General features: G+C 74.4%; 88 protein-coding genes, 1 tRNA gene and 1 pseudogene (1 of these 90 cut by a window edge). 37 read left to right on the top strand and 53 right to left on the bottom strand.

Features of this window, described 5'->3' with window-relative positions:
* Positions 1–399: 399 nt before the first annotated feature.
* The 5 genes from K353_RS10140 to K353_RS10120 all read left to right on the top strand — a co-directional run bounded on the left by K353_RS10140 (position 400) and on the right by K353_RS10120 (position 6,046).
* Positions 400–1,542, top strand: a complete 1,143-nt coding sequence (locus tag K353_RS10140) for an aliphatic sulfonate ABC transporter substrate-binding protein (protein WP_111553233.1) — start codon at positions 400–402, stop codon at positions 1,540–1,542.
* Between the two features lie 128 nt (positions 1,543–1,670).
* Positions 1,671–2,474, top strand: coding sequence for an ABC transporter ATP-binding protein (locus K353_RS10135; protein WP_370447582.1), 804 nt, complete (start codon positions 1,671–1,673; stop codon positions 2,472–2,474).
* The gene (locus K353_RS10130) at positions 2,461–3,366 is read left to right on the top strand and encodes an ABC transporter permease (RefSeq protein ID WP_111553232.1); all 906 of its coding nucleotides are present in this window, start codon (positions 2,461–2,463) and stop codon (positions 3,364–3,366) included. Before K353_RS10135 ends, K353_RS10130 begins: the two co-directional genes overlap by 14 nt.
* Before the next feature lie 187 nt (positions 3,367–3,553).
* On the top strand, positions 3,554–4,330 hold the full coding sequence (locus K353_RS10125) for a sirohydrochlorin chelatase (RefSeq protein WP_111553261.1): 777 nt from the start codon (positions 3,554–3,556) through the stop codon (positions 4,328–4,330).
* A 564-nt stretch (positions 4,331–4,894) separates the two neighbouring features.
* Positions 4,895–6,046, top strand: a complete 1,152-nt coding sequence (locus K353_RS10120; protein ID WP_158585383.1) for a DUF4034 domain-containing protein — start codon at positions 4,895–4,897, stop codon at positions 6,044–6,046.
* 145 nt (positions 6,047–6,191) lie between these two features.
* Here K353_RS10120 and K353_RS10115 read toward each other — a convergent pair whose 3' ends face one another.
* A complete protein-coding gene (locus tag K353_RS10115; RefSeq protein WP_146616434.1) occupies positions 6,192–6,701 on the bottom strand; it encodes a hypothetical protein in 510 nt (169 codons plus the stop codon).
* Between the two features lie 135 nt (positions 6,702–6,836).
* Between K353_RS10115 and K353_RS10110 the strand changes: the two genes are divergently transcribed.
* Complete coding sequence (locus K353_RS10110) at positions 6,837–7,316, top strand: MarR family winged helix-turn-helix transcriptional regulator (protein WP_111553230.1); 480 nt, start codon at positions 6,837–6,839, stop codon at positions 7,314–7,316.
* 67 nt (positions 7,317–7,383) lie between these two features.
* Here the strand turns inward: K353_RS10110 and K353_RS10105 are convergent, their stop codons facing one another.
* The 3 genes from K353_RS10105 to K353_RS10095 form a co-directional block, all read right to left on the bottom strand.
* Positions 7,384–9,210 (bottom strand): DEAD/DEAH box helicase, encoded by a 1,827-nt coding sequence (locus K353_RS10105; RefSeq protein WP_111553229.1) that lies wholly within the window; start codon positions 9,208–9,210, stop codon positions 7,384–7,386.
* A gap of 191 nt (positions 9,211–9,401) precedes the next feature.
* Positions 9,402–9,605 (bottom strand): cold-shock protein, encoded by a 204-nt coding sequence (locus tag K353_RS10100; protein ID WP_111553228.1) that lies wholly within the window; start codon positions 9,603–9,605, stop codon positions 9,402–9,404.
* A 351-nt stretch (positions 9,606–9,956) separates the two neighbouring features.
* Positions 9,957–12,119: an MMPL family transporter gene (locus tag K353_RS10095; RefSeq protein WP_111553227.1), complete on the bottom strand. Its 2,163-nt coding sequence runs from the start codon at positions 12,117–12,119 to the stop codon at positions 9,957–9,959.
* A 514-nt stretch (positions 12,120–12,633) separates the two neighbouring features.
* On the opposite strand from K353_RS10095, the gene K353_RS10090 reads away from it, so the two are divergent.
* The 3 genes from K353_RS10090 to K353_RS10080 all read left to right on the top strand — a co-directional run bounded on the left by K353_RS10090 (position 12,634) and on the right by K353_RS10080 (position 17,011).
* Positions 12,634–14,892 carry an MMPL family transporter gene (locus K353_RS10090; RefSeq protein WP_199528058.1) on the top strand — a complete coding sequence of 753 codons (2,259 nt, stop codon included), beginning with the start codon at positions 12,634–12,636 and terminating at the stop codon, positions 14,890–14,892.
* 108 nt (positions 14,893–15,000) lie between these two features.
* A complete protein-coding gene (locus K353_RS10085; protein ID WP_111553225.1) occupies positions 15,001–15,885 on the top strand; it encodes a phosphotransferase enzyme family protein in 885 nt (294 codons plus the stop codon).
* 124 nt (positions 15,886–16,009) lie between these two features.
* On the top strand, positions 16,010–17,011 hold the full coding sequence (locus tag K353_RS10080) for a polysaccharide deacetylase family protein (RefSeq protein ID WP_111553224.1): 1,002 nt from the start codon (positions 16,010–16,012) through the stop codon (positions 17,009–17,011).
* Positions 17,012–17,114: 103 nt separating this feature from the next.
* On the opposite strand, the gene K353_RS10075 is transcribed toward K353_RS10080, so the two are convergent.
* Positions 17,115–17,822, bottom strand: coding sequence for an exonuclease domain-containing protein (locus K353_RS10075; protein WP_111553223.1), 708 nt, complete (start codon positions 17,820–17,822; stop codon positions 17,115–17,117).
* 103 nt (positions 17,823–17,925) lie between these two features.
* Positions 17,926–19,173: an SAV2148 family HEPN domain-containing protein gene (locus tag K353_RS10070; protein ID WP_233533477.1), complete on the bottom strand. Its 1,248-nt coding sequence runs from the start codon at positions 19,171–19,173 to the stop codon at positions 17,926–17,928.
* Positions 19,174–19,586: 413 nt separating this feature from the next.
* Here K353_RS10070 and glgX point away from each other — a divergent pair, with 413 nt between their 5' ends.
* The 4 genes from glgX to treZ all read left to right on the top strand — a co-directional run bounded on the left by glgX (position 19,587) and on the right by treZ (position 26,920).
* Positions 19,587–21,701, top strand: coding sequence for a glycogen debranching protein GlgX (glgX, locus tag K353_RS10065; RefSeq protein ID WP_111553222.1), 2,115 nt, complete (start codon positions 19,587–19,589; stop codon positions 21,699–21,701).
* A gap of 101 nt (positions 21,702–21,802) precedes the next feature.
* Positions 21,803–22,669: an SDR family NAD(P)-dependent oxidoreductase gene (locus tag K353_RS10060; protein ID WP_111553221.1), complete on the top strand. Its 867-nt coding sequence runs from the start codon at positions 21,803–21,805 to the stop codon at positions 22,667–22,669.
* 64 nt (positions 22,670–22,733) lie between these two features.
* The gene (treY, locus tag K353_RS10055) at positions 22,734–25,124 is read left to right on the top strand and encodes a malto-oligosyltrehalose synthase (protein ID WP_111553220.1); all 2,391 of its coding nucleotides are present in this window, start codon (positions 22,734–22,736) and stop codon (positions 25,122–25,124) included.
* Entirely contained in the window at positions 25,124–26,920 is a 1,797-nt protein-coding gene (gene treZ, locus K353_RS10050) for a malto-oligosyltrehalose trehalohydrolase (RefSeq protein WP_111553219.1), read from the top strand. Before treY ends, treZ begins: the two co-directional genes overlap by 1 nt.
* Positions 26,921–26,984: 64 nt before the next feature.
* On the opposite strand, the gene K353_RS10045 is transcribed toward treZ, so the two are convergent.
* Both K353_RS10045 and K353_RS10040 read right to left on the bottom strand, forming a co-directional pair.
* Complete coding sequence (locus K353_RS10045; RefSeq protein WP_111553218.1) at positions 26,985–27,923, bottom strand: transketolase family protein; 939 nt, start codon at positions 27,921–27,923, stop codon at positions 26,985–26,987.
* A 19-nt stretch (positions 27,924–27,942) separates the two neighbouring features.
* Positions 27,943–28,740, bottom strand: a complete 798-nt coding sequence (locus tag K353_RS10040; RefSeq protein WP_370447581.1) for a transketolase — start codon at positions 28,738–28,740, stop codon at positions 27,943–27,945.
* A gap of 67 nt (positions 28,741–28,807) precedes the next feature.
* Here K353_RS10040 and soxR point away from each other — a divergent pair, with 67 nt between their 5' ends.
* From soxR to K353_RS10025, 3 genes are all read left to right on the top strand, one after another.
* Positions 28,808–29,305: a redox-sensitive transcriptional activator SoxR gene (gene soxR, locus K353_RS10035; protein WP_111553217.1), complete on the top strand. Its 498-nt coding sequence runs from the start codon at positions 28,808–28,810 to the stop codon at positions 29,303–29,305.
* Positions 29,306–29,393: 88 nt separating this feature from the next.
* The gene (locus K353_RS10030) at positions 29,394–30,242 is read left to right on the top strand and encodes an SAM-dependent methyltransferase (RefSeq protein ID WP_111553257.1); all 849 of its coding nucleotides are present in this window, start codon (positions 29,394–29,396) and stop codon (positions 30,240–30,242) included.
* A 74-nt stretch (positions 30,243–30,316) separates the two neighbouring features.
* Positions 30,317–31,219: a sulfurtransferase gene (locus tag K353_RS10025; RefSeq protein ID WP_370447580.1), complete on the top strand. Its 903-nt coding sequence runs from the start codon at positions 30,317–30,319 to the stop codon at positions 31,217–31,219.
* Positions 31,220–31,260: 41 nt separating this feature from the next.
* On the opposite strand, the gene K353_RS10020 is transcribed toward K353_RS10025, so the two are convergent.
* Positions 31,261–31,758, bottom strand: coding sequence for a toll/interleukin-1 receptor domain-containing protein (locus K353_RS10020; protein ID WP_111553216.1), 498 nt, complete (start codon positions 31,756–31,758; stop codon positions 31,261–31,263).
* 84 nt (positions 31,759–31,842) lie between these two features.
* Positions 31,843–33,225, bottom strand: coding sequence for a helix-turn-helix transcriptional regulator (locus tag K353_RS10015; RefSeq protein WP_111553215.1), 1,383 nt, complete (start codon positions 33,223–33,225; stop codon positions 31,843–31,845).
* Between the two features lie 371 nt (positions 33,226–33,596).
* Between K353_RS10015 and K353_RS10010 the strand changes: the two genes are divergently transcribed.
* Complete coding sequence (locus K353_RS10010) at positions 33,597–34,241, top strand: hypothetical protein (protein ID WP_111553214.1); 645 nt, start codon at positions 33,597–33,599, stop codon at positions 34,239–34,241.
* A gap of 7 nt (positions 34,242–34,248) precedes the next feature.
* On the opposite strand, the gene coaE is transcribed toward K353_RS10010, so the two are convergent.
* The 4 genes from coaE to rpsA all read right to left on the bottom strand — a co-directional run bounded on the left by coaE (position 34,249) and on the right by rpsA (position 39,732).
* Positions 34,249–34,845 carry a dephospho-CoA kinase gene (gene coaE, locus K353_RS10005; RefSeq protein WP_111553213.1) on the bottom strand — a complete coding sequence of 199 codons (597 nt, stop codon included), beginning with the start codon at positions 34,843–34,845 and terminating at the stop codon, positions 34,249–34,251.
* A 156-nt stretch (positions 34,846–35,001) separates the two neighbouring features.
* A complete protein-coding gene (locus K353_RS10000; protein ID WP_111553212.1) occupies positions 35,002–35,646 on the bottom strand; it encodes an MBL fold metallo-hydrolase in 645 nt (214 codons plus the stop codon).
* Positions 35,647–35,681: 35 nt separating this feature from the next.
* Positions 35,682–37,787, bottom strand: coding sequence for an MMPL family transporter (locus tag K353_RS09995; RefSeq protein ID WP_158585382.1), 2,106 nt, complete (start codon positions 37,785–37,787; stop codon positions 35,682–35,684).
* A 451-nt stretch (positions 37,788–38,238) separates the two neighbouring features.
* Positions 38,239–39,732, bottom strand: coding sequence for a 30S ribosomal protein S1 (rpsA, locus tag K353_RS09990; protein ID WP_111553210.1), 1,494 nt, complete (start codon positions 39,730–39,732; stop codon positions 38,239–38,241).
* Positions 39,733–40,160: 428 nt separating this feature from the next.
* Between rpsA and K353_RS09985 the strand changes: the two genes are divergently transcribed.
* Together K353_RS09985 and hrpB are read left to right on the top strand one after the other, a co-directional pair.
* The gene (locus tag K353_RS09985; protein ID WP_233533476.1) at positions 40,161–41,099 is read left to right on the top strand and encodes a class I SAM-dependent methyltransferase; all 939 of its coding nucleotides are present in this window, start codon (positions 40,161–40,163) and stop codon (positions 41,097–41,099) included.
* 5 nt (positions 41,100–41,104) lie between these two features.
* Entirely contained in the window at positions 41,105–43,678 is a 2,574-nt protein-coding gene (gene hrpB, locus K353_RS09980) for an ATP-dependent helicase HrpB (RefSeq protein ID WP_111553209.1), read from the top strand.
* A 114-nt stretch (positions 43,679–43,792) separates the two neighbouring features.
* On the opposite strand, the gene K353_RS09975 is transcribed toward hrpB, so the two are convergent.
* Together K353_RS09975 and polA are read right to left on the bottom strand one after the other, a co-directional pair.
* Positions 43,793–44,371 (bottom strand): GNAT family N-acetyltransferase, encoded by a 579-nt coding sequence (locus tag K353_RS09975; protein WP_111553208.1) that lies wholly within the window; start codon positions 44,369–44,371, stop codon positions 43,793–43,795.
* Between the two features lie 79 nt (positions 44,372–44,450).
* Positions 44,451–47,138 carry a DNA polymerase I gene (gene polA / locus K353_RS09970; protein ID WP_111553254.1) on the bottom strand — a complete coding sequence of 896 codons (2,688 nt, stop codon included), beginning with the start codon at positions 47,136–47,138 and terminating at the stop codon, positions 44,451–44,453.
* A gap of 206 nt (positions 47,139–47,344) precedes the next feature.
* Here polA and K353_RS09965 point away from each other — a divergent pair, with 206 nt between their 5' ends.
* From K353_RS09965 to K353_RS09935, 7 genes are all read left to right on the top strand, one after another.
* Positions 47,345–47,797: a PaaI family thioesterase gene (locus K353_RS09965; RefSeq protein ID WP_100835725.1), complete on the top strand. Its 453-nt coding sequence runs from the start codon at positions 47,345–47,347 to the stop codon at positions 47,795–47,797.
* A 124-nt stretch (positions 47,798–47,921) separates the two neighbouring features.
* Positions 47,922–48,602, top strand: a complete 681-nt coding sequence (locus K353_RS09960; protein WP_111553207.1) for a Tat pathway signal sequence domain protein — start codon at positions 47,922–47,924, stop codon at positions 48,600–48,602.
* 291 nt (positions 48,603–48,893) lie between these two features.
* Positions 48,894–50,129 (top strand): branched-chain amino acid ABC transporter substrate-binding protein, encoded by a 1,236-nt coding sequence (locus tag K353_RS09955; protein ID WP_111553206.1) that lies wholly within the window; start codon positions 48,894–48,896, stop codon positions 50,127–50,129.
* Between the two features lie 87 nt (positions 50,130–50,216).
* Positions 50,217–51,146, top strand: coding sequence for a branched-chain amino acid ABC transporter permease (locus tag K353_RS09950; RefSeq protein ID WP_111553205.1), 930 nt, complete (start codon positions 50,217–50,219; stop codon positions 51,144–51,146).
* A 5-nt stretch (positions 51,147–51,151) separates the two neighbouring features.
* Positions 51,152–53,101, top strand: coding sequence for a branched-chain amino acid ABC transporter permease (locus tag K353_RS09945; RefSeq protein ID WP_111553204.1), 1,950 nt, complete (start codon positions 51,152–51,154; stop codon positions 53,099–53,101).
* A complete protein-coding gene (locus K353_RS09940; RefSeq protein WP_111553203.1) occupies positions 53,098–53,949 on the top strand; it encodes an ABC transporter ATP-binding protein in 852 nt (283 codons plus the stop codon). Before K353_RS09945 ends, K353_RS09940 begins: the two co-directional genes overlap by 4 nt.
* Complete coding sequence (locus K353_RS09935; RefSeq protein WP_100835730.1) at positions 53,946–54,662, top strand: ABC transporter ATP-binding protein; 717 nt, start codon at positions 53,946–53,948, stop codon at positions 54,660–54,662. The genes K353_RS09940 and K353_RS09935 overlap by 4 nt, the downstream gene beginning before the upstream one ends.
* Positions 54,663–54,767: 105 nt before the next feature.
* Here K353_RS09935 and K353_RS09930 read toward each other — a convergent pair whose 3' ends face one another.
* Positions 54,768–55,421, bottom strand: a complete 654-nt coding sequence (locus K353_RS09930; protein ID WP_100835731.1) for an ANTAR domain-containing response regulator — start codon at positions 55,419–55,421, stop codon at positions 54,768–54,770.
* Between the two features lie 98 nt (positions 55,422–55,519).
* On the opposite strand from K353_RS09930, the gene K353_RS09925 reads away from it, so the two are divergent.
* Positions 55,520–55,593: transfer RNA gene (locus tag K353_RS09925), tRNA-Leu, on the top strand.
* 95 nt (positions 55,594–55,688) lie between these two features.
* On the opposite strand, the gene K353_RS09920 is transcribed toward K353_RS09925, so the two are convergent.
* Positions 55,689–56,627, bottom strand: coding sequence for a hypothetical protein (locus K353_RS09920; RefSeq protein WP_111553202.1), 939 nt, complete (start codon positions 56,625–56,627; stop codon positions 55,689–55,691).
* A 162-nt stretch (positions 56,628–56,789) separates the two neighbouring features.
* Complete coding sequence (gene pyk, locus K353_RS09915; RefSeq protein WP_111553201.1) at positions 56,790–58,217, bottom strand: pyruvate kinase; 1,428 nt, start codon at positions 58,215–58,217, stop codon at positions 56,790–56,792.
* A gap of 438 nt (positions 58,218–58,655) precedes the next feature.
* On the opposite strand from pyk, the gene K353_RS09910 reads away from it, so the two are divergent.
* Positions 58,656–60,494, top strand: a complete 1,839-nt coding sequence (locus K353_RS09910) for a bifunctional UDP-sugar hydrolase/5'-nucleotidase (RefSeq protein WP_111553200.1) — start codon at positions 58,656–58,658, stop codon at positions 60,492–60,494.
* A gap of 128 nt (positions 60,495–60,622) precedes the next feature.
* Here K353_RS09910 and K353_RS09905 read toward each other — a convergent pair whose 3' ends face one another.
* The 16 genes from K353_RS09905 to K353_RS09840 all read right to left on the bottom strand — a co-directional run bounded on the left by K353_RS09905 (position 60,623) and on the right by K353_RS09840 (position 79,123).
* A complete protein-coding gene (locus K353_RS09905) occupies positions 60,623–62,080 on the bottom strand; it encodes an aldehyde dehydrogenase family protein (RefSeq protein ID WP_111553199.1) in 1,458 nt (485 codons plus the stop codon).
* 57 nt (positions 62,081–62,137) lie between these two features.
* Complete coding sequence (locus K353_RS09900; RefSeq protein ID WP_111553198.1) at positions 62,138–63,007, bottom strand: helix-turn-helix transcriptional regulator; 870 nt, start codon at positions 63,005–63,007, stop codon at positions 62,138–62,140.
* A gap of 483 nt (positions 63,008–63,490) precedes the next feature.
* A complete protein-coding gene (locus K353_RS09895) occupies positions 63,491–64,951 on the bottom strand; it encodes a glutamate synthase subunit beta (protein WP_111553197.1) in 1,461 nt (486 codons plus the stop codon).
* A complete protein-coding gene (gltB, locus tag K353_RS09890) occupies positions 64,944–69,524 on the bottom strand; it encodes a glutamate synthase large subunit (RefSeq protein ID WP_199528056.1) in 4,581 nt (1,526 codons plus the stop codon). Before gltB ends, K353_RS09895 begins: the two co-directional genes overlap by 8 nt.
* Before the next feature lie 452 nt (positions 69,525–69,976).
* Positions 69,977–70,717, bottom strand: coding sequence for a VIT1/CCC1 transporter family protein (locus tag K353_RS09885; RefSeq protein ID WP_111553195.1), 741 nt, complete (start codon positions 70,715–70,717; stop codon positions 69,977–69,979).
* Between the two features lie 187 nt (positions 70,718–70,904).
* Positions 70,905–71,912: a prolipoprotein diacylglyceryl transferase gene (gene lgt, locus K353_RS09880; protein ID WP_111553194.1), complete on the bottom strand. Its 1,008-nt coding sequence runs from the start codon at positions 71,910–71,912 to the stop codon at positions 70,905–70,907.
* A 120-nt stretch (positions 71,913–72,032) separates the two neighbouring features.
* The gene (locus tag K353_RS09875) at positions 72,033–72,890 is read right to left on the bottom strand and encodes a thioredoxin domain-containing protein (RefSeq protein WP_111553193.1); all 858 of its coding nucleotides are present in this window, start codon (positions 72,888–72,890) and stop codon (positions 72,033–72,035) included.
* Positions 72,891–72,951: 61 nt separating this feature from the next.
* Positions 72,952–73,464: a MauE/DoxX family redox-associated membrane protein gene (locus K353_RS09870; RefSeq protein ID WP_199528051.1), complete on the bottom strand. Its 513-nt coding sequence runs from the start codon at positions 73,462–73,464 to the stop codon at positions 72,952–72,954.
* Positions 73,465–73,598: 134 nt separating this feature from the next.
* Positions 73,599–73,769: a hypothetical protein gene (locus tag K353_RS34290; protein ID WP_158585381.1), complete on the bottom strand. Its 171-nt coding sequence runs from the start codon at positions 73,767–73,769 to the stop codon at positions 73,599–73,601.
* Between the two features lie 228 nt (positions 73,770–73,997).
* Complete coding sequence (trpA, locus tag K353_RS09865) at positions 73,998–74,807, bottom strand: tryptophan synthase subunit alpha (RefSeq protein WP_111553192.1); 810 nt, start codon at positions 74,805–74,807, stop codon at positions 73,998–74,000.
* Positions 74,808–74,809: 2 nt separating this feature from the next.
* Positions 74,810–76,042: a tryptophan synthase subunit beta gene (gene trpB, locus K353_RS09860; protein ID WP_111553191.1), complete on the bottom strand. Its 1,233-nt coding sequence runs from the start codon at positions 76,040–76,042 to the stop codon at positions 74,810–74,812.
* 90 nt (positions 76,043–76,132) lie between these two features.
* Positions 76,133–76,291: a tryptophan biosynthesis modulator TrpM gene (gene trpM, locus K353_RS37140; protein ID WP_370447579.1), complete on the bottom strand. Its 159-nt coding sequence runs from the start codon at positions 76,289–76,291 to the stop codon at positions 76,133–76,135.
* 8 nt (positions 76,292–76,299) lie between these two features.
* Positions 76,300–77,112: an indole-3-glycerol phosphate synthase TrpC gene (gene trpC / locus K353_RS09855; protein ID WP_111553190.1), complete on the bottom strand. Its 813-nt coding sequence runs from the start codon at positions 77,110–77,112 to the stop codon at positions 76,300–76,302.
* A 175-nt stretch (positions 77,113–77,287) separates the two neighbouring features.
* Positions 77,288–77,734 (bottom strand): DUF2752 domain-containing protein, encoded by a 447-nt coding sequence (locus tag K353_RS09850; RefSeq protein ID WP_111553189.1) that lies wholly within the window; start codon positions 77,732–77,734, stop codon positions 77,288–77,290.
* A gap of 103 nt (positions 77,735–77,837) precedes the next feature.
* On the bottom strand, positions 77,838–78,086 hold the full coding sequence (locus tag K353_RS09845) for an HGxxPAAW family protein (protein WP_111553188.1): 249 nt from the start codon (positions 78,084–78,086) through the stop codon (positions 77,838–77,840).
* A gap of 440 nt (positions 78,087–78,526) precedes the next feature.
* Positions 78,527–79,123 carry a TIGR02234 family membrane protein gene (locus K353_RS09840; RefSeq protein WP_233533475.1) on the bottom strand — a complete coding sequence of 199 codons (597 nt, stop codon included), beginning with the start codon at positions 79,121–79,123 and terminating at the stop codon, positions 78,527–78,529.
* A 125-nt stretch (positions 79,124–79,248) separates the two neighbouring features.
* On the opposite strand from K353_RS09840, the gene K353_RS09835 reads away from it, so the two are divergent.
* Both K353_RS09835 and K353_RS09830 read left to right on the top strand, forming a co-directional pair.
* A complete protein-coding gene (locus K353_RS09835) occupies positions 79,249–80,277 on the top strand; it encodes an NAD-dependent epimerase/dehydratase family protein (protein ID WP_111553186.1) in 1,029 nt (342 codons plus the stop codon).
* Between the two features lie 9 nt (positions 80,278–80,286).
* On the top strand, positions 80,287–81,099 hold the full coding sequence (locus K353_RS09830) for a helix-turn-helix domain-containing protein (protein WP_199528050.1): 813 nt from the start codon (positions 80,287–80,289) through the stop codon (positions 81,097–81,099).
* A gap of 22 nt (positions 81,100–81,121) precedes the next feature.
* Here K353_RS09830 and K353_RS09825 read toward each other — a convergent pair whose 3' ends face one another.
* The 4 genes from K353_RS09825 to K353_RS09810 all read right to left on the bottom strand — a co-directional run bounded on the left by K353_RS09825 (position 81,122) and on the right by K353_RS09810 (position 85,123).
* Positions 81,122–82,627, bottom strand: a complete 1,506-nt coding sequence (locus K353_RS09825; protein ID WP_111553185.1) for an anthranilate synthase component I — start codon at positions 82,625–82,627, stop codon at positions 81,122–81,124.
* Positions 82,628–82,693: 66 nt separating this feature from the next.
* Positions 82,694–83,068: a phosphoribosyl-AMP cyclohydrolase gene (hisI, locus tag K353_RS09820; RefSeq protein ID WP_100835751.1), complete on the bottom strand. Its 375-nt coding sequence runs from the start codon at positions 83,066–83,068 to the stop codon at positions 82,694–82,696.
* A 142-nt stretch (positions 83,069–83,210) separates the two neighbouring features.
* The gene (locus tag K353_RS09815; RefSeq protein WP_111553184.1) at positions 83,211–84,809 is read right to left on the bottom strand and encodes a WXG100 family type VII secretion target; all 1,599 of its coding nucleotides are present in this window, start codon (positions 84,807–84,809) and stop codon (positions 83,211–83,213) included.
* A complete protein-coding gene (locus tag K353_RS09810) occupies positions 84,809–85,123 on the bottom strand; it encodes a hypothetical protein (protein ID WP_146616433.1) in 315 nt (104 codons plus the stop codon). The genes K353_RS09815 and K353_RS09810 overlap by 1 nt, the downstream gene beginning before the upstream one ends.
* Before the next feature lie 144 nt (positions 85,124–85,267).
* On the opposite strand from K353_RS09810, the gene K353_RS09805 reads away from it, so the two are divergent.
* A complete protein-coding gene (locus K353_RS09805) occupies positions 85,268–85,786 on the top strand; it encodes a septum formation family protein (protein ID WP_158585380.1) in 519 nt (172 codons plus the stop codon).
* Positions 85,787–85,811: 25 nt separating this feature from the next.
* Positions 85,812–86,456, top strand: a complete 645-nt coding sequence (locus K353_RS09800; protein WP_111553181.1) for a TIGR03085 family metal-binding protein — start codon at positions 85,812–85,814, stop codon at positions 86,454–86,456.
* 93 nt (positions 86,457–86,549) lie between these two features.
* On the opposite strand, the gene hisF is transcribed toward K353_RS09800, so the two are convergent.
* The 8 genes and pseudogenes from hisF to hisD all read right to left on the bottom strand — a co-directional run bounded on the left by hisF (position 86,550) and on the right by hisD (position 92,450).
* Positions 86,550–87,320: an imidazole glycerol phosphate synthase subunit HisF gene (gene hisF / locus K353_RS09795; RefSeq protein ID WP_111553180.1), complete on the bottom strand. Its 771-nt coding sequence runs from the start codon at positions 87,318–87,320 to the stop codon at positions 86,550–86,552.
* A gap of 158 nt (positions 87,321–87,478) precedes the next feature.
* Positions 87,479–87,880, bottom strand: a pseudogene (locus K353_RS09790) (RidA family protein); the annotation flags it as partial.
* The gene (gene priA, locus K353_RS09785) at positions 87,877–88,605 is read right to left on the bottom strand and encodes a bifunctional 1-(5-phosphoribosyl)-5-((5-phosphoribosylamino)methylideneamino)imidazole-4-carboxamide isomerase/phosphoribosylanthranilate isomerase PriA (RefSeq protein ID WP_100835759.1); all 729 of its coding nucleotides are present in this window, start codon (positions 88,603–88,605) and stop codon (positions 87,877–87,879) included. The pseudogene K353_RS09790 and the gene priA, both read right to left, overlap by 4 nt.
* 22 nt (positions 88,606–88,627) lie before the next feature.
* On the bottom strand, positions 88,628–89,263 hold the full coding sequence (gene hisH, locus K353_RS09780) for an imidazole glycerol phosphate synthase subunit HisH (protein ID WP_111553178.1): 636 nt from the start codon (positions 89,261–89,263) through the stop codon (positions 88,628–88,630).
* A gap of 12 nt (positions 89,264–89,275) precedes the next feature.
* The gene (locus tag K353_RS34815; protein ID WP_199528049.1) at positions 89,276–89,419 is read right to left on the bottom strand and encodes a hypothetical protein; all 144 of its coding nucleotides are present in this window, start codon (positions 89,417–89,419) and stop codon (positions 89,276–89,278) included.
* Complete coding sequence (gene hisB, locus K353_RS09775) at positions 89,419–90,012, bottom strand: imidazoleglycerol-phosphate dehydratase HisB (protein ID WP_111553177.1); 594 nt, start codon at positions 90,010–90,012, stop codon at positions 89,419–89,421. The genes K353_RS34815 and hisB overlap by 1 nt, the downstream gene beginning before the upstream one ends.
* A gap of 6 nt (positions 90,013–90,018) precedes the next feature.
* On the bottom strand, positions 90,019–91,119 hold the full coding sequence (locus K353_RS09770) for a histidinol-phosphate transaminase (protein ID WP_111553176.1): 1,101 nt from the start codon (positions 91,117–91,119) through the stop codon (positions 90,019–90,021).
* Positions 91,116–92,450 (bottom strand): histidinol dehydrogenase, encoded by a 1,335-nt coding sequence (hisD, locus tag K353_RS09765; RefSeq protein WP_111553175.1) that lies wholly within the window; start codon positions 92,448–92,450, stop codon positions 91,116–91,118. The genes K353_RS09770 and hisD overlap by 4 nt, the downstream gene beginning before the upstream one ends.
* 94 nt (positions 92,451–92,544) lie before the next feature.
* Here hisD and K353_RS09760 point away from each other — a divergent pair, with 94 nt between their 5' ends.
* The 3 genes from K353_RS09760 (at position 92,545) to ybaK (ending at position 95,584) form a co-directional block, all read left to right on the top strand.
* Complete coding sequence (locus K353_RS09760) at positions 92,545–94,293, top strand: oxidoreductase (RefSeq protein ID WP_233533474.1); 1,749 nt, start codon at positions 92,545–92,547, stop codon at positions 94,291–94,293.
* Between the two features lie 62 nt (positions 94,294–94,355).
* Positions 94,356–95,084 (top strand): LON peptidase substrate-binding domain-containing protein, encoded by a 729-nt coding sequence (locus K353_RS09755; RefSeq protein WP_111553174.1) that lies wholly within the window; start codon positions 94,356–94,358, stop codon positions 95,082–95,084.
* Between the two features lie 8 nt (positions 95,085–95,092).
* Entirely contained in the window at positions 95,093–95,584 is a 492-nt protein-coding gene (gene ybaK / locus K353_RS09750; protein WP_111553173.1) for a Cys-tRNA(Pro) deacylase, read from the top strand.
* A gap of 24 nt (positions 95,585–95,608) precedes the next feature.
* Here ybaK and K353_RS09745 read toward each other — a convergent pair whose 3' ends face one another.
* The 4 genes from K353_RS09745 to K353_RS09730 form a co-directional block, all read right to left on the bottom strand.
* On the bottom strand, positions 95,609–96,256 hold the full coding sequence (locus tag K353_RS09745) for a DUF2567 domain-containing protein (protein WP_233533473.1): 648 nt from the start codon (positions 96,254–96,256) through the stop codon (positions 95,609–95,611).
* A 192-nt stretch (positions 96,257–96,448) separates the two neighbouring features.
* On the bottom strand, positions 96,449–97,243 hold the full coding sequence (locus K353_RS09740; RefSeq protein WP_111553172.1) for an ABC transporter permease: 795 nt from the start codon (positions 97,241–97,243) through the stop codon (positions 96,449–96,451).
* Positions 97,240–98,205, bottom strand: a complete 966-nt coding sequence (locus K353_RS09735; protein ID WP_111553171.1) for an ABC transporter ATP-binding protein — start codon at positions 98,203–98,205, stop codon at positions 97,240–97,242. Before K353_RS09735 ends, K353_RS09740 begins: the two co-directional genes overlap by 4 nt.
* A gap of 66 nt (positions 98,206–98,271) precedes the next feature.
* On the bottom strand, positions 98,272–99,489 hold the full coding sequence (locus K353_RS09730) for an NYN domain-containing protein (RefSeq protein WP_111553250.1): 1,218 nt from the start codon (positions 99,487–99,489) through the stop codon (positions 98,272–98,274).
* A 143-nt stretch (positions 99,490–99,632) separates the two neighbouring features.
* On the opposite strand from K353_RS09730, the gene K353_RS09725 reads away from it, so the two are divergent.
* Positions 99,633–100,427: a hypothetical protein gene (locus K353_RS09725; protein ID WP_146616432.1), complete on the top strand. Its 795-nt coding sequence runs from the start codon at positions 99,633–99,635 to the stop codon at positions 100,425–100,427.
* 91 nt (positions 100,428–100,518) lie between these two features.
* Here the strand turns inward: K353_RS09725 and K353_RS09720 are convergent, their stop codons facing one another.
* A complete protein-coding gene (locus tag K353_RS09720; protein ID WP_111553169.1) occupies positions 100,519–101,562 on the bottom strand; it encodes an aspartate-semialdehyde dehydrogenase in 1,044 nt (347 codons plus the stop codon).
* A 169-nt stretch (positions 101,563–101,731) separates the two neighbouring features.
* The gene (locus tag K353_RS09715) at positions 101,732–102,559 is read right to left on the bottom strand and encodes a dihydrodipicolinate synthase family protein (RefSeq protein WP_111553168.1); all 828 of its coding nucleotides are present in this window, start codon (positions 102,557–102,559) and stop codon (positions 101,732–101,734) included.
* A 72-nt stretch (positions 102,560–102,631) separates the two neighbouring features.
* Here K353_RS09715 and K353_RS09710 point away from each other — a divergent pair, with 72 nt between their 5' ends.
* Positions 102,632–103,465, top strand: the 5' portion of a protein-coding gene (locus K353_RS09710) for a LysR family transcriptional regulator (RefSeq protein ID WP_111553167.1). Its footprint extends 51 nt past the window's final position; 834 of the gene's 885 nt are visible here — the first part of the coding sequence; it begins with the start codon at positions 102,632–102,634; the stop codon falls past the right edge of the window.

Below are 103,465 nucleotides of genomic sequence, written 5' to 3'. Positions count from 1 at the left end.
CCCCTGGCCCTCGACGACTACACCGACAACCGCCGCACCGGCTCGTTCATCCTGATCGACCCGGCCGACGGCACCACCCTCACCGCCGGCATGGCGGGCGAGGCGTTCGACACCGTCAGCATCACCGACGCTTCCACAGAGGAGGACTGGGTCTGATGCCCAGCGAGGCGTTCTCGGGCATGGACAAGGAAGGCGGCCGCATCGGCAGCGGCGTCCTCGGCAGCGGCCAGGGCGGCCTGACGCGATGTGGGGGCTGGCAGGGGCGCTGAGCCCCTGTCACCGGGCCCGCAGCCGCCGTTCCTTCCCACAGTGGGTGCGGCGGGGTCGGCCCGGCCCCGGCAGCACGTCAGGCACGTCCCGTACGCGACACCTTCCTTCTTCTCGAACGGAACACCTCTCATGGCACCGAGCACCGAGTCCACCCATACCTCCGCACGCCCCCGCGCGGGCCGGACCAGACGCGCCGCCGTGGCGGCCGTCGCCGTGCTGACCACCGCCGGCCTGCTGTCGGCCTGCTCGTACGGCTCCAAGAGCGACGACAAGGCGTCCGCCAAGCCGGCCGCCTCGGGCACGAAGCTCTCCGCGGACACCGTGAAGATCGGCTACTTCGCCAACCTGACCCACGGCACCGCGCTGGTCGGCCTCAAGCAGGGCATATTCCAGCAGGAGCTGGGCGGCACCCAGATCAAGACCCAGGTGTTCAATGCGGGTCCGGCCGAGATCGAGGCGCTGAACGCCGGTTCGATCGACATCGGCTGGATCGGCCCCTCCCCGTCGATCAACGGCTACACCCAGTCCGGCGGCAAGTCGCTGAAGATCATCAGCGGTTCGGCCTCCGGCGGCGTCAAGCTGGTCGTCAACCCGGAGAAGATCCCGACCCTGGACGACCTCAAGGGCAAGAAGATCGCCACCCCGCAGCTCGGCAACACCCAGGACGTGGCGCTGCTCAACTACCTCGCCGAGAAGGGCTTCAAGGTCGACGCCCAGACCGGCGACGGCGACGTGAAGGTGCTGCGCACCGACAACAAGGTCACCCCCGACGCGTACAAGTCCGGCTCCATCGACGGCGCGTGGGTGCCGGAGCCGACCGCGTCCAAGCTGGTCACCCTCGGCGCGAAGGTCCTGCTCAACGAGAAGGACGTCTGGCCGGACAAGAAGTTCGTCATCACCAACATCATCGTCTCGCAGAAGTTCCTGACGGAGCACCCGGACGTGGTGGAGGCCGTGCTGCGCGGCTCGGTGAAGACCAACGCCTGGATCAAGGCCAACTCCGACCAGGCCAAGTCCGTCGCCAACGACCAGATCAAGGCCGACGCCGGCAACGCGCTGGACGCCTCGATCCTCGACCCGGCGTGGCAGGACATCGACTTCATCGACGACCCGCTGGCCAACACCCTGCAGGCCGAGGCCGACCACGCCGTCACCGCCGGGCTGCTCAAGAAGCCCAACCTGGCCGGGATCTACGACCTGACCCTGCTCAATAAGGTGCTGAAGGAGAACAACCAGCCCGCCGTCGCCGACGCCGGACTGGGCACCAAGTAAGTCCTCCCAGGCCCCGAGGTCCGCGCCCCGCGCCCGCCCAAGCGATGCCCACTCACCGGGCGGGCGCGGGGCCGGACCCCGGACACCGATCCCCGCCCTGCCCGGAACCACACCCGCAGGAGGTGCCCGTGACCACGGCACTGACCACCTCGCCCGACGCCGCCGGCGCGGGCCGACCGGACGGCGACACCGCCGTCCGGATCTCGCACGTGCACAAGACCTTCGGCCGCCCCGGCACCGCCGCGCCGGTGCTCGAGGACATCAACCTCACCGTCGCACCCGGCGAGTTCGTCACCCTGCTCGGCGCCTCCGGCTGCGGCAAGTCCACCCTGCTCAACCTGGTCGCGGGCCTGGACCGGCCGACCTCCGGCACCATCGAGGTGCCCGGCGGCCGGCCCGCCCTGATGTTCCAGGACCACGCGCTGTTCCCCTGGCTCACCGCCGGGCGGAACATCGAACTCGCCCTGCGGCTGGCCGGCGTCCCCAAGGCCGAGCGCCGCCCCGAGGCCGAGCGCCTGCTGGAGCTGGTCCGCCTCGGCGGCTCCTACAAGAAGCGCGTGCACGAGCTGTCCGGCGGCATGCGCCAGCGCGTCGCGCTGGCCCGCTCGCTCGCCCAGGGCTCCCAGGTGCTGCTGATGGACGAGCCGTTCGCCGCGCTCGACGCCATCACCCGCGACGTGCTGCACGACGAGATCACCCGGATCTGGGCCGAGAAGCAGCTCGCCGTCCTGTTCGTCACCCACAATGTCCGCGAGGCGGTCCGCCTCGCCCAGCGCGTCGTGCTGCTCTCCTCCCGCCCGGGCCGGGTCGCCAAGGAGTGGCGCATCGACCTGCCGCAGCCGCGCCGGATCGAGTCGGCCGGGGTCGCGGATCTGTCCATCGAGATCACCGAAGAACTGCGTGGGGAGATCCGCCGCCATGTCCAGCACTGACACCGCCGCCGTCCCCCTGGTCAAGGACGGGCCCGCCGACAGCGCCAGCGTCGAGGCCGGACTCGACGCCCTGGAGACCGTCCAGGCGCAGCGCACCCCGCTCCCGGTGGTGCTGCGCCGGAAGGTCCTGCCGCCGGTCCTCGGCGTGGTGCTGGTCCTGGCCGTCTGGCAGCTCGCCTACAGCCTGGAACTCACCACCCCCGACAAGCTCCCCAGCCCCGCCGCCGTCTGGGACTCGCTCACCGAGCTCTGGTACGGCGGCACGCTGCTCTCGATCATCTGGACCAGCGTGTGGCGCGGCCTGTCCGGCTTCGCCCTGTCCGTCGTGATCGGCACCCCGATCGGCCTGGTCGTCGCCCGGATCAAGCCGGTGCGCGCCGCGCTCGGCCCGGTGCTCTCCGGCCTGCAGTCGCTGCCCTCGGTGGCCTGGGTGCCCGCCGGCATCATCTGGCTCGGCATCACCAACTCCGCGATGTACGCCGTCATCCTGCTCGGCGCCGTCCCGTCCATCGCCAACGGCCTGATCAGCGGCATCGACCAGGTCCCGCCGATCTACCTGCGGGCCGGGCAGACCCTCGGCGCGACCGGCCTGCGCGGCGCCCGCCACATCCTGCTCCCCGCCGCGCTGCCCGGCTACCTGGCCGGCCTCAAGCAGGGCTGGGCGTTCTCCTGGCGCTCCCTGATGGCCGCCGAACTCATCGCTTCCTCCCCCGACCTGGGCCTGGGCCTGGGCCGCTACCTGGAGAACCAGCGCGAGTTCTCCAACATGTCCGGCGTGCTGCTCGGCATCCTGCTGATCCTGTTCGTCGGCGTCGCCATCGACCTGCTCTTCTTCTCCCCCCTCGAACGCCGCGTCCTGCGCAGCCGCGGCCTGCTCGTCAACTCCCGCTGATCCCGTGACCCCGCGCACCACCGCCACCACCCCCGCGCCCCGCCAGGGGCGCGGGGAACCGCCGCAGCCCCGCCCCGCCCGCCGGCAGGAGCGCGGCGACCTACCGCACCCCCTCTCCCCGCCCCGCCAGGGGCGCGGAGAACTGCGCGCGGCGGCAGAGCACCTCCCGCAGCCGGGCACCGCGACCGTGGCCGCGCGCGGCACGCCCGTCCTCCCGAGCACGCCCGTCCCGCCGTTGCTCCTCCTCGCGCACGGCTCCCGCGACCCGCGCCACGCCGCGACCGTCGAGGCCCTCGCCGACGCCGTCCGCGCCCTGGCCCCGCACCTGGCCGTCACCACCGCGTACCTGGACCACTGCGCCCCCCGCATCGCCCAGGTCGCCCCGCGCCTGACCGGCGCGATCGCCGTCCCGCTGCTCCTCAACCGGGCGTTCCACGCCAAGCACGACATCCCGGCCGCCCTGCGCGCCGCCGGCTCGGCGATCCCGGTCGCGGACGTCCTCGGGCCCTCCCCGCTGCTGCTGGACGCCCTGGACCGCCGCCTCGCCGAGACCGGCCTGGACGTCGCCGACCCGGCCGTCCGGGCCCGCACCGGCGTCGTACTGGCCGCCGCCGGCTCCTCCGACCCGGCCGCCAACGCCACCACCCGCGCCGTGGCCGCCGAGTGGCGCCGCACCCGCGGCTGGGCCGCCGTCACCACCGCCCACGCCTCCGCGGCCCCGCCCACCGTCGCCGACGGCCTCACCGCCCTGCGCGCCACCCCGACCGTCCGCACCACCGCCGTCGCCCCCTACCTCCTCGCCCCCGGCCTCCTCCCCGACCGGATCGCCACCGCCGCCACCACCCACCACGCCGACCACCTCGCCCCGGTCCTCGGCCCCGCCCCGGAACTCGCCCACCTGATCCTGGCCCGCCACGCCGAAGCCGCGTCCGCCGCCGCCTCCCCCGCCGCCCGCACCGCCTGACGCCGCACCACCGCCGGTTCAGTCCTGTTCGAGGACCCCGACCAGGAACTCGGCGAAGGACTCCGCGCACCGGTACGCGGGCTCCCCGTCCTCACCGATCTCGTAGACGCCGCAACTCCCGGTCATCGGCCGGCAGCGACACCCCCTGATCCGCCTCGATCCGCGCGATCCCGTCGGCCGACAGCCCGCGCGCACCGTCCGGCGCCCCGGGAAGACCCCTCACGACGTCCGACATCGCCACCATGGGTCCCCACCTCCCGTGACATCCGCGTCTGCGTCGTACCTGTGGAAAAGGCGCGGCCGTCAGGCCGCACTTCACCACTTCTCCGTCATCCGACGCCGGTCCGCGGCGAGATGTCGGGGTATCTCCGATCGAACTCCTCGAAGACGTTCCGACAGGTCGTACCGGCCCTCCGCGCAGCGGAAGGCGGTAATCGGGAAGAGAGCTGACGCCAGGTCAACTCCGCTCACAGAACAGCGGCCGGCAACCGCCCGGAAGCGCCCGGCGGGGCCGTCGAATTCCTCCCTTGCCGCCGGTCGTTCGAACCGGGATGATCTCCCCCCGTGACGCACATCATCCTCCCGATCGCCGTCCTGGCGGTCGTCTCCCTGCTCCTCGGCTCCCGTTCGAAGGGCGCCCGGCCGTCCGCCCCGAAGACACCTGCCGCCTACCGGGTGCCTGCCTCGTTCGACGCCGCCGCGTACGGGCTGGCGCCCCGTGCGGCGCTCGACCCGCGCCGGGTCGGTCCGCCCGCGCCGGCCCGGGCGGCCGAGGCGACGCGGGCGCTGGCGGCCGCCGTCCGGGGCGGCGACTGGCGGGCCGCCGCCGACCACCTCGCGGCGGCCGCGGGCGACTGGGACGAGCACTGGTCGCGCTTCGAGCTGCTGCGCGCGATCGCCTGTGAGGACGACTCCTGGCTGGCGGCCTGGCGTGCGGCGGACCCGGACAGCTGCGACGCGGCGGCCCTGGAGGCCGACGCGATGGTGCACCGCGCCTGGGCGATCCGGGGCAGCGGGTACGCGAACGAGGTGCCGGCCGAGAAGTTCGCCGAGTTCCGGGCCCTGCTGCCGGCCGCGATCGAGGCGGCCCGGCGGGCCGCGCTGCTGGACCAGGCGAACCCGGCGCCGTGGGTGGTCATGGTGACGGCGGCGCGCGGCGCGCAGTACAAGCCCGACCGCTTCCGCCCGCTGTGGGAGGGCCTGGTGGCCCGCGCCCCGCACCACTACGAGGGCCACTGGCAGGGCATGCAGTACTGGTGCGCCAAGTGGTACGGCAGCAACGGGCAGATGACCCGCTTCGCCGAGCAGGCCATGGACGGCGCCCCGCCGCGCAGCCCGCTCGCGGGCATCTACCTGCACGCCCTGTCCGAGCTCGAGGAGCGTGGCTCCGGCCTCCCGATCGGCCCTGCCGCGACCGCCCGGCTGACCGCCGTCGCCGAGGCGCTGTCCGCGGTCGACCCCGAGAACACCCGCCTCCCGGGGCTGCGGCACCTGCTGGCCCACTACCTCGGCCGGGCCGGCCTGTACGAGGCCGCCCTGGAGCAGTTCCGGCTCATCGGCCCCTGGTGCGGTGCCTCGGTCTGGGCCAAGCAGGGCGACCCGGTCGAGGTCTTCCACGCGGCCCGCGCCGAGGCCGTGGAGAAGTCCCACGCCCAGCCGCTCCCGCCCGAGCGGCGCCCGCAGACGAAGAACACCGACGCGGCCTTCGGTCACTAGCGCACCGCTCCTCCGGACAACCCCACGGGCAGGGCCAAAGCGCCTGCCTGACCGGGGAGTTGGCGCCCGATCCGGAGAGGGTCAGCCGCCCAAGGCCTTCCCGGCCGAACCTACTCGCGCTCCCACCGATCGCGTTGACGACCCGTCAATCGCCTTCAGTGGAAGCGGATTCGTCGAGCCGCCCGCGCACCCAGGGGTCCGTCGCGCGCTCCGCCGCCGCGCGGCGGGCCGTGCGGAAGTGCCGGGCCAGGTCGGGGTGGGGGGTGTCCGCCCAGCGCCAGGCGGTGAGGGCGCAGACCTGGCGGAGCGGGTCGCCGGTCTCCAGGGCGGTGAGGAGTTCCTGCTGGAGGCGGCGGCTGCCGCCGGCGACGGCCAGGGCCTGGGCCAGCCAGCGCGGGGAGGAGGGGTCGTCGTCGGTGAGGAGGGCATCCAGGACCGCCGGGTAGTGGGTGCGGGTCGCGGCGCGGTCCCCGGTGAGGTGGCGGTAGGCGGCCTGCCGCTTGTGGCCGATGCGGTGGTACTGGGCGTAGCCGGGGGCGCAGGCGGCCAGGGCCTCGACCCGGGCGTCCGGTGCGGGCGGGGCCTCGATGCCGAGCGCCGCGAGCAGCGCGTCCAGGGCCGCCTCCTGGGCGTCCAGCCGTGCGCCCCGTTCCACCCGGACCACCGTCCCTCTTCCTCCCCCGCCGACAGATACTTGCAGGCGCGGGAATTTGCACATCTCGACTAAGCTTGTCCGGAACGGGCCCGCGACGGGCCCGCGGCAGGACCACCGACGGAGGGAGCACGGGCCATGACCCGACCGGACCCCGGACTGGCGCACGGCTGGTGCGCCCTGACCGCCCTGCACGGCCGGATCGAGGCCCACGTCGAACGCGCCCTCCAGGCCGAACACGAGCTCAGCGTCCGCGAGTTCTCCGTCCTGGACGTGCTCTCCGACCAGCACGACGGCGACGGCGGCCACTTCCGGATGAACCAGCTGGCCGACGCGGTCGTGCTGAGCCAGAGCGCCACCACCCGCCTGGTCACCCGGCTGGAGGACCGCGGCCTGCTGTCGCGCTACCTCTGCCCCACCGACCGGCGCGGCATCTACACCAACGTCACCCCGGACGGCCTCGCCCTGCTCGAACGGGCCCGGCCGACCAACGACCGCGCCCTCGCCGAAGCCCTCGACAGCGCCGAGCGGCGCCCCGAACTCGCCCCGCTGGTCACGGCCGTCCGCCGCCTCCCCCGGCCTGAGAAGCCGGAGGAGCCGGAGAGGCCGCAGGGCTGAGCGGGCGGCGCCCCGTCCCCGCCGCGGGCGGCGCGCAGCCGCCCGCGGCACGGGGAGCCTCCGCCGGCTAGTCCGTCTTGCGGCGCTGGCGTCCCGTCCCGTAGTTGGAGCCGCTCTTCGCGCCGGAGCCCGGCTTCGCCCGCCCGGAGGTCTTGCCGATGAAGCCGGCCGCCATCTGCGGGGAGCCCGCGCCGGGGCGCTGCTTGGGGCGGGGGCGGCGCGGGTTGCCGCTCATGTCGACGTCCTTGGGCAGGCCGCCGTCGGCCCGCTTCGCCGGACGGCGACGCGCCTCGCCGTCCACCGGCTTCGCCGCGCCGCGCCCGCGCCCCCGGCCGCGTCCGGCGCCCTCCGCGCCCGTGCCCGCGGCCGACGGCTGCGGCACCAGGGCCGCGGCGACCGCGGCGGGCACCGGCAGCGCCACCGCCACGCCGGACGGGGTGCGGGCGCCGGTGATGCGCCCCAGCTCGCCGTCCTCGGGGCGGACCTTGGTGACGGTCGGACGGATGCCGGCGATGGTCATCAGCCGGTTGACCTCGCGGCGCTGCTCGGGCAGCACCAGGGTGACCACGGTGCCGGACTCGCCGGCCCGGGCGGTGCGTCCGCCGCGGTGCAGGTAGTCCTTGTGGTCGATCGGCGGGTCGACGTTGACGACCAGGTCGAGGCCGTCGATGTGGATGCCGCGGGCGGCGACGTTGGTGGCGATCAGCGCGGTGACCTCGCCCTCGCGGAACTGGTCGAGCACCCGGTTGCGCTGCGGCTGCGACTTGCCGCCGTGCAGCGCGGCGGCGACCACGCCGTGGGCGCGCAGCTGCTTGGCGAGCCGGTCGGCGCCGTGCTTGGTGTGCACGAACATGATCACCCGGCCGTCGCGGGCGGCGATCCGGGCGGTGGTCTCGGCCTTGTCGGCGGGGTCGAGCTGGAGCAGGTGGTGGTCCATGGTGGTGACCGCCCCGGCCGACGGGTCCACCGAATGGGTGACCGGGTCGGTGAGGAAGCGGTTGACCAGGCGGTCCACGTTGCGGTCCAGGGTGGCGGAGAACAGCATCCGCTGCCCGCCCTCGGCAACCTGCTCCAGCAGCTTGACGACCTGCGGCAGGAAGCCCATGTCGGCCATCTGGTCGGCCTCGTCGAGGACGGTGATCGCCACGTCGTCCAGGAACACGTCGCCGCGCTGGATCAGGTCGTCCAGCCGGCCGGGAGTGGCGACCAGCACCTCGGTGCCGCGCCGGACCTGGTTGGACTGCCGGGTGATCGACATGCCGCCGACCACGGTGGTGATCCGCAGGTTCAGCACCCCGGCGTACGGGGCGAGCGCCTCGGTGACCTGCTGGGCCAGCTCGCGGGTGGGAACCAGCACCAGGGCCAGCGGACGCCGCGCGGAGGCCCGCTTGCCCGCGGTGCGCACCAGCAGCGGCAGGCCGAAGGCGAGCGTCTTGCCGGAGCCGGTGCGGCCCCGGCCGAGCACGTCGCGCCCGGCCAGCGCGTCCGGCAGCGTGGCGGCTTGGATCGGGAAGGGCTCGGTGACGCCCTGCGCGCCGAGCTCCTTCAGCAGCCCGGCGGACAGCTCCAGCTCGGCGAAGCTCGCCGCCGGCGGCCGGGACGGGGTGCCCTGCACGGGCGTGAAGTCCTCGGCGGGCGCCGCCGCGGGGGCCGCACCGCGCCGCGCCCGGCGCGGCTGCTCACCGCGCGGCGCGCCACCGCGGCCGGCGTCGGTGCGGGGGGCGCCGTTACGGGCGGCACCGGTGCGCGGCTGCCCGCCGCGGGTGCGCGGCCGGTCGGCGCGGGCCTGCTCGTCGCGGGGCTGCTCACCGCGGGTCTGGCCGGTACGGGACTGCTGGCCGCGGGACTGCCCGGTACGGGGCTGGTCGGTGCGCGGACGGGACTGCTCGGGCATGGGTGTTCCCACTCTCTGGGGGCCGCCAGCCGGATGCGCGGGAGGGACCCGCTGGGCTGGGAAACGGTTCGGCCGCCGGATGAGGAGGAAGAGGGGCCGCCCCGGCCGTCGGGCGGCATGGACGAGGGCCCGTACCCTGTGGAGGCACGGGCCCTCGCCTGCAACATCTAGGAGTCGGCGTGAGCCGGGACTCAGATGGGGCGGATGTTCTCCGCCTGCGGGCCCTTCTGGCCCTGGGTGACGTCGAACTCGACCTTCTGGCCCTCGACGAGCTCACGGAAGCCGGTCGACTGGATGTTCGAGTAGTGAGCGAACACGTCGGCGCCGCCGCCGTCCTGCTCGATGAAGCCGTAGCCCTTTTCGCTGTTGAACCACTTCACGGTGCCGGTAGCCATAACCGTCTCCACTTTCACTGGGGCATTGGGACACACACCTCGTGCGCCCCACGTAGCCGCGATCCCCATCCGGAGACTAAACACCGGACAAAACAAATGCGCCTGGCGGTTGGAACCAGCAGGCGCACACACACGTTCATGGGAACCAATACTGCAACTGCTTCGACAATAGCACGCCGGTCCTCGTCAACGGCAGCAATGGTTGCGCTGGTCACACCGCGTTTCGCGACCGCGCGCAGGGGGCATGCGGTCCGTTCGGGCCGCATGCCCCCTTGTCCCACCGGATCAGCACCGGACTAGCGCCGGATCAGCAGCGGGTCAGCACCGGATGAGCACCGGGCCAGCACCGGGTCAACGCCGGCCGGCCGCCTCCGGCTCGCGCTCGCCGACCGCCTCGGGGCCGTGGTCGGGCATCGCGCCGTGACCGGGCCACCAGGCCCGCTTGCCCAGCAGGGCGGTGATCGCCGGGGTGAAGAACATCGCCATCACGAAGGCCGCCAGCACGATGCCGATGGCCAGCGCGAAGCCCAGCTCGGCGAAGAGCACGTTGCCCGCCAGCATGAAGGTCGCGAAGGACGCCGCCAGGATGAACCCGGCCGCGGCGACGGTCGGACCGGCGTGTCGGACCGCCTCCTTGGCCGCCTCGCGCGGGCTGCGGCCCTCGCGGGCCTCCTCCCGCAGGCGGGCGATGATCAGGATGTTGTAGTCGGTGCCGATCGCCACCACGAACAGGTAGATGAAGATCGGCAGCATGAACATCAGACCGGGCTCGGTGCCGATCTTGAGGAAGGCCACCGTGGTGGCGCCCAGGGTGGCCGCGAAGCCGAGGCCGACCGAGGCCATCAGGTACCAGGGCGCGACCACGCTGCGCAGCTGGAGGCCCAGGATCAGCAGGATCAGCAGACCCGCCACCGGGAAGACCAGCTTGTAGTCGTGGGCCATCGCCAGGTTGATGTCCTTGTACACCGACGAGGTGCCGCCGATCAGCGCCTCGCTGCCGTCGGGGGCGGCGGCGTGGGCGGTGGAGCGCAGCTCGGTGACCGCGTCGATCGCCGCGTTGCTGGCCGCGGAGTCCTTGAGCGTCACGGTGAAGTCGGCGGTGGTGCCGTCCTCGCTGACCTTGTGCTCGCCCGCGACGCCCGCGACGCCGGGCACCTGGCCGAGCTTGGCGCCGAAGCCGTCCAGCGCGGCGGCGTCCAGCTTGCCGCCGGCCTCGCCGGTGGTCAGGAAGACGTGCGTCGGGTCGGCGGCGCCGGCCGAGAAGCCCTTGCTGAGCGAGTCCATGACGACCATGGACTCCTTGTCCTTCGGCATCATGCTCTTCGCCATGTCGAAGGTGCCCTGGTAGCCGAGGCCGGCCAGCGAGAGGATCACCAGCAGGCCGCCGGAGACCACCGCGACCAGGCCGGGGCGGCGGCCGACGGTCCGGCCGAGCTGGTGGAAGCGGGCGCCCTCGGGCTCCTGCATCCACTTGCGGCCGGGCCAGAAGGTGGCCTTGGCCGGGATGACCGCGAGCAGCGCCGGGGTCAGGGTGAGCGAGGCCAGCGCGGTGACGATCACCGAGATGGCCAGCGCCGGGCCGAGCGCGGTGAACATGCCCAGCTCGGACAGGATGAGCACGGCGAAGGCGACGGTGACCGCGCCCGCCGCCGAGGCGATCGCCTCGCCGACCCGGCCGACGCCGTTGGCCACGGCCGACTTGCGGTCGTCGCCGGCCCGCAGCCGCTCGCGGTAGCGGAACATCAGGAACAGGAAGTAGTCGGTCCCGACGCCCAGGATCACCACGATCTGGATGGCCGAGGCGATCGGCGAGCTCTTCAGGTCGAACAGCTTGGTGACGAAGGCGATCAGGCCGCTGGCCGCGATCATCGGGAACAGCGAGAGCAGGACCGGCAGCCAGCCGACCAGCACGCCGCGGAAGATCACGCCGACGATCACCACGATCAGCACCACGGTGGCGACCATGGTGATCGCGTCGGTGGCGCTGGAGGACTCCTTCTGGTCCAGGGCCATCGCGGCCTGGCCGCCGACCTGGTACTTCAGCGAGGTGCCCTCGGCGAGTTTCCGGCCGTCGTCGCGGAGCTTCTTCGCGGCGTCGCCGTACTCGTCGGTCTGCATCTTCGTCTTGTCGATGGAGACCATCGACATCGCGTAGTGCCCGTCCTTGGAGGTGCTCTGCGGGGACGGCGGGATGACCTGCTCGACCAGCGGGATGTGCTCGTCCGTCAGCCCCTGCACGACCTTGGCCATGTCGGCCTTGTCGGCGTCGGTCAGGGCGCCGCCGTCGGTGCGCTCGAACAGCAGGATCGCGCCCGGGGAGAACTCGGCCGGGAACTTCTGCTCCTGGAGCACCGAGGCCCGGATCGACTCGTAGTGCTTCGGCAGGAACTCCGACTCGTCGGTCGAAGCACTCATCTTCGGTGCGAAGGCCGCCAAGCCGATGGAGGCGATCACCCAGGCGATGATCACCCACCAGGCCCGCTTGACGACGAAATGTCCAAGTCGGTGGAACATGCTCGAAATGCCTCCTGGGCATGGTTCACCGCCGCCGGGGGGACGGGGCCGGGCAACGGCTCTGACCGGCGCGCGGACCCCTGCGGGGATCTAGCCGGTCGGCAGGTAAGGACTGGTGGGCATCCTACGGGACCGTACTTGCCGCCCGGCAAGTGGGTAACGCGGCTGCCCCCTGGGGCGGCCACGGAACCGGCCCCGCACCATCGTCACCCGGCCGCGCCCCTTCCCACCTCGTGCTCCGGGTGGAGATCGCTCCCCCTCAGGGTGGACGTCGCACCGTCCCCGAGGAGGAGACCCCGAGGGGGGACCCCGACCCCCGGGGTGGGGTTAGCCCCCCACTCCTCCCTGGGGGCAGGTTCAGGGAGAAGACGGGGTCTGGCCGGATGGCCCGTCAGAGCGCGTCTCCCTAGCGTGTGTTGTGCCGCGGAGCAGTGCCGCGGCCCACTGGCCGGGGCGGTCCCGACCGCCCGAAACCCTGGGGGGACCCGCAGTGAAGCAAGGAATCGCCGCCACGATGGGCGCCTGGAGCGCCCGCCACCGGAAGACCGCGGTCTTCGGCTGGCTGCTGTTCGTCGTCCTGGTCTCCTACCTGGGCGGGGCGCACGGCTCCGACAAGGTCACCGCCGCCGAGTCGCTGCCGGGCCAGGTCGCCCGGGCCGCGAGGATCCTGGACGAGGCGGGCGTCGAGTCCCCGGCCGGCGAGACCGTGCTGGTGCGGAACGCCGCCCTGACGGCCGACGACCCGGCCTTCCGGGCCGCCGTCGAGCAGGTCGCCGCCGCCGTCCGCGGCACCGGCCGCACCTCCGGGGAGCTCAGCCCGTACGACACCGGCGCGGTCTCCGCGGACGGGCACTCCGCCCTGCTGCGCTTCACGGTCGACGGGGCGGACGACGAGGCCGCGGTGGCCAACGTGCCCGCGGTGGTGGACGCGGTGGCCGGCGTGCAGCGGCGGCACGCCGACTTCCTGATCGAGGAGTACGGGCGGGCCAGCTCCGGCAAGTGGTTCGCCGACCGGTTCCGCGACGACTTCGCCCGCGCCGAGTGGACGGCCGTGCCGCTCGCCCTGGGCATCCTGCTGATCGCCTTCGGGGCCGTGGTCGCCGCCGTCCTGCCGGTGGTGCTGGCGATCACCGCCTTCGTCGCCGCCGGCGGCCTGGTCGCCCTCTGCTCCGGGCTGCTGCACACCAGCGACGACGCCGGCTCGGTGATGCTGCTGGTCGGCCTGGCCGTCGGCGTCGACTACTGCCTGTTCTACCTGCGCCGGGAGCGCGAGGAGCGGGCCGCCGGCCGCGACCGCGCCACCGCGCTGCGGATCGCCGCCGCCACCAGCGGCCGGGCCGTCCTGGTCTCCGGCGTCACCGTGGTGGTCGCCATGGCCGGCATGTTCCTCACCGGCATCGCCGACTTCCGGGCGATGTCCTTCGCCACCATCGTGGTCGTGGTCGCCGCCGTGCTCGGCTCGCTGACGGTGCTGCCCGCGCTGCTCTCGATGCTCGGAGACCGGGTCGAGAAGGGCCGCCTGCCCTTCCCGGGCCGCCCGCGGCGCGCCGCCCGGGGCGGCAGCCGGTTCTGGGGCGCGGCGCTCACCCCCGTCCTGCGCCGCCCGCTGGCCGCCGCCGTCCTCGCCACCGGCCTACTGCTGGCGGTCGCCGCCCCGCTGCTGACCATGCGCACCGCGAACCTCACCTTCCAGCAGCAGCTCCCGAAGGGCAACGCCCTGGTCGCCACCGCGCAGCGGATCGAGGCCGCCTTCCCCGGCAGCCCCGCCCCCGCCACCGTGGTGGTCAGGGCCCGCGACATCACCTCCCCCGAAATGACCCGGGCGCTGGCCGACCTGCAGTCCCGGGCACTGGCCACCGGCCGGATGCACGGCCCCACCGAGCTCACCGTGCACGCCGGGCAGAACGTCGCGACGGTCGACATCCCGCTCTACGGCAGCGGAAACGACGCCGTCTCGGCCGCCGCCCTCAGGGCGCTGCGCGAGGAGGTCGTCCCGGCCACGGTCGGGAAGGTCCCCGGCACCGAGGCCCCGGTCACCGGCGAGACCGCCGGGTCGGTCGACTTCAACCGGCAGATGTCCGACTCGATGCTGCCGGTGCTCTGCTTCGTGGTCGCCCTCGCCTTCCTGCTGATGCTGCTCTCCTTCCGCTCGCTGTCCGTCGCCGTCACCGCCGTCCTGCTCAACCTGCTCTCCGTCGGCGCGGCCTACGGCGTGCTGTCGCTGGTCTTCCAGCACGGCGTCGGCGCCGCCCTGATCGGCACCGCGGGCGTCGGGGCGGTCGAGAGCTGGGTCCCGCTGTTCCTGTTCGTGATCCTCTTCGGCCTCTCGATGGACTACCACGTCTTCGTGGTCTCCCGGATCAAGGAGGCCCGCGACCGCGGCCTGAGCACCCGGGACGCCGTCGCCCACGGCATCCGCAGCACCGCCGGCGTGGTCACCAGCGCCGCGGTCATCATGGTCGGCGTCTTCGCGGTCTTCGGGACGCTCTCCGTGCAGTCCATGAAGCAGATGGGCGTCGGCCTCGCCGTCGCCGTCCTGATCGACGCCACGGTCATCCGGGCCGTGCTGCTCCCCGCCGTGATGACCCTGCTCGACGAGCGGAACTGGTACCTCCCCCGCTGGCTGCACTGGCTCCCCAGGATCGAGGCCGAGACCCCGGCCGCCACCCCGGCCACCGACCCGGCGACCGGCCCGGACGGCCCGGCAGGCACTCCGGCAGGCACCCCGCGGGGCGGCCGGCCCGAGCTGCTGGGCGCCGGCCCCCACCGGTAGCCCGGCCCCACGGCGCTCCGGCTGCCCTCCGGCGGCGCGCTGGCAGCTCTCCGGCGGCGCGCCGACGGGGGCCGGTGCCGGGCCCGGAGGTTCCCCGACAATGGACGGGTGATCTTCGACGAACCGAGGGCGCTGGCCCTCCTGCAGGAAGCATCCGCCCCGGCCGGGATCGACCCGGCCGGGGCCGCGCTGCTCGCGCTCGGGCAGAACGCCGTCTTCGAACTGCCCGCCGAGGGCCTGGTGGCCAAGGTCGGGCGGACGCCGGGCGAGGCCGGCACGGCCCGCGCGGAGCGCGAACTGGCGCTGGCCGCCTGGCTGGACGGCGCCGGGGTGCCGGTGGTGCGCCCGGCCGGGGGCGGGGTGCGGGTGGTGCGGGAGCACCCGGTGACGTGGTGGCACCGGCTGGCACCCGCGGTCCGCCCGGCCCGGCCGGCCGACCTGGCACCGCTGCTGACGGCGCTGCACGCGCTGCCGCGGGCCCCCGTCCCGCTCGGGCGGCGCGACCTGCTGGCACCGGTGGACAGTTGGCTGGCCGCCGCCGAGGGCCACGTCGACCCGGCCGACGCGGAGTTCCTGCGGGCCCGGAAAGAGAGCTTTGTCACCGCGATCGCCGAGCTGGCCCCGGCCCTGCCGCCGGGCCCGATCCACGGCGACGCGCTGCCGCGCAACGTGCACGTCACCCCGGACGGCCCGGTGCTGCTCGACCTGGAGTACATGGCCGCGGACTTCCGCGAGCACGACCTGGTGGTGCTGGCGCTCAGTCAGGACCGGTACGGCGTCCCGGCCGAGGAGGTCGCGGCGTTCAACTCGGCCTACGGGTGGGACGTCCGGGAGTGGCCCGGGTTCGCGGTGCTGCGCGGGGCGCGGGAGACCGCGAGCGCCGCGTGGGTGGCCCAGCAGGCGGCCGGGAACCCGGCCGCCGGGGCCGAGTTCCGTCGCCGGGTGGACTCGCTGCGTGACGGAGCGACGGCAGTACGCTGGTTCGCGTTCTGACCGCTTCCGTCCGGTGCCCGCCCCGTGGCGCGGCGCACCTCCGGACGGAACCACCCCGCTCGTGCCTGGCGTCGTACCGGACGCCCCGCCCCCAGGCGGCCGGTACGACGTCAGGAGTCGCCCCGTGGTGAAGTCCCGCATACCCGCCCCCCGTCGTCCCCTGCTGCTCGGTGCCTGCGCGCTGCTCGGCACGTCCGCCCTGCTGGTGGCGTGCGGTGCGCCGGGCACCCCCGCCGCGGCGGGGGACGCCGCGCACCGCTCGGCCCCACCGAGCGCGAGCACGGGCACGACCGGTACGGCGGACGGGACTTCGTCGGCGGTGCGGCCCACCCCGGACGGGGACCGGGAGACGGGCGCCGTCCCCGGCCGCACTCCGGCGCCGCCCGCCCCGGGCGGCAGCACCGCCCCGGCCTCGCCGTACGCCTCCCCGTCCTCGTCCCCGTCCGCGCCCGGGTCCGCCGCGCCGTCCGCGAGCCCGAGCGCCTCGCGGCCCGCCACCCCCGCCCGGCCGTCCGCGCCCGTGCCCGCCTCCCACGTGCTGCGGCACACCGCCTCGGGCGGGCGGACGGTGGCGCTGACCTTCGACGACGGTCCGGGCCCGGCCACCGGGCAGGTGCTGGACCTGCTGGCGCAGTACGGCGCGAAGGCGACGTTCTGCGAGATCGGCGGCAACGCGCAGGCCCGCCCGGCGGCGGTGCGGCGGATCGTGGCCGAGGGCCACCGGCTGTGCGACCACACCGTGGACCACCCGCAGCCGATGCACACCCGGTCGCACGAGCGGCAGGTCGCGGAGATCGCCGACGCCAGGTCGATGATCGAGCACGCGGCGGGCGACGGCACGCCGATCGCCTGGTGGCGCGCCCCGGGCGGCGACTTCACCGCGGAGAACGAGCGGATCGGCGCCGACCTGGGCATGAAGTCGCTGGGCTGGTCGGTCGACCCGCGCGACTGGTCGCGGCCGGGCGTGCAGGCGATCGTCGCCAACGTGCAGCACGACCTGCGCCCGGGCGGGGTGGTGCTGATGCACGACGGCGGCGGCGACCGCAGCCAGACGGTGGCGGCGCTCAAGCAGCTGCTGCCGTGGCTGGTCGCGCAGGGCTACGCCTTCGACTTCCCGCAGTCCTGACGGGCCGTCGGTCCCCGGCGGAAAGCCACCGGCGGGAGACCACCGGCGGACCCACCGGCGGGCGGCTGGCGCGCGGGCGCCGGAGCGCCGGAGCGCCGGAGCGCTAGGAGGCCTGCTTGAGCGGCCAGCGCGGGTCGACCACGGCCGCCGGGTCCTTGCGGCGCAGCCAGCTCTGCAGGTCGGTGGCCCAGGCCCGGTGCCAGTCGATCTGCCGCCGGTGCAGTTCGTCCAGCGGCAGGTCGCCGGCCTGCGCGGGGTAGCGGTGGCCGAGGGCGACGGCGACCCGGACGGCGGCCAGCGCGTCGCTGCCGGCCTCGTGCGCGTCGCGCAGTTCGACGCCGTAGACCTCGCAGACCCGCTGGAGGGTGCGCGAGCCCTTGCGGTACTTGTCCAGCGCGCGGTCGACGACCATCGCGTCGACCACCGGGGTGACCGGCCCGCCGAGGCGGTCGGCCAGCGTGGGCAGGCGGTGGCGGCGCAGTTCGGCGTCGAGCAGGGAGAGGTCGAAGGGGGCGTTGAAGGCGACCACGGGCCGCCCGGCGGCCAGCCGGTCGGCCAGGGCGCGGGCGATCTCCTCGATCGCCTCGGCGGCCGGGCGGCCGTGCGCGCGGGCCTCGGCGTCGGTGATGCCGTGGATCGCGGCGGCCTCGGCGGGTATCGGGACGCCGGGGTCGAGCAGCCAGGTGGTGGCCCGTTCGACGCCGCCGCCGAGGGTGTCGACCACGGCGGCGGTGACGATCCGGGACGCCTCCGGGTCGGTGCCGGTGGTCTCCAGGTCGAAACCGGTGAGCGGCCCCTTCCACCAGGTCATGGGGGTGTGTCCTTCCGTCAGCACTGCCAGGGTGGGTCCATCATCGCGCGGCGCAGTGACAGCGCCCGCGGCACTCCTGCCCCGGGCGTGGTCGGGCACGCGCTCAGGACACCGGCCGGGAGTCCCCCCACAGGTCCTCGAACTCCTCGCGGTAGACCTCCAGCAGCCCGGGTTCGGTGCCGCCGGGGTCCTGCCCGGCGCCGCCGCGCAGCACCAGCGCGGGCGACTCGATGCCGCGCGCCCGGCGCAGGTAGGGCTGGACGACGCCGAGGTCGGTGGAGCGCCGCCGCCCGCCGGCGCCGGTGGTGCGCTGGCCCTCGACCAGGTAGGCGGTGAACCGGGGCAGTTCGTCGAACACCCGGATCTCGAAGCTGCCCGGGTCGCGCAGCCGGGCCCGGACCCGGCGCACGTGCATGATGTTCATCTCCACGGCGCGCCCCAGCTCGCCGCGTCCGATGCCCAGTTCGCGTTCGCGGCGGCGCACGGCGCTGCTCGCCGGGTTGAGGAACAGCAGCCGCACCCGGCAGCCCTCGGCGGCCAGCCGGACCAGCCGCTTGCCGGTGTAGTTCTGGCAGAGCATGCCCAGGCCGATGCCGACCGCGTCCAGTCGGCGGGCCCCGTCGAGCAGGTCCTCGACCGGCAGGTCGCGCTGGAGCCGGACCCGGTCGGCGTGCACGGCGACCACGTCGGCGTAGCGGCCGGCGACGAGTTCCTCGACCACGTCGGCGGGCACCCCGCCGTGTCCGCCGTCGAGCAGGGCCAGCAGCCGGGCGGCGGCCCGCTCGGTCTGGTCGAGGACGGTCTGCGACAGGGCCCGGTTGCGGGAGACCACGTGCCGGGCGACCTCCAGTTCGTCGAGCGCCAGCTCGACCTCCCGGCGATCCACCAGGTGCGGTTCGAAGCACGGCCAGTGCTGCACCATCAGTTCGCGCAGCTGCGGCAGGGTGAGGAAGACCAGCGGGTCGTCGTCCGCCGGGTCGAGCAGGTAGCCCTTGCGGCGGGAGACCTCGCGCACGGCGGCGGCCCGGTGCACCCACTCCTCGCCGGCCGGTCCGGCGGCGGCGGTGACCCACTCCTCGCCGTGCGCGGGCGCGTAGACGGGGCGCAGCACCTCGTCGACCAGGGCGCGCATCCGCTGCTCGACCAGGTTGAGCCAGACGTAGGCGCGGCCGGCCAGCCGGACCCGGCGGTAGGCGTCGTCCCACTGGTCGGCGGCCCAGGCGGGCGGCGTCCCCTCGGCCGGGCCGCCCGGCGGGGGCAGCGGTCCGCGGCCGCCGCGGACGATCAGCGTCGGGGCCTCGCTGCTCCCGGCCCGCGGGTCCGTGCCGTCGCCGCCGGCGGGGAACCCCATCCGCTACCTCACCTCTCGTCCGCCGCCCTACGGGTGACGGTGCGTCCGCTGGATCCGTCCACCACGACGGCCCTGGTCGCACGCCGCGTGGGCCCGGGGCTCGCGGTCCGGACGATCAAGGGTATCGTCCGGCGCCGCCGGGCCGCAGCCCTCTTGACAGCAAGCGGACCCGGCCCCGACGGTGCGTCACCGCCCGGCCACGCCACGCCGACGGACCGGGCCGCTGGGACACCCGTTCGGGCGAACCACGCGCGGATGGGCGGGGAGTTCGGGCCGTCGCCGGGGAGTATGCGGGTGTGCCGTGCGTCACCTGGTTGCCGCTCCGCACATGGCCGGGCGCTCCACCGGGAAGCCCTCTGGGAAACCCTCTTGGGAGCGCCAGTTCGCCTCAGGCACAAGGAAGTTGAGGACACATGCAGGTCTGGCCGGGGAAACCGTACCCGCTCGGCGCCACCTACGACGGGGCGGGCACCAACTTCGCCGTCTTCTCCGAGAGCGCGCACCGGATCGAACTCTGCCTGATCGCCGAGGACGGCTCCGAGACGGTGGTCGAGCTCCGCGAGGCCGACGCCTTCGTCCGGCACGCCTACCTGCCGGGCATCCAGCCCGGCCAGCGCTACGGCTTCCGCGTGCACGGCCCGTACCAGCCGGGCCTCGGGCAGCGGCACAACGCCGCGAAGCTGCTGCTCGACCCGTACGCGAAGGCGATGAGCGGCCACATCGACTGGGACGAGTCGGTGTACGGCTACCACTTCGGCGCGCCCGAGCGCCGCAACGACCTGGACTCGGCCCCGCACACCATGCACTCGGTGGTGATCAACCCGTACTTCGACTGGGGCACCGACCGGCCGCCGCGCACCGACTACCACCGCACCGTGCTCTACGAGGCGCACGTCAAGGGCCTGACCGAGCTGCACCCGGGCATCCCCGAGGAGATCCGCGGCACGTACGCGGGCCTGGCCCACCCGGCGGTGATCGAGCACCTGGCCAAGCTGGGCGTCACCGCGATCGAGCTGATGCCGGTGCACCAGTTCGTCCGCGACCACCGGCTGCGCGACCTGGGGCTGGCGAACTACTGGGGCTACAACAGCGTCGGCTTCTTCGCCCCGCACTCCTCGTACTCCTCCACCGGCGACCGCGGCCAGCAGGTGCAGGAGTTCAAGTCGATGGTCAAGGCGCTGCACGCGGCCGGCATCGAGGTGATCCTCGACGTGGTGTACAACCACACCGCGGAGGGCAACCACCTGGGCCCCACGCTCTCCTTCCGCGGCCTGGACAACGCCTCCTACTACCGGCTCGCCAAGGACCAGCGCTTCTACGAGGACACCACCGGCACCGGCAACTCGCTGCTGATGCGCAGTCCGCACGTGCTCCAGATGATCATGGACTCGCTGCGCTACTGGGTCACCGAGATGCACGTGGACGGCTTCCGCTTCGACCTGGCCGCGACGCTGGCCCGGCAGTTCCACGAGGTCGACCGGCTCTCCTCGTTCTTCGACCTGGTCCAGCAGGACCCGGTGGTCTCGCAGGCCAAGCTGATCGCCGAGCCCTGGGACCTCGGCGAGGGCGGCTACCAGGTCGGCAACTTCCCGCCGCTGTGGACCGAGTGGAACGGCAAGTACCGCGACACCGTCCGGGACTTCTGGCGCGGCGAGCCCGCGACGCTGGCCGAGTTCGGCTCCCGGCTGACCGGCTCCTCCGACCTCTACCAGGACGACGGCCGCCGCCCGATCGCCTCGATCAACTTCGTCACCTGTCACGACGGCTTCACCCTGCGCGACCTGGTCTCCTACAACGACAAGCACAACGAGGCCAACGGCGAGGACAACCGGGACGGCGAGTCGCACAACCGCTCCTGGAACTGCGGCGCCGAGGGCGGCACCACCGACCCCGCCGTGCTGGAGCTGCGCGCCCGCCAGCAGCGCAACTTCATCGCCACCCTGATGCTCTCCCAGGGCGTCCCGATGCTCTGCCACGGCGACGAGGCCGGACGCACTCAGCGCGGCAACAACAACGCCTACTGCCAGGACTCCGAACTGACCTGGGTGCACTGGGACGGGGACGGCGCCGACGCCTCCCTGCTGGAGTTCACCCAGGCCATGATCTGGCTGCGCCGCGACCACCCGGTCTTCCGCCGCCGCCGCTTCTTCCACGGCCGCCCGGTCTCCGGCACCCACGACGACCTCACCGACATCGCCTGGTTCACCCCGGCCGGCGAGGAGATGACCAAGCGGGACTGGTCCACCACCTACGCGAAGTCGCTGACCGTCTTCCTCAACGGCAACGCGATCTCCGAGCCCGACCGGCGCGGCGGCAAGATCGTCGACGACTCCTTCCTGCTGCTGTTCAACGCCCACTCCGAGCCGCTCACCTTCACCGTCCCGGCCGGGCACGGCGAGGCCTGGCAGGTCGTCGTCGACACCGCGCTGCCCACCCTGCCGCCGCGCGGCACCGGCCCCCGGGTCAAGGCCGGTGACACCCTGCGCCTGCCCGACCGCGCCCTGATGGTGCTCCAGCGCCCGGCGTGACCCCGCGCGCTCCGGTTCGTCCCCGACCCTCCGGTCTGCGGGCGCTCCGGGGCGGGTACCCCCTCTGCACTGCGGAACCGCAGACCAGAGGGGGGTACGAAGTGTCTCGTCGGTGGTTGGTGACCGGGTGTTCGTCGGGGTTGGGGCTGGCGCTCGCGCGGGCGGTGGCGGCGGCCGGGGACCGGATCGTGGCGACCAGCCGGGGGGCCTCGCCGTTGGACGCGCTGGCGGCGGAGTTCCCCGGGCAGGTGGTGCCGGCCCGGCTGGAGCTGCGCAGCGCGGCGGACTGCGCGGCGGCGGTGGAGCTGGCGCGCACCCGCCTGGGCGGGGTGGACGTGCTGGTGAACAACGCCGCCGTCGGCCTGTTCGGGGCGGTGGAGGAGGTCTCGGACGCGGAGCTGCGCGACCAGCTGGAGGTGCTGGCGGTGGCGCCCTGGCGGCTGGCCCGGCTGGTGCTGCCGGTGATGCGGGCGCAGGGCGGCGGGCACGTGGTGAACGTCTCCTCGGTCGGCGGCCGGATGGCCTTCCCGGGCCTGGGGGCGTACGTGGCGGGCAAGTTCGCGCTGGAGGGGTTGAGCCTGGCGCTGGCGGCGGAGGCGGCGGCGTTCGGGGTGCGGGTGACGGTGGTCGAGCCGGGCGGCTTCGCCACTTCGTACGGGAACGCGCTGGCCGAGTCGGCGGTGAAGCTGCCGGAGTACGGGCCGGTGCTGGCGCCGATGCACGTGGCGCTGCGCGGCATGGCCGGGTCCGCGGAGCTGAACCCGCCGGAGGCGTTCGCCGCACTGGTGCTGCGGGCGGTGGCCGCGCCGGCGGGCCCGGTGCGGCTGCCGGTGGGGCCGGACGCGTACGCGATGCTGGAGGCGGCGCTGGCCGGGGAGGCGGCGGAGCTGGCGGCGGCCCGGGCGCTGGCGGGCGAGGGGGCGGCGGCCCGGGCGGGCGGGGAGGTCGCGGAGCCCGGTCCGGTCTGAGGGCGCGCCCCTCGTTCGGCGCAGCGGACGGTAGGTCCGGGGCGGCCCGGGTAGGCATGCGGGTATGACGCCAGCCGCCGCACGCCCCGATACTGCCGGCATCCCGACGGCCAGTTACCGGCTCCAGTTGCAGCCGGAGTTCACCCTGCACGACGCCCGCCGGGCGGTGCCGTACCTGGCGGCGCTCGGCGTGTCGCACCTGCACCTGTCGCCGTTGCTGGAGGCGGTGGCCGGCTCCACCCACGGCTACGACACGCTCGACCACAGCCGGATCAGCGAGCAGCTCGGCGGTGAGCGGGCGCTGCGCGAGCTGGCCGCGGAGGCGGCGGCCCACGGGCTGGCGCTGATCGCGGACGTGGTGCCCAACCACATGGCGCTGCCGGTGCCGGAGCGGCTGAACGGGCCGCTGTGGCAGGTGCTGCGGAACGGCCCGGACGACCCGTTCGCGGACTGGTTCGACATCGACTGGGCCGCCCAGCCGGGCCCGGTGGACGCCCCGGAGCGCGGGCGGCTGCTGCTGCCGGTGCTGGGCGACCGGCTGGGCGCGGTGCTGGACCAGCTGGCGGTGGACGGCGACGTGCTGCGCTACCACGACCACGCGTTCCCGCTGCGGCCCGGCACCGAGGGCCTGCCGCTGGCGGAGCTGCTGGAGCGGCAGTGGTACCGGCTGTGCTGGTGGCAGCTGGCCGACGAGCAGGTCAACTACCGGCGCTTCTTCACCGTCAACGACCTGATCGCCGTCCGGGTGGAGGTCCCGGAGGTGTTCGAGGCCACCCACGGGGTGCTGCTGCGGCTGCACCGGGAGGGCGTGCTGGCGGGCTTCCGGATCGACCACCCGGACGGGCTGGCCGATCCGCGCGGCTACCTGCGGCGGCTCGCGGAGGCCACCGGCGGGGCGTACACGGTGGTGGAGAAGATCCTGACCGGGGACGAGGCGCTGCCCGCGGACTGGCCGTGCGCGGGGACGACCGGGTACGACGCGCTGCGCCGGATCGACGGGGTGCTGACCGACCGGCGGGGCGCGGAGAAGCTGTTCGCGGCCTACCGGCGGGACGTGGGCGAGGCGGCGGACCCGGCGGCGGCCGGCCGGGCCGGGCGGGCCGAGATGGTCGCGCCGGGCGGGGCGCTGGCGGCGGAGACGGACCGGCTGGTGCGCCTGGTGGGGCGGATCTGCGCGGACGGGCCGGAGCTGGCGGACCACTCGCCGCTGGCGGTGCGCCGGGCGCTGGAGGGGCTGCTGACCGGCTACCCGGTGTACCGGCCGTACGTGGTGCCGGGCGAGCCGGCCCCGCCGGAGGCGGTGGCGGCGCTGGCGGCCCCGGTGGACGCCCCCGCCACCGAGCGGCTGGTGCGGGAGCTGGCGCTGGGCGCGCTGGGGCGGTCGGCGGCGAAGGACGAGTTCTGCCACCGGTTCGGGCAGACCGCGTCGGCGGTGGCGGCCAAGGGCGTGGAGGACACCGCGTTCTACCGGTTCAACGCGCTGCTGTCGCTGAACGAGGTGGGCGGCCTGCCGGAGCGGCCGGGCGTGTCGGTGGAGGAGTTCCACCGCTGGTGCGCCGAGCAGGACCGGCTGTGGCCGGCCTCGATGACGGCGCTGTCCACGCACGACACCAAGCGCAGCGCGGACGCCCGGGCCCGGCTGGCGGTGCTGGCGGAGCTGCCGGAGGTGTGGGCGGCGGAGTGCGCGGCCTGGACGCTGGCGGCCGGGCCGTGCGCGGACCGCTCCACGGCGTGGCTGCTGTGGCAGACGCTGCTGGCGGCGTGGCCGGTGTCCGAGGGGCGGCTGCTGGGGGTGGTGCTGAAGTCGGTGCGGGAGGCGAAGCGGCGCACCTCGTGGAAGGACCCGGACGAGTCCTTCGAGCGCGGGCTGGAACGGTACGTGCGGGGGGCGCTGGCCAACCCGGGGCTGTGCCCGCGGATCGCCGGGTTCGCCGGGCTGATCGCGCCGTTCGCCCGGGTGAACTCGCTGTCGGCGGCGCTGCTGCACCTGCTGGCGCCGGGCGTGCCGGACGTGTTCCAGGGCGGCGAGGAGCCGCTGTACACGCTGGTCGACCCGGACAACCGGGCGCCGGTGGACCTGGGCGCGCTGGCGGTGCGGCTGACCGACTCGCCGGAGCCGCGCCCGGGCGACCTGGCCCGGGAGAAGCTGCACCTGACCACCACCGCCCTGCACCTGCGCCGCTCCGGCCCGCTGGGCTCGTACCGGCCGCTGGCGGCGGACGGCCCGGCCGCCGGGCACCTGGTGGCGTTCGGGCGCGGCGAGCGGGTGCTCGCCGCGGCGACCCGGCTGCCGTACGGGCTGCACCGGGCGGGCGGCTGGCGCGAGACGGTGCTGGAGCTGCCGCCGGGGCGCTGGACGGACCTGCTGACCGAGCGGCACTTCACCGGCGGCACCGTCGAACTCTCGTATCTCTTCCGGCAGTCGCCGGTCGCACTGCTCGCGGAGGGGTCCTGATGCGGTACCGGGTGTGGGCGCCGGAGGCCAAGGTGGTCGAGGTGGAGGTCGGGGCGATCCCGTACCTGCTGGAGCGCGACCCGGCCCGGCCGGGCTGGTGGCACGGGGAGGCGCCGGAGGGCGACTACGGCTTCCGGCTGAACGGGGGCCGGGCGCTGCCCGACCCGCGCTCGGCGTGGCAGCCGTTCGGCCCGGACGGGCTGAGCCGCCGGGTCGACCACGGCGCGTTCGCCTGGTCGGAGACGGCCTGGCGGGGGCGCCCGCTGCCGGGCGCGGTGGTGTACGAGCTGCACGTGGGCACGTTCACCGCCGGGGGGACGTTCGACGCGGCGGCCGAACGGCTCGACCACCTGGTCGACCTGGGCGTGGACTTCGTCGAGCTGATGCCGGTGTGCGCGTTCCCGGGCCGCTCCGGCTGGGGGTACGACGGGGTGGACCTGTGGGCGGTGCACGAGCCGTACGGCGGGCCGGACGGGCTGAAGCGGTTCGTGGACGCGGCGCACCGGCGCGGGCTGGGCGTGGTGCTGGACGTGGTGCACAACCACCTCGGCCCCTCGGGCAACTACCTGCCGCAGTACGGCCCGTACTTCACCGACCGGCACCAGACGCCGTGGGGCTCCGCGGTCAACCTGGACGCGCCGGGCTCGGACGAGGTGCGGGCGTTCCTGATCGGCAGCGCGCTGTCCTGGCTGCGCGACTACCGGATCGACGGGCTGCGGCTGGACGCGGTGCACGCCCTGGTGGACACCCGGGCCCGGCCCTTCCTGGAGGAACTCGCCGCCGAGGTCGAGAAGTTGGCGCAGGCCACCGGCCGGCCGCTGTTCCTGGTCGGCGAGTCCGACCTGAACGACCCGCGCACCACCGCCGCCCGGGAGGCGGGCGGCCTGGGCCTGGACGCGCAGTGGAGCGACGACTTCCACCACGCGCTGCACTGCCTGCTGACCGGCGAGGCGCAGGGCTACTACGCGGACTTCGCCGCCGACCCGTACGCGGCGGTGGCGAAGACGCTGACCCGGGGGTTCTTCCACGACGGGAGCTGGTCCTCGTTCCGGGGCCGCTCGCACGGCCGCCCGTTCCCGGCCGGGCACGGGCACCGGCTGCTGGGCTTCGCCCAGTCCCACGACCAGGTCGGCAACCGGGCCGCCGGCGACCGGCTCTCGGCGTCGCTGCCCGCCGGGCGGCTGGCGGCGGCGGCCGCGCTGGTGCTGACCTCGCCGTTCACGCCGATGCTGTTCATGGGCGAGGAGTGGGGCGCGGGCACCCCGTGGCAGTACTTCACCGACCACACCGACCCGCAGCTGGCCGAGGCGGTCCGGCAGGGGCGGCGCCGGGAGTTCGCCGGGCACGGCTGGCGGGCCGAGCAGGTGCCGGACCCGCAGAGCCCGGCCACGGTGGCCGCCTCCACCCTGGACTGGGCCGAGCCGGAGCGCGCCCCGCACGCCGAACTGCTGTCCTGGTACCGGGAGTTGATCCGGCTACGCCGGACCGCCCCGGAGCTGTCGGACGGTGACCTGGCCGCGGTGCGGGTCCGCTACGACGCGGCGGCCGGCTGGCTGGCGGTGCACCGGGGCCGCTACCGGGTGCTGGTGCGGCTCGGCGGCTCCGCGCAGCCGCTGGTCGTCCCGCTGGAGGGCGGGTTCGCCGCGCTGGAGGCCGCGTTCGGGGAGGTGGCGGTCGACGGGGCGGCGGCCGGCGGGGCGGCGGCCGGCGGGGCGGCGGCCGGCGGGGCGGCGGCCGGCCCGGGCGGCGCGGTGCTGCTCGGGCCGGACGCGGTGGCGGTGGTGCGCACCGCGTAGGCGGCGGACGTCCGCGGGGGGGGCGGCGGGCGTCCGTCCGGCACCGGCGGGCGCCGCGCGGCGGCTACCAGAGGTACTCGCTGATCCGGGTGCGCAGCCCGGCGGCGTCCAGGCCGTACGCGGCCAGGTGCTCGGGGATCGAACCGTAGTGCCGGTGCTCGGCCACCGGCACGCCCAGGGCCAGCACCCGGTGCGGCAGGTCGCCGAGCGCCAGGTGCGCGGCCCGCTCGGAGGTGCCCGCCAGGTAGGGCTCCACCAGGACCGCGTCGGCCCGCTCGCCGAGCGCGGCGCGCAGGCCCGCGGCGTCGAACGGGCGGACGGTGGCCGCGTACAGCACCGTCACGTCGAGCGTCTCGGTGGCCTCCAGCACGGCGTCCAGCATCGGGCCGACCGCCAGCACCGTGCCCGCGTGCCGGGAGCCCCGGCGGACGGTCAGGAAGCGTCCGGGGGCGACCGGCCGGGCCTCGGCGTTCTGGTGCGCGGAGAGCCGGACGTACTGGAGGGTGTCGCCCGCCGCGACGGCGTGCCGCAGCAGCAGGTCGGCCTCGGCGGGGTGGCCGGGGACGTGGACGTGCCAGTCGGGGAGGGTGTCGAGCAGCGCGACGTCGCCCGGGGACATGTGGGTGCGGCCGCCGGCCGGCCAGTCGTAGGATCCGGCCGCGCTCACCAGGACCGCGCCGACGCCCTGGTGCACCAGGTCCAACTTCACCTGCTCGAAGGGCCGTTCGACCAGGAAGCTGGCGAAGGTGTGGGCGATCGGCCGCATCCCGGTCAGCGCCAGGCCGCCCGCCACGCCGATCAGCAGCTGCTCGCGGATGCCGACGTTGACCACCCGGTCGGGGTGGGCGCGGGCCGCCCCGGGGAACTGCGCGGCCCCGATGTCGGCGAGCACCAGCGCGGTGCGCGGGTCCCGCTCCAGGAGTTCGGTGACGGTCGCAGCGAACTGCTCGCGCATGGTGGCCTCGTGGGCGGCCGGACGGGTGGCCGGGTGGGTGCTCTGCATGGTCTCTTCTCCCCTGCGGTCAGCTGTGCTTGGGCTCGGTGCGGGCCACCACGACGTGCGGGCGGCCGGGGTGCGGGGCGGTGAACGCCCGGTACAGCCGCTCGTGGTCGCGGCCGTCCACGGTGGCCGTCGACCAGCCCTCGCCGGCGAACCGGGCCGCGATGCCGCCGCTCCAGCCGTGCGTGGCCGAGGAGTTGTCGATCACCAGGGTGTGCAGCCGCTCCAGCCCGTACGCCCCGGCGAAGGCCACCGCCTCGTGGTTGGAGCCCTCGTCGAACTCGGCGTCACCGATCAGCACCCACACCGCCGGGCCGTCCAGGCCCTGCGCCCGCAGGCCCAGCGCCGTCCCGACCGCCAGCGGCAGGCCGTGCCCCAGCGAGCCGGAGCCGATCTCCGCGCCGGGCACCAGCAGCCGGTCCGGGTGGTGGCCCAGCGGCGAGTCGTAGGCGCCGAAGCTGGACAGCAGCTCGACCGGGAAGAAGCCCTTCGCGGCCAGCACCGCGTAGTACGCCATCGGGCCGTGGCCCTTGGACAGCAGGAACCGGTCGCGGTCCGGCGCGTCCGCGTTGCCCGGGTGCGCGTTCAGGACCCGGTCGTAGAGCACCCACAGCGCGTCCAGGGTGGAGGTCGCGGCCGGGGAGTGCTTCTCGTCGCCGGTCATCAGGGAGATCAGGTGCGGCAGTTCGGCGAAGCCGCCGCCGCGGGTGCGCGTCGCCGCGCCCGCCGTGGGGGCGTTCGCCGTGGGGCCGCCCGGCGTGGGGGCGTTCGCCGTGGGGGCGCCCGGCGTCGCTTCGTCCGTCGTGGAGTCGCTCGTCATGGGAGAAAGCCTCCGACTTCAAGTCCGCTTGAAGTCAAGCGGGCGCTTCCCGGTACACTGCGGAGGCATGGCACCCACCCGGCACGACGTCCTCACCATCGGCCAGCTCGCCGAGCGCAGCGGCCTGGCCGCCTCCGCGCTGCGCTACTACGAGAGCCTCGGGCTGATCCACTCCGCCCGCACCGCCGGGAACCAGCGCCGCTACCCCCGCACCGCGCTGCGCCGGATCGCCTTCGTCCGGGCCGCCCAGCAGGTCGGGCTCAGCCTGGAGGAGGCCCGCGCCGCCCTCGCCCGGCTGCCCGAGGACCGCGCCCCCACCACCCGGGAGTGGAACGCCGTCGCCACCGCCTGGCAGCACCGGATCGACCGGCAGATCGCCGAACTCCAGCACATGCGCGCCAAGTTGACCGGCTGCATCGGCTGCGGCTGCCTCTCGCTGACCCGCTGCGGCCTCTACAACGCCGCCGACCGGGCGGGCGCCGCCGGGCCCGGTGCCCGCTACCTGTTCACCCGCGACCCGGACACCGGCCCCGAGCCCGGGGCCGACCCCGCCCCGGCGGGCTGATCCACCGGTTTCCGGACCCGCCGACCGGCCCGCCGCCGGGCCGTCTATGCTGCCCCCGGAAGCGCGTTCCACCGACGGGGAGCCGGACATGACCGAACATCAGGAAATTGCCCTGGACTGGATGTCCGGCGAACAGGAGCAGCCGCCCTCCGCCGAACTGCGCCCCGAGGTGCCGCACCCGGCCCGGATGTACGACTACTACCTCGGCGGCAAGGACAACTTCCCCGCCGACCGGGCCGCCGCCGAACAGGTGCTCGCGATCAGCCCGCTGGTGCGGATCAGCGCCCAGGCCAACCGGGCCTTCCTGCAGCGGGCCGTGCGCACCCTCGCCGAGCAGGGCGTGCGCCAGTTCCTCGACATCGGCACCGGCATCCCCTCCGCCGGGAACACCCACGAGATCGCCCAGGCCGTCGCCCCGTCCGCCCGGGTGGTCTACCTCGACAACGACCCGATCGTGCTGGTGCACGGCCGGGCCCTGCTGGCCGGCGCCCGGCAGGGCAGCGTCAACGTCCTCCAGGCCGACCTGCGCAAGCCCGAGGCGATCCTCGCCGACCCGGCCGTCCGCGACCTGATCGACCTCGACCGGCCGGTCGCCCTCCAGCTGTTCGCCATCCTGCACTTCATCGACGACGCCGACGACCCGTACGCGATCGTCCGCACCCTGGTCGACGCCCTGCCCTCCGGCAGCTACCTGGCCCTCTCGCACGCCACCGGCGACTTCGCCGCCCCCGAGGACGCCGCGAAGGGCCCCGCCGTCTACAGGTCCGCCACCGCGCAGCTCAGCATGCGCACCCGCGCACAGGTGCTGCGCTTCTTCGACGGCCTCGACCTGCTGGAGCCCGGCCTGGTCACCGCCCCGCTGTGGCGCCCCGACCAGGACCCGCGGGACACCGACCAGCAGGTCGCCATCTGGGCGGGCGTGGCCCGCAAGCCCTGACCGCGGCCGGAGCCGACCCGGCGGGTGGCGGTGCGATCACGGGCCATCCGCACCCGCCCGAAGGAGCGACCGCCGTGACCGCACCGCCGCCCGCCGCCGGGCCCCCGGCCGGCCAGACCCCGGCCGCCGTGCCGCAGGCCGCCGTACCGCCGCTGGTCGGCGCCGACTGGCTGGCCGCCCGGCTCGGCCGCCCCGGCCTGGTGGTCCTGGACGCGGGCGTCGGCGCGCACCGGCACCCGCCCGTCCGGATCCCCGGCGCCCGGGCCTTCGACCTCGACGGCGCGCTCTCCGACCACGCCTCCCCGCTGCCGCACACCCTGCCCTCCCCCGCCGACCTCCAGCGCGAACTGCGCGCCCTGGGCGTCGACGACCGCTCCACCGTGGTGGTGTACGACGGCGCGGGCGTGTACTCCGCCCCGCGCGCCTGGTGGATGCTGCGCGCCGCCGGCCTCGACCGGGCCGCCGTCCTGGACGGCGGCCTGCCCGCCTGGCGGGCCGCCGGACACCCCGTCGACGCCGGGCCGCCCGCCTCCCCCGCCGACGGCCTCCCGGCCGGGGACGTCACCGTCCGGCCGCGCCCCGGCCTGTTCGCCGACCGGGACGCCGTGGCCGCCGCCCTCGCCGACCCCGGCACCGCCGTCCTGGACGCCCGGGCCCGCGACCGGTACACCGGCGCCGCCCCCGAGCCCCGCCCCCACCTGCGCCGCGGCCACCTGCCCGGCTCCACCAGCCTCCCCTTCACCGAACTGCTCACCCCCGACGGCCGCTACCTCCCGGCGCCCGAGCTCCGCGCCCGCCTCGCCGCCGCCACCGCCGGCCGCCCCCGCCTGATCGCCTCCTGCGGCTCCGGCGTCACCGCCTGCGTCCTGGCCTTCGCCGCCCACCTCACCGGCCACCCCTCCCCCGCCGTCTACGACGGCTCCTGGTCCGACTGGGGCCGCCCCGGAACCGGCCTGCCGGTCGCGACCGGCGACTGAGCGCGGCGGCGAGGCGGGCGCGCGGCCCGGGCGCCGGCGGGTCAGCGGCCCTTCACCGCCGCGTCGGCCGCGGCCAGTTCCGGGACGAGGGCGGCGAGTTCGTCGGCGATCCGGGTCAGGTCGGCGTGCGAGCTGCGCAGGTCGAGGCGGCGGTGCTGGCAGTCGGCGAGGGCCGCGAGCGGTTCGGGGAGGCGTTCGGCGCGCAGTCTGGGGGTGTCGCCGACCAAGACCGGGATGACCAGGGCGCCGACGGCGAAGGCTTCGGCTATCTCGCGGCGCGGCCAGTCCTCCGGGTCCTCGACCGCGGGGCGGCCGTCGCGGCCCTGGACGTCGAACCAGCGGGGGCCGACCACGGCGAGCAGGACCGCGCAGTTGCGGACGGCGGCGATCAGCTCCTGCGGGTAGCGGCTGCCGGGGGCGATGGACTTGCTGGCCCGGAACACCTGGTCGCTGCCGAACCGGTAGGACAGTCCGTGGTCGAGCAGCGCGGCGACCGCCTCCTGGTCGCCGGTGCGGTAGTTCACGAAGATCGCGGGCATGGTGCGTCGACCTCTCTGTGCGGGGGTGTCCCGGCGGCGGTCCCGCGCGGGCGAGGGGAAACGGGCGGTGGGGCCGACGGGCCGTCAGCAGCTGCCGGTGATCGCCCGGAGCAGGAGGGGCTGGAACTCGCGGACCGCCCGGTTGGCCCGGAACCGCCGCAGTTCGCGGTCGAGCCGGCGCAGGTCGGCGACGACCGTCGCGGAGGGCACGTCGGCGAGGGTGTCGAGCTGTTCGGCCGCGATGGCGCAGGCGTGCTCGGCCTCGCCGGCCCCGGCGTGGGCCAGGGCGCGGCGCAGCCCGTAGCGGACCCGGGCGCGGGCGGCGGACAGCGGGATGCGGGCGCACTCGCGGTCGAGGACCTCGGCGGCGCGCCGGGCGTGGCCGAGGTCGAACAGGCACCAGCCGGTGGTCATCGCGGCGGGGTCGGCGATGTTGGCGCTGCCGATCACCGGGCCCCCGTCGCGGTCGGCGTCGGCGGTGTCGAGCAGCACCTCGGCCCGTTCCAGGCCGCGCAGGCAGCGGTTGCGGTCGCCGCCGAGGGCGTGGCCCTGGGCCTCACGGAGCGCGGCGAGGCCGCGGATGCGAGGCGGCAGGCGGCGGTCCTGGGCGGCGGTGGCGAGCGCGACGGTGGTGGCGGCGTCCCCGGCGTAGAAGGTGATCAGGGCGCGGCGGACCAGCGCGTACCCGGCGAGGTGGCGGTTGCCGCCGGCCCGGGCGAGTTCGACGGCCCGCTCGGTGTGCGCGAGGGCGGCGTGCCGGTCGCCGGCCTCCTGCGCCATCCAGCCGCCGAACTCGATGAAGTGGGCGGCGATCAGCAGCAGTTCGGCGCGGGCCCGGCCGTCGCAGCGCAGCGCGATCCGGACGGCGGTCTCGCTCTGCATCTGGAGGGCGGGGACGAGCAGCACCGGGTCGAGGTGCTGGCCGAGCGCCCGGTACTGGGTGAGCTGTTCGCGCAGCAGGGCGGGGACCCCGGGGTCGAGCGCGGTGGGGCGCTGCGGGGGCAGGGCGGCCAGCGCCTCCGGGGCGGGGAGCGCGGGCACCGGGAGGCCCTCGGGTCCGCCGCGTCCGGTGCGCGGCTCGGCGTACCCGGTGCCCGCGTACCCGCCGTAGCCGTAGCCGTACCCGTGGCTGTGGCCGTACCCGTGGCTGTGGCCGTACCCGTGGCTGTGGCCGGCCTCGGCCTCGGCGGCCTCGCGGGAGCGGAACCCGACGCCCGGCCCGGTGCGGTGGGCGGCGGCCCGGGCGGTGGGTTCGGGGCGGGCGGCGAGCTGCTGGAGGCGGCCCTCGGCGCCGAGCAGGGCGTCGCAGCGGCGGGCGAGTTCCTGGGACGCCTTGCGCTGGCCGCTCTCGACCTTGCTCAAGTAGCCCTTGCTGTAGCTGAGTTGCCGGGCGAGCCCGTCGAGCGAGAGGCCGTGCGCCTCGCGCAGCCGGCGCAGTTCGGCCCCGAAGCGATGAGACGAGAGCACGCCAAATCACCCCCTGGATGCGTCCCGGGCACACGCGGTGTGCGGGATGTTCGGTTCGGTCTGGGAGCGCTCCCCGGCGCTCCGAGGGAATCTTGGCATGCGACTGATCGCTTCCGGAGCGTTACGGAGCGGTTTCCCGTTGCCAATTCCGCTGGCAGGCCGTGCGGCAGGGCGCCGATCGGCCTCCGGCGGGCGACCGGACGCCGATCGGCCCGGCCCCGCGAGGCCCCCGGGCCCCGCCCCGGGACCCGCACCGGGCGGCGCGCGGGCGACGTTTGCGCGCCCGGTCCGTACGGGGACGAATCACCTGGGACACGGCCCGCTGACCTGGGGCGACCCCGGACTCCGCCGATCAGCACGAGGGGGATCCTTTGACCGCGCCGAAGCCGCCCGAGGGGATGCCGCCGCACCCCACCGCCCCACCACCGGCCCCCGCCGGGCCGGCCCCGCCCCGCCGGATCGACCTCCAGGGCTGGAGCGCCGTCATCACCGCCCTGGTCGGCGTCGCCACCCTGGGCGCCGGGTTCGCGGGCGGCTACCTGTCCCAGTCGCAGTCCGTCCCCGGCCTCCGGCCGCAGCCGACGGTGACGGTGACCCTTCCCGGCCCGGCCGTCCCGGCCCCCGCTCCGGCCCCGGTCGGCACCCCGCCCGCCACCGTCAGCCCGCCCGTCGACACGCTGCCCGGCGAGGCGCTCGGCAGCCCGGGGGCGAGCGGCACCCAGGTGCTGCTGGCCTCGCCGGACGCCGGGCGCGGCGGGACCAGGACGGTGCTCACCGGGCAGGGGTTCCCGCCCGGCGCGGTGGTGCGGGTCTCCTTCGTCGTCAAGGACGAGTCCGAGCTGGACCAGCGGCTGCGCGACCTGCGCGACACCGAGTCCGACGCCCGCGGCGCCTTCTCCGTCGAGGTGGTCATCCCCGCCGACCTGGGCGGCTACGCGGACATGAACGCCTACCTGCGGGCCCGGGCCGGCACCGGCGGGAAGCCCGTCGAGACGGTCTTCGACCTGCTGCCCTGACCGGCCGTCAGGCCCGGCGCTCCTCCAGCCGCCGCCACAGCTCCTCGACCCGGGCGGTCAACTGCTCCAGGTCGCCGCCGTTGTCGAGGACCAGGTCGGCGACGGCGAGGCGCTCCTCGCGGCCCGCCTGGGCGGCCATCCGGGAGCGGGCCTCGTCCTCGGCCATGCCGCGCAGCTCGACCAGCCGGCGCAGCCGCTCCCCGTCCGGGACGTCGATGACCACGACCAGGTCGTACAGCGGGGCCAGGCCGTTCTCGGCGAGCAGCGGGACGTCGTGCACGACGATCGCGTCCGGCCCGGCCGCGGACTCCAGTTCGGCGGAGCGGGCCCGCACCAGCGGGTGGACGATCGCGTTGAGCTTCGCCAGCCGGGCCGGGTCGGCGAAGACGATCCGGCCGAGCGCGGGGCGGTCCAGCGCGCCGTCCGGGAGCAGCACGCCGGGCCCGAACTCGGCGGCGACGGCGGCCAGTCCGGGCGTCCCGGGGGCGACCACCTCGCGGGCGATCACGTCCGAGTCGACGATCACCGCGCCGTGCGCGGCCAGTTGGCGGGAGACCTCGCTCTTGCCCGCGCCGATCCCGCCGGTCAGTCCGATCCTCAGCATGCCGCCAGGCTACCGGCCCCCGGCGCCGGCCCGCCGCGGCGGGCCGGCGCCGGCGAGCCCGCGGACGCGCGCGGGAGCCCGGCGGTGCCCGTTTCCCGGTGCCACGCCGGTTCCGGAGCCTGACGTACCGTCAGATGCCTTTCCGGGCAAGGCGGTTCACTCGATGTCGAGGGACTCCCCGGCCGCCAGCGTCCGGTACTCCACGCCGCCGGTGCCGGGGCCCTGCGGGCCGAGCAGCCGCCCGTGGACGGCCTGTCCGGCCTCGCTGAGCGTCGCCTCGTGGATCGCCACCGCCTGCCGGGGCTGGGTCTCGCGCAGGTAGTCGACCAGTTCGCCGGCCCGCAGCCAGGGCGCGCCGAGCGGCAGCAGCAGGGTGTCGACGGTGTCCGGCGGGAGGGTCAGCGCGTCGCCCGGGTGGAAGGCCCGGCCGCCGAGCAGGAAGCCGATGTTGGGGATGCGCGGGATGTCGGGGTGGATCTCGGCGTGCCACTCGCCGTGCACCGTCACCGGCAGGCCGTCCAGGTCGAACGCGTCGCCGTCGCCGACCACCGTCACCCGGGCGCCGATGCCCTCCAGCTGCCGGGCCACGGCCGAGTTGGTGTACACCCGCAGGCCCGGGTTGGCCTCGACGGCGGCCCGGACCTGCTGCTCGGTGAAGTGGTCGGCGTGCTCGTGGGTGATCAGCAGGGCGTTCACGTCCGCCACCACCTCCGTCCCGCTGAACATGCCGGGGTCGATCAGCGCCGCCCCCCGCGCGTGCTCGATCCGGACGCAGGCGTGGCCGAACTTCGTCAGTCGCATGCGGCCAGCCTACGGCCGCGGCCCGGCGGGTCCGGCTACGGCGCACCCACCAGGCCGCGGCGCTTCACCAGCCGCGGCGCGGGCAGCACCACCGGGCGCAGCGGCGGCAGCTCGACGTGCTCGTGCAGGCCGACGATCCGGTGCAGGCGGCGCAGCGGGGCGGGCGCCCACCAGTTGAGCCGGCCGAACAGCGTCATGGTGGCGGGCACCAGCAGGGTCCGCACCAGGGTGGCGTCCACCGCGACGGCCACCGCCAGCGCGATGCCCATCTGCTTGACCATGAGCATCTGCCCGGCGGCGAACCCGGCGAACACGATCACCATCAGCAGCCCGGCCGAGGTGATGATCCGACCGCTGCGCTGGAGGCCGAGCTGCACCGACCTCGCGCAGTCGTACCCCTGGTCGTGCAGCTCCTTGATCCGCGCGAGCAGGAACACCTCGTAGTCCATCGACAGCCCGAACGCGAAGGCGAACACCAGCACCGGGATCACCGTCTCCAGGCCGCCGGTCGGCGTGAACCCGAGCAGCGAGCTGAAGTACCCGTGCTGGAACACCAGGGTCAGCGCGCCCAGCGACGCCCCCAGCGAGAGCACGTTCATCAGCAGCGCCTTCACCGGCAGCACCACCGACCCGGTCATCAGGAACAGCAGCACCAGCGTCCCGGCCGCGACCAGGCCCAGCGCCCACGGCCCGCGCGAGCCGATCTCGTGCTGGAAGTCCACCAGCGACGCCGCGTCGCCCGTCACGTACGTCTCCAGGCCGCCGCGCTCGGAGCGCAGCTCGCCGACCACTCGCTTGGCCCCGGCGCCCTGCGGGTCGCCCTTGACCAGCACGTCCACGGTCTGCACGCCGTCCGAGACCGGCGCCACCGACCGGACGCCCGCCACGCCCGGCAGCTCCGCCACCACGTCGTCCGCGTACCGCTGGGCCTGCTGCGCCGTCCCCTCGACGACCACCTGCACCGGCGCCGGGACCTGCCCGGGGAAGCGCGCCTCGACCGTCTCGGCGACCTGCCGGGACGCGAAGCTCTTCGGCAGCACGTCCGCCCCCGAGTTGCGGAAGTGCGAGCCCAGGAACGGCGCCCCCGCCGCCAGCAGCAGCGCCACGCAGGCCAGCATCACCGGCACCGCCCGGCGCTGCACCCGGCGCACCGTCCGGGAGAAGAACCCCTCGTCCGGGACGGGCGCGGTCGGCGCCTTGATCCGCCGCCCCATGAAGCCCAGCAGCGCCGGCACCAGGGTCAGCGCCGCCGCCACCGCGATCACCACCACGCTCACGCCCGCCACCGCGACCGCCCGGAACACCGGGCTGGTGAACACGAACAGCCCGCTCAGTGCGACCGCCACCGTCAGCCCCGAGAACGCCACCGTCCGGCCCGCCGTGGCCGCCGTGCGCTCCACCGCCTGCGCGATGTCCGCGCCGTGGCCGCGCTCCTCCCGGAACCGGTTCACCATCAGCAGCGCGTAGTCGATCGACAGGCCCAGGCCCAGCACCGTCGCGATCGGCAGCACCGAGGTGTCGATGTCCATCAGCTTGCTGAACCCGAACATCGCCAGCAGCGCCCCGCCCACCGAGGCGATCGCCCCGATGCCCGGCAGCCCCGCCGCGGCCAGCCCGCCGAACACCAGCACCATCACCACCAGGGTGAGCGGCAGCGTCACGATCTCGCCGAACCTGGTGTCCTTCGCGGTCTGGTCCTTCACCTCCTGCTGGAGCACCAGGTCGCCGCCGACCACGGTGTGCGCGCCGTCCGCGTCGATCCGCTCCAGCCGGTCGGTCACCGCCGCCAGCTGCTTCGCCGTCGACCCGTCCGCCATCCGCACGCTCACCAGCGACGCCTTGCCGTCGCTCGCGGTCAGCTGCCCGCCCGTGCCGTACGTGTCCGCCACCGAGACCACGCCCGGCAGCTTCGTTACCTCCGCGCTCGCCCCCTCGACCGCGGCCCGCACCGCCGGGTCGGCCACCGCCGGCCCGTCCACCACCGCCGTCACCGTGCCCTGCACCGGGTCCGCCGCCTGCACGACCGCCGTCCCGGCGGCCGACTCCGACCCGCCGCTGCCGGTGGCCGCCACCGACCCCTCGAACACCCGCCCGCCGAACACCACCCCCACCGCGAGCACCAGCGCCCAGAACGCCAGCACCCAACGCCGGTGCCGGAAACACACTCGCCCCAGCGCGGCCAACCGACCGGAAACCTGGGAAACCTGGACCTCTGCTGCGGTGGAGCGGGAGCTGCGCATGCGGGGAGCCTTTCGGACAAGTCCCCTCAATGTATGCGTGACTACGTTTTCGTCCTATAGGCGGACGATGAGCCTCATCTCACAATCCCCTTCACATAAAAGCCACTTAAGCCCCACTCACTGCACACCGGGCCGGGGGGCGGGTCGGGGAGTCAGCGCGCCCCCAGGAGGGCGGCGGCGAGCAGGCCGGCCTGCACTGAACAGCCCCTCACCGCACCACCGCACCCCGGTCCGCGCACGGGCGGGTGGACGGGCGGGTGGGGACGGGCGGGGAAAACGGCAACTCCCGCCCAGGGGAACCCTGGGCGGGAGTTGCCGTCAGTCAGCTACGCGGCAGCCGAAGCGCCGTGCTTCAGCTCTGGCCGCCGGCCAGCTTCTCGCGGAGCGCGGCCAGGGCCTCGTCCGAGGCGAGCGCGCCGGAGGTCTCGTCGCTGCTGGAGGAGTACGAGCCGCCACCGCCGGAGACCGGGGCCTCCTCGCCGGCCTCGGCGGCGGCAGCCGCGTCGGCCTCGCGGGACTTGATGACCTGGGCCTGGTGCTGCTCGAAGCGGGCCTGGGCCTCGGCGTACTGCCGCTCCCACTCCTCGCGCTGCTTCTCGAAGCCGGGCAGCCAGTCGTTCGCCTCGGGGTCGAAGCCCTCCGGGTAGATGTAGTTGCCCTGGTCGTCGTAGGACGCGGCCATGCCGTACAGGGTCGGGTCGAACTCGACCGACGCCGGGTCGGCACCGAGGGACTCGTTGGCCTGCTTCAGCGAGAGGCTGATGCGGCGGCGCTCGAGGTCGATGTCGATGACCTTGACGAAGATCTCGTCGCCGACCTGGACGACCTGCTCCGGGATCTCGACGTGGCGCTCGGCCAGCTCGGAGATGTGGACCAGGCCCTCGATGCCCTCGTCCACGCGGACGAACGCACCGAACGGAACCAGCTTGGTGACCTTACCCGGGACGACCTGCGAGATCTGGTGGGTCCGGGCGAACTGCTGCCACGGGTCCTCCTGGGTCGCCTTCAGCGACAGGGAGACGCGCTCGCGGTCCATGTCCACGTCGAGGACCTCGACGGTGACCTCCTGACCGACCTCGACAACCTCGTTCGGGTGGTCGATGTGCTTCCAGGACAGCTCGGAGACGTGCACCAGACCGTCCACGCCGCCGAGGTCGACGAACGCACCGAAGTTGACGATCGAGGAGACGACGCCGGAGCGCACCTGGCCCTTCTGCAGGGTGGTGAGGAAGGTCTGGCGGACCTCGCTCTGGGTCTGCTCCAGCCAGGCGCGGCGGGACAGGACCACGTTGTTGCGGTTCTTGTCCAGCTCGATGATCTTCGCCTCGAGCTCCTTGCCCACGTAGGGCTGGAGGTCGCGGACGCGGCGCATCTCGACCAGCGAGGCCGGGAGGAAGCCACGGAGGCCGATGTCGAGGATGAGACCACCCTTGACGACCTCGATGACGGTACCGGTGACGATGCCGTCCTCTTCCTTGATCTTCTCGATCGTGCCCCAGGCGCGCTCGTACTGCGCACGCTTCTTGGACAGGATCAGGCGACCCTCCTTGTCCTCCTTCTGGAGAACCAGGGCCTCGATGTTGTCGCCAACGGAGACAACCTCGTGGGGGTCGACGTCGTGCTTGATCGAGAGCTCGCGGGACGGGATGACACCCTCGGTCTTGTAACCGATGTCGAGGAGCACCTCGTCACGGTCGACCTTCACGATGACGCCCTCAACGATGTCGCCGTCGTTGAAGTACTTGATGGTCTCGTCGATCGCGGCGAGGAACGCGTCCGCGTCGCCGATGTCGTTGACCGCAACCTGCGGGGTGGTGCTGACAGAGGTGTCGGTGGGGCTCGTCATTAGGAAAAGGGCTCCGGTACGGACATGAAGTCGTAGGTAATGCCACGCGGGGGGCCCTGATCGCTCCCACCGAAAGCCGTACAGGCCAGAAAACGGCCCACCGAAAGGACTCCCGCAGTACAGGATTCCCGGTGTCCGTCTGACGACCGTGGGGTCTTCGACAGATGCGAGCGCGACCTGCTCCGTCCGAGGCGCGCAGGCCCGCAGCGCAACTTGTAGCATACGGGGACACCCCGGCACGGTCAACGCCGAAGCCGACGAGACCGGTAGAGCCCGGGACGGATCAGGCCATATCCTCCAACAGCGCTTCTCACCGCGCCTGGAACACCGGCCCTACCCCGGATGCCACCGCCCGACCCGGCCCCCGTACGGGGCCGGCTCCGCAGCAGCAGCGCTTCCGCAAGCCCATAGCCTACGTGACGGATCCCATGACCCACTCCACCGCCCCCGGCCCCGACGAGCCCCGCGACGACGAGCCCGGCGGGTACGACCCGTCCGCGTACGACGTGCCCTCCGCGCCCCGGGGAGGGGCGCGCGAGGACGGGCCGGACGAGGAGGACGGCGACGAGGCGCTGCGGCGGGAGGCCGGGGAGCGCGAGTCGAGCCGGGCCAGCCGGCACTGGTGGGACCGGAACGCGGACGACTACCAGGACGAGCACGGCGAGTTCCTCGGGGACGACCGGTTCACCTGGTGCCCGGAGGGCGTGGACGAGGCCGAGGTGCGGCTGCTCGGCGAGCCGGCCGCGCTCGAGGGCGCGGACGTGCTGGAGATCGGCTCCGGCGCCGCGCAGTGCTCGCGCTGGCTGGCCGCCCGGGGGGCCCGGCCGGTCGCGCTGGACATCTCCTACCGGCAGTTGCAGCACTCCCGCCGGATCGACCTGGGCCGCGGACTGGCGCCCGTCGCGGTGGTGCAGGCGGACGCGGCGGTGCTGCCGTTCGCGGACGGCTCGTTCGACCACGCGTGCTCGGCGTACGGCGCGGTGCCGTTCAGCGCGGACACCGCGCGGCTGATGCGCGAGGTGCACCGGGTGCTGCGGCCGGGCGGGCGGTGGGTGTTCTCGGTGACCCACCCGATCCGCTGGGCGTTCCCGGACGAGCCCGGGGTGGAGGGGCTGACCGCCACCTCCTCGTACTTCGACCGCACCCCGTACGTCGAGCAGGACGAGCAGGGCACCGCCACCTACGTCGAGCACCACCGGACGCTCGGCGACCGGGTCCGCGAGCTGGTCGCGGCCGGGTTCACGCTGCTGGACCTGGTCGAGCCGGAGTGGCCCGAGGAGTTGGAACAGGAGTGGGGCGGCTGGAGTCCGCTGCGCGGCCGGCACATCCCCGGCACGGCGATCTTCGTCGCCCGGCGGAACGGCTGAGCGCGGTGCGCCCCGGGGGGCTCGAACTGCCGGTCCGCACCGCCCTGCCCGCCCTCGCCCGGGCCCTGGACGAGTCCGGCGCGGCCGTGCTGTCCGCGCCGCCCGGCACCGGCAAGACCACCCTGGTGCCGCTCGCCCTGGCCGGCCTGCTCGACCCGGACGGGCCGCCGCGCCGGGTGCTGGTCGCCGAACCGCGCCGGCTCGCGGTCCGGGCGGCGGCCCGGCGGATGGCCTGGCTGCTGGACGAACCGGTCGGCCGGACGGTCGGGTTCACCGTGCGCGGCGAGCGCCGGGTCGGCCCCGGCACCCGGGTCGAGGTGGTCACCACCGGCGTCCTGCTGCAACGCCTCCAGCGCGACCCCGAGCTGCCCGGCGTGGACGCGGTGGTGCTCGACGAGTGCCACGAACGCCACCTGGACGCCGACACCGCGCTCGCCTTCCTGCTGGACGTCCGGGCCGCGCTGCGCCCCGAACTGCGCCTGCTGCTGGCCTCCGCCACCGCCGACACCGCCGCCTGGGCCGAACTGCTGGGCGGCGCCCCGGTGGTGGCCGCCGAGGGCGTCGCGCATCCGGTGGCGACGGTCTGGGCCCCGCCGCCGACCGCGGTCCGCCCGCCGCACGGGACGCGGGTCGACCCGGCGCTGCTGTCGCACGTCGCGGCGACGGTGCGCCGGGCACTGGCCGAACGGGACGGCGACGTGCTGTGCTTCCTGCCGGGGGTCGGCGAGATCGCCCGGGTGGCCGGGCAGTTGGCCGCCGAGGACGTCGAGGTGCTGCCGCTGCACGGGCAGGCGCCGCAGGCCGTGCAGGACGCCGCGCTGAGCCCCGGCGGGCGGCGGCGGGTGGTGCTGGCCACCTCGGTCGCCGAGTCCTCGCTGACCGTGCCGGGCGTGCGGGTCGTGGTCGACTCCGGGCTGACCCGGGAGCCGCGCACCGACCACGCCCGCGGCCTGTCCGGGCTGGTCACCGTCCGCACCTCGCTGGCCGCCGCCCGGCAGCGCGCCGGCCGCGCCGGCCGCGAGGCCCCCGGCACCGCGTACCGCTGCTGGGCGCAGGCCGAGGACGCCCGCGCCGCCCGCTTCCCCACCCCCGAGATCGCGCTCGCCGACCTCACCTCCTTCGCCCTCCAGGCCGCCTGCTGGGGCGACCCGGACGCCACCGGCCTCACCCTCCCCGACCCGCCGCCCGCCGGCGCGATGGCCGCCGCCCGCGACGTCCTGCGCGCCCTCGCCGCCGTCGACCCCGCCGGCCGCCCCACCGGGCGCGGCCGCGCCATCGCCCGCACCGGCCTGCACCCCCGCCTCGCCCGCGCCCTGCTCGACGGCGCCCCCGCGGTCGGCCCGCGCCGCGCCGCCGAACTCGTCGCCCTCCTCTCCGAGGAGCCCCCGCGCGCCCTCGGCGACGACCTCGCCGAGATCCACCGCACCGTCCGCCGCTCCACCGACCCGTACGCCCGCCGCTGGAAGGACGAGACCCGCCGCCTCGAACACGCCCTGGCGGACCCGACGGAACGACCGGCCGGGGAAGGCCCGGCAGCCGCCGGCGGCACCGTCCGACAGCCCGGGGCCGCCGGCTCCGGGCTGTCGGACGGTGCCGCCGCCGGGCTGGTGGTCGGGCTGGCCTACCCGGAGCGGGTGGCGCGGGCCCGAGAGGGCGGGGAGGGGGCCTACCTGATGGCCTCCGGGACGGCCGCCCAGCTGCCCGCCGGGACGCGGCTGCCGGCCGGCGGCTGGCTGGCCGTCGCGGTCGCCGACCGGCCCGCCGGGTCGCCCTCCGCGCGGGTGCTGCGGGCCGTGGCGGTGGACGAGGCGACCGCCCGGCGGGCGGCCGGGCCGCTGCTGGCGACCCGCGAGGAGGTCCACTGGTCGGTCCGGCAGCGGGAGGTGGCGTCCCGCCGGGTGGAGTCCCTGGGCGCGATCGAACTGGCCGCCGCACCGCTCACCGCGCCCGACCCGGCGCTGCTGCGGGCCGCGCTGCTGGACGGGCTCGAACGGGAGGGCGTCTCGGCGCTGCTGCGCTGGCCGCCCGCCGCGAGCGGGCTGCGCGAACGGCTCGCCTTCCTGCACCGGGCGATCGGCGACCCGTGGCCGGACGTCGCGGACGCCGCGCTGCTGGCCGCCGCCGAGCAGTGGCTGGAGCCCGAGCTCTCCCGGGCCCGGCGCCGGGCCGACCTGGAGCGGATCGACACCGCCGCCGCGCTGACCCGCCTGCTGCCCTGGGCGGGCGGGCAGGCCGGACGGCTCGACGAACTCGCCCCGGAGCGGATCACCGTACCCACCGGCAGCCGCATCCGGGTCGACTACGCGAGCGACCCCGAGCGGCCGGTGCTGGCGGTGAAGCTCCAGGAGCTGTTCGGCTGGGCCGCCGCCCCGGCGCTGGCCGGCGGGCGCGTCCCGCTCACCGTCCACCTGCTCTCCCCCGCGGGCCGCCCGGCCGCCGTCACCGGCGACCTCGCCGCGTTCTGGCGCACCGGCTACCCCGCCGTCCGCGCCGACCTGCGCGGCCGCTACCCCCGCCACCCCTGGCCCGAGGACCCCACCACGGCCGAACCCACCCGCCGCGCCAACCCGCGCAAGTGACACCGCGCCACCCGGCCCGGGCCCGTCCGCGCGGGGCGCGCACGGGCGGGCGGGGCGGTGGACGGGCGGGCAGGCGGGCGGGTGAGCGGGTGAGCGGGTGAGCGGGCGGGGCGGCTACCCCCAGTCCTCCGCCAGGACCGCCATGTCGATGTCGTCGACCCACGCGTCGCCGTACCGCAGCACCTGCCGCCGCACCCCCTCGACCTTGAACCCGGCCTTCTCGTAGGCCCGCTGCCCCCGGCCGTTGAAGGCGTAGACGGAGAGCGAGACCCGGTTGAGGCCGATCGCCCGGATCGCGTGGTCGGTGAGGAGGCGGACGGCCTCGGTGCCGAGGCCGCGGTCGCGGCCGTCGGGGCCGAGGGCGATGCGGAGGTTGCAGGCGCGGTTGGGTTCGTCCCACTCGTTGAGGACGATCTCGCCGACGCCGCGGCCGGTGGCGCGGTCGACCACGATCAGGTCGAGGCGGTCGGTCTGCTCGTTGCGGGTGGTGTACCAGTCGACGACGCGGCGCTCCCTCGCCCCGTCCCAGACCGGGGGCTCGGGGGTGTAGGAGTCGGAGGTGTAGCGGAGCACGTCCGGGTCGTCGAGCACGGCGCGGAGCATGGGAAGGTCCTCCTCCGGCCGCACGGGCCGCAGGAGGACCTTCTCGCCCACCAGGGTGGGCTTCTCGGAGAAGGAGGAGGAGACGGGCATCCGGCCAGTCTCGGCGGGCCGGACGCCCACCCGCAACGCGATAAACCCGGTGACCGCGGTGACCGCGGCGGTCCGGGTGTCAGTGCGCGGCGGTCTCCCAGTTCGGGCCGGCACCGACCGAGACGTCGAGCGGGGCGCGCAGCGGATACGCGCCGGCCATCTGCTCGCGGACCAGCGCCTCGACCTGCTCGCGCTCGCCGGGGGCGACCTCCAGGACGATCTCGTCGTGCACCTGGAGCAGCATCCGGGTGGCGAGGCCGGCGGCGCGCAGGGCCGCGTCGACCCGGAGCATGGCGATCTTGACGATGTCGGCGGCGGTGCCCTGGATGGGGGCGTTGAGGGCCATCCGCTCGGCCATCTCGCGGCGCTGCCGGTTGTCGCTGGTGAGGTCGGGCAGGTAGCGGCGGCGGCCGAGCAGCGTCTCGGTGTAGCCGACGGCGCGGGCCTCCTCGACCACGTCGTGCAGGTAGTCGCGGACGCCGCCGAAGCGCTCGAAGTAGGTGTCCATCAGGCCCTGGGCCTCGGCGGGCTTGATGCCGAGCTGCTGGGAGAGGCCGTACGCGGACAGGCCGTAGGCGAGGCCGTACGACATGGCCTTGATCTTGCGGCGCATCTCGGCGTCGACGGCGCCGGGCTCGACGGCGAACACCTGGGAGGCGACGGTGGTGTGCAGGTCCTCGCCGGTGGTGAAGGCCTCGATCAGGGCTGCGTCCTCGGAGAGGTGCGCCATGATGCGCAGTTCGATCTGCGCGTAGTCGGCGGTGAGCAGCGTCTCGTAGCCCTCGCCGACCACGAAGGCGCGGCGGATGGCGCGGCCCTCCTCGGTGCGGACGGGGATGTTCTGGAGGTTCGGGTCCTGGGAGGAGAGGCGGCCGGTGGCGGCGACCATCTGGTTGAAGGTGGTGTGGATGCGGCCCTGCGGGGAGACGGTCTTGAGCAGGCCCTCGACGGTGGTGCGGAGCTTGGCCTGGTCCCGGTGGCGGAGCAGGATGACCGGGAGTTCGTTGGTGGTCTGGGTGGCGAGCCAGGTGAGGGCGTCGGCGTCGGTGGTCCAGCCGGTCTTGATCTTCTTGGTCCTGGGCAGGCCGAGGTCGCCGAACAGGACCTCCTGGAGCTGCTTGGGCGAGCCGAGGTTGAACTCGCGGCCGGCGGCGGCGTGCGCCTCCTCGACGCAGCGCTGGATCTCGGCGGCGAACTGGGTCTCCAGGCCCTGGAGCCAGGCGCGGTCGGCGGCGATGCCGTGGCGCTCCATCCGGGCCAGGAGTTCGGCGATCGGCAGTTCCATGTCGTGGAACAGCTCGACCGCGCCGACCTCGGCGAGCCGGGTGTCGAACAGCTCGGCGAGGTCGTGGACGGCGCGGGCCCGGGTCATCAGGGACTGGGCGCCGGCCGTCGGGTCGGGCTCGTCGGCGTCGAAGCTGAGCTGGCCGGTCTCGGCCTGGGCGGCGGCGGGGGCGAGCGAGCGGCCCAGGTACTCCTCGGCGAGGACGTCGAGGGTGAAGGTGCGGCGGCCGGGCTTCTCCAGGTAGGCGGCGAGCGCGGTGTCGGCGGTGACGCCGGCGAACCGCCAGCCCTGCTCGGCGAAGGCCCGCATGACCTGCTTGGCGATGTGCAGGGCCTTGGGGCGCTCGGGGTCGGCGAGCCAGGCGGTGAAGGCGCGGTCGTCGTCCTCGCCGAGCGCGGCGGGGTCGAACCAGGCGGCGGCGGTGCCGGTGGCGAGGGCGATCTGCTCGACCCCGCCGGTGCCCAGCGCCCAGCTGTAGTCGGCGGCGAGGGCGGTGCGGACGTCCGCGCCGGTGTGCTCCTCCAGCCAGGCGGCGAGCGCGCCGGGGACGGTCAGCAGGTCGCCGTCGACGGCGGGGCCGGCCGGGACCTCGACGGCTGCGGCGCTCTCGGCGCCGGCCGGGTCGATGCCGGCCACCCGGTCGCGGAAGTTGGGGTTGCGGAACTCCAGCGCCTCCATCAGCCGGGCGACCTCGTCCTTGTCGAACGGGGCGCGGGCCAGCTCGGGGACGCCGACCGGCAGTTCGACGTCCCGCACCAGTTCGGTGAGGAAGCGGTTGCGCTTGACGGAGTCGAGGTGCTCGCGGAGCTTCTCGCCGATCTTGCCCTTGACCTCGTCGGCCCGGTCGACCAGCTCCTCGAAGGAGCCGAACTGGTTGACCCACTTCGCGGCGGTCTTCTCGCCGACGCCGGGGATGCCGGGCAGGTTGTCGGACGGGTCGCCGCGCAGGGCGGCCAGGTCCGGGTACTGGTCGGGGCGGACGCCGTACTTCTCGGCGACCTTCTCGGGGGTGTAGCGCGTCAACTCGGAGACGCCCTTGGTGGGGTACAGCACGGTGACGTGCTCGTTGACGAGCTGGAGGGAGTCCCGGTCGCCGGTGACGATCAGCACCTCGAAGCCCTCGGCCGCGGCGGCGGTGGCCAGGGTGGCGATGACGTCGTCGGCCTCGAAGCCCTCGGCGGTGACCCGGGGCACCCGCATGGCGTCGAGCAGTTCGCCGATCAGCGGGACCTGGCTGCGGAACTCGTCCGGCGTGGCCGCGCGGTTGGCCTTGTACTCGGGGAACTCGGCGGACCGGAAGGTCTGCCGGGACAGGTCGAAGGCCACCGCCAGGTGGGTGGGCCGCTCGTCGCGGACGGTGTTGGCCAGCATCGAGGCGAAGCCGTAGACGGCGTTGGTGTGCTGGCCGGTGGCGGTGGAGAAGTTCTCCACCGGCAGGGCGAAGAAGGCCCGGTAGGCCATCGAATGCCCGTCCAGCAGCATCAGCCGGGGCCGTTCGGCCGCCTTCTTGCCCGCACCCTGTGTCGCCACGTCACGTCCCGTCCTGCCGGTTGCACTGCCTCTCCGATCCTAGAGGTCGGGGCGGACATCTCCGGCGCGGCGCGGAGCACCTCCCTACCCACGGGTAGACAGTCGTACGATCCGTACGATCGACGCGCAACGAAGCGAACCCCGGAAGCAGGAGCACCATGACCGACGCGGCGCCCGTACTGAAAGTGCCCCAGGACGTGCTGGACCACTTCGCCAAGCTGGGGGTGAGCGCGGAGACCTTCTCCGGCGGGCACCTGGGCGAGAAGCTGGGCATCACCATCGTGGAGGCGTCCCCGGACCGGGTGGTCGGGACGATGCCGGTGGAGGGCAACCAGCAGCCGTACGGGCTGCTGCACGGCGGGGCGTCGGCGGCGCTGGCCGAGACGCTGGGCTCGATCGGCGCGATGCTGCACGCCGGGCCGGGCCGCTACGCGGTGGGCGTGGACCTGAACGCGACGCACCACCGGTCGGCGACCTCGGGCCTGGTGACGGGCGTGGCGACGGCGGTGTTCAAGGGCCGCACGGCCGCGACGTACGAGATCGCGGTGACGGACGACACCGGCCGCCGGATCACCTCCTGCCGGCTGACCTGCATGCTGCGCGACCTCTAGCCCCGGTCAGGCCGCCGCGGCGGCACGACCGCGGCACACCGCAGAGCACCGCTCCGCGCGCGCCCCCTCGGAGTTTGGCCGGCCCCCGCCAGGGGCAGCCTCGGCTGGACGAGGGGGCGCCGCCATGTCCGGAGAGCGCGAACTGCCGAGCGGCCCGGGCGGGTTCCTCGGTCCGGTCGAGCCGGGCGAGGGCACCTGGACGCCGCTCGTGCTGCGCCCGGAGCCGCCGCCCGAGCGTCCGCCGCGCCTGCTGAGCAGACGTCAGAAGTGCGTGCTGGCAAGTTTGTTGCTGCTGTTGGCGCTGGGACTGACGATCCGGCACGCGGTGAACTACCCTGGGCGGGCGTCGGGTTCGCCCCCACCGGGGCAACTCCCGCCGTTCCCCTCGCAGTCGACCAGGTTCGAGTACGACGGTCCGGCCCCGGCCGGGTCGGACTCCTTCGCCCTGCGGCTGGCGGTGCGCAACACCGGGTCCGCCCCGGTGGACGTGCTGGGGGTGAGCCAGGGGTACCGGGGGCTGACCGTACGGGTCTCGGGCTGGCTGCCGCGGACGGTGCCGCCCGGGGGGACGCTCTCGCTGCTGGTGGGGCTGGAGGTCGTGGACTGCTCGGGGGCGCCGGGGGACGCGAGCCTTCCTTTCCTGGATGTAACGCTGCGTAATACGCGTGCAATGGAGACCGTGCATCAGATCCTGGGCACCCCCTACGCCCGGGACCTTTCGGCCGCTCTGCATTCCGCCTGCGACGTCACCGATTATCGGACGTCCGCGACCACCCTCCAATCTACGGACAAACCTGTCCGATAATCGGTGAACCCAGGCGTGACCTGCGCGTTGAGGAAGGAGTCCATCCGCTACTCGGGACCGGGCCCGGAATTTCGGGCTCCACCTGGGGTTTTCGACCATGATGTGAGATCAGCCGACGCCGTGGTCATAACAAGAGAATCACAGCCTCACCCGCCCCACTGCCCGAGCAGCCAGCGGCGGTCTAGAGTCACGCCCAGTCACCGCACCGTCCGGTTACCGGGCGGCGCCGTCGCGATTCGGCACCGCCAGCCCTGTGCGCGTGTCCTCCAGATCCCGAAGGAGACCCTCCTCGTGCGAAAGAGCTCACTTCTCATCGTGACCATTGCCGTGTCCGGAGCGCTCACGCTCTCCGCGTGCGGCTCGCGCGGCGGAAAGTCCGACTCCGGCTCGGACAGCGCGAAGGGCGACACCAAGGTCGTCATCGGCGTGGACGCCCCGCTCACCGGCAAGCTGTCCGCCCTGGGCCAGGGCATCAAGAACTCCGTGGACCTGGCCGTCAACAAGGCCAACAAGGACAAGGTCGTCCCGGGCGTCACCTTCGCCATCGAGGCGCTGGACGACCAGGCCAACCCGACCTCGGGCCAGCAGAACGCCACCAAGCTGGTCGGCGAGAAGGACGTCGCCGGCGTGGTCGGCCCGCTGAACTCCAGCGTCTCGCTGACCATGCAGAAGGTCTTCAACGACGCCCACCTGGCCCAGATCTCCCCGGCCAACACCAACCCGCAGCTGAGCCTCGGCCCGGACTGGGGCAGCGGCAAGTTCGCCCGCCCGTACGCCTCGTTCTTCCGCACCGCCACCACCGACGTCGTGCAGGGCAAGTTCGCCGCCCAGTACCTGTTCAACGACGCGAAGAAGACCAAGGTCTACGTCATCGACGACAAGAAGACCTACGGCGCGGGCCTGGCCGCGATCTTCCAGGAGGAGTTCAAGAAGCTCGGCGGCACCGTGGTCGGCACCGACCACGTCAACCCCGATGACAAGGACTTCTCCGCGGTCGCCACCAAGGTCGCCGCCGCCGGCGCCGACTCGGTCTACTACGGCGGCGAGTACCCCGAGGCCGGCCCGCTCTCCGACCAGATCAAGAAGGCCGGCGCCGCCGTCCCGCTGTTCGGCGGCGACGGCATCTACGACGACGAGTACATCAAGCTGTCGAACGGCAACAGCAACGGCGACCTCGCCACCTCGGTGGGCGCCCCGGTCGAGGAGCTCGACTCCGCCAAGACCTTCATCGACGACTACAAGGCCGCCAACTACAAGGACGCGTACGCGGCCTACGGCGGCTACTCCTACGACGCCGCCTGGTCGCTGGTCGAGGCCGTGAAGGCGGTCGTCGCGGCCAACGGCGGCAAGGTGCCCTCCGACCTGCGCCAGAAGGTCATCGACGCGCTCGGCAAGGTCTCCTTCGACGGCGTCACCGGCAAGGTCTCCTTCGACGAGTACGGCGACACCACCAACAAGCAGCTGACCGTCTACACGGTCAAGGACGGCAAGTGGACCGCCGTCAAGAGCGGCACCTACAACGGCTGATCCCTCCCAGCACCACCCACAGCCGATCGGCGGGGGGCGCCACGAGCGCCCCCCGCTTCTCCTTCCCCCCAACCACGGAGGCCTGCGGTGCACGAACTGCCGCAAAACCTGGCCAACGGCCTGATGCTCGGGCTGATGTACGGCCTGATTGCCGTCGGCTACACGATGGTCTACGGCATCGTCCAGCTCATCAACTTCGCCCACGGCGAGGTCTTCATGATCGGCGGCTTCGGCGCGCTGACCGCCTACGCGGCGCTGCCGCAGGGCACCTCGCTCTGGCTGGCCCTGCCGGTCATGATCGTCGGCGGTGTGATCGCCTCCGTGGTCACCGCCACCGCCGCCGAGCGGTTCGCCTACCGGCCGCTGCGCACCGCGCCCCGGCTGGCCCCGCTGATCACCGCGATCGGCCTGTCCATCGCGCTCCAGCAGGTGGTCTGGGCGTTCTACCCGGGCGCCAAGAAGGCCGTCTCCTTCCCGCACTTCAACGGCGCGGCGTTCGACCTCGGCCTCTTCCACATCCAGCGCAACGACCTGTTCCTCCTGATCGCCGCCCCGCTGTGCATGGTCTTCCTGGCCTCGTTCGTCCGGCTGACCCGCACCGGCCGCGCCATGCAGGCCACCGCGCAGGACCCGGACACCGCCAAGCTGATGGGCATCAACACCGACCGGATCATCGTGGTCGCCTTCGCGCTCGGCGCGGCCTTCGCGGCGATCGCCTCCGTGGCGCACGGCCTGCGCTACGGCAACATCGACTTCATGATGGGCTTCATGGCCGGCCTGAAGGCGTTCACCGCGGCCGTCCTGGGCGGCATCGGCAACATCTACGGCGCGATGCTCGGCGGCCTGGTCCTCGGTGTCGCCGAGTCGCTGGCCACCGCGTACATCGAGAACGTCCCCGGCCTGCACCAGCTCGGCGGCGCCGGCTGGGCCAACGTCTGGGCGTTCGTACTGCTCATCGTCGTGCTGCTGGTCCGGCCCCAGGGCCTGCTCGGCGAGCGCGTCGCGGATCGGGTGTGAGGCAGATGACCACGTCCCACGAGACCACCCCCGTCCTGCCCCTGCCGACCGCCGCGGCCCGCGCCGCCGTGGTGGCGGGCGGCGTCCTGGCCGCGGCCTCCGCGCTGATGTCCTGGACCTGGACCGCCGACTTCCCCGGCGACCTGACCTACTACGGCTCCCCGGCCGGCCTGCAGTGGCTGGCCCTGGTCGGCGGCCTGCTGACCGTCCTGCTGGCGCTGGCCGCCGCGCGGGTGCCCGGGCTGCGCTGGCTGAGCCCCTCCGGCAGCAACAACGGCGTGCTGTTCGCCGCCATCGGCACCCTCGCGGTGTGCTGGTACGCGGTCGTCGCGATCGCGGCGGAGCTCGGCGGCCTGGCCAACCTCGACCCGGGCGGCTGGGTGGCCGGCGTCGGCTCGCTGCTGGCCGTGGCCGGCGCGCTGGGCCTGCCGCTGGACCGCCGCACCACCGTCCGGCGCCCCACCGAGCGCTGGTGGGCGTACGCGGTGGCCGCCGTCGCCCTGCTGGTGTACTTCGGCCTGGACCAGGGCTGGCTGCTGCACGCGATCCCCACCGGCGTGCAGCCGATCCTCACCGAGAACACCTGGTTCTTCCTCGCCCTGCCCGGCCTGCTGGCCGTGCTGCGGCTGTGGCTGCTGCTGGACCACTGGCTGCGGATCGGCCGGATCGAGCGCCGGCGGACCGCCGCCCGCGCCCTGCCGTCCTGGGCGGAGATCCTGGTGATCACCGCGGTGTTCGCGGTGGGCCTGGCCGTCGCCGACTTCGGCATCTCGACCGAGTACGGCGAGCTGTTCATCGGTTTCCTGCTGCTGGTGGCCGCCGCCACCGCCGCGCTGAACGCCTCCGGCGCGGTCGGCCGGCTGGCCGAACTGACCACCCGGCACCGGGCGGTGACCACCGGGGCGGCGTTCGCCGCGGCCGCCGCGTTCCCGTTCACCCAGGGCAGCGACACGTACGTCCTGATCGGCGTCAACATCCTGATCTTCGCCACCGTGGCACTCGGTCTGAACGTGGTGGTCGGCCTGGCCGGTCTGCTCGACCTCGGCTACGTGGCCTTCCTCGGCGTCGGCGCGTACGCGGCGGCGCTGGTCTCCGGCTCGCCGTTCTCGGCCTTCCGCGGCGTGCACCTGCCGTTCCCGCTGGCCGCGCTGGTCGGCGCGCTGGCCGCGCTGGTGTTCGGCGTGGTGATCGGCGCCCCGACGCTGCGGCTGCGCGGCGACTACCTGGCGATCGTCACCCTCGGTTTCGGTGAGATCTTCCGGATCGCGATGAACAACCTGGACGGCAGCTCCGGCCCGAGCCTGACCAACGGCCCCAACGGCATCGCCGCGATCCCCGACGTCAGCCTGTTCGGCTTCGACTTCGGCCAGCCGCACGACGTCCTCGGCCTGCACCTGGGCAAGTTCGGCAACTACCTGCTGCTGATGCTGGTGGCCACCGCGATCGTGGTGACGGTGTTCGGCCGGGTCGCCAACTCCCGGATCGGCCGGGCCTGGGTGGCGATCCGCGAGGACGAGACGGCGGCCGAGGCGATGGGCATCAACGGCTTCCGGGTGAAGCTGATCGCCTTCGCGCTGGGCGCCACCCTGGCCGGCCTGGCCGGCGCGGTGCAGGCGCACGTGGCGAGCGCCGTCTCGCCCGACCAGTACCAGTTCGCCGGGGCCGTCCCGCCCAACTCGGCGTTCCTGCTGGCCGCGGTGATCCTGGGCGGCATGGGTACCATCAGCGGCCCGCTGGTGGGCGCGGCCCTGCTGTTCCTGATCCCGGCGAAGCTGCAGTTCCTGCAGTCCTACCAGCTGCTGGCCTTCGGCGTGGCGCTGATCCTGCTGATGCGCTTCCGCCCGGAGGGCCTGATCGCGGGCCGCCGGCAGCAGCTGGAGTTCCACGAGGCGGACGCGGAACTGCCCGCGCAGGCCGCCCCGATCGACGACGTACCGACCAAGGCTGGGGCGTGAGCACCGTGACGACCACCGACACCGCTCCCGCCGCCCCGGCGTCCGGGCCGCTCGCCGAACCCGTGCTGGAGGCTTCCGGCGTGGTGATGCGCTTCGGCGGCCTCACCGCCGTGAACGACGTCGACCTGACGGTCCGCCAGGGCGAGATCGTCGGCCTGATCGGCCCGAACGGCGCCGGGAAGACCACCTTCTTCAACTGCCTGACCGGGCTGTACGTCCCGACCGAGGGCACCGTGAAGTACAAGGGCACGGTGCTGCCGCCGAAGCCGCACCTGGTGACCCAGGCGGGCATCGCCCGGACCTTCCAGAACATCCGGCTGTTCTCGAACATGACGGCGCTGGAGAACGTCCTGGTGGGCCGGCACACCCGCACCAAGGAGGGCCTGTTCTCGGCGATCCTGCGCGGCCCGGGCTACCGGCGGGCCGAGGCGGAGAGCCGCGAACGCGCCCGGGAGCTGCTGGAGTTCTGCGGCCTCGGCGCGAAGGCCGACCACCTGGCCCGCAACCTCCCGTACGGCGAGCAGCGCAAGCTGGAGATCGCCCGGGCGCTGGCGTCCGAGCCGGGCGTGCTGCTGCTGGACGAGCCGACGGCGGGCATGAACCCGCAGGAGACCCGGGCCGCCGAGGAACTGGTCTTCGCCATCCGGGACCTGGGCATCGCCGTGCTGGTGATCGAGCACGACATGAAGTTCATCTTCAACCTGTGCGACCGCACCGCCGTGCTGGTGCAGGGCCGGAAGATCGTTGAGGGCGACCGGGAGACCGTCCAGAACGACGAGCGGGTCGTCACCGCGTACCTGGGCGCCCCGCTCGAAGGAACCACCGCAGCTCAGGAGGACGGCCAGTGACCGCTCTGCTGGAGGTCGAGGACCTCCGTGTCGCCTACGGCAAGATCGAGGCCGTCAAAGGCATCTCGTTCACGGTCGCGGAGGGCGAGGTCACCACCCTGATCGGCACCAACGGCGCCGGCAAGACCACCACCCTGCGCACCCTGTCCGGGCTGCTGCGGCCGACCTCGGGCAAGGTCCTGTTCCAGGGCGCGGCGATCGACACCGTGCCCGCGCACCGGATCGTCGCGCTCGGCCTGGCGCACTCCCCCGAGGGCCGGCACATCTTCCCCCGGATGACCATCGAGGAGAACCTGCTGCTCGGCGCGTTCCTGCGCCGGGACGCGGCGGGCATCGCCGAGGACGTGGAGCGGGCCTGCACGCTCTTCCCGATCCTGGCCGAGCGCCGCAAGCAGGCCGCGGGCACCCTCTCCGGCGGCGAGCAGCAGATGCTGGCGATGGGGCGGGCGCTGATGTCCCGGCCCAAGCTGCTGATGCTGGACGAGCCGTCGATGGGCCTGTCGCCGCTGATGATGCAGAAGATCATGGCGACCATCGTGGAGCTGAAGGCCGCGGGCACCACCATCCTGCTGGTGGAGCAGAACGCGCAGGCCGCCCTCTCGCTCTCGGACCGGGCGTACGTGATGACCACCGGCCGGATCACCCTGTCGGGCACCGGCGCGGAGCTGCTGCACGACGAGTCGGTGCGCCGCCAGTACCTGGGCGAGGACTGACCCTCCGCACGTGCCGGTGCCCCCGCCCCCGTCGAGGGGGGCGGGGGCACCGGCACGTGCGCGCGGGGCGGGCTCGGCCCACCGAGGGCTCGGCCCCCGGCGGGCTCAGCCCTCGGCGGCCTCGGTCTTCTTACGGTCCTGGGCGGCGCCCTCCTCGATCACGGCCTCGGCGACGGCGGCCATGGTCATCCGGCGGTCCATCGAGGTCTTCTGGATCCAGCGGAACGCGGCGGGCTCGTTGAGGCCGAACTTGGTCTGCAGCACGCTCTTGGCGCGGTCGACCAGCTTGCGGGTCTCCAGCCGCTGCGAGAGGTCCGCGATCTCCTGCTCCAGGGTGCGCATCTCGGTGTAGCGGGAGACCGCCATCTCGATGGCCGGGACGAGGTCGCTCTTGCTGAACGGCTTGACGATGTACGCCATCGCGCCGGCGTCGCGGGCCCGGTCGACCAGCTCGCGCTGGGAGAACGCGGTGAGCATCAGCACCGGGGCCAGGTGCTGCTCGTGGATGCGCTCGGCGGCCGAGAGGCCGTCCAGGACGGGCATCTTCACGTCCAGGATGGCCAGGTCGGGCTTGAGCTCCTCGACCAGCCTGACCGCCGTCTCGCCGTCACCGGCCTCACCGACGACGGTGTAGCCCTCCTCCTCCAGCATCTCCTTGAGGTCGAGGCGGATCAGTGCCTCGTCCTCGGCGATGACGATTCGGGTGATCTGGGGCGAGTCGGTGTCAAGCGGCTGTGCCTGCTCGTCGGCGGTGCTCACGGGGCTCCTCGGTCCGGCGGGGTGCTGCATGCATGAGCCTACCCAGACGCGGTATGTTTGGTTCACCGCGGTGGGGGGTTGAACCTTCGTTCCGCTGGGCCCCGATAGCCCAATCGGCAGAGGCAACGGTCTCAAACACCGTCCGGTGTGGGTTCGAATCCCACTCGGGGCACTTTCCCTTCGAATCCAAGGCGGCGTCCGCCGCCGTCTCTCCCCGGCTCCCCGCCCCGCGTCTCGGCACCCGAGACTCGGCACACGAGACCGGCCTCACCCGGCCCCGAGCGTGATCGACACCGGCCCGGCCGCGGCGCCCTCCGCCGAGCCGTCCGCCGCCTCCAGGGTGTAGGTGCCGGCGGTCTCCCCGTAGAAGTCGAACCAGGCCGCCAAACTGACGGTGTCCGGCCGTCCGACGTAGGCGGTGGCGGCGATCGGGGCGCTGGGGGCGAGCCGGCGGCCGTCGGGCAGGGTCAGGTGCAGGTCCAGCCGGTCGGCGGTGGTGCCGGCGGGGGCGTCGAACAGGATCTCCGCGCTGTGCTGGCCCGGCTTCAGGGCGCGCAGCGCGCGCGGGACGAAGGGCGTGGTGCCGAGCGGCACCGCGGGGGCCGGGACGGGGCTGCCGGTGCAGTCCTCGCGCAGCCGGGCGGAGGCCAGCAGCAGCCGGTAGCGGCCGGTGCGCACCACCCCGGTGGAGGCGCGCAGCGGGGTCGGCCGGAGGTCGACCCCGTCCTGTCCGGCGCGGGCGCCCACCGGCAGCACCGCGCGGGCCGCGCCGGGGGCGGCCAGCACCAGGGCGAGGCGGTCCGGGTCCAGCGGCTGCCCGGGGGTGCCGACGTCCTGCACGGTGACGGTCAGCGAGGCGTAGCCGAACGGCGGCGGCCGGACCTCCAGCGGGCCGCTGACCGCGACGCCGTCGGACTCCAGCGCCACCCGGGGCAGGGCGGACGCGGCCGGCACCGGCGACTCGACGACGACGCCCAGGACTAGTTCGACCGCGGTGCGGCCGTCGGGCTGCCCGGTCGCGGTGACCTTGGTGAGCCGGTAGGAGCTGCCGCCCCACCACGCCGTCCGGTCGACGGCCACGCTCCGGGCCGCGGGGCCGGTGGGGCTCCCGGACGCCACCTCCCGCAGGGTGTCCGCGCCGTAGGGGGTGCAGCCGGCGGTGAGGACGGCCGCGGCGCAGAGCACGGCGGTGCGGCGGCGTATCAAGCGGTTCCTTCCCCTGTTCCCGGCGCGGCCCGGCCCCGGGACCCCCGGGGCATGCTACCGACAACGCGCCGGGGGCGCGGGGAGCCGGTGACGGCCCGTCACGCGGCGGCCGGGCCCGCCCCCCGCCTCCGGTGCGGGGCGGGCGGGCCCGGCCGCGGGCGGTCAGTTGGCCGGTTCGCCGACGTGGTGCACCCGCACCAGGTTGGTGGAGCCGGCCAGGCCGGGCGGGGACCCGGCGGTGATGACCACGACGTCACCGGGCGCGCAGCGGCCCAGGCTCAGCAGCGCGGAGTCGACCTGGGCGACCAGTTCGTCGGTGGTGGTGACGAACGGGCCGAGGAAGGTCTCCACGCCCCAGGTCAGCGCCAACCGGCTGCGCACGGCGGGCTCGTAGGTGAACGCCAGGACCGGGATCGGCGAGCGGTAGCGGGTCAGCCGGCGGGCGGTGTCGCCGCTCTGGGTGAACGCGATCAGGTACTTGGCGTCCAGGAAGTCGCCGATCTCGGCGGCGGCCCGGGCCACCGCGCCGCCCTGGGTGCGGGGCTTGCCGCTCGCGGTGAGCGGCGGCAGGCCCTCCGCCAGGACCTCCTCCTCGGCGGCCTCGACGATCCGGGCCATGGTCCGGACCGTCTCGACCGGGTACTTGCCGACCGAGGTCTCGCCGGAGAGCATCACCGCGTCGGTGCCGTCCAGCACCGCGTTGGCGACGTCGGACGCCTCGGCCCGGGTCGGCCGGGAGGCGTTGATCATCGAGTCCAGCATCTGGGTGGCGACGATCACCGGCTTGGCGTTGCGCCTGGCCAGCTTGACCGCGCGCTTCTGGACGATCGGCACCTGCTCCATCGGGAGTTCGACGCCCAGGTCGCCGCGGGCGACCATGATGCCGTCGAAGGCGTCCACGATGGATTCGAGGTTCTCCACCGCCTGCGGCTTCTCGATCTTGGCGATGACCGGGATCCGGCGGCCCTCCTCGGCCATGATCCGGTGCACCTCCTCGACGTCCTTCCCGCTGCGCACGAACGACAGCGCGACGATGTCGGCGCCGGTCCGCAGCGCCCAGCGCAGGTCTTCGACGTCCTTGTCGGAGAGCGCGGGCACCGAGACGGCGACACCGGGGAGGTTGAGGCCCTTGTGGTCGGAGACCAGTCCGCCCTCGACGACGGCGCAGCGCACCCGGGGGCCGTCGACGCGGGTGACCTCCAGGGTGACCCGGCCGTCGTCGACCAGGATGCGCTCGCCGGGCGAGACGTCCGCGGCCAGGCCCTTGTAGGTGGTGCCGCAGACCTCCCGGTCGCCGGGGACGTCGTCGACGGTGATGGTGAACTCGTCGCCGCGTTCCAGCAGGACCGGCCCGTCGGCGAAGGTGGCGAGGCGGATCTTCGGGCCCTGGAGGTCGGCCAGCACCCCGACGCTGCGGCCCGTCTCGTCCGAGGCCTTGCGGACCCGGTGGTAGCGGTCCTCGTGCTCCGCGTGGGAGCCGTGGCTGAGGTTCAGTCGGGCGATGTCCATGCCGGCGTCGACCAGGGCCTTGATCTGGTCGTACGAGTCTGCGGCAGGCCCGAGAGTACAAACGATTTTTGCTCGGCGCATACAGCAGAGCCTAGGCATTACCGGGTCGTAACAGCGCGGTTCCGGCCAGTCCCGCCATGGCAGTTGGCAGAAGATTCGGTGAACGGACCCGCACCGTGCGAACGGTGGCGCGCGGGGTGAGCGGCCGCCGCCCGGATTGACGCACGGGAGTTCGCCGGGGGACGGTCCGGCGGCCACCGGACGGGCCCGCGACGGGCTCGCCATCGGCCCCCGGTCGGCTCTCGTGGCAGACCCGAGGTCGGCTCGCGCCGGACGGCCGCGTCGCCCGGGGGTCACCGGGATCTCACCCGTTGGACGGCGGCGGGGTCTGGCCCCGGAGGCCGGAAAGCGGCAGACTGCCAGTCGCGTTTTCTACGCGCGTCACCACGGGTGGCGGGGTGTCACCTGCCCCGCCCCGGACGCCGGCTGACCTCCCGTACCGCCGACTTGGAGTCCTCGATGTCCCTCAACCGCCGCGACTTCGTCACCCGCTCCGCCGCCACCGCGGCCGGCGCCGCCCTGGTCGGCGGCCTGTCCGCCGCCGCGGCCACCCCCGCCGCCGCCGCGGACCACGACCGGGACGAGTCCCACGGCAGGGAGCCCGTCCCGTTCAAGGGCGCCTTCACCGTGATGGGCACCACCGACCTGCACGGCCACGTCCTCAACTGGGAGTACTTCACCGACTCCGAGTACGACGACGCCGCGCACAACGACGTCGGCCTGGCCAAGGTCTCCACCCTGGTCGAGCAGGTCCGCAAGGAGAAGGGCCGCGGCCGCACCCTGCTGATCGACGCCGGCGACACCATCCAGGGCACCCAACTCTCGTACTACTACGCCCGGATCGAGCCGATCACCGGCAAGCGCCCCCCGCGCCACCCGATGGCCGCCGCCATGAACGCCATGGGCTACGACGCCGCCGCGCTCGGCAACCACGAGTTCAACTACGGCATCCCGCTGCTGCGCGCCTACCAGCGGCAGCTGGACTTCCCGCTGCTCGGCGCCAACGCGGTCAACGTCAAGGACGAGAAGCCGGCCTTCCCGCCCTACGTCATCCGGGAGCTGCACCTCGGCCACGGCCGCCCGGTCCGGGTCGGCATCCTCGGTCTGACCAACCCCGGCATCGCCATCTGGGACAAGGCCAACGTGCAGGGCCAGCTGGCCTTCCCGGGCATCCCCGAGATCGCCGCCAAGTGGGTCCCCAAGGTCCGCGCGGCCGGCGCCGACGTGGTCGTGATCACCGCGCACACCGGCGTGGACGGCTCCTCCTCCTGGGGCGACCAGCTGCCGTACGCGGAGAACGCGGGCGCCGAGATCGCCGCCACCGTGCCCGGCGTCGACGCGATCCTGGTCGGCCACGCCCACAAGGAGGTCCCGCAGCGGATCGTGGTCAACACCGCGACCGGCAAGAACGTCGTCCTGTCCGAGCCCGCGCTCTGGGGCGAGCGGCTGACCTGCTTCGACTTCGAGGTCGAGTACGCCCGCGGCCGGTGGACCGTCACCGGCGTCAGCGCGCGGCTGCTGAACTCCAACACCGTCGCCGAGGACCCGAAGATCGTCAAGCTGGTCAAGGACCAGCACCGGAAGGTCGTCGCGTACGTCAACCAGGTCATCGGTACCTGCAAGGAGACCCTCTCCATCGCCGAGTCCCGCTTCCGGGACACCCCGATCATCGACCTGATCGGCCGGGTCCAGGCCGACGCGGTGCGCGGCGCGCTGGCCGGCGGCCCGTACGCGGCCCTGCCGGTGCTCGCCCAGGCCGCGCCGTTCAACCGCACCGCGGTCATCCCGGCCGGCCAGGTCAAGCTGCGCGACGCGGCCGGCCTGTACATCTACGAGAACACCCTGGAGGCGCGCGTCCTGACCGGCGCCCAGCTCAAGGACTACCTGGAGTACTCCGCCAAGTACTACGCCCAGGTCGCCCCCGGGGCCCCGATCGACCGGGACGCGCTGACCAACGCCGGCAACACCCCCGACTACAACTACGACTCGATCTACGGCCTGTCCTACGACATCGACATCGCGCAGCCGGTCGGCAGCCGCATCACCGGCCTGTCGCACCAGGGCGCGCCGGTCGACCCGGCGGCGGAGTTCGTCCTCGCCGTCAACAACTACCGCGCCAGCGGCGGCGGCAACTTCCCACACGTCGCCGCCGCCCGGCAGGTGTGGGCGAACTCCGACGAGATCCGCAACACGATGATCGCCTGGGTGCAGGCCGAGGGCGTCATCGACCCGGCCGACTTCTCCGGCGACGCCGACGGCACCTGGCGCCTGGTCCGGGCCGGCGTCCCGGTCTTCTAGGCCCTGTCCGGTCGATCCGGTCGGACCGGGCCCAGCCCCGGGACGCCGTCGCGGGCGCGGGGCCGCCCGGGAGCCACCCTCCCGGACGGCCCCTTCCGCCGCCGCCGGAGCCGCGCGGGCGGCCCGGCTCAGAACGGGAAGCGCGAGCGCCCGTGCTGGATCGAGATCCACTTGACGGTGGTGAACGCGTCCAGGCTGCTGTCGCCGCCGAGCCGGCCGACCCCGGAGTTCTTCTCGCCGCCGAACGGCACGATCGGCTCGTCCGCGATCGTGCCGTCGTTGACGTGGATCATGCCGGTGTCGATCCGCTGGGCGAACCGCACGCCGCGCTCGACGTTCGCGGTGTGCACCGCGCCGGACAGGCCGAACGGGGTGTCGTTGGCGATCCGGACCGCCTCGTCCTCGCCGTCGAAGGGGATCAGCAGCGCGACCGGGCCGAACACCTCGCGGCGCAGGATCGGGTCGTCCGCCGGGATGTCGGTGAGGACGCTGGGCCGGACCAGGGTGCCGACGGTGGTGCCGTGCAGCAGGGGGCGGGCGCCGGCCGCCACCGCGCGCTCGACCTCGGCGGTGATCGCCTCGGCCTGGGCGGAGTTGATCAGCGGGCCGAGCTGGGTGGCGGGGTCGCCCGGGTCGCCGACCACCAGCGAGGCCACCTTGGCGGTGAACTTCTCGCTGAACTCGTCGAACACGGCGCGGTCGACCAGGATGCGGTTGGCGGCCATGCAGATCTGGCCCTGGTGGACGAAGCGGCTGGCGACGGCGGCGCCCACCGCGTAGTCGACGTCGGCGTCGTCGAGGACCACCAGCGCGCTGTTGCCGCCGAGTTCGAGGACGGCCCGCTTGAGGTGGCTCGCGGCGACGGTCGCCACGTGCCGGCCGACCCCGTCGGAGCCGGTGAACGCGATGACCTTGGGCACCGGGTGCTCGATGAACGCGTCGCCGATCTCGGCGATGTCGGTGAGGACGACGTTCAGCAGGCCGGCCGGCAGCCCGGCCTCCTCGAAGATCTTCGCGATCAGGGTGCCGCCGGCCACCGGGGCGTCCTGGTGCGGCTTGAGGACGACCGCGTTGCCGAGGGCGAGCGCCGGGGCGACGGCCTTCAGCGAGAGGAAGACCGGGGCGTTGAACGGGCTGATCACGCCGACCACGCCGACCGGGAGCCGGTAGAGCCGGTTCTCCTTGTCCGGCATCGGCGAGGGCAGGATGCGGCCCTCGGCGCGCAGCGCCAGCGCGCCGGCCTCCCGGATCATGTCCTTGACCAGGGCGAGTTCGAAGCCGGACTTCATCAGGGTGCCGCCGAGTTCGACGGTCATCACCCGGAGGATCTCCGCCTCGCGCTCCTCGACCACCCGCAGGGCGCGTTCGAAGACCAGGCGCCGCTGGTAGGGGCTGGTGGCGGCCCAGGCGGGCTGGGCGCGCTCGGCGGCGCGGTAGGCCTGGTCGATCTCCTCGGCGGTGGCGACGGTGAAGGAGGCGAGCTTCTCCCCGCTGAAGGGGTCGAGGTCCACGATGTCCCAGGAGCCGGTCCCCTCCCGCCACTGACCGTCGATGTACTGCTGGGCGAGTTCCGCGATCAAGGACATCAGATCCCTCTCGGCACTAACGACCACCTACTGACGGATCATCATCTTAGGTGCGGTTCAGGCGTCTTGGAGGATCTCCGCCAGAAGCGACCGGGTCTCCTCCTCGGACAGCGCCGCCGCCGACACCCGCTCCAGCGCGGTCGTGTACTCGGCCACCTCGACCGGCTTGTCCAGGTACAGCGCGGTGGTGAACTGCTCGACGTAGACCACGTCCGCCAAGTCCGGCTCGGGGAAGCCCAGCACCGTGAACGCCCCGCTGTCCGCCGCCAGCGCGCCCATGCCCAGCGGCAGCACCCGCAGGCTGATCGTCTCGCGCCGGGAGAGCTCGGCCAGCCTGGCCAGCTGGCCGCCCATCACCTCGGGGCCGCCGCACGGGCGGCGCAGCGCCGTCTCGTCCACGATCAGCTCCAGCCGGGCGGTCGCCCCGGGGGCCAGGAAGCGCTGCTGCCGGCGCAGCCGCACCGCGGCCCGGCGGGCGATCTCCTCGTCGGGGGCGGCCGGGCTGCCGGCCCGCATCACCGCGTGCACGTACTCGGGGGTCTGGAGCAGCCCGGGCACGAACTGCACCTCGTAGCTGCGCACCAGGTTCGCCGCGTCCTCCAGGTTGAGGTACGTCTGGAACCAGCCGGGGACGACGTCCCCGTAACCGTGCCACCAAGACGGGGCGTTGGTCTCGCCGACCAGGCCGAGCAGCGAGGCCCGGGACTCCTCGTCGTCGACGCCGTAGAGCGTCAGCAGGTCCGCCACGTCACGCTGCTTGAAGCCGACCCGGCCGAGCTCCATCCGGCTGATCTTCGACTCCGAGGCCCGGATCGAGTACCCGGCGTCCTCCCGGGTCACGCCGCGGGCCTCGCGCAGGCGCCGCAGCTGGGCGCCCAACTGGATGCGACGCGCGGTCGCACCGCTGCCCGTCTGCAGGCCCGTCATGCAAACCTCCGCCCCAGGAACGCCAAGTGGACCCCGTGGGATGCAGTCTGCCACTGGGCGACGACACTCCGCGAGATCCTTCCGGTATTTGGCCAATCCGTTGTACGGGCCCGGGTTTCGACTCCGCCCCGGCCAGCCCGGCCGACCCGGACCGCACGTCACGGCCCGGGCGCCACGGCCGGGGCGGGACGTCCGGTCACGGCCCGGAGAGCACGTCCGCCGGCTCGGCCCGGGAGCCCACCCCGAGCGAGGTCCCGTCGGCCCGAGCCGCCCGGCGGGCACCGCCCGCCGCCGGGAACGCCCCCGGGAAGGCCGCCGGGAACGACAACGACGCCTGCCCTTACCTGGTCGGGGAGTGGGCAGGCGTCGCGATGACCGGGTCCCGGCGGCTCTGGCGGGTCGGTGTTTGTCGGCCGTACCCCCCTCGCGGGGGGCGTGGGCGTTCTGGGGACGGTGGTCGTCGGACCACCGGCCGGCGGTCGGTCAGACCACCAGCGGACGGTCGGTCGGCTTGATCGGGGCGGGGAGCGCGGTCTTGCCGCCCAGGTACGCGTCGACCGCCGCGGCGGCCGAGCGGCCCTCCGCGATCGCCCAGACGATCAGCGACTGACCACGACCGGCGTCACCGCAAACGTACACCCCGTCGACGTTGGTGCCGAACTTGCCGTCCCGGGCGACGTTGCCGCGGGCGTCGAGGTCGACGCCGAGCTGCTCGACCAGGCCGTTCTTGACGTCGGTGCCGGTGAAGCCCATCGCCAGGGTGACCAGCTGGGCCGGGATGACCTTCTCGCTGCCGGGGACGGTCTCGAACTTCCCGTCCTTGAACTCGACCTCGACCAGGTGCAGTTCCTGGACGTTGCCGTCCTCGTCGCCGACGAAGTGCGAGGTGGAGACCGAGTAGACCCGCTCGCCGCCCTCCTCGTGGGCCGAGGTGACCTTGTAGGTCATCGGCATGGTCGGCCACGGCTGGTGGGTCGGCCGGGCGTCCGACGGCCGCGGCATGATCTCCAGCTGGGTGACCGAGGCCGCGCCCTGGCGGTGCGCGGTGCCGACGCAGTCCGCGCCGGTGTCGCCGCCGCCGATGACGACCACGTGCTTGCCCTTGGCCGAGATCGGGGAGTCGACGTAGTCGCCCTCCTGGACCTTGTTGGCCAGCGGCAGGTACTCCATCGCCTGGTGGACGCCGTTCAGCTCCCGGCCGGGGACGGGCAGGTCGCGGGCGGTGGTGGCGCCGGCCGCGATGACCACCGCGTCGAAGCGCGAGCGCAGGTCCTGGCCGCTGATGTCGACGCCGGCCTCGACGCCGGTGCGGAAGCGGGTGCCCTCCGCGCGCATCTGCTCGATGCGGCGGTTGATGTGGCGCTTCTCCATCTTGAACTCGGGGATGCCGTAGCGCAGCAGGCCGCCGATCCGGTCGGCGCGCTCGTACACCACCACGGTGTGGCCGGCCCGGGTGAGCTGCTGGGCGGCGGCCAGGCCGGCCGGGCCGGAGCCCACCACGGCGACGGTCTTGCCGGACAGCCGCTCCGGGACCTGCGGGGTGACCCCGCCGCGGTCCCAGGCCTTGTCGATGATGGTGACCTCGACGTTCTTGATGGTCACCGGGTCCTGGTTGATGCCCAGCACGCACGCCGACTCGCACGGAGCCGGGCACAGGCGGCCGGTGAACTCCGGGAAGTTGTTGGTGGCGTGCAGCCGCTCGATCGCGCCGGACCAGTCGTCCCGGTAGGCGAGGTCGTTCCACTCGGGGATCAGGTTCCCGAGCGGGCAGCCGCTGTGGCAGAACGGGATGCCGCAGTCCATGCAGCGGCCGGCCTGCTTGGTGATGATCGGAAGGAGGCTGCGCTCGACGTAGACCTCGTTCCAGTCGCGGAGCCGGACGTCCACCGGACGGCGCTCCGCCAGCTGCTTGGGCGTGGTCAGGAAGCCCTTGGGGTCAGCCATTTGCCGCCTCCATCATCTTGCGAGTGGTCTCCACCTCGGAGAGGCCATCGCGCTCAGCGGCGTCCTTGGCGGCGAGCACAGCCTTGTAGTCGGTGGGCATGATCTTGGAGAAGCGGGAGACCCCGCTGCCCCAGTCGGCCAGGAGCGCGGCGGCGACGGTGGAGCCGGTCTCCTCGTAGTGCTGCTGGACGGTCTCGCGCAGCCATTCGCGGTCGGCCGCGCCGGGGGCCTCGATGCCCACCATGCCGCTGTTGACGTTGGCCGGGCGGAGGTCGAGCACGTAGGCGATGCCGCCGGACATGCCCGCCGCCAGGTTGCGGCCGGTCTCGCCGAGGATCAGCACCCGGCCGCCGGTCATGTACTCCAGGCCGTGGTCGCCCACGCCCTCGACCACCAGGGTGGCGCCGGAGTTGCGGACCGCGAAGCGCTCGCCGGCCTTGCCGCGCAGGTGGATGCGGCCGGAGGTGGCGCCGTAGCCGATGGTGTTGCCGGCGATGACGTGGTTCTGCGCGTCGGCGCCGATCGCGGCGGCGTCCCGGGCGGGACGGACCACGAGCACGCCGCCGGACAGGCCCTTGCCGACGTAGTCGTTGGCGTCGCCCTCCAGGCGCAGCGTGACGCCGCGCGGGACGAAGGCGCCGAAGGACTGGCCGGCCGAGCCGGTGAAGGTCACGTCGATGGTGCCCTCGGGCAGGCCCGCGCCGCGGTACCGCTTGGTCACCTCGTGGCCGAGCATGGTGCCGACGGTGCGGTTGACGTTGCGGATCGGCAGCTGGATGCGGACCGCCTCGCCGCGCTCCAGGGCGTCCTCGACCAGCTCGATGAGCTGGTTGTCGAGGGCCTTGTCGAGCGCGTGGTCCTGGCCGGTGGTGTGGTGCAGGGCCGCGCCCTCGGGCAGCTCGGGGACGTGGAACAGCGGGGCCAGGTCGAGCCCGGCGGCCTTCCAGTGGTCGATCGCGGCCTGGGCGTCGATGTGCTCGGCGTGGCCGACGGCCTCCTCGATCGAGCGGAAGCCCAGCTCGGCGAGGAGCTCGCGGACCTCCTCGGCGATGAACTCGAAGAAGTTGACCACGAACTCGGGCTTGCCGGTGAAGCGCTCGCGCAGCACCGGGTTCTGGGTGGCGACGCCGACCGGGCAGGTGTCCAGGTGGCAGACCCGCATCATGATGCAGCCGGAGACCACCAGCGGGGCGGTCGCGAAGCCGAACTCCTCGGCGCCCAGCAGGGCGGCGATCACCACGTCGCGGCCGGTCTTCAGCTGGCCGTCGGTCTGCACCACGATGCGGTCGCGCAGGCCGTTGAGCAGCAGGGTCTGCTGGGTCTCGGCGAGGCCGAGCTCCCAGGGGCCGCCCGCGTGCTTGAGCGAGGTCAGCGGGGAGGCGCCGGTGCCGCCGTCGTGGCCGGAGATCAGCACCACATCGGCGTGCGCCTTGGAGACGCCGGCCGCGACGGTGCCCACGCCGACCTCGGAGACCAGCTTCACGTGGACGCGGGCCTGCGGGTTGGCGTTCTTGAGGTCGTGGATCAGCTGGGCGAGGTCCTCGATGGAGTAGATGTCGTGGTGCGGCGGCGGGGAGATCAGGCCGACGCCCGGGGTGGAGTGCCGGGTCTTCGCCACCCACGGGTAGACCTTGTGGCCGGGCAGCTGGCCGCCCTCGCCGGGCTTGGCGCCCTGGGCCATCTTGATCTGGATGTCGTCGGCGTTGACCAGGTACTCGGAGGTGACGCCGAACCGGCCGGAGGCGACCTGCTTGATCGCCGAGCGGCGCTCGGGGTCGTACAGGCGCTCCGGGTCCTCGCCGCCCTCGCCGGTGTTGGACTTGCCGCCCAGCCGGTTCATCGCGACGGCGAGCGTCTCGTGCGCCTCCATCGAGATGGAGCCGTAGGACATCGCGCCGGTGGAGAACCGCTTGACGATCTCGGAGACCGGCTCGACCTCGTCGATCGGGACCGGGGTCCGGCCCAGGGCGTCCAGCTGGAACAGGCCGCGCAGCGTCATCAGGCGCTCGGACTGGGCGTTCACCCGGCCGGTGTACTGCTTGAAGACGTCGTAGCGCTTGGCGCGGGTGGAGTGCTGGAGGCGGAAGACCGTCTCCGGGTCGAACAGGTGCGGCTCGCCCTCGCGGCGCCACTGGTACTCGCCGCCGATGTCCAGCGCGCGGTGCGCGGCGGAGATGCCGGAGGCCGGGTACGCCTTGGCGTGGCGGGCGGCGGTCTCCTTGGCGACCTCGTCCAGGCCGATGCCGCCGAGCTTGGTGGTGGTGCCCGCGAAGTAGGCGTCCACCAGCTCCTGGGAGAGGCCGATGGCCTCGAAGACCTGCGCGCCGCGGTAGGAGGCGACGGTGGAGATGCCCATCTTGGACATCACCTTCAGGACGCCCTTGCCGAGCGCCTTGATCAGGTTCTTGATCGCCTTCTCGGGCTCGATGTCCGAGACGAACACACCCTGGGCGACCAGGTCCTCGACCGACTCCATGGCCAGGTACGGGTTGACCGCGCCGGCGCCGTAGCCGACCAGCAGCGCGACGTGGTGCACCTCGCGGACGTCGCCGGCCTCGACCAGCAGCGACACCTGGGTGCGCTGCTTGGTGCGGATCAGGTGGTGGTGGATCGCCGAGGTGAGCAGCAGCGACGGGATCGGCGCGTGCTCGGCGTCCGAGTGCCGGTCGGAGAGGACGACGATGCGGGCGCCGTCGGCGATCGCGGCGTCGGCCTCGGCGGCGATCTCGGCCAGCCGGGCGGCCAGGCCCCGGCCGCCGGCCGCGACCTTGTACAGGCCGGACAGGGTGACGGCCTTCAGGCCGGGCTGGTCGCCGTCCTTGTTGATGTGGACCAGCTTGGCCAGCTCGTCGTTGTCGATCACCGGGAAGGTGATGCCGACCGAGCGGCAGTGCGCCGGGCTGGCGTCCAGCAGGTTGCCCTCGGGGCCGAGGTTGCTGTGCAGCGAGGTGACCAGCTCTTCGCGGATCGCGTCCAGCGGCGGGTTGGTGACCTGGGCGAACAGCTGGGTGAAGTAGTCGAACAGCAGGCGCGGCTTCTCGCTGAGCGCGGCGATCGGCGAGTCGGTGCCCATCGAGCCGAGCGCCTCGCCGCCGGTCCGGGCCATCGGCGCGAGGATGACCCGCAGCTCCTCCTCGGTGTAGCCGAAGGTCTGCTGGCGGCGGGTGACCGAGGCGTGGGTGTGGGCGATGTGCTCGCGCTCGGGGAGCTTGGCGAGCTGGATCTGCCCGCCCGCGACCCACTCCTCGTAGGGGTGCTCGGCGGCGAGGGCGGACTTGATCTCCTCGTCCTCAACGATGCGGTGCTCGGCGGTGTCGATCAGGAACATCCGGCCGGGCTGGAGGCGGCCCTTCTTGGCGACCTTCTCCTGGTCGATGTCGAGCACGCCGACCTCGGAGGAGAGCACGACCAGGCCGTCCTCGGTGATCCAGTACCGGGCCGGGCGCAGGCCGTTGCGGTCCAGGACCGCGCCGATCTGGGTGCCGTCGGTGAAGGTGACGCAGGCCGGGCCGTCCCAGGGCTCCATCAGGTTGGAGTGGTACTGGTAGAACGCGCGGCGGGCCGGATCCATGGTGGCGTGGTTCTCCCACGCCTCCGGGATCATCATCAGCACCGAGTGCGGCAGCGAGCGTCCGCCGAGGTGGAGCAGCTCCAGGACCTCGTCGAAGGACGCCGAGTCGGAGTGGTCCGGGGTGCAGATCGGGAAGATCCGGTCCAGGTCGCCGGGGATCAGGTCGGTGGCGAGCTGGGACTCCCGGGCGGTCATCCAGTTCCGGTTGCCCTTGACCGTGTTGATCTCGCCGTTGTGCGCGACGAAGCGGTACGGGTGGGCGAGCGGCCAGCTCGGGAAGGTGTTGGTGGAGAAGCGCGAGTGCACCAGGCCGATCGCGGAGGCGTAGAGCCGGTCCGACAGGTCGGGGAAGAAGGGCTCCAGCTGGCCGGTGGTCAGCATGCCCTTGTAGACCAGGGTGCGGGCGGAGAGCGAGGGGAAGTACACCCCGGCCTCCCGCTCGGCGCGCTTGCGCAGCACGAAGGAGACCCGGTCCAGCGCGATGCCGGTGCGGTCCGCGTGCGTCACGAAGAGCTGCCGGAAGCGCGGCATGACGCTGCGGGCGGTGGCGCCCAGCAGGTCGGGGGTGACCGGGACGTCGCGCCAGCCGAGGACGGTCAGGCCCTCCTCGGCGGCGATGGCCTCGATCCGGGCGGCCGCGGCGGCGGCCTGCTCGTCGTCCTCCGGGAGGAAGGCGATGCCGACCGCGTAGGAGCCGACGGCGGGGAGCTCGAAGTCCGTGTTCGCCCGCAGGAACGCGTCCGGGATCTGGGTCAGGATGCCCGCGCCGTCACCGGAGTCCGGCTCGGCGCCGGTGGCGCCCCGGTGCTCCAGGTTGCGCAGGACGGTCAGCGCCTGCTCGACGATCTTGTGGTCGGCGATGCCGGTCAGCGTGGCCACGAAGCCGACGCCGCAGGCGTCGTGCTCGTTGCGCGGGTCGTAGAGACCCTGGGCCTGGGGACGCGCGTCCGGAACGAGGGCGTAGGGGCCGGCGGCCTTGGCGTCCTCGTGGCCGGAGTGCATGGATGCAGACAGCATCGGCTCTCCCGTCGTCGTAAACAGTTGCTTCATGCAAAGGGACGACGTTGGCCCTGATGCGATTTGTCGGTGCAGGTTACATGATGCCGCCTGGACCGGGAAGTGGATTCATGCGTCCACATCCCGGACTGATCCCCAGGTCAGGGGGCGGATGGGGGAAAGGCGCAGCGTCGCGCGTTCCCTCCAGTGTGCCCCCTGCCGGAGGCCGGGAAACAGGGGCGAAACGCCCTCGCCACACGCGCCTCAGGAGTCCCACCTGGGATTCTTCGAAGTCGACGCCGCCCCGCTTGCGATTCCCGGGGTCGACGGCCGGATGTCGAGACTAGGGCAAGGCGCGGGCTCAGGCCCATGTGCGGAACATCACGCGCCTCATGGCATAACTATACAGAGGTCTGGATTTTCGTACAAGGCCGTCCGGGTGACGGCCGGGTGGCGGGTCAGCCGACGGCCCCGCCGATCAGCCGTCCCAGCAGGTAGGTGACGCCCGCCGCGGCCCCGCCCAGCACCAGCTGCCGCAGGCCGGAGAACCACCAGCTGCGGGCCGTCACCCGGGCCACCACCGCGCCGCAGCCGAACAGGCCCAGCACCGCCAGCAGGGCGGCCGGCCAGAGCGTGGTCGCGCCCAGCAGGTAGGGCAGCACCGGCAGCAGCGCGCCGAGCGCGAAGCAGCCGAACGAGGAGAGCGCGGCGACCAGCGGCGAGGGCAGGTCCTCCGGGTCGACGCCGAGCTCCTCGCGGGCGTGCACGGCCAGCGTGGTCTCGGGGTCGGCGGAGAGCTGCCGGGCCACCTCGCGGGCCAGCTCCGGGTCGACGCCCCGGGCCGCGTACAGCTCGGCCAGCTCGGCCAGCTCGCCCTGCGGGTTGCGCCGCAGCTCGATCCGCTCGACCTCCAGCTCGGCCTCCACCAGCTCGCGCTGGGAGGCCACCGAGGTGTACTCGCCGGCCGCCATGGAGAACGCGCCGGCCGCCAGCCCGGCCAGGCCGGTGAGCACCACGGTGCCCGGCGCGGCGGCGCCGCCGACCACGCCGGTCATCAGCGCGAAGTTGGACACCAGGCCGTCCATCGCGCCGAACACGGCCGGGCGCAGCCAGCCGCCGTTGACGTCCCGGTGGTGGTCGGCGTCGGGTATCCGGGGCTGCGGGCTGTCGGTGTGCGGGTCTGCGGTGATGGTGCTCATGCGGACGGCTCCCCTTCCGGGCACGGCGGTTCCCCCCGGGCCGCGGATCGGCCGGGCTTGCTGGTGCCCTTCGAACGTAGCCGTTTGACCTGCGCGTTTCCAGCAAAGTAAGCCTGCCCAAAGGCAGTTGGGGCCGCCTCCGCCGGTCTCGGCGGGGGCGGCCCCGAGGGGGGTCGGGAGCCTCGGCTCAGGAGGGCCGTTCGGCGTCCCCGGGCACCTTGGCGGCCTCGGTGTCCTTGGTGTGATCGGTGTGCTCGGCGTCGTCGGCGACCCGCGCGGGGGCGGCGGCCGGGGCGTCCTGCGGCTCCGGCTCGTTCCCCGGCTCGGCCTCCGCGGCGGCGGCCCCGGCCTCGGCGCGCTCCCGGGTGGCCTGCGGGTCGATCGCGTCCGGGTCCTCGCGGCCGGGGCGGAGCCTGGCGGAGAGCACGAAGGCGACGATCGCGCCGACGAAGACCAGGATCGCGGTCCAGTCGTTCAGGCGCAGGCCGAAGAAACGGTGCGCCTCGTCGATCCGCAGCCACTCGGTCCAGAACCGGCCCAGCGTGTAGGCGGCGACGTACAGCGCGAAGGCCCGGCCGTGGCCGAGGGTGAAGCGCCGGTCGGCCCAGATCACCAGGACCGCGACCAGCACGCACCAGAGCGACTCGTACAGGAAGGTCGGGTGGTAGACGCCCTGGACCACGGTGCCGTCCGGGAGCGTCTTGTCGATCTTCAGGCCCCAGGGCAGGGTGGTGGGGCGGCCGTACAGCTCCTGGTTGAACCAGTTGCCCCAGCGGCCGCAGGCCTGGGCCAGCGCGATGCCGGGGGCGATCGCGTCGGCGTAGGCGGGCAGCGGGACGCCCCGGCGGCGGGCGCCGATCCAGGCGCCGACCGCGCCGAAGGCGATGGCGCCCCAGATGCCGAGGCCGCCCTCCCAGATCTTCAGCGCGTCAATCGGGTGCTTGCCCGCACCGAAGTACAGCTGGTTGTCGGTGATGACGTGGTAGAGCCGACCGCCGACCAGGCCGAACGGCACCGCCCAGACCGCGATGTCGCCGACGGTGTGGCGGCCGCCGCCGCGGGCGACCCACCGCCTGCTGCCGAGCCACACGGCCACGACGACACCGATGATGATGCAGAAGGCGTAGGCGCGCAGCGGGACGGGCCCCAGGTTGAGGACGCCCCGCGACGGGCTCGGAATGTATGCGAGATCCATGGCACTCTCGACGCTACCGTGTCCCACCGGCACCACCGGCACCGGAGCGGGTCACGGTAGCGTCACGCGGCCCGGTCTGGGCCGGGCGCGGGGAGGGATCAGGGATCGGGGCGGGGGCGGTCAGGGCGAGGGCGGGTTGTTCGACTCGCCGGCGGTCGTGCTGGGGGCCGGGCTCTGCCCGTGCGAGCCGGGGGTACCGAGGGTCTTGCCCTGGTTGGCCGCGTCCACCCACTTCACCAGGTTCTCCGGGCTGATCTGCTCGTCGCCCTTCTTCGGGTAGATCGCCTCGCCGTTCAGCAGCACCGTCGGGGTCGACTTGTAGCTGGACTTGTCGAAGTCCTGCTGCACCGCCGAGACCCAGCCGCCGAACGTGTTGTCGTTGACGCAGGACCGGAACGCGGGGGTGTCCAGCCCGGGGACCTGCCCGGCCAGGTCGATCAGGGTCTGCTTGTCGCCGAAGGAGTCCGCGGTCTCGTCCGGCTGGTTGCGGTAGAGCACGTCGTGGTAGTCGCGGAAGTGCCCGGCGTCCTGCGCGCAGGCCAGCGCGTTGGCGCCGTACTTGGAGCCGTTGCCGCCCAGCGAGCGGTCGATGAACGAGACGAGGTGGTAGTCGACCCGGACCTTGCCGGCGTCCTCCAGCTGGTCGACGGTCGGTGAGAAGCTCCGCTCGAAGCTGCCGCAGGCCGGGCAGCGCGGGTCCTCGTAGACCGTCAGCGTGGACGGGGCGTCGGCGCCGCCGACCGGGACGACGAGGTTCTTGTCGCCGCTCGCGCCCGCCGGGGCGGCGGTCGGGGTCTCCGGCTTGGAGCGCTGGTTCTGCACCACCACGCCGACCACCACGGCCGCCGCGATGACCACGGCCACCACGCCGCCGACCGCCAGCTTCTTGTTGCGCCGCGCCTTGGCCTCCTCGGCGGCCCGGGACTCCCGCATCTTGTCCCGGGCGTCGCGCTTGCCTTCTCGGTTCTTCTCGCTCATGGGGTGCTCTTGCCAGTCCAGGGGTCGGTTTCGTCTGATCGGTGGCGGTGGACGCGCGGCGTCAGGCGGCCAGCCAGGCGTCCGCCGAGAGCTTCGTCCGGGGCCGGTAGACCAGCCACGCCGACAGCAGCAGGAACCCGGAGTCGCGCAGGATCTCCTGGAGGTACTTGGTCTGCGACTCGTCCACCGCGCCGCCGCCGCCGAAGCAGCCGCAGTCGATCGAGATGCCGCGCGCCCAGGCGGAGGAGATCCCGGCGATGAAGACCAGCAGCAGCAGGCCGGAGACGACCGCGACGATCCTGGTCCCGAGACCGAGCACCAGCAGCAGCGCCAGCGCCAGCTCCAGGAACGGCAGCCCCCAGCCGACCGGCTTCACCAGCGACTCGGGGAGGATCTCGTACGCCCGCACGGCCTGCGCCGCCTCGGCCGGGTCGGAGACCTTCGCCAGGCCCGCCCAGCCCCACACCACCGCCAGGCCCAGCCGCACCGCCAGGCCGAACCACTCGGCCGCCGCGCCGTCCACCGCCCGGCGCAGCCCGCCCACCCGGCCGTGCTCGACCTGCTGACTGGCCATCAGTTCGGTTCCCCCTCGGGCGCGTTCCACCGTTTCCTGCCTGATGAACCGTAGGGGATGGCGGGGGGTTCCTCCACATTGGCGAGTTACGCCGTATGAGCGACCTTAAACGGTCATACGTCCGATTTTCCGGATCATCGTCCCGGCGGTGCGCAGACCGCGTCCGCCGACCGGCACGACACCGCCCGCTCGGCCCCCCGCCGGGCCAACTCCCGCTCCACGCCCCCGCTTCCGACCAGCGCGACGGCCAGCGCCAGCCCCGCGGCCAGCGCCCGCAGCAGCACCTGCCGGTGCACCCGCGCCATCCGGACACCCTTTCGTCGACGAACCACCGGAGGCTCCAACGGCGCCGACGGGCCGGGCCGCACCGGCGCCGCCCGGTTTTTCACCCTCGCGGAGTAGGTCCTCCCCTCCGGGTCCCGCCGGGCGCGCGGCACCGGGAGGCCGACGCCGCGCGCCGACCCGGCCGGAAACGCGGAGAACCGCCCGGGGAGCGGCGGTCGCTCCCCGGGCGGTTCCCGGTCGTGGTGCGGTTACCTGCGGCGGACGCCCCGCGCCAGCTCGCCCGCGAGCGCGCGGACCGCGGCGACGCCGTCGGCCGGCTCCGCGGCGTCCAGCAGGCGCTGGACGAACGCCGAGCCGACGATCACGCCGTCCGCGAAGGCGGCGACCTCGGCGGCCTGGTCGGCGTCGGAGACGCCCAGGCCGACGCAGACCGGCAGCGCGGTGGTGGCGCGGGTGCGGGCCACCAGGTCCTCGGCCAGGTTGCCGACCGCGGCCCGGGTGCCGGTCACGCCCATCACGGCGGCCGCGTACACGAAGCCGGAGCCGGCCGCGGTGACTTCGGCCAGCCGGTGGTCGGTGGAGGACGGGGCGACCACGAACACGGTGTCCAGACCGTGCTCGGCGGCGGCCTTGCGCCACTCCTCGGACTCCTCCACCGGCAGGTCCGGCAGGATGCAGCCCGCTCCCCCGGCGGCGGCCAGGTCGGCGGCGAACCGGGCGGTGCCGTAGCGGTCCACCGGGTTCCAGTACGTCATCACCAGGACCGGCACGGCCGGGTGGGCGGCGGCGACCTCGGCGACGGTGCGCAGCACGTCCTTGATCTTGACGCCGCCGCGCAGCGCGATGTCGTCGGCGGTCTGGATGACCGCGCCGTCCAGCACCGGGTCCGAGTGCGGCAGGCCGACCTCGACGACGTCGCAGCCGCCCTCGATCAGGGCGTTGATCGCGGCGATGCCGCCGTCCACGGTCGGGAAGCCGGCCGGCAGGTAGCCGATCAGGGCCGCGCGGCCCTCCGCCTTCGCGGCGGCCAGGGCGGTGGTGAGCTTGGTGTCGGCCATGGTCAGTTGGTTCCCTCGGCGTCGTAGAGGCCGAAGAACTCGGCGGCGGTGTGCATGTCCTTGTCGCCGCGGCCGGAGAGCGAGACCAGGATCGTCCCCTCCGGGCCGAGCTCGCGGCCGAGTTCGAGCGCGCCGGCCAGGGCGTGCGCGGACTCGATCGCCGGGATGATCCCCTCGGTGCGGGACAGCAGCCGCAGCGCCTCCATCGCCGCCCGGTCGGTCACCGGGCGGTACTCGGCCCGTCCGGTGTCCTTCAGCCAGGCGTGCTCCGGGCCGACGCCCGGGTAGTCCAGGCCGGCCGAGATCGAGTGCGACTCGATGGTCTGGCCGTCCTCGTCCTGCAGCACGTAGGTGCGCGAGCCGTGCAGCACGCCCGGGTCGCCCTTGGTCAGGGTGGCGGCGTGCTTCGGGGTCTCGGCGCCCTCGCCGGCCGCCTCGCAGCCGATCAGGCGGACGCCCGCGTCCGGGATGAACTCGTGGAAGATGCCCATCGCGTTGGAGCCGCCGCCGACGCAGGCGACCACCGCGTCCGGGAGCCTCCCGGTGCGGTCCAGCACCTGCTGCCGGGCCTCGACTCCGATTACCCGGTGGAAGTCGCGGACCATCATCGGGAACGGGTGCGGGCCGGCCACCGTGCCGAACAGGTAGTGGGTGGAGTCGACGTTGGCGACCCAGTCCCGGAACGCCTCGTTGATGGCGTCCTTCAGGGTGCGGCTGCCGGAGGTCACCGGGATCACCTCGGCGCCCAGCATCCGCATCCGGGCGACGTTCAGCGCCTGCCGCCGGGTGTCGACCTCGCCCATGTAGATGGTGCAGTCGAAGCCGAACAGCGCGCAGGCGGTGGCGGTGGCCACGCCGTGCTGGCCGGCCCCGGTCTCGGCGATGATCCGGGTCTTGCCCATCCGGCGGGTCAGCAGCGCCTGGCCCAGCACGTTGTTGATCTTGTGCGAGCCGGTGTGGTTGAGGTCCTCGCGCTTGAGCAGGACCCGCGCCCCGCCGGCCTCCGCGGAGAACCGGTGGACGTCGGTCAGCGGGCTCGGCCGGCCGGTGTAGTCCTTGAGCAGGGCGTCCAGCTCGGCGGCGAACGCCGGGTCGTTCTTGGCCTTCTCGTACTCCTCGGCGACCTGCTCCACGGCGGCGACCAGCGCCTCCGGGATGAAACGGCCGCCGTAGGCGCCGAAGTAACCGCGGGCGTCGGGCACCTGGGCGCCCGGAAGGTAGTGCTCGGACATGATCCGTCCTCGGATGAAGGATTGACGGCGTGGACGTGGGGGCCGCGGCGGGTGCCGGCCCCCTCGCGAAGGGCCGGGTCCTCCGGCGAGGAGCTAGAGGAGCCGGCCGCGGGGCCCGCGCCATCGGCGCCCGGGGACCTGTCCGGGCTCGCAGCCGATCACGTACCGCACCCGTCGCCCCAGCACCCGGCGCGCGGGCGCGCGGCAGCCGCGCGGGCGGCAGCCGGGGGCGAGACGGGTGGCGATCGACACGGCGGAGGTCAGCCCCGCCCGTTGTTGCGCAGCGCCGGGTGCGCCCCGGCGGCGACCAGGTCGGCGACCGCGGTCCGCGGGTCCCGGCCGGTGACCAGGGACTCGCCGACCAGCACCGCGTCGGCGCCCTGGTTGGCGTAGGTGATCAGGTCGTGCGGCCCGCGCACCCCGGACTCGGCGACCTTCACGATGTGCGCCGGGATGGCGTCCACCACGTTGCCGAAGGTGTTCCGGTCGACCTCGAGGGTCTTGAGGTTGCGGGCGTTGACGCCGATGATCCGCGCGCCGGCGTCCACCGCGCGGGCGATCTCCTCCTCGTCGTGCACCTCGACCAGCGGGGTCAGGCCGATCGACTCGGCCCGCTCGATCAGCGAGACCAGGGCCGGCTGCTCCAGCGCGGCGACGATCAGCAGCGCCAGGTCCGCGCCGTGCGCGCGGGCCTCCCACAGCTGGTAGGCGGTGACGATGAAGTCCTTGCGCAGGACCGGGGTCTCCACGGCGGCGCGCACCGCGTCCAGGTCGGCCAGCGAACCGCCGAAGCGGCGCTGCTCGGTGAGCACGCTGATCGCGGCGGCCCCGCCGGCCGCGTAGTCGGCCGCCAGCGCGGCCGGGTCGGCGATCGCCGCGAGCGCGCCCTTGGACGGGCTGGAGCGCTTGACCTCGCAGATCACCCGGACGCCGTCGCCGCGCAGCGCGGCCACGCCGTCCTTCGCCTCGGGCGCCTTGGCGGCGAGCTCCTTGAGCTCGTCCAGGGAGACCCGGGCCTGTCGCTCGGCGAGGTCCTGCCGGACCCCGTCGATGATCTCGTCGAGCACAGTCACGCGTGCGCCCCCATCGTGTTTCGCTGGTGCGGCCGGGGCGTCGAGCGCGGTCCCGGCCTTTCGATTCGATGGTATCGGGCGCGGGGGGCGCACTCCGCATCCGCACGGCGCGCGTCTCGATCGGCGGACCGCCCGGCGGGCGCTCCGGCCCCGCCGTACGCCCGGTGCACGCCGCTCATTCGAGGGGCGGTGCCAGGCCCGCGCCGACCGGCAGGTTCCGCACCACCGCGAACAGCAGCACCGCCAGCACCAGCACCCCCGCCTGCCGGCCGGTGAGCCGCCGCCCCCCGCCACCCGGCCGTCCGCGCACCGCCCGCACCGTCCAGGCCGCCCAGAGCGCCGGCAGCCCGAACGCCAGCACCGCCACCAGCAGGTTGTCGTGCACCGACGTCGGCACGTCCCCCCGGACCAGCGCGTGCACGCAGCGCAGCCCGCCGCAGCCGGGACACCACCAGCCGGTGGCCCGCAGGAACGGGCAGACCGGGTAGTGGCCGGGCGTGTTCGGGTCCACCAGGGCGACGAACCCGGCCGGCAGCGCGACGGCCGCCAGCGCGGCCAGCGGACGGACCAGCCGGCGCGCCGCGGAGCCCTCGGGCCGGGACGGGGCGGCGGGAGCGTTCACGGGGACGATTGTGCCCCCGGGCGGACCGGGCCCGGCCCCGAAACGCCGGACGGCGGGCCCGAGGGCCCGCCGTCCGGTGCGCCGCTGCGCGGCTCCGCCGCGATCAGCCCGCGGTGACCGCGGTGCGCTCCTCGGCGGTGACCGGCGCGAAGTTCTTGCTGGGCTGCCGGCCCATGCCCGCCATCGACATGGCCTTGCCGACCACGCCGCCGATCAGGACCACGGCGAGGCCCGCGATGACCAGCACGACGTTCGGCATGATCATCGCGACACCCGCGATGCAGAAGCCGACGAAGGAAATGACCACGCCGGTCCACGCGGCGGGGGTGTGGCCGTGCGCTGCTGCAGCCATCTTGTTGGTGCTCCTTGTTTCTCCGGGGCCCGGTCGGGCGGGCCTGGGGCGGCGCTCGACGGGTTGACGCTCCCCATTGTGCCGGGCCGAACACGGCGCCCCCAAGCCGGGTCGGGGTGGTGCCGCGCACATCCGGCCGCGGCCGGACCGGGCGGTGGACGGGCCGGTGGATCGGCCGACCCGGGCGGGCAGCCGGGCCGGGCGGGCAGGCACCCCCGGTCGAGCCGGCCGTTCGGCCCGGTCGATCGGCTCAGGCGGCACAGCCAGGCCAGTGGGCCGGGACGGTGGGCGGGCCCGGCCCGCCGAGTCGGCCGGTCGGGTCCTCGCCGCGGTCCAGGGCCTTCCAGAGGGCGGCCGGGCCGGCCGGTCGAGTCAGCCGGTCAGGTGCGGTGGGCTCAGCCGGGTCGGCTCAGGCGGCACAGCCGGGCCAGCGGGCCGGATCAGCCCGTCGGGTCCTCGCCGCGGTCCAACGCCTTCCACAGGTCGGCCGGGCCGGCCGCCCGCCCCGTGGCTGCCGTCTTGCGGGTCGGTGCCTCGTAGCGGGAGCCCATGGCCGGCCAGCCGCTGCCGAACCGGGCGGTCAGTGCGCCCGCCGCCACCAGGAGCAGCCCGCCGACCAGGGCCACCCAGGGCCATGCCGTCCGGGTGATCTCCTCGGCCCGGCCGCTGCTCAGGGCGAGCTGGCCCGCCGCGACGGCGTGCAGCCCCGCGGTGTCGGTGTACCCGATCACGGCGCCGACGACCGCGCCCGCGCCCGCCAGCACCGTCAGGGCGCCCACCAGCACCCGGGTCCGGCCGCGCACCGCGAAGACCGCGACCGCCGCCGCCATCGCCACCAGCGCCATGCCGGTCGGCAGCGCCGTCAGCCTGCTCCCGCTCGCGCTCACCGCGATCCGGCTGCCGCCCATCCCGGGCGCCACCCCCTGCGCCCAGGTCCGGCCCACCGACGTCAGGACCAGTACGGCACCCAGCGCGGTCAGCAACAGCATCAGCCCCAACGTGCCGCGGGACTTCGGGGAAGCAGGCGTCTCACTCACTCCCCCAGTGTCCCCGACCTCACCCCGCGCCCGGCCCCCGCCCCCGGTCCGCACGTCCTGTCCCCGCGGGTACCAGGGTCGGCGGGGCCTGGTGGCGGCGGCGCCCCCGGGTGAGGGTGGGGGGCATGGCACACGTACTCGTCACCGGCGGAACCGGCTTCCTCGGCGCGCACACCATCGCCCGGCTGCTCGCGGAGGGCCACTCGGTAACCACCACCGTCCGGTCGCTGACCCGGCGCGGCGACGTCGCGTCCATGCTGGGGGCGGCCGGGGTCGCCGACCCGGCGGCGGTGGCGTACGTCGAGGCGGACCTGACCCGGGACGCGGGCTGGGCCGGGGCCGTGGCCGGCGCCGACCACGTGCTGCACCTGGCCTCGCCGTTCCCCGCCGGCGCTCCCCGGCACGAGGACGAACTGGTCGTCCCCGCCCGGGACGGCGCGCTGCGGGTGCTGCGCGCCGCCCGGGACGCCGGGGTGCGGCGGACGGTGCTCACCTCCTCGTTCGGCGCCGTCGGCTACGGCCACCGGGCCGGCGGGCACGTCTTCACCGAGGCCGACTGGACGGACCTCGACGGGCCGGGCGTCTCCCCCTACGTGAAGTCCAAGACCGTCGCCGAGCGGGCGGCGTGGGACTTCGCCGCCACCGAGGGCGGCGGCATGGAGCTGACGGTCGTCAACCCGGTCGGGATCTTCGGGCCGGTCCTGGGGCCGGACTACTCCAGCTCGGTGCGGATCGTCCACGCGATGCTCAGCGGCGGCATGCGGGTCGCGCCCCCGGTCTGGACCAACACGGTGGACGTCCGCGACGTCGCCGACCTGCACGTCCGGGCGATGACCGCCCCCGCGGCCGCGGGCCGGCGCTACCTGGCGACGGCCGGCGAGCCCGTCTCGTTCCACCGGATCGCGGCCGTGCTGCGCGAACGGCTCGGCGACGCCGCCTCCGCCGCCCCCACCCGCACCGCGCCGGCCGGACTGCTGCGCGCGCTGGCCGTCGTCAGCCCCCGGATGCGGGAGCTGGCCCCGCAGCTGGGCGTGGTGCGCCGGGCCGACGGCACCCGGGCCCGCACCGAGCTGGGCTGGACCCCGCGCGGCGACGAGGAGGCCGTGGTCGCCACCGCCGAGAGCCTGCTGCGGCTCGGCCTGGTGGCCCGCTAGCGTCGGGGCATGGACCCGATGCCGGACACCCTCGGCGACTTCCTGCGCTCCCGGCGCGCACAGCTCACCCCGGAGCGCGCCGGACTGCCGCCGGGAGAGCGGCGCCGGGTCACCGGACTGCGCCGCGAGGAGGTCGCCCAGCTCGCGGGCATCAGCCCGGAGTACTACCTGCGCCTGGAGCAGGGCCGCAACCGGCGCCCCTCCGACCAGATCCTGCGCGGCCTGGCCGCCGCGCTACGGCTGGACGAGGCGGCGGCGGCCTACCTGCACCGCCTCGCCCACCCGGCCCCGCCCACCGGCCCCCGGCCCGGAGCCGGGGCGGCCCGGCCGGACGCGGACCTGCAACTGCTCCTGGACGCCTGGCCGACGACACCCGCCTACGCCCAGGCGGCCTCCGGGCGGGTGGTGGCCGCGAACCGCCTCGCCACGGCGCTGTGCCCGTTCTTCGGCGTCGGCCACGACCCGCTGCGCGCCGTCTTCCTCGAACCGGGGATGCGCCGCCTGTACCCCCGGTGGGACGACGTGACCGCCAAGGCCGTCTCCGGGCTGCGGGCCGCCCTCGCCCTCGACGGCACCGACCCCGGACTCCTGGCCGCCATCGACGAACTCACCACCGCCAGCGAGCGCTTCCGGACCCTGTGGGCCAGGCGGGAGGTGCGCCGCCGCACCGTCGGCCGCACCCGGTTCCAGCACCCCGACGTCGGCGCCCTCGACCTGCACTACGAGAAACTGCTGCGCCCCGAGGCCCGGCAGCTGCTCGTCGTCTACCGGGCCGACCCCGGCAGCCCCAGCGCCGAACGGCTGGAGCTGCTCGGCCGCTAGGGCCCGTCTTCACGCCCCGGCCTCAGCGCAGCGTGTTCGCCGTGGCGACGGCCCGGAGCACCGCCGCCGCCTTGTTGCGGCACTCGGTGTCCTCGGCGTGCGGGTCGGAGTCGGCGACCACGCCCGCGCCCGCCTGGACGTACGCGGTCTCGTCGCGGATCACCGCGGTGCGGATGGCGATCGCCGTGTCGGAGTCCCCGGCGAAGTCCAGGTAGCCGACGCAGCCGCCGTACAGGCCGCGGCGGGTGGGCTCCAGCTCCTCGATGATCTGCATGGCGCGCGGCTTGGGCGCGCCGGAGAGGGTGCCGGCCGGGAAGCAGGCGGTGAGCACGTCGAAGGCGCTGCGGCCCTCGGCGACCTTGCCGGTGACGGTGGAGACGATGTGCATGACGTGGCTGTAGCGCTCGACGGTCATGAACTCGACCACCTCGACCGAGCCCGGCGCGCAGACCCGGCCCAGGTCGTTGCGGCCCAGGTCGACCAGCATCAGGTGCTCGGCCCGCTCCTTGGGGTCGGCGAGCAGCTCGGCGGCCAGCTCGGCGTCCTCGTGCGGGGTGGCGCCGCGGTGCCGGGTGCCGGCGATCGGGTGCAGCATCGCCTCGCCGCCGGCCACCTTGACCAGCGCCTCGGGGCTGGAGCCGACCACGTCGAAGCCGCCCTCCGCGCCGCCGTCCGGCCCGGGGAAGCGGAACAGGTACATGTACGGGCTGGGGTTGGTGGTGCGCAGGACGCGGTAGACGTCGAGCGCGGAGGCCGGGCAGGGCGCCTCGAAGCGCTGCGAGGGGACGACCTGGAACGCCTCGCCGGCCCGGATCCGCTCCTTCACCACCTCGACCGCCTTGCGGTACGGCGCGCCGCCGAACGGCGAGTGCGCCTCGACCGCGGTCGGGGTGTAGGTGGCCAGGCCGGGGTCGACCGGGCGGCGCAGGTCGGCCTCCATCGCGTCGAGGCGGGCGACGGCGTCCGCGTGCGCCTCGTCGACGCCGGTGGCCAGGTCGTTGTGGTTGACCGCGTTGGCGATCAGCAGCACGGTGCCGTCGGCGTGGTCCAGGACGGCCAGGTCGGTGGCGAGCAGCAGGGTCAGCTCGGGCAGCCGCAGGTCGTCCGGGGTGAGGTTCGGCAGCTTCTCCAGGCGGCGCACCACGTCGTAGCCGAGGTAGCCGACCAGGCCGCCGGTGAGCGGCGGCAGGCCGTCGTCCGGGTGCCGGGGGGTGTGCAGGGCGGCCAGGGTGGCGCGCAGCACCTCCAGCGGGTCGCCGCCGGTGGGGATGCCGACCGGGGGCTCGCCCAGCCAGCGGGCGCCGCCGTCCTCGCCGACGGTGAGCACCGCGCCGGAGCGCACCCCGACGAAGGAGTAGCGGGCCCAACTGCGGCCCTGCTCGGCCGACTCCAGCAGGAAGGTGCCGGGCCGCTCCGCGGCGAGGCTGCGGTAGACGCCGATCGGGGTGAGGCCGTCCGCCAGGAGCCGGCGGGTGACGGGAATGACCCGGGTGTCAGCGGCGAGCGTGCGGAAGGCCTCAAGGTCCATGGGGCACCGATCAGATGAGAGGAGCGGACGGGCGGGCGGGACGGTCCGGGGACGGTCGGGGACAGGCTACTGGGCGAGCGGCAGCACGTCGGCGTCGAAGCAGGTCCGGTCGCCGGTGTGGCAGGCCGCACCGACCTGGTCGACCCGGACCAGCAGGGTGTCGCCGTCGCAGTCCAGCGCGACCTGCTTGACGTGCTGGACGTGGCCCGAGGTGTCGCCCTTCACCCAGTACTCGGCCCGGCTGCGGCTCCAGTAGGTGCAGCGGCCGGTGGTCAGCGTGCGGTGCAGCGCCTCGTCGTCCATCCAACCGAGCATCAGCACCTCGCCGGTGTCGTACTGCTGGGCGACGGCGGGCAGCAGCCCGTCCGGGGTGCGCTTGAGCCGGGCGGCGATCGCCGGGTCCAGGGCGGTGCTGCCGGGGGCGGCGGGAGTGGTCGACATGCCCCCATTCTCGCAGGCCGCCACCGGCCGACGGCCGCCGGGCGGTGCTCCCGGCGGCCGTCGGACCCGTGGGGCGGGCGGTGCTGCGGCGGTGCTCCCGGCGGCCGTCGGACCCGTGGAGCGGGCGGCGGTGCCGCGGCGGTCAGCCGAACGCCGTCTGGATCCGCGAGCGGTCCACCCGGTAGGGCGTCGGCTGCTGCTCCAGGCCGAGGTCGCCCAGCAGTTCCCGCTCGACCGCGTTCTTGTCGACGTCGCTCTTCAGGCCCTCCTTGGCGACGCCCAGGGCGGACTGCCCGGCCGCCCTGAGGCCGCCCTTGAGGGTGCCGTCGCCGATCCGGACGCCCTCCCGGTCGTCCTCGTCGATGCCCAGCCCGGCCTTGATCCGGTCCTGGGCCCAGTCGCCGACCTTCTCGGTGGCCTTCTCGTCGAGCTTCCGGGCGATCCTGGCGGCCTTGCCGGTGCCCTCCTCCAGCTTCCGGACCTCGTTGAAGGCCGTCTCGACCTTCTTCATCTTCTCCACCACCTTGGCGACGTCGCCGAGCCTGCGGGTGGCCTTGACCGCCTCGCCCATCTCCTGGAGCGCCTTGAGCAGTTCCTCCAGCGCCTTCGCCAGCTTGGTGGACACCTGCGCCACCCGGGCCACGAAGGTGGCGATCTCCGCCTCGTCGATCAGCGCGCCGACCAGCGCCGCCGCGCCGAAGGTCACCACCGAGAGCACCGCCTCGGCGGCCAGCGAGGCGATCAGCGCCTCGATCGCCTCGGTGATGATCTGGATCACCATGCCCTCGGCCATCGCGCACTCCTGCGCGGCCGAGTTGATGATCTGCGCGGTCTGCAGCATCTCCTCGGCGGTCCGGTCGAGCGCGTCCGCGACGTCGCCCATGTGACCGCCGAACGCGTCGCTCGCCGCCCCCTGCCAGCTCGCCGCCACCGGCACCGCGCCCGAGCGCAGCTCCGCCGCGACCGAGTGCACCGCGGCCGCCTGGGCCTGCCACTGCGCGGTGGCGTCGTTCAGCTCCGCCAGGTTGCCGGTGACCTTCTCCAGCATGTCCAGCAGGCCGGACTCCTCCAGCGCCCACTCGACCGCCTCGTCGAGCGCCCCGCCCAGGCCACCCCGCGACTCGTGCTCGGCCTCCGGCAGCTCCTGGAACGTCCGCTCGATCTGCGCCCGGGCCCACGCGTACGCGTCGGCCGGACCGCCCGGCGCGCCCGGCAGGCCGTACCCGGGCAGCGTGCTCGCTCCGGCGGCCCCGCCGATCCCGCCGATCCCGCCCCCCGCGTACCCGGGCGACGGGGCGGGCAGCGTGCCGACGCCCTCGGGCCCCGCCGACTCCCCCGGTCCGCCCGGCCGGTCCGTCCCTTCGGGTTCCTCCCCGGAGCCGAACAGCTTCTCCCCGACGTAGTCGCCGGCCCTGCCGCCCAGGCTGCCCGCCGCGCCGGTCCCGGCCTCCTTGAGCGCCCCGCTGAACCAGGACTGCCGCGGGTCCACCGGCGCCGCGTCCTCGCCTCCGGTCTCACCGCTCCCGCCGTTCCCGCCGTTCCCGCCGTCCTCGGCGTTCTCGGCGGGTGTGCGCGCGCCGGTGCGGATCTGGCGCGGGTCCCCGACGTGCGGTGCCGGGCCGGTGCCGTGGCCGGGCGCGGGCGCGGCCGGCTGCCGCGGGTGGTCGGCGCCGTGCGTCGTGCCGGAGGTTCCCGAGCCGCCCGAACCGCCCGAGGTGTGATGCCTGGTCCCGTGCGCCATCACCGGCCCCCGCTCATGGTGCCCGCGACGTACTCCTCGTGGTCGGTGTAGTTCCGCGACACCCCGGACAGCCCCTGCGCGCTGCCGTGCACCGCGTCACCGAGCAGCCCGACGTTCTCGCGGCCGGCACCGGCGTGCTCCTGGAACGCCGACGCCAGGTGCTGGGCGTTCGGCAGGTGCCCGAACGCGTCCGAGGAGAGGGTGATCGCCGCGGTGGCCTCCGCGATCCGCCTCAGCTGCTCCGCCTGCTCGGCCAGCAGCGACGAGTACCGGTCGAGCACGCTCGGCTCGACCTGAAACCCGCTGTCCCCCATGGCAGTTGCCTTTCTCGTACATCCCGTCCGACAGGCCGGTCATCCTACTGATCAGCATGCAAAGGATGAGCAAACCGATGCCCGGAAAGGACTGACGTGACAGCTGTCGTGCCCTCAGAATGTCCTTGGATGGAGGGGGTCCGCATGAGCGGTCGACAGAAGGCTTTCCTGGCGGGCCTGGTGGCCGCGCTCGTCGTGGCGGCGGCGGTGGTGGCGCTGCTGTGGCCCGCCCCGAAGAAGCCCGCCGCCGCGCCGCCGCCGAGTCCCTCCCCCAGCCCGAGCCCGAGTCCGAGCCCGTCGAAGACGTACCCGTACGCGTTCTTCGCGCCCGGCACCTGCCTGCTGGCGCCGTGGGTCCGGAACAGCCCGGTCGAGGCGTACACGGCCGTCCCGTGCGACCAGCCGCACGACTCCGAGACGATCGTCAACGTGGTGCTGCCGGAGGGCCTGACCGACGACCGCTCGGTCATCCAGGCCACGCTGGAGCTCTGCAAGCCCGGTTTCACCGACGCGCAGCAGCGGCAGGGCGGCGGCGGTCCCTTCGTCAACAGCCCGCTCGTCCCGCTCTCGACGTTCTACCAGCAGGGCTACCGCGACGTCAGCTGCGCGGTGACCGTCCGGGACGGGCAGGAGCCGCGCAAGATGACCGGACCGCTCAAGTAGGCCGCCCGCGCCGTACGCTGGGCGCATGGTGAGTCTTGCGCAGGGCGAGCGGGCCCGGTTGAGTCGGTTGTTGGCGGCGGCGGGCCCGGAGGGGCCGACGTTGTGCGAGGGGTGGGTGACACGGGACTTGGCGGCGCACCTGGTGGTGCGGGAGGGGCGGCCGGACGCGGCGGCGGGCATCCGGGTCGGGGCGCTGGCCGGGTGGACGGAGCGGGTGCAGGGGAAGGTCGCGGGGCGGGGGTACGAGGGGGTGGTGAAGTCGTTCCGGTCGGGGCCGCCGGCCTGGTCGCCGTTCAACCTGCCGGGGGTGGACGGGGCGGCGAACCTGGTGGAGTTCTTCGTGCACGCGGAGGACGTCCGCCGGGCGGTGCCGTTCGAGCCGGAGCCGGTGGGCGCGGAGCTGGCGGAGGCGCTGTGGAAGCGGGTGCCGGCGGTGGCCCGGTTCAGTGACGCGAAGGCGCCGGTCTCGCTGCGGCTGGTGCACCCGGACGGCCGGGAGGTGACGGTGCGCCGGAAGGGCGCGCCGGTGGTGACGGTGAGCGGGGAGCCGGGCGAGCTGGTGCTGTTCCTGTCCGGGCGGGGCGCGCAGGCCGCGGTGGCGGCGGAGGGCGCGCCGGAGGCGCTGGAGACGCTGGCGCACGTGCTGCCGCTGCCGGAGCCCGGGGCCTGACGCAGGCCGGAGCCGGAGCCGGAACCAGGGCCGGGGCCGCGCCGGTGACGCACCGGCGCGGCCCCGGACGGGCGCCTCATCGCACGGGGGATGTCAGCGGACGGGGTGCCCGGTGGCCCGGAGTTCGTCCTTGACCTGGCCGATCGTCAGGTCGCCGAAGTGGAAGACGCTGGCGGCGAGGACCGCGTCGGCGCCGGCGTCGACCGCGGGGGCGAAGTCGGCCAGTCTGCCGGCGCCGCCGGAGGCGATGACCGGGACGGAGACGGCCTTGCGGGCGGCCCGGATCATCTCCAGGTCGTAGCCGTCTTTGGTGCCGTCGGCGTCCATCGAGTTGAGCAGGATCTCGCCGGCGCCGAGTTCGGCGGCGCGCGCCGCCCACTCGATCGCGTCGAGGCCGGTGCCGCGTCGGCCGCCGTGGGTGGTGACCTCGAAGCCGGAGGCGGTCTCGGTGCCCTCGGGGCAGCGCCGGGCGTCGACCGACAGGACGAGCACCTGGCGGCCGAAGCGCTGCGCGATCTCGCGGACCAGTTCGGGCCGGGCGATCGCGGCGGTGTTGACGCCGACCTTGTCGGCGCCGGCCCGCAGCAGCCGGTCGACGTCCTCGACGGCGCGGACGCCGCCGCCGACGGTGAGCGGGATGAAGACCTGCTCGGCGGTGCGGCGGACCACGTCGTAGGTGGTCTCCCGGGAGCCGGACGAGGCGGTGATGTCGAGGAAGGTCAACTCGTCGGCGCCCTGGGCGTCGTAGAGCTTGGCGAGTTCGACCGGGTCGCCGGCGTCGCGCAGGTTCTGGAAGTTGACGCCCTTGACGACGCGTCCGGCGTCCACGTCCAGGCAGGGGATGACGCGTACTGCGAGTGTCACGGCTGGGTGCCTTCCGAGGTCTGGGGGCCGGCCGGGTCCGGGGCGTCGGCCGGGGCGGCGGAGGTCCGGGTCTCGGCCGGGGCGTCGGCGGAGGTCCGGGTCTCGGCCGGGGCGTCGGCGGAGGTCCGGGTCTCGGCCAGGGTGCGGGCGAGGCCCGGCCGGTGGGCCTCGACCTCGACCTCGACCATCATCCGGGAGTCGGTCAGGCCCTGGACGACCACCATGGTGGTGACCGGGCGGACCTCGCCGAAGAGTTCCTTGTGCGCGCGGCCGACCTCGTCGCAGTCCCGGACGTGGGTGAGGTACAGCCGGGTGCGGACCACGTCGGCGGCGGTGAGTCCGTAGTCGCCGAGCGCGTCGAAGGCCGTCCTGAAGGCGGCCAGCGTCTGCTCGTACGGGTCGCCCTCGACGACGGCGTCGACGTCGTCGTAGGCGGTGCAGCCCGCGACCAGGACGAAGTCCCCAGCCGCCACCGCCCGGGAGAATCCGTACTGGTCCTGGTGGGGAGACTTTCCGGACTGCCGGACGGTGGTGGTGGTGGCCGGGGTTTCGTCGGTCATCGGGACACAGCCTCCAGGGCCTCTTCGAGGGTGAACTTCTGCTCGTAGAGCGCCTTCCCCACGATCGAGCCCTCGACGCCCTCCGGTACCAGGGTGGCGATCGCGCGCAGGTCGTCGAGGGACGACACGCCGCCGGAGGCGACGACGGGCCGGTCGGTGGCGGCGCAGACGTCGCGCAGCAGCTGGAGGTTGGGGCCGGTCAGGGTGCCGTCGCGGTTGACGTCGGTGACGACGTAGCGGGCGCAGCCCTCGGCGTCGAGGCGGGCCAGCACGTCGTAGAGCTGGCCGCCGTCGCGGGTCCAGCCGCGGCCGCGCAGGGTGGTGCCGACCACGTCGAGGCCGACGGCGATCTTCTCGCCGTGCTCGGCGATGACCTTGGCGACCCACTCGGGGCTCTCCAGGGCGGCGGTGCCGAGGTTGACCCGGGTGCAGCCGGTGGCGAGGGCGGCGGCCAGCGACTCGTCGTCGCGGATGCCGCCGGACAGCTCGACCTTGATGTCGAGGCGGCCGGTGACCTCGCGGAGCAGCTCGCGGTTGCTGCCGGTGCCGAAGGCGGCGTCGAGGTCGACCAGGTGCAGCCACTCGGCGCCGGCGTTCTGCCAGGCGAGGGCGGCGGCGAGCGGCTCGCCGAAGGAGGTCTCGGTGCCGGAGGCGCCCTTGACCAGGCGGACCGCCTGGCCGTCGCGGACGTCGACGGCGGGCAGCAGTTCGAGGCGGTTGGTCATGTTCTGGTGGACTCTTCCGTCGTCAGAGGGTGTCGACCCAGTTGGTCAGCAGGGCGGCGCCGGCGTCGCCGGACTTCTCGGGGTGGAACTGGGTGGCCCAGAGCGGGCCGTTCTCCACGGCGGCGACGAACGGCTGCCCGTGGGTGGCCCAGGTGACCCTGGGGGCGCGGATCTTCTCGGAGTGGGTCTCCAGCACCCAGTGCCGCACGCCGTAGGAGTGCACGAAGTAGAACCGGGTGTCGGCGTCCATCCCGGCGAACATCCGGGTGTCGGCGGGCGCGTCGACGGTGTTCCAGCCCATGTGCGGGACGACCGGCGCGTCCAGCGGCTCGACGGTGCCGGGCCACTCGTCGCAGCCGGCGGTCTCCACGCCGTGCTCGACGCCCTTCTCGAACAGGATCTGCATGCCGACGCAGATGCCGAGCACCGGGCGGCCGCCGGCCAGTCGGCGGCCGATGACCTGCTCGCCGCGGACGGCCCTGAGGCCGCGCATGCATGCCTCGAAGGCGCCGACGCCGGGCACCAGCAGGCCGTCGGCGTCCAGCGCCTGCCGGAAGTCCGAGGTGACGGTGACGGTGGCGCCGGTGCGCTCGACGGCGCGCTGGGCGGAGCGCAGGTTGCCGGAGCCGTAGTCCAGCACCACGACGTTCTTGGACATCGGTGGGGTCTCCTAGAGGCGCATGATGCCGGCGGCCAGGCACATGGCCGCGGCGAAGGCGAGGACGAGGACGACGCCCTTGGGCAGCTTCTGCTTCCAGAACGACCAGACGCCGCCCGCGAAGAAGAGCCCGAGGACGATCAGCAGCGTCGCCATCAGAGCGCGCCCTTGGTGGAAGGCAGGATGCCGGCGGCGCGCGGGTCGCGCTCGGAGGCGTAGCGCAGCGCCCGGGCCAGCGCCTTGAACTGGCACTCGACGATGTGGTGCGCGTTGCGGCCGTACGGGACGTGCACGTGCAGGGCGATCTGGGCCTGGGCGACGAAGGACTCCAGGATGTGCCGGGTCATCGTGGTGTCGTACGAGCCGATCATCGGGGCCATCCGCTCGGGCTCGGTGTGCACCAGGTACGGGCGGCCGGAGAGGTCGACGGTGACCTGGGCCAGCGACTCGTCCAGCGGGACGGTGCAGTTGCCGAACCGGTAGATGCCGACCTTGTCGCCGAGCGCCTGCTTGAAGGCGGCGCCGAGCGCGAGGGCGGTGTCCTCGATGGTGTGGTGGGTGTCGATGTGCAGGTCGCCCTCGGTCTTGACGGTGAGGTCGAAGAGGCCGTGGCGGCCGAGCTGGTCGAGCATGTGGTCGTAGAAGCCGACGCCCGTGGAGACGTCCGTCTTGCCGGTTCCGTCGAGGTCGATCTCGACCAGGACGGAGGTCTCCTTGGTGGTGCGTTCGACGCGGCCGATGCGGGACATGCGGGGTTACAGCTCCTTGGTTGCAAGCGAGACGGCGCTCAGGAACGCGTCGTTCTCGGCGGGGGTGCCGGCGGTGACGCGCAGCCAGCCGGGGACGCCGTTGTCGCGGATCAGCACGCCCTGGTCGAGGATCGCCCGCCACACCGCGCGGGTGTCGGCGAAGCGGCCGAACTGGATGAAGTTGGCGTCGGAGTCGGTGACGTCGAGGCCCAGCCCGCGCAGGGCGAGCACCACCCGGTCGCGCTCGGACTTGAGCCGGTCGACGTAGCCGAGCAGGGTGTCGGTGTGCTCCAGGCAGGCCAGCGCGGTGGCCTGGGTGACGGCCGACAGGTGGTAGGGCAGCCGGACCAGCTGCACCGCGTCCACCACGGCCGGGTCGGCGGCGAGGTAGCCGAGCCGCAGGCCGGCCGCGCCGAACGCCTTGGACATGGTGCGGCTGATCACCAGGTTCGGGCGGCCTTCGAGCAGCGGCAGCAGCGAGGCGCGGTGCGAGAACTCGACGTACGCCTCGTCGACCACCACCATGCTGGGCCCGGCGGCCTGCGCGGCCTCGTACAGGGCGAGCACGGTGTCGGCCGCGACGGCGGTGCCGGTCGGGTTGTTCGGCGAGCAGACGAAGACCACGTCCGGGCGCAGCTCGGCGATCGCCGCCCGGGCCGCGTCCAGGTCGATGGTGAAGTCGGCGCGGCGCGGGCCGGAGACCCAGCCGGTGCCGGTGCCGCGGGCGATCAGGGCGTGCATCGAGTACGAGGGCTCGAAGCCGATCGCGGTGCGGCCGGGCCCGCCGAAGGTCTGCAGCAGCTGCTGGAGCACCTCGTTGGAGCCGTTGGCGGCCCACACCTGGTCCTTGGTGACCGCGTGCCCGGTGGTGTCGGTGAGGTACTTCGCCAGGCCGGTGCGCAGCTCGACCGCGTCCCGGTCCGGGTAGCGGTTGAGCTGCCGGGCGGCTTCGGCCACCCGCTCGGCGATCCGGGCCACCAGCGGCTCGGGCAGCGGGTACGGGTTCTCGTTGGTGTTGAGTTGGACGGGCACGTCCAACTGCGGTGCGCCGTACGGGGACTGGCCGCGCAGCTCGTCCCTGATCGGGAGGTCGTCGATCTTCGTCACGCGCGGGGTACCGTCCAGTCGCTGTGCCAATTCTGTTCATCTCCGATGAAACGGGCCTTGACGGCGTCGCCGTGGCCGGGCAGGTCCTCGGCCTCGGACAGGTTGACCACGTGCGCGGCGATCCCGGCCAGCGCCGCGCGGTCGTACTCGACCACCTGGACGCCGCGCAGGAAGGTCTGCACGGACAGGCCGGAGGAGTGGCAGGCGCAGCCGCCGGTGGGCAGCACGTGGTTGGAGCCGGCCGCGTAGTCGCCCAGCGAGACCGGGGTGAAGCGGCCGAGGAAGATCGCGCCCGCGTTGCGGACCCGCTCGGAGACGGCGTGCGGGTCGGCGGTCTGGATCTCCAGGTGCTCGGCGGCGTAGGCGTTGACCACCGCGAGGCCCTGCTCCAGGTCGTCGACCAGGATGATGCCGGACTGCGGGCCGCCGAGCGCCTCGGCCACCCGCTCGGAGTGCCGGGTGCGGGCGACCTGCGCCTTGAGCTCGGCCTCGACGGCGTCGGCCAGCAGCGGGGAGGCGGTGACCAGCACCGAGCCGGAGGTCGGGCCGTGCTCGGCCTGGCTGATCAGGTCGGCGGCGACCTCCGCGGCGTCCGCGGTGTCGTCGGCGAGCACCATGATCTCGGTCGGGCCGGCCTCCGAGTCGATGCCGATCCGGCCCGCGAACAGGCGCTTGGCGGCGGCGACGTAGATGTTGCCGGGGCCGGTGACCAGGTTGACCGGCGCGCACTCCTCGGTGCCGAGCGCGAACATCGCGACCGCCTGGGCGCCGCCGACCGCGTACACCTCGTCCACGCCGAGCAGCGCGCAGGCCGCCAGGATGGTCGGGTGGACCCGGCCGCCGAACGCCTTCTGCGGCGGCGAGGTGACGGCGATGCCGGCCACCCCGGCCTCCTGGGCGGGCACCACGTTCATCACCACGGAGGACGGGTAGACCGCCAGGCCGCCCGGCACGTACAGGCCGACCCGGTCGACCGGCACCCAGCGCTGGGTGACGGTGCCGCCGGGCACCACCTGCGTGGTGTGGCCGACCCGGCGCTGGTCGGCGTGGACGGCGCGGGCCCGGCGGATCGACTCCTCCAGCGCGGCGCGCACCTTCGGGTCCAGCTGCTCCAGCGCCCCGGCGATCTGCTCCGCGGGGACGCGGGTGGACTCCAGCCGGACGCCGTCGAAGCGCTCGGTGATCTCGATCAGCGCCGCGACCCCGCGATGGCGCACGTCCTCGGCGATCGGCCGCACCTTCTCCAGGGCGGCTTCGACGTCGAACTCGGCACGGGGGAGCACGTCGCGCGGGTCCGTGGAGGAGCCGCGGAGGTCGATTCGAGAGATCACAGGCCCAAGTGTAAGGAGTGGCGAAAACCGACAGCCCGGCATTTCAGTCCGTGATACGAAAGGTGAGACGAGACCAAGATCATCGGGGGGCGCGGTGGAGCAGGCACCGGACGACTGGACCGACACCGAGCGCGGCCTGTGGGACGCCTTCCGGCACGGCGAGGTGTACGACCTGCGGGCCGGGAGCGGCCCGGTCGAGCTGCTGCTCCCCGCCCCCGCCGGGCGGGCCGTCCGCCCGGCGGACCAGGACGGCACCGGCCACGGCCCGGACGAGGGCGGCACCGGCCATGGCCACGACCCGGACGGCGTGGACCGCCCGGACCAGGACGGCACCGGCCACGGCCCGGACGGCTCGGACGACCCGTTCACCGGCGCGCCGTGGGGCCCGGAGCGCACCGTCCGCGCCGAGGTGATCGCCCGGCTGCTCCTGCACGGCCCGGAGGCCGCCCCCGGCAAGGTCACCGCGCTCAAGCTCACCGGCGCCCGGATCACCGGCGAGTTCACCCTGGCCGGCGGCCGGATCGGCTGCTACGTCGAGTTCCAGCTCTGCCGCTTCGAACGCAAGCTGCTGCTCTCCGAGGCCACCGCCGGCACCCTGCGGATCGTCTCCTGCGCCCTGCCCCGGCTGGAGGGCTCCCGGCTGGCCACCGAGGGCGACGTGCACCTCGCCCGCTGCGGCATACCCGGCGGCATCCGGCTCACCGACGCCCGGATCGGCACCGACCTGCTGCTCAACCAGTCCGCCGTCGGCCCCGACGCGTACGGGCGGGCGGTCTCCGCCGACGGGCTCACCGTCAACCAGGACTGCGAGGCCGAACGGATCGAGCTGCTCGGCGAGCTGAGCCTGCGCTCGGCCCGGATCGGCGGCCGGCTCTCGCTGCGCGGCAGCTCGCTGCGGGCCGTCGGCCCGGACAACCCGAACGCGCTCAACGCGGCCCGGATCACCGTCGGCCACACCCTGTACCTGTCCGGCTCGGAGGACGCCAACTGGGCCGGCTCGCGCACCGTCTACGGCTCCGGCTACGGCGAGTCCGCGGGCACCGCGCACGACCGGGACACCACCCACACCCCGTTCCGGGCCCGGGGCAGGATCCGGCTCTCCGACGGGCGTTTCGACAACGCCTGCCTGATCACCGGCGCCGAGTTCCACCTCGGCCCGGGCGAGGAGCTCGCGCTCAGCCGGATCCAGACCCCCGAACTCCGCTTCGCCTGCGACACCCCGCCCACCGGCCCGGTCACCCTCAACCGGGCCCGGATCGGCAACCTGGTCGACTCGCCCGACGCCTGGCCCACCGCGCACCACGTCTCGCTCACCGGCTTCACCTACGAGTCACTGCGCCCCGTCGGCCCCTTCCCGCTGGAGCGCCGGATCGCCTGGGTCGACTCCGGCCGGGAGTTCCGCCCCGAGGCGTACGAGCAGCTCGCCGCCGCCCTGCGCCGCGACGGCGCCGACGAGGACGCCCGCGCCGTCCTGCACGCCAAGCAGCGCCGCCGCCGGCGCACCCTGCCGCTGCCCGGCCGGGTCTGGGGCCACCTCCAGGACGCCGCCGTCGGCTACGGCTACCGCCCCGGCCGGGCCGCCGCCTGGCTGGTGCTGGCCTGGGCGCTGGGCACCGCGTACTTCGCCGGGCACCAGCCCGCGCCGGTCAAGGCCGACGAGAAGGTGGTCTGGAACCCGGCCCTGTACGCGGCCGGCAAGGTCCTCCCGCTGATCGACCTCGGCCAGAACGGCTGGAACCCGGACCGCACCGGCCAGTGGGTCGCCACCGCCCTGGTGCTGACCGGCTGGGTGCTCGCCACCACCGCCGTGGCCGGCGTCACCCGGCTGCTCCAGCGCGGCTGACACCCCCGGTCGCGGGGGAACCGCGGCGCGGCGGCGGCCCGCCGCCAACTACGCTGTCCGCCGTGACTGATCGGCTTCCGCTCTTCCCGCTCAACACGGTCCTGTACCCGGGCCTGGTGATGCCCCTGTACGTCTTCGAGGAGCGCTACCGCCACCTGGTCGCCGATCTGCTGGAACAGCCCGAGGACGCACCGCGCCGCTTCGGCGTGGTCGCCGTCAAGGACGGCCGGGGAACCACCCCGGTCCGCGAGAGCGAGGGCCCGGCGGGCCCGCTGGAGGGCATCGGCGCCCCCGGCGGCGATCCGCTGGACGCGCTGTACGCGGTCGGCTGCGTCGCCGACGTCGCCTCCGTCCGCGAGCAGCCCGAGGGCCGGTACGAATTGCTGGTCACCGGCACCACCCGGTTCCGGCTGCGCGCCCTCGACGCGAGCGGCCCCTACCTGGTCGGCGAGGTCTCGGTGCTCCCCGAGGAGCCCGGCGAGGGCTCCGGCGCGCTCGCCGCCGGCGTCGAACGCGCCTTCCGCACCTACCAGAAGCGGCTGGCCGGGGCCCGCGAGGCCACCCTCAGCGGCGAGTCCGAGCTCCCGGACGACCCGCAGGTGCTCTCCTACCTGGTCGCCGCCGCCACCTCGCTCTCCACCAAGGACAAGCAGGAACTCCTCGCCTGCCCCGACACCGCCCAGCGCCTGACCCGCGAACTCGCCCTGCTCCGGCACGAGAGCGCGGTCCTCGCCAGACTCCCCTCGCTGCCCGCCGCCGACCTCACCCGGCAGGCGTTCAGCCCCAACTGAGGACCTCCGTGGCCAAGAAGAAGTCCCCCGGCGGCACCCCCGCCACCGTCGCCCTCGACACCGCCGGCGTCCCGTTCACCGTCCACGAGTACGCCCACGACCCGGCCGCCGCCTCCTACGGCGCGGAGGCCGCCGAGGCGATGGGCGTCTCCCCCGGCCGGGTGTTCAAGACCCTGCTCGCCGAGGCCGACGGCACCCTCGCCGTCGCCGTCGTCCCGGTCTCCGGCCGGCTCGACCTCAAGGCGCTGGCCGCCGCGCTCGGCGCCAAGCGCGCCGCCATGGCCGACCCGGCCGCCGCCGAGCGCTCCACCGGCTACGTGGTCGGCGGCATCTCCCCGCTCGGCCAGCGCCGCAGGCTGCGCACCGTGATCGACTCCGGCGTCCTCGCCCACCCCACCGTCTTCGTCTCCGCCGGCCGCCGCGGCACCGAGGTCGAACTCGCCCCGGCCGACCTGGTCCGCCTCACCGCCGCGCTGACCGCCCCCATCGCGCGGGAGTGAACCCGGGGAGCCCGGGGCCCGGGCTCAGGCCCGGTCGGCCGGGGGCGGCACCGGCCCCGGGGTCTCCCAGTACGGGGGGCGGTCCGGCTCGCGCTTGCCGAACGTCGCGGAGAGGGCGAGCAGCAGGATCATGGCCGTCATCGGCCAGACCATCAGCGCCCCCTTCGCGGTGAGTTCCAGCGGCCCGTCGAAGGTGCCGCCGTTGCCGACGGACAGCGCGTGGGCGCGCAGGTCGGAGGTGGCGCCGAGGCGGGTGCCGAGCTGCCAGGCGATCACCGAGCCGAGCAGGCCGCCGACGGCCAGGCCGACGGCGACGGCGACGCCGCCGCCGCGGGCGCGGGTCCACAGGAAGGCGCCGAGCGAGGTAAGCAGGCCGAGGCCCAGGCCGAGCAGCGAGAAGACGCCGACCGCGCCGATCAGCTCCTCGCCCTCCGGGTCCCGGTAGAGGATGTGGTCGTCCTGGACGGCGTAACCGACCCGGGGGGCGAGCCAGAGCCAGAGCAGGCCGAGCACCACGCCGAGGACCGCTCCGACGAGGGTGATGATCGCTCCGATCCGCAGTTCGGGGCCGATCGGCGGCCGCTTCGCGCGGTCGGACGGCTGCGGCGGGAAGGGCGGGGCGAAGGGGTCCGGCCCGGGCGAGCCACCCGCGGGTGTGTTCGGTACGGTCACGGGCCCATCGTTTCATGTCGGCCCGGGCGGATGTCGATCTCGACCGGACAACGACCACGGCGAACACCGCACCCACCGGCCCGAGGACGCAGCATGTCGGCCCGGGCGGATGTCGATCTCGGCCGGACAACGACCACGGCGGACGCCGCACCCGTCGGCCGGGCGGCGCCCCGCCCCCGGGTCGCGGCCGGGTCAGCTCGCGGCGCGCCGGTACGCCCAGGTGGCGAGGGTGAGCGAGACCAGGCCGACCGCGCCGCAGACGCCGAGGTCGAGGGTGATCCGGGCCCAGTCGGGGTGCGGGGCGAAGGTGAGCGCGAAGGCGTCGACGCCGTAGCTGGAGGGCAGCAGGTCGCGCAGCCACTGGACCGGCTCGGGGAGCCGGGAGGCGGGCAGGACGCCGAGCAGCAGGGCGGCGGACATGCCGAGCTGTCCGGCGAGGGTGGCGAGCTCCTGGCGGGGGGCGAGCAGGCCGAGGGCGGCGCCGAGGCCGGCCAGCGCGGCGCCGGCGAGCGGGACCACCGCGAGCAGGATCCACAGCCGGGCGAGGGGCAGTCCGAACATCCAGCAGCCGGCCCCGGCGGTGACGAAGACCCCGGGCACGGTGAAGGAGGCGTAGGCGGCGGCGGTGCCGAGCACCACGGAGGCGGGCGGCACCGGCAGCGTCGCGTAGTGGTCGAGGCCGCCGGTGGCGCGCAGCCTGCCGAAGTACTGGGCGAGCAGGTTGAGCGCGACGAAGGCGACCACCAGGACGGCGGAGCCGGCCACCACGGCGTGCGCGGAGGGGTTGTCGCCGGGGTCGACGACGCCGCGCATCATCACCAGGATGCCGATCGACTGGAAGGTGGCGACGAACAGCAGCGGAATCCGGGAGACCTTGGCGCGGGCCAGCTGGGCCCGGTAGACGGCGGCCAGCGCGGGCAGCAGCCGGGCGGCGGGGGCGAGCGGCGCGGGCGCGGTGGTGACGGCGGGGGCGTCGAGCAGGGTCATCGGGCGAGTCCTCCGGGCCGGCCGCCGAGCCGGAGGTAGGCGTCCTCCAGGGTGGGGGTGGCGAGGGTGAAGTCGTCGAGGGCGGCGAAGGCGGGGCCGGTGGTGACGGCGGCGACCAGTTCGCGGGCCTCGTCGGGGGTGGTGCGCAGGGTCCAGCGGCGGCCGGTGCGTTCGGCGCGCTCGGCGAGGGCGGCGACGGCGGGGACGGTCAGCGGGGCGTCGGTGCGCCAGACCAGGTCGAGCCGGACGTGGCCGTCGACCAGGGCCTTGAGGCCGCCGGGCGTGTCGCAGGCGATGATCTTGCCGGCGTCGATCACGGCGACCCGGTCGAGGACGGTCTCGGCCTCGATGACGTTGTGGGTGACCAGCAGCACGGTGGTGCCGCGCTCGGCGCGGCGGCGGTCGACGGCGCTCCAGACGGCGCGGCGGGCGAGCGGGTCCATGCCGGTGGTGGGTTCGTCCAGGACCAGCAGCGGGCGTTCGCCGACCAGGACGGCGGCGAAGCAGGCGAGCCGGCGCTGGCCGCCGGAGAGTTTGGCGAGCGGGCGGTGGGCGAGCGGTTCGAGGCCGAGTTCGGTGATCACCTCGGCGGTCTCGGCCCGGGCGGCGGCCCGGGACAGGCCGCGCAGCCGGCCGGTGGTCTCGGCGGCCAGGGCGACGGTGAGCTCGTCGAGGGCGGTGGACTCCTGGCCGAGGTAGCCGAGCAGCCGGGCGGCCCGTTCGGGGTGCCGGACGACGTCGTGGCCGAGCAGGTCGACCGTCCCGGCGTCGGGGCGGAGCAGGCCGGTGAGCTGGCGCACCAGGGTGGACTTGCCGGCGCCGTTGGGTCCGAGCAGGCCGAAGACCTCGCCGCGGCGGACGGCGAGGTCGATGCCGTCGTTGGCCCTGACCTCGGTGCCGCCCGTCCGGTAGGTCTTGACCAGGCCGCTGACCGTGCAGCAGCCCTGAGGTGCCTTGCTCACGACGGAAGACTCTACGCGCCGTAAAGGGCGTTCCGGACACGCGGGGTGGGCAAGTCGGCCCGGGCGTCAGCTGTCCTGCCGGGCCTGCGCGGCGGGCCGGGGGTCGGGGACGCGGGCGGCGAGCTCCTTCCAGAAGCCCTCCCGGATGGCGTACCTGTCCTGTTCGTCGATCTGGTCCTCCTTGTGCGCGAGCAGGCCGAACCGGGCGGCGTAGCGCAGCAGTTCGCCGTCCAGGCGGTGCGGGATGCGCGGGTGGTCGGTCCACAGCAGGGCGGGGCGCTCGGTGGCGGCGAGGCGGTCGAGCCAGCGGCGGGCGAAGACCTGGCCGACCTCCTGCGGGTCGCCGCCGACGCTGGTGATGTCCTCCTCGCGGTCGGCCCAGCGCTGGGCGGAGGTGGTGATCCGGTCCAGGGCGGGCAGCGCGTCGGCGGCGGTGGCGGTGTCGGCGCGGTCGACCCAGCCGCGCTCGGAGGACCAGCGCAGCACCGGGCCGGCGGCGGCCGGGGCGGCGGCGGCCGGGGCGGGGTCGGGGGGCGGGCCGGGGGCGGCGCGTCCGGCCAGGTCCTTGGGGGTGGGGATGACCCGCAGCGGGGCGCTGCGGGCGGCCGTCGCGGCGGCGGGGACGGGGACGGCGGCGGGTGCGGGGACGGCCGCGGCGGCGGGCAGCGGCGGGACGGGGCGGGGCCGGGGTGCGGCGGGCAGCACCGCGACGGGGGCGACCGGCTCGGCGGCGGCCTCCCGGGGGCGGGCCCAGCGCTGGATCCAGGCGCGGTCCAGCACCCGGCGCTCGTCGGCCTCGCCGACCAGTTCCTCGGACTGGTTGAAGTCCCCGTCGGCGGCCTCCAGCGCCCACAGGTGGACGGCGACGCCGTGCTCCTTGGCGGAGGCGACGCCGGGCAGCAGGTCGCCGTCCCCGGTGACCAGCACCACGTCGGCGCAGGCGTGGTTGCGGGCGAGTTCGCTGAGTTCGGCGTGCATCGCGGCGTCCACGCCCTTCTGCACCCACCGGCCCTCGACCCGGGTGAGCGCGCCCAGCCGGACGGTGACCCGGGGCAGCACCCGCAGCCGGCGGTGCTCGGGGGCGGGGCGGCGGTCGACGGCGGCGTCGAACCAGTAGATCCGCAGCAGCGGCAGGCCGGTCTCCGTCTCGGCGCGCTCGCGCAGCGCGGTGATCAGCACCGGGTGGTCGACGGCGATCCGGGCCCGGCCGGGCTCCCCCGCGAGCAGGCTGGCGGCCGCGCCCAGCAGGTAGCCAGCGTCGACCAGGACGACGCAGCGGTCCATCTCCGGCACCTCCTCCTCGGCCCGGGCCCCGGCGGTGGGGCGCCGCCCGGCGGCCCGGCGACCGTTGGGCACACCTTTCCCCTCCGTCCGCCCGCCGAACCGCGCCGCGCCCGCCGCGCGCCGACCCTGGATACTGGGACACCGTGCGGAAGAGTGCGGTGGTGCTGTGCGCGGTGGCGGCGATCGGGGCGGTGGCGATCGTCCTGGTCCCGGCGACCTCGCCGGAGACCTCCCGCGGGGACACCGGGCTGGTGTCGGTGGTGGTCAACCACGGCCGCACGGTCGAGCTGGGCCCGGCCGAGACCCGCACCGTCGCGGTGGAGGTGACGGCGAGCGACCGCTCGGGCATCCGCGCGGTGGACCCGATCGGCCTGTGGGGGCCCAACTACGGGGCGTTGAAGGTCGGCCCGATGTCCTGCGTCCCGCTGGACGCGGCCGGGACCACGGCGCGGTGCAGCGGTGAGGCGGTGATCGCGGCCGGTTCGCGGGCGCTCTTCGACGACCAGGCCGGGACCTGGTTCGTCGACCTGCGGATCCGGGCCGCCGACGGCGACCGGTACGTGTCGAAGAACGCCGCCGGTTTCTCGCTCAAGCGCACCGCCGGGTTCGACCTGGCGTCGGTGGTCCCGGCCCGGGCGGCGGTGGGCGGGGCGGTCACCGTCCGGGGGCGCCTGCGGCGCGCGGACTGGGACCGCGACGCCGAGGTGCCCCAGCAGGGCACCACCGCCTACCTGCAGTTCCGGCCGGCCGGCAGCAGCACCTGGAGCACCCTGGCCAGCACCGGCACGGACGCCGACGGGCTGCTGTCGCTGAACGTGCCGGTGCGCGGCCCGGGCGCGTTCCAGTGGTACGCGCCGGGCGACAAGTGGACGGGGGGCGCCCTGTCGGAGGTGCTGCCGCTGCGGGTCGACGCGCCGGAGTCGCACCCGGGCCGGTGAGCCCGGCCGCGGACCCGGGGGCGGCGGCCCGCGGACGCGACGGGCCCCCGGGCGGGTGCCCGGGGGCCCGTCGGGGCGGGTGGCGCCGGGGTCAGCCGCGCAGCTCGGCGGCGACCAGCTCGGCGATCTGCACGGCGTTGAGCGCCGCGCCCTTGCGCAGGTTGTCGTTGGACAGGAACAGCGACAGGCCGTGCTCCACCGTCTCGTCGGCCCGGATCCGGCCGACGTAGCTCGGGTCCTGGCCGGCGGCCTGGAGCGGGGTGGGGATGTCGGTCAGCGCGACGCCGGGGGCGCCGGCCAGCAGCTCGACGGCGCGCTCGGGGGCGAGCGGGCGGGCGAAGCGGGCGTTGACCTGGAGCGAGTGGCCGGTGAAGACCGGGACGCGCACGCAGGTGCCGGAGACCTTGAGCCCGGGGATGCCGAGGATCTTGCGGCTCTCGTGGCGGAGCTTCTGCTCCTCGTCGGTCTCGTTGCTGCCGTCGTCGACGATCGACCCGGCGAGCGGGACGACGTTGAAGGCGATCGGGCGCCGGTAGACGCCGGGCTCGGGGTACTCGACGGCGGCGCCGTCGTGGACCAGCGCGGTGGCGTCGTCGACCACCTTGCGGGCCTGCTCGTGCAGCTCGGAGACGCCGGCCAGGCCGGAGCCGGAGACCGCCTGGTAGGTGGAGACCACCAGGGCGACCAGCTCGGACTCCTCGTGCAGCGGGCGCAGCACCGGCATCGCGGCCATGGTGGTGCAGTTGGGGTTGGCGATGATGCCCTTGGGCCGCTCGGTGATCGCCTCGGGGTTGACCTCGGCGACGACCAGCGGGACCTCGGGGTCGCGGCGCCAGGCGGAGGAGTTGTCGATGACGACGGCTCCGGCGGCGGCGACCTTCGGGGCCAGCGCCTTGGAGGTGGCGCCGCCCGCCGAGAAGATCACGATGTCCAGGCCGCTGTAGTCGGCCGTGGCGGCGTCCTCGACGGTGATCTCGGTGCCCTTCCAGGGCAGGGGGCGTCCCGCCGAGCGGGCCGAGGCGAACAGCCGCAGCCGCTCGACCGGGCCCAGCGCGCCCGAGTCGGCCCGCTCCGCCAGGATCTCGCGGACCACGCCGCCGACCTGACCGGTGGCACCTACGATGCCGATCCTCATCCGTCTCTCCTCCTGCTACCGGTTGGGCCGGTTGTCCCGGCCCATCATGCCTTGTCAGAGCGGGTTCCGGCGGGGGCGTCCCAAAGCGTGAACGCTTCCCGTCCGAGGCGGAAATCCCTCCTGCGCGGGCGCCCGTCCGCCGGAAATCCTGCGCGTGGTCGCGCGGTTCTCAGGTGTGCGCGAGCAGCGGCAGCCGCACCGCGGGCGTCGGGATGCGTCCGGCGCGGTGCAGCAGCGCCTTGAGCGCGGTCGGGTTCGGCCCGGTGAAGGCCGACCGGGAGACCTCGGCGAGTTCGGCGCCGAGGGTGCGGGCGCGGGCCGCGTCGCCGTCCGCCCAGGCCCGGTGCAGGGCGGCGAACCGGGCGGTCTCCAGGTGCGCGGAGGCCAGGACGCCGCCGTCGGCGCCGAGGGCCAGCAGCGGGGAGAGGAGCAGGTCGTCGCCGGCCAGCACGCCGCGCGGGGCGGCGGCCAGCAGCGCGATCGTCTGCTCGTCGATGCCGCCGGCCGCGTACTTGACCCCGGCCACGCCGGGCAGCGCGAGCAGGTCCAGCAGGGCGGCGGCGCCCAGCGGCTGACCGGTGCGGTACGGGATGTGGTAGACCACCAGCGGCAGCGGGCTGGTCGCGGCGAGGGCCCGGAAGTGGGCCAGGACGCCGGCCTCGCCGGGCCGGACGAAGGCGGGGACGGCGACCAGCGCGGCGTCGGCCCGGCCGTCCAGGGCGGCCAGTGCCTCGGCGGTGCGGGCGGTGCCGCCGTGGCCGGCGCCGACGGTGAGCGGCGCGCCGTGCGCGTCGCAGGCCCGGCGGCAGACCTCGATCACCGCGTCCTGCTCGGCGGTGGTCAGCGAGCCGGGTTCGCCGGTGGTGCCGAGGGCGACCAGGCCGGCGGCGCCGTCCGCGAGCAGGTCGCGGGCGAGCCGTTCCAGGGCGTCGAGGGCGACGGCGCCGTCGGCGGTGAAGGGCGTGACCAGCGGGACGTGGATGCCGTGCAGTTCCATGCGGGGAAGCCTGCCGGGCGGCGACCGTGCGGGTCCAGTTCACATTTCCGATGCCTCTCGTAAGCTGGCCCGATGCTCGAGGTGCGAAGGCTGCGGTTGCTGCGCGAACTGGCCCGGCTGGGGACGATCGCGGCGGTCGCCGAGGCGCTGGCGTTCAGTCCTTCGGCGGTGTCCCAGCAGCTGTCGGTGCTGGAGCGGGAGGCGGGGGTGCCGCTGCTGGAGCGGACCGGGCGGCGGGTGGCGCTGACCCCGGCGGGGCGGAACCTGGTGCGGCACACCGAGGCGGTGCTGGAGCTGCTGGAGCGGGCGGACGCCGAGCTGGCGCACGCCCGCAGCGGGCCGGCCGGGCCGCTGCGGATCGGCGCCTACCCGTCCGCGGTGCGCGCCCTGGTGCCGGCGGCGCTGGCCGAGCTGGCGGCCCGGCACCCGGAGCTGGAGCCGATGGTGAGCGAGGTGGACCCGGCGGCGGTGGCCGGGGCGCTGCGGGCGGGCGAGCTGGACGTGGCGCTGGTGCACGAGTACGACCTGGTGCCGGGCGAGCCGGAGGAGGGGATCGCGCTGACCGGCCCGGTGTTCGCCGAGCCGCTGTACCTGGCGGCCCGCTCCGGCGGCGCCCTGGCCGAGCACCGGGACAGCCCGTGGATCACCGCCCCGGCCGGGACGCTGTGCCACGCGATGGTGCAGCGGGTCTGCCAGGCGGCCGGGTTCGCGCCGCGGGTGCGCCACCTGGTGGACGACTTCGCGGCCCAGCTGGCCCTGGTGGCGGTGGGTCAGGGGGTGGCGCTGGTGCCGCAGTTGGGCGTGGACCGGTGCCCGCCGGGGGTGGCGCTGACCCGGCTGCCGCTGTACCGGCGCACCCGGACCGCGTTCCGGGCCGGCGCCGCCGCGCACCCGGCGGTGGCGGCC

The sequence above is a fragment of the Kitasatospora sp. SolWspMP-SS2h genome, from assembly GCF_003259315.1.
In the GTDB taxonomy this organism is placed as follows: Bacteria; Actinomycetota; Actinomycetes; order Streptomycetales; family Streptomycetaceae; genus Kitasatospora; species Kitasatospora fiedleri.
This window is presented reverse-complemented; position numbering and strand designations above follow the sequence as displayed.

What these genes read in the sequence shown, in the direction of transcription:
- polA (WP_111553254.1), bottom strand. Translation starts at nt 47,138, where the DNA reads ATGCTGCTGGACGGGCATTCGATGGCCTACCGGGCCTTCTTCGCCCTG.
- K353_RS09835 (WP_111553186.1), top strand. Translation starts at nt 79,249, where the DNA reads ATGGCACACGTACTCGTCACCGGCGGAACCGGCTTCCTCGGCGCGCAC.
- K353_RS10105 (WP_111553229.1), bottom strand. Translation starts at nt 9,210, where the DNA reads ATGCCCGAGCAGTCCCGTCCGCGCACCGACCAGCCCCGTACCGGGCAG.
- K353_RS09805 (WP_158585380.1), top strand. Translation starts at nt 85,268, where the DNA reads ATGAGCGGTCGACAGAAGGCTTTCCTGGCGGGCCTGGTGGCCGCGCTC.
- K353_RS09965 (WP_100835725.1), top strand. Translation starts at nt 47,345, where the DNA reads ATGACCGACGCGGCGCCCGTACTGAAAGTGCCCCAGGACGTGCTGGAC.
- K353_RS09875 (WP_111553193.1), bottom strand. Translation starts at nt 72,890, where the DNA reads ATGAGCGAGAAGAACCGAGAAGGCAAGCGCGACGCCCGGGACAAGATG.
- K353_RS10095 (WP_111553227.1), bottom strand. Translation starts at nt 12,119, where the DNA reads ATGTTCCACCGACTTGGACATTTCGTCGTCAAGCGGGCCTGGTGGGTG.
- K353_RS09870 (WP_199528051.1), bottom strand. Translation starts at nt 73,464, where the DNA reads ATGGCCAGTCAGCAGGTCGAGCACGGCCGGGTGGGCGGGCTGCGCCGG.
- K353_RS09740 (WP_111553172.1), bottom strand. Translation starts at nt 97,243, where the DNA reads ATGACCCTGCTCGACGCCCCCGCCGTCACCACCGCGCCCGCGCCGCTC.
- treY (WP_111553220.1), top strand. Translation starts at nt 22,734, where the DNA reads ATGACGCCAGCCGCCGCACGCCCCGATACTGCCGGCATCCCGACGGCC.
- K353_RS10040 (WP_370447581.1), bottom strand. Translation starts at nt 28,740, where the DNA reads ATGACGAGCGACTCCACGACGGACGAAGCGACGCCGGGCGCCCCCACG.
- K353_RS09960 (WP_111553207.1), top strand. Translation starts at nt 47,922, where the DNA reads ATGTCCGGAGAGCGCGAACTGCCGAGCGGCCCGGGCGGGTTCCTCGGT.
- hisH (WP_111553178.1), bottom strand. Translation starts at nt 89,263, where the DNA reads ATGTCCAAGAACGTCGTGGTGCTGGACTACGGCTCCGGCAACCTGCGC.
- K353_RS10130 (WP_111553232.1), top strand. Translation starts at nt 2,461, where the DNA reads ATGTCCAGCACTGACACCGCCGCCGTCCCCCTGGTCAAGGACGGGCCC.
- K353_RS10100 (WP_111553228.1), bottom strand. Translation starts at nt 9,605, where the DNA reads ATGGCTACCGGCACCGTGAAGTGGTTCAACAGCGAAAAGGGCTACGGC.
- K353_RS09720 (WP_111553169.1), bottom strand. Translation starts at nt 101,562, where the DNA reads ATGAGGATCGGCATCGTAGGTGCCACCGGTCAGGTCGGCGGCGTGGTC.
- K353_RS10000 (WP_111553212.1), bottom strand. Translation starts at nt 35,646, where the DNA reads ATGCGACTGACGAAGTTCGGCCACGCCTGCGTCCGGATCGAGCACGCG.
- K353_RS09715 (WP_111553168.1), bottom strand. Translation starts at nt 102,559, where the DNA reads ATGGAACTGCACGGCATCCACGTCCCGCTGGTCACGCCCTTCACCGCC.
- hisI (WP_100835751.1), bottom strand. Translation starts at nt 83,068, where the DNA reads ATGTCGACCACTCCCGCCGCCCCCGGCAGCACCGCCCTGGACCCGGCG.
- glgX (WP_111553222.1), top strand. Translation starts at nt 19,587, where the DNA reads ATGCAGGTCTGGCCGGGGAAACCGTACCCGCTCGGCGCCACCTACGAC.
- K353_RS09810 (WP_146616433.1), bottom strand. Translation starts at nt 85,123, where the DNA reads ATGGGGGACAGCGGGTTTCAGGTCGAGCCGAGCGTGCTCGACCGGTAC.
- trpA (WP_111553192.1), bottom strand. Translation starts at nt 74,807, where the DNA reads ATGGCCGACACCAAGCTCACCACCGCCCTGGCCGCCGCGAAGGCGGAG.
- K353_RS09815 (WP_111553184.1), bottom strand. Translation starts at nt 84,809, where the DNA reads ATGGCGCACGGGACCAGGCATCACACCTCGGGCGGTTCGGGCGGCTCG.
- K353_RS09985 (WP_233533476.1), top strand. Translation starts at nt 40,161, where the DNA reads ATGACCCACTCCACCGCCCCCGGCCCCGACGAGCCCCGCGACGACGAG.
- K353_RS09830 (WP_199528050.1), top strand. Translation starts at nt 80,287, where the DNA reads ATGGACCCGATGCCGGACACCCTCGGCGACTTCCTGCGCTCCCGGCGC.
- K353_RS09945 (WP_111553204.1), top strand. Translation starts at nt 51,152, where the DNA reads ATGACCACGTCCCACGAGACCACCCCCGTCCTGCCCCTGCCGACCGCC.
- K353_RS10030 (WP_111553257.1), top strand. Translation starts at nt 29,394, where the DNA reads ATGACCGAACATCAGGAAATTGCCCTGGACTGGATGTCCGGCGAACAG.
- K353_RS10075 (WP_111553223.1), bottom strand. Translation starts at nt 17,822, where the DNA reads ATGACCTGGTGGAAGGGGCCGCTCACCGGTTTCGACCTGGAGACCACC.
- rpsA (WP_111553210.1), bottom strand. Translation starts at nt 39,732, where the DNA reads ATGACGAGCCCCACCGACACCTCTGTCAGCACCACCCCGCAGGTTGCG.
- lgt (WP_111553194.1), bottom strand. Translation starts at nt 71,912, where the DNA reads ATGGATCTCGCATACATTCCGAGCCCGTCGCGGGGCGTCCTCAACCTG.
- gltB (WP_199528056.1), bottom strand. Translation starts at nt 69,524, where the DNA reads ATGCACTCCGGCCACGAGGACGCCAAGGCCGCCGGCCCCTACGCCCTC.
- K353_RS10140 (WP_111553233.1), top strand. Translation starts at nt 400, where the DNA reads ATGGCACCGAGCACCGAGTCCACCCATACCTCCGCACGCCCCCGCGCG.
- coaE (WP_111553213.1), bottom strand. Translation starts at nt 34,845, where the DNA reads ATGCTGAGGATCGGACTGACCGGCGGGATCGGCGCGGGCAAGAGCGAG.
- K353_RS09825 (WP_111553185.1), bottom strand. Translation starts at nt 82,627, where the DNA reads ATGGACCTTGAGGCCTTCCGCACGCTCGCCGCTGACACCCGGGTCATT.
- K353_RS34290 (WP_158585381.1), bottom strand. Translation starts at nt 73,769, where the DNA reads ATGGCGCGGGTGCACCGGCAGGTGCTGCTGCGGGCGCTGGCCGCGGGG.
- treZ (WP_111553219.1), top strand. Translation starts at nt 25,124, where the DNA reads ATGCGGTACCGGGTGTGGGCGCCGGAGGCCAAGGTGGTCGAGGTGGAG.
- pyk (WP_111553201.1), bottom strand. Translation starts at nt 58,217, where the DNA reads ATGCGCCGAGCAAAAATCGTTTGTACTCTCGGGCCTGCCGCAGACTCG.
- priA (WP_100835759.1), bottom strand. Translation starts at nt 88,605, where the DNA reads ATGACCAACCGCCTCGAACTGCTGCCCGCCGTCGACGTCCGCGACGGC.
- K353_RS10090 (WP_199528058.1), top strand. Translation starts at nt 12,634, where the DNA reads ATGGGCGCCTGGAGCGCCCGCCACCGGAAGACCGCGGTCTTCGGCTGG.
- K353_RS09905 (WP_111553199.1), bottom strand. Translation starts at nt 62,080, where the DNA reads ATGTCCTTGATCGCGGAACTCGCCCAGCAGTACATCGACGGTCAGTGG.
- K353_RS10070 (WP_233533477.1), bottom strand. Translation starts at nt 19,173, where the DNA reads ATGGGGTTCCCCGCCGGCGGCGACGGCACGGACCCGCGGGCCGGGAGC.
- K353_RS09910 (WP_111553200.1), top strand. Translation starts at nt 58,656, where the DNA reads ATGTCCCTCAACCGCCGCGACTTCGTCACCCGCTCCGCCGCCACCGCG.
- K353_RS09730 (WP_111553250.1), bottom strand. Translation starts at nt 99,489, where the DNA reads ATGGACCGCTGCGTCGTCCTGGTCGACGCTGGCTACCTGCTGGGCGCG.
- K353_RS09800 (WP_111553181.1), top strand. Translation starts at nt 85,812, where the DNA reads ATGGTGAGTCTTGCGCAGGGCGAGCGGGCCCGGTTGAGTCGGTTGTTG.
- K353_RS09885 (WP_111553195.1), bottom strand. Translation starts at nt 70,717, where the DNA reads ATGAGCACCATCACCGCAGACCCGCACACCGACAGCCCGCAGCCCCGG.
- K353_RS09895 (WP_111553197.1), bottom strand. Translation starts at nt 64,951, where the DNA reads ATGGCTGACCCCAAGGGCTTCCTGACCACGCCCAAGCAGCTGGCGGAG.
- K353_RS10020 (WP_111553216.1), bottom strand. Translation starts at nt 31,758, where the DNA reads ATGCCCGCGATCTTCGTGAACTACCGCACCGGCGACCAGGAGGCGGTC.
- K353_RS34815 (WP_199528049.1), bottom strand. Translation starts at nt 89,419, where the DNA reads ATGGCGACGCTGCTGATCGTCCTCGGGCTCTTCTTCGCGGGCGGCGTC.
- K353_RS10045 (WP_111553218.1), bottom strand. Translation starts at nt 27,923, where the DNA reads ATGCAGAGCACCCACCCGGCCACCCGTCCGGCCGCCCACGAGGCCACC.
- K353_RS09845 (WP_111553188.1), bottom strand. Translation starts at nt 78,086, where the DNA reads ATGGCTGCAGCAGCGCACGGCCACACCCCCGCCGCGTGGACCGGCGTG.
- K353_RS09975 (WP_111553208.1), bottom strand. Translation starts at nt 44,371, where the DNA reads ATGCCCGTCTCCTCCTCCTTCTCCGAGAAGCCCACCCTGGTGGGCGAG.
- hisB (WP_111553177.1), bottom strand. Translation starts at nt 90,012, where the DNA reads ATGTCCCGCATCGGCCGCGTCGAACGCACCACCAAGGAGACCTCCGTC.
- K353_RS10110 (WP_111553230.1), top strand. Translation starts at nt 6,837, where the DNA reads ATGACCCGACCGGACCCCGGACTGGCGCACGGCTGGTGCGCCCTGACC.
- K353_RS09900 (WP_111553198.1), bottom strand. Translation starts at nt 63,007, where the DNA reads ATGACGGGCCTGCAGACGGGCAGCGGTGCGACCGCGCGTCGCATCCAG.
- soxR (WP_111553217.1), top strand. Translation starts at nt 28,808, where the DNA reads ATGGCACCCACCCGGCACGACGTCCTCACCATCGGCCAGCTCGCCGAG.